The following is a 115,343-nucleotide window of genomic DNA, read 5'->3' on the forward strand; positions in this document are numbered from 1 at the left end:
TTAAAATTTATGTAAAAAGAATTAGTAATTAATTTCCAATGGAGTGTAACGGCCTTCTTCGTTTTCTACCATAATGGCTTTACGGTGAATTTCATATCCCGTCGTAATAGGCCAGTTATATTGATCTTTACCAAGGTTCCACACTTCACTAGGTTTGATTGTACCTTGCGGATAAATACCGATGCCCATTGTAAGGGTTACCATACCATCCTTAACAGATGCTACGATAGGTTCTTTTACAAATTCTTTCACATCAATGGTACGAGTTTTCTTAGGAGTTACCTTTTCATAAGAAATTTCCGTTGCTTCATTAAAAGGTTTAAGCAATGCATTCCAATCAGCATGTTCATCCGTTATAGGACCTGTAACTTCGTAAATAGCAAAGTTACAAATAGCCATCATCTTTTTCACCTTTTCAGGCATTTCTTTGCCATCTAGCACTTCAAGACCTGGCGGTGCTACGCGGTTTAAACGCTCCATGATAGACTCTACAGAATCTTCTTCCAGTACATCCATATCGATATATTCAGCCGCTGCTGTTACACCTAGAGCAAGTGCGGAGGAGAAGCTAATTTTCATATGTGGATTAAAGCCTTCAGAATAAGCCATTTTAATTTCTGCGCGGCGAATCATACGCTCTACAGCTTGTGCATAATCAAGGTGCGACAAGAATCTCAATTCTTCGCCTTTATTTAAGGCCAAACGTAACTTTTTCAACTCTGCCACCCTCCTTATAGTCAATAATAGCTGTATCAAGCTCTGGACATACATTACAGCCCTTACATGGAGCTCGACGGCAATCGCCTGTAAGATTTGCTTCTACCGCTTCTTCCCACTCGCGTTTTAGGAACGCTTTACTTACCGTGCAGTCTAGGTGATCCCAAGGTAATGGCTCATCAAAGTCACGTGTACGGCGTGCATAGTATGCTGGATCCAAACCACAGTCAGCGAAGGCTTTCAACCATGTTTCATAGTTGAAGAACTCAGTCCAACCATCAAATTTACAACCTGCTTCCCAGGCTTTTACAAGAACTTCAGATAATCTGCGGTCCCCACGAGCAAAGGCAGCCTCCATGTAGCCAGTATAGCCATCATGGTAATGATAGGAAATATTGCGATTATTGATGAGAGATTTTAAGTAGCGTTGTTTACGATGAATTTCCTCTACATCTTGTTGACCATACCATTGGTATGGAGAATGTGTTTTTGGTACGAAGAAGGATACGCTGACAGTTACAGAACCATTGCGTTTTCCAGTAATATCACGATGCAAATCAAGCACCTTATAAGCCAAATCAGCAATACCTGCTAGGTCCTCATCAGTTTCAGTAGGAAGGCCCATCATGAAGTACAATTTAACTGTATTCCACCCAGATTTAAAGGCATTTGTACACGCTGCCAATAAGTCTTCTTCGCTAACGCCTTTGTTGATAACATCGCGCATGCGCTGTGTACCTGCTTCAGGAGCAAAAGTGAGACCACTCTTACGTACTTGTTGCACCTTTTTTGCAATATCAATGGAGAAACTATCGATGCGCAAGGATGGCAAGCTTACGCTCACTTGTTTGTCTTTGAACTCTTCCATGAGCATATCTACTAGCTCTGGCAATTTAGAATAATCCGCAGAGCTCAAGCTCATCAAAGAGATTTCATTATAACCAGTATTAGCAATCGTATCCTTGGCAATTTGGAGCAAACGCTCTGGCGTCTTTTCACGAACAGGACGGTATAACATACCAGCCTGACAGAAACGACAGCCCCGTGTACAGCCGCGGAACAATTCTAGTACTGCGCGGTCATGCACGATATCCAAGAATGGTACTACAGGTTTTGTAGGGTAGAACACATTTTCTACATCTTCTACGATGCGTTTTGCCACAGCTGCTGGCACCTCTTCAAAGCGAGGTGTAATAGATTTAAAATCACCTTGTTCTGTGTATTCTACATCGTATAACGCTGGACAATAGGTACCAGGAATTTGCGCTACTTTACGTAAGAAACCTTCCTTACCATCTGGGAATCCTTTTGCTTTTTCAGCTTTATAAAGGTCAACAAATTCATCGCCCCACTCTTCAGATTCACCGAGGGATACAATATCAAAGAAATCTGCAATAGGCTCTACGTTAAACGCACATGGACCGCCACATACTAATAATGGAAAATCCATATCGCGATCCTTAGCGTACATTGGAATGCCCGCTAAGTCGAGCATATTTAGAATGTTTGTGAAGCTCATTTCGTATTGAAGTGTAAAAGCTAACACATCAAAGTCTTTAATAGGCGTACGCGTTTCCAAGGAGAATAGAGGAATATTGCGCTTGCGCATTTCTTCTTCCATATCGTGCCACGGTGCAAATACGCGCTCTGCCGCCGCATCTTCACGACGATTTATTAAACCATATAAAATTTTGATGCCCAAGTGACTCATTGCCACTTCGTACACATCGGGAAAAGCTAATGCCATCGTTACATCAACAGTACTGTGATCTTTTACGATACTGTTATATTCGCCGCCTGTATAACGAGCGGGCTTTTGGACATGTTGTAACCATGACGTATCTAATTGAACCATACATCCTCCGTCTTTTTTGAAAGACTTCTTTCACAATCAATCCTATGAAAGGATATTAAAATATATATTTTGTGCGCTGCATAGCAATATTTAATAAAATACCGATACTCAGCATATTAGTTGTTAATGCACTAACACCATAACTTAGGAATGGCAATGGAATACCCGTTACAGGCATGATACCAATGGTCATCCCTACATTTACGAGTACCTCAAAGGCAAACATTGTGCCAATCCCCGTCGCTAATAACATACCAAAGTTATCATTGCACGTATATGCCACTTGAATGCTGCGATAAATCAACATAAACAATAAGAGCAATACCACAATACATCCAACAAAGCCAAATTCTTCACCAATAACGGAGAAAATAAAATCCGTATGGTTTTCTGGTAAGAAGTTCAACTGACTCTGTGTACCATTAAAGATACCTTTGCCAAAAATCAAACCTGAACCAATGGCAATCTTAGACTGAATAATATGATAGCCAGATCCAAACGGATCAATATCTGGATTTAAAAATACGAGAATACGTTGTTTTTGGTATTCTTTCAGTACAAACCAGCCTAAAGGCATCAATAATAAACCAGTGCCCGCAATGATTTTTATGAGTCTAGTTTTAATACCAGAGATAAATAGCATCCCCACAAAAATGGCAATGTACACTAGAGATGTACCTAAGTCAGGTTGTAAAAATACAAGTGCAATAGGTACCCCAACATATAATACAGGCAATATTAAAGACTTAAATGTATTTAACTTACCAATGCGAGGCTCTAGCATTTTTGCCATACAGATAATCATCAATAGTTTAGAAAATTCAGATGGCTGAATCGTAATAGGCCCCAATTGAATCCAACGTTGCGCTCCTAGTGCAGAGGTACCAACCGCCATAACGGCTATTAACATAAGTAGGGTAATACCATAAATAATATTCCCCCACCCTTTAAGGCGATGATAATCAATAAATTGCATGCCTATAACAACAGCTACATTGGCTAAAAAGAATACTAGCTGTTTTACTACTAAACTACCAAATCCGATGGCCTCTTGATTCACATGGGTAGCACTACCAATAGCGGTAAGGCCAATTCCAACGAGTAATAAAGTGCATATGATGATAGTCCAATCACTATCTGTCCATATTTTCTGCCACATCATACCACCTAATTCAACTTGCGGCGGCGCCACAAGCTTTGCTTACCTTGTACCAACAATCGTTGCGTAGTCCAACCACCGCGATTAATGTAATGAACATGGCTAGAATCGTCAAAGATCGACTCTCCTGTTGTAGCAAGACTAGGTGTACTCGCTTGCGCCTTACTAGCTTTCTTTTTAGCTACATAATCATCAAATTGCTTTTGTACATCGTAATCTTCCCAACAATCGCCAGTCACAACATAATCGACAAGAGGTGCTAATACTGATGTTAGATCCATAGAAACAAGTTCTAATAAATGACCGTCTTGCGTATACGTTAATACATCTTCATCGTAAGGAATCATAGCCCCTACATATTCAGCGCGTAGGACCTCTAACATATCATATAAATTGATGTCCTCTCCTTCCATAGGCACTGAATTAAATGCTATGGCATAGTCACGAATATTATGTTCCTGACAGACTTGAATCATGCGAGCTCCATTACGCAAGGACACCCATAAAGGATGGGTCACAACGATACAGCGACTGACTAAGTCTAAAATAGACTCTATTCCCTTGCCGATACCTGCAGGTGCATCAATTAGAATATAATCATATACATCGCAGAGGCGACGTACTAACTTTTTATATTTCTTGCGACCTATATCTTCCCAGCGAGCACTTTGACTAGCAGGTAAAAAATCTAAATTTTCAGCGATTGATACGATCGCGTCATCTGTATAGTCTTTATCTTCACTCGCATCAAGTGCATCATAGATGATTTCATCTGCCACACCTAATACAAGGTCTAAATCGCGCAATCCAAAGTCTCCATCACAGAGCAATACGCGATGCCCTGCATGGCTTAAGGCTGCACCTAGGCAAGCGGTAATGGTAGTTTTACCTACACCACCCTTACCAGATACAACACCGATGATTTCGCCCATACTAATCCTTTCTTGGTTGCCCACTCGTTACCGTATTCTGCGGCTTCTGTCCATTAGCAGTATTGGCCCCAGTAGCGGTCTCTTTGTTACTTTTACTATTTGTATCATTAGATTTCTTATTCACTGGTACATTAAAGTACGCAGCCAATACATCACGTACGATAGGACCTGCAGATCCGGCACCAAATCCACCTTGTTCTACAAGTGCAACCACAACAATTTGTGGCTTATCATATGGTGCATAGGCTACAAACCAGCCATGATCTCGGCCATGTGCATTTTCCGCAGTACCAGTCTTGCCAGCCACATTAATTGGAAATCCTTTAAATAAATCCCCTGCAGTACCGCCTTCATTAGTAACATCACGCAAACCTTCTCGAATGAGGTCCATAATATTTTTAGGAACTGGTAGAATACCGAGTTTATCAGGTCCAAAGATTTCTTTCGGCGTACCATCCTTATTATCAATACGGCTTACCACATATGGTCGATATTTAATACCACCATTGGCGACTTCACTAAGCATAACTGCCATTTGTAACGGCGTAGCTAAGGTGAAAGACTGACCGATAGCCGCATCAAAGGTTTCCCCTAAATACCAATCCTCATCAAAGACTTTACGCTTATACGCAGGACTTGCCATATTACCAGCAGCCTCGCCCGCCAAATTGATACCCGTTTTTTCACCAATACCAAAATAGCCCGCATATTTTACAAGCTCTTCTATGCCAACGCGATTACCCATTTCATAAAAGTAAACGTTGTCAGACTTGGCAAGGGCTTTATTAAAGTTAAGCCAACCTAATGCTTCACCTTCCGCATTACGCTTATCAATAAGCCAATGTTTACCGCTATCAAAGATCATCTCTTCAGGCGTAACCTTTTTAAGATCTAGCGCAGCCGTCCCCGTAATAATCTTAAACGGAGAACCTGGTGGATACTCACCAGAAATAACCTTATTATCAAAGGGATGATTCTTATCGTTATTAAGCTGATTCCACTGAGCTGTTGTAATGCCTTTAGCAAACCAGTTTGGGTTGAACTCAGGAGCACTAACCATAGCTAAAATGGCGCCTGTATTAGGGTCCATGGCCACTACAGCAGCCCCTTGGGCTGGAATACCTTGGGCCCGCAGTTGATCGAGTTGATTTTTAACAGCTTCTTCTGCAGCCTTTTGTAAATTCACATCAATGGTTAGATGAATATTAGAGCCGGGAACCGTATGTTTCCGGTCCACCTCCGCCACAGGGCGACCTGTAGCATCTACCTCTACCTGCTTACCACCATCGGTACCGCGCAAAATAGAATCATATAATTTTTCAAGACCGGAACGACCTAGAATAGTGCCGCCACTAACAAGGGTATTCGGATCCTTCTGTTTTAACTCTTCTAATTCTTCCTCGCTCACTTCCCCTACATAGCCAAAGAGCTGAGATGCCATCGTCTCATATGGATAATAACGAAGTGGCTCCACATCAATCGTTACGCCTGGTAATTCATGACGGTGTTCCTCAATAGTCGTTACTACGTCCATTGAAATATCGTTGGCAATACGAATTGGCTCATAACCATACTTGTGGTCATTCACCTTTTTCGTAATATCCTCAGGCTTCATTTTTAGTAATGCTGCTAATTTAGCAACTTCCCCTTCATCTAAGGCCTTACCGGTTGGCATAATAGAAATAGTATAAGCTGGTCTAGAGCCGACTAAAATTTGACCATTTCGATCGTACATAATACCACGAGCAGCTGTCATTGTAACCATGCGCAGTCGATTACCTTCTGCCTTAGCTTGATAATAACCACCAGCCAAGATTTGCAACGTCAACAAACGCAGAGCTAACACTATAAATATGGCCGCTACAATGTAAAAGAGTACATCAAAGCGACTCGTTTTTTTCCGTTTATAGAGGCCTTCTAGCACTCTTTCACCTCCTAACCAAACTTACCAAATATAATCTTGCTGTTCCTCTTTACGCCACAACAAGCCATGTACAATAGCACCCAATACGCCATTCCAAAATAGAACAGGTACGACCATATGTAATAGATATACACCCAGGTGTAAGTCACCACCACTAGCTAATATCATAAAGCTACGAATCAAGCCATCTAATAATGTACAGATAGCCACTATGGCACTCGACCAATACCAACGTTCTTCATAAATGCGATGTTTCACTGCAGATAAGAGATACACCACGATTACATAGGGGAATAAATGGAGCCCAAAGAAGTTAGATATCAGTACATCGTGAACGATACCACCTACAACGGCTACCATGAGGCCCATGCGACGCCCTTTAAAAAGCGTTACCATAACAGTAATGGTTAAAATCAAGTTTGGTAACCAGTTTGTATGGAATATAGCAGGTAACAGTTGAGCCTGAATAAAGTAAATTAAAAATCCACAAAGGACTAAAGCTAGACGCGTCATTGTTTAACGGCCCCCTTTGCCCCTTCTACTTGATCTCGTTGCGTTTGAGGCACAAGTTTAGGCTCAAGCTCAGGCTTTTGCGGTGCACTAAGGGAGGATGACGTGAGTACGAACACCTCTTCAATGCGATGGAAATCAACACTTGGTGTAACTACCGCATTTTTTACAAAGCCTTCTGTATCATTTTCAATAGATTGCACATTGCCTACTGGTAACCCCTTAGGATAGATACCGCCGTAACCAGAGGTAATCAATTTATCCCCTACCAATACGTCACCATCGCGAGCGATGTTCACCATGGATGGTGTGCGCGGGGTATTACCATTACCTTTTACAACGCCAGACAAACGAGATTCGGGACGCTGTACAAGAATGCCTACTGCACTACGAGGGTCAAGAATCGTTTGCACCCGAGCAGAGTGTGGATATACGTCAGTAATAAAACCAACTACACCACTTGGTACAACGACGGCCATATTTACGGCCATGCCTTCTTCACTACCTTTATCGATGGTAAAAGTATTTGTCCACGTACCGTAATCCTTAGTAATAACGCCAGCCAAAGTCATGGAAAACTCTGGATGATTGCTCTTATAGTTCAAAAGTTGACGCAGGCGAATATTTTCTGCTACAACCTCGTCATAGTTAACAACCTTTTGCTCTAATGCAGCTTTACGAGACGCTTCTGCTTCACTTTCAATGGTAGAAGAAATAGCGTTATTCAGCACCGTAAAGCTTGTTTGTACGCCCTCTAATAGACGGGCAGAGCCATAGGCAAAAGGAGTCGTAATCCCTTCAAGGGTAACAGTAACAAAAGGAATACTAGTTCGTTGTTTCCAAGCAAAACCGAGCAATGCCAAGAGGATACAGCTAATGACAACGACGATAATTAATTTTTTATCTGACTGTATCATACTAGTCTCGGCCCTTTCTATTCTTAGAATTTACAATAAAACGCGATAAGCTCACTAAATCAGAAGATGCACCGTTAAGGCCCACAACGACCTTTGTTTCAGGCGCTTCTGGAACGTGAACAGGCACACCTAACTCAGTGCCGATACGATCGGCTAAACCAGCTAGTCTTGCAGTACCACCGGTTAACCAAATGCCATGTTGCATAATGTCCGCTACAATCTCAGGAGCTGCAGAACGAATCATTTGCTTAACTTCATCAAGTAAGCCCGCAATACAATCGTTGATTACTTGATATACCTCTGATTGGTGTATTACACATCGTCTACCTAAGCCATTCATCATATCACGACCTTGGAAGGCATACTCAGCATCCTCTAATGGAGCAATGGCAGTACCTACGGTATGTTTAATATCTAAGATAGTTTCATCTGATACGATAACACCAAAGCACTCTCGAACGTAACGCAAAAGCGCATTATTAATATCAGAACCACCAAAGCGTATGGTTTTACTATCTACAATGCCACCTAAGGAAACAATGCCCATATCAACGGTACCGCCGCCGATATCAATAATCATAGATCCGCGGGCTTCAAAGATAGGTACCCCACAACCAATGCCTGCTGCTACAGGTCTTTCAATGAGGAATACCTCTCGAGCACCAGCTTGAATAACAGCATCCATCATAGCTCTTTGTTCAACATCGGTCATGCCACAAGGAACACCTACGAGAACTCGAGCACGACGCAATGCATTAGAAACCTTATTTAAAAAATAGTTAAGCATGGTATGCATAACGCGATAGTCGACGATAAAGCCGTCTTTTAAAGGCGTCAAAGGACGCCACATATCTGGCATGCGCAACACAAGGCGCGCTGCTTCATCCCCAACGGCAACTACCTTTTCTTGTTTTGTATCTGTTGCTATAATCGATGGTTCGCTTATAACGGTTCCTCGCGTCCCACCCATGAGGCGCGTTTGTATGGAACCAATATCTATACTTACATCTCTTCCTAGAGTAGGTAAAATGGAACTCATAGTAATTTCTCCTTCATTACATCATCATTCCATTTTACCATAGATAGAAAGACTTTTTCCATTGATATAGAGGGTTTTCCCCTATGGTAAAAGCACTGATAACGCATACGTCATGTACTCATAAGTCATACATAAAAATAGTAAAAAGCACTCATCAAAATGAGTGCTTTTTGTTAATATATGAGCCTAAAAATTTATGGTTTTATAATATTTTATTCTCCTAGCTAAGTTTACCTATCTCACTGAGGCTAGTAAATTCATTGTCCCCTATGACAATATGATCAAGCACGGGAATCCCCATAAATTGACCAGCACTGACAAATAACTTGGTAAGGCGTATATCTTCATCACTAGGCCGACTATCTCCTGACGGATGGTTATGAATCAAGATGATAGCCGCAGCATTACAAGCTATGGCCTTTTTAAAGACCGCCCGTTGCTCTACAAGGCTCGATACTAGACCACCATTAGAAATATGCTCTAACTGAATAAGCTTATTGCGCGATGTGAGCATCGCAGCCCACACATGCTCTACATCTTCATGGCGAAGTCGTTCCATTACGTATTGGGCTATAACAAAAGGCTGCGAAAAATCTTCGTATGTTTCCTTAATTTTAAGTTCCCCTAATCTTCTTCCCATTTCAAGAGCTGCACATAAGGTCACTGCTTTATCGGTGCCAATACCTTTAATTTTCACGAGATTTTCAACGGTCATTCGATTGAGACCATATACACCATCGTCAAAGGATTGCACAATATCACTGGCCAGTGATATGGCGGACTGCCCCTTTACGCCTGTTCGCAATAAAATAGCAAGTAACTCCTCCATTGCCAGGTGAGATGGTCCGAGAGTAAGAAACTTCTCTCGGGGACGTTGAAATGGCAACATGTCTTTTACACTTACTGTTGGTACTTCCATAGAATCTCTCCATTCAAAAAGATTATCCCATCTATCTATCAATCAAGTAACCAACACATCTACTCTCTCTATATATTTCTTGCACAGCACAGCACAGCACAGCACAGCACAGCACAGCACAGCACAGCACAGCACAGCACAGCACAGCACAGCCAATTATAACTTTATAGCTATAAAATGATAGAGTTATTTAGCCCCTAATGCTTTACATAGTTCGTCGTATACATGCTCAACTGGCAATCCTACTACATTGGTATAAGAGCCTTCTATTTTCTCTACCCAAAGTGCTCCTTTACCTTGAATTCCATAGGCACCCGCCTTATCCATAGGCTCGCCACTAGCAATATAAGATTCAATTTCAAAAGGTGCTAATTCTTTGAAATACACCTTTGTTTCATTGTGAAATACTACTTCGTCCCCTTTGATAAGCAGTGCTACGCCAGTTACTACAGAATGAGATCGACCCGACAAACGTTCTAGCATTCGCCGTGCATCAGCTTCATCTTGAGGTTTACCTAATACTTCGTTATCTAGGACCACAATAGTATCTGCACCTAGTACGATGCCACCTTCAGGAATGCCTACAGCACAACGAGCTTTACCTAGAGCTTGAGCTTTTACCATCTCAATAGGGCTATCGTAACCTTCATTAGGCTCTTCATAACTACTCGATACTACAGTATGGTCAATACCAACTTGTGTTAATAATTCAGTTCTGCGTGGTGATTGGCTCGCCAAATACAATCCCGCCATATGCACTCCTTTATCGTATACAAATTTTAGTTAATTTTACCGTTTTATAAATAAAACTATTCCAACTAATTTAGATAAAATAAATTAGAAAATATCTGTAAATTAAACAAGAATATCAGGGCCATCCTTTTCAGGTGTTGTTAACTTTTTGTAATATTCTTGTACATCTTCACCATGTTTTACCGCATCAGCACGAACTGATGCATAAAAGACGATATCTGCTTGTGGCACACGAATACGGCCTGGAACTTTTTCTTCTAATATTTCAAAGAATCTATCTTCTGCTTTCAACAACAATCGACCATTCTTAACCTTATTGTCCTCTACAATAGCATATACCAAAGACCAGATTGGACGTGGATCAGAGGTGGAACATTTTCTATATTTGTAGCGATATTTAATATTCGACAATAGCTCGCGCTCAAACTTAAATACCCCATCGATCATGTCATAATCTACTTCAAAATGACGTTTTCTAAAGAAAGAAGATTCTTCAATGATGAGTTTTGTATCTGTCAAAATATATGTATATCGACTAACCGCTTGTTTAACAATAACAATGATAGCCATAATTTCAATGAAATACTCAGCTAATAATACCGTATGTAATTGAATGCTTCGATATGTTGTATATGCTACTGCACACAGCAACAAGAATACAAAACACATTACTAATAACTCTGCACTTTTAGCGCGCTGAGACTTCTCTTCATATAATACCGTCATACTTTACCCCTTTAAAAGAAATCACTACTTTATAACTATACATCCTATTATAAGGTATTCTATGCATAAAAACTACAAAAACCCCGTCCATATCTTAGATATAGACGGGGTTTAATGACTCTATTAGTCACCTAGTTCAGATACGAACTATATTATTTTTTCAAAGCTGATGTAATACGTTGAGTATCGCGAGCAATCATGATTTCTTCATTTGTAGGGATTACGAAGATTTTAACTTTGGAGCCTTCAGCACTGATTTCTTGTTCTTTACCACGAACATTATTGCGTTCGGAGTCAATACGAGTACCTAAGTATTCTAAACCATTGCAGATTGCATCACGGTTACCAATACCGTTTTCACCGATACCAGCTGTGAATACGATAGCATCAACACCACCCATAACTGCTGCGAACGCACCAATTACACGGCGAACTTTGTAGTGGAACATATTCAATGCTAATTGAGCACGTTTGTTACCATTAGCCGCTGCTTCTTCGATTACACGGAAGTCGTTAGACACGCCGGAAATACCAAGTACACCGGATTTTTTATTCATAACAGTGTCTACTTCATCGTAGTTCATACCAGTTTTATTCATCAAGAATGGAACGATAGCTGGGTCAATATCACCAGTACGAGTACCCATAATCAAGCCAGACAATGGAGTAAAGCCCATTGTAGTATCGATAGAACGACCACCTTTGATCGCTGCCACGGAGGAACCGTTGCCCAAGTGACATGTGATAATGCGAAGATCGGACATGTGTTTCCCCATCAATTCAGCGCAGCGTTGTGCAACATATTTATGGGATGTACCATGGAAACCGTAACGACGGATACCATAATCTTCATAGTATTCATAAGGAAGCGCATACATGTAAGCTTCTTTAGGCATTGTTTGGTGGAATGCAGTATCAAATACCCCAACTTGTGGTACGTTTGGCATAATAGCTTGGCAAGCTTCGATACCTTGAATGTTTGGAGGATTGTGCAATGGTGCCAAGGAGCTACATTCTTCTAATGCATCCATAACAGCTGGAGTGATCAATACGGAGTCAGCAAACTTTTCACCGCCATGTACTACACGATGACCAACAGCGTCGATTTCGTCCATAGACTTAATTACACCATATTCAGCATCAACTAAAATATCAAGCAAAATACGAAGTGCTTCTTTATGGTTCAAGATTGGTTCAACGCGTTCTAATTTGTCTGCGTTTGGACGTTTGTGAGTGAACATAGCGTCTTGATCACCAATCTTTTCAAAAAGACCTTTTGCCAATTCTGTTTCAGTTGTCATATCAAGTAATTGATATTTCAAGGAAGAACTACCGCAGTTAACTACTAATACGTTCATCGATTAACCCTCTTTCTGTTGTGTAACTTGAATCTTGTTTTGAATTTCTTTGCTGATATCAGCACCTACCTGATCCTTCTCAGGATATTGGTAGATTATATTCCACAATACGCCTTGATCTAAGAATACGTATTGAGAAAATCTAAATGTTTGCCCTTGCGTTGCATACGTTACATCTAGCTTCTTAGCAGATGTTCCACCCAATGCTACGGACTCTTCCTTGATGGTTGCACCCAGTTTAGTGAATTCAGATTTGCTACGATTTAAGAATTCATCAACTGTAGGTAATGGTTTATTTTCACCAGCACGCAATGCTTCAACTTCAATTACCATATGTTCTGTAACAGACCCATAAATATCGATAGGATATCCATCATCAGTCATATTTTTTGTACTTTTACCCATTTCATAAGGCAAAGCGATGGTAATCTCAGATTGACCAGCACGGATAACTTGATGGCCAAAACTATATGTATCCATTACATTATTTGACCCACATCCCGCCATTGCTAGTAGCGCAGCACCGAGCAGAGCCCCTTGTAATGTACGTTTCCAATTTTGTTTCATCATATACCTCACATCAATTCAGCATTTACAGTTAATTATAGCTTATAGAGCCAAGAAAATCTACAAAAAACTTTATATTAACACACAATTTTATGCGTATAATGGCTCTTTTTATCTACATATCCTTAAAATTTATTTACAGTATCTATAGGCTTTGTTACACTATCACTAATGAAAGGAGTCTCTATGAAAACAATCGGTATTATCTGCGAATACAATCCATTTCACAATGGTCACGCTCATCAACTGCATACCTTAGCACAGCTACATCCAGATGCTCTACGAATTTGTATCATGAGTGGCTCCTTTGTACAACGGGGGGAACCGGCGATTTTTTCCAAATTTGATCGCGCTCGCTGGGCCATTCTCGGTGGTGCAGATATCGTCATTGAACTACCTACCCTCTACTCCACGGGTAGCGCACAATTATTTGGGACTGGTGCCATTCGTATGGTGAAAGCACTCGATATTGATGCACTCTCCTTTGGTTCTGAAACTGCTGATTTAGATGCTCTCGTAGACATAGCCAAACGTATGGATTGTGAAAGTACGCAAGAACAGTTGCGAACCTATATTAAGGAAGGCCTGTCCTATGGTGCGGCTTTCCGCAAAGCCTTAGATACGGAAATACTCAATACACCAAATGCATTATTAGGCCTTGAATATATTCGTGCAGGCTTGGCGTATAATGCAAAGCTTGAATACATACCTATTTTACGTACTTCTAATCATCACGAAGAAACGCTTACTGATGAATTGCCATCCGGCACAGCATTGCGTCAACTTATCACTAGCACTGGTAATCTATCCTCTCAATGTATCACTAGCACTGGTAATCTATCCTCTCAACTGCAAGCTACTATTCCTCTATCAATTGCATCTGATATGACTCAAGTAACAGAAAACGGTAATTATGTGAATTATAACCGTTACTATGATATGGTACACAGTTTAAGTCGGCGTACAACGCCAAAAGAGCTAGAAAAATTGGGTGATTTCAGTGAAGGAATTGAGCATTTATGGTCAAAAGCAGCTCAACAGACTTCTTGGACTACAGCCACAGAAGAAATTAAATCTAAGCGCTATACCTATGCCCGCTTACAACGAATGGGCGCTTATCTCACACTAGGTATAAAAAAAGATGTATTACAAAACGCCATAGAAGAAGGCCCACAATATGCTCGACTATTAGCCTTTAACAATCGAGGTCGTCAATGGCTCCGTAACGAATACGAAATACCACTTATTCAAAAATGGGCTAAAGCAGCTAATGAACTAAGCGCACTAGGCCAAACAATGCATCATATCGACACGTTAGCTACCGATATACAAGCCTTATGCTTCCATAATGAAAGTAATCGTATAGGTCATAGGGACTATACCTATACACCGCAATATATTAAGTAACTGTTTTATAAGTACTTAAGTACTCTATAATAAATCTATACAACTAGACTGGTGTACATCATCTGAACTCAAAAAGGGGTTACAATACAGGTTATTCCTGTATTGTAACCCCTTCTTCACCATCTAGTTCAGCGACAGCAACGCGTACACTTTCAAGATGAGACGTAGGAATATTTTTACCTACATAATCTGCTCGAATAGGTAGTTCACGATGACCACGATCGACGAGCACCGCTAATTGAATAGATTTAGGTCTACCTGCCGACATCAATGCATTTAAGGCAGCACGAATGGTCCGACCTGTATATAGCACATCATCCACAAGAATAATCGTCTTTTCCGTCGTATCAATCGTACAAGGCTCCCCTTCTTTAGGACGGGCATCACGATCATCACGATAAATAGCAACATTTAAAGACTCACAGTCAATATGGATGCCTTCAATGCGCTCGATTTCGGCTTGTAAACGTTTTGCCAAGATAACACCACGCCGTTCAATGCCGACAATAAGTGCATCAGATAAACCTTTATTGCGTTCTAAAATTTCATGACTTATACGACGAACAGCACGCATAATAGCGTCTTGGTCCATCAGTAAGCGTTTCTTTTCCATATATACGCCCTTACAGCATAGATATCTCTATGCCCCTATATACAAATAAGTAGTAAACTAAGTACAAAAATGTATTCTATCAGATTATTTTCGTTTATCTTCGCGATACGTCTTAGCGAATTCCAAACACGCCTCAAAATCAGCTGGTACTGGTGCCTCAAAATGCATATCTTCGCCTGTAATCGGATGTTTTACATCTAAAGAGCGAGAATGTAACGCTTGCCCTTCAATAGGGAAGTCCATACGGCGATAGCCGTAGAATGGATCATTAACAACAGGATGCCCAATATGAGCAAAGTGAACGCGAATTTGATGTGTTCTACCTGTTTCTAAATTACACTCTACCAAGGTTTGATGACCATAACGCTCTAATACTCTAAAATGAGTAACTGCATCTTTACTATTTTCAAAGACTACAGCCATTTTCATACGATCCTTAGGATGTCGACCAATAGGAGCCTTAATGGTCCCCTTCTCTTCTACGATATTACCTTGTACAAGAGCCCAATATGTACGTTTTGCAGAATGCTCTTTTACTTGTTCCGCCAATCCAATATGAGCAGCATCATTTTTGGCAGCCATCATAACACCAGATGTATCTTTATCTAAACGATGAACGATGCCAGGTCTAATTTCACCGTTGATACCAGATAAATCTTTACAATGGAATAACAAGGCATTTACAAGTGTACCAGAATAGTTACCTACCGCTGGGTGCACCACCATACCACGTGCTTTATTTACGATGATAATATCATGATCTTCGTACAATACATCTAATGGAATATCTTCAGGCTTTACCTCTGCGGATTCAGGTTCGGGAATCTCTACCTGAACGACCATGTTAGGAGTGAGACGAAGATTGGCCTTACCTACTTTACCACCAACGATAACGTGACCGCCTTTAATTAAGCTTTGAATATAGCTGCGAGAACCTTCCATCTGTTCCGTTAAAAACACGTCTAGTCTCGTACCTTCCTGTTCAGCACTAACAATATATTCGTTCATCCTTTACCTCTCTATAGCTACGTATTATATATGTCCACAGTTTCAAAAATCTTTCATCACCTTGAAAGTATCGATTATTCATGGTCTTCTTTCACAGTGAATAAATGATACACCACAAAAGCTACACCTACACAAATACCGATATCTGCAATATTAAAAATAGGCCATACACGGAAATCAAAAAAATCCACAACGCCGTGAATCATATAACGGTCTATACCATTACCAATGGCGCCAGAAACTAATAAAGCAGATCCGATTTGCAATGTCCAAGGCCCTTTAGACAAGTGCTTCCAATAATAAGCACATACACCAAGTAAAATGAACGCTACGAGCAAAAAGAACCAACGTTGATTTGCTAACATTCCAAAAGCAGCGCCGCGATTAATAATATATGTTAAATGGAATACATTAGGAATAACCGGTAACGATTCACCTAACAAAAAATGGTTCATTACATAATATTTAGATAATTGGTCTAATAAAAGCCAAATAATTAGTACAGTATAAAACAAGATTAACTCCCTTACTATAATATATATCTTAATAGTCCTATTATACTAAGTTACACAATTTTAGGCAAAATAAAAAGCCCCTCAATGAGGGGCGTGTTTTATTTGTGATTACTCAGCGGAAATTACAGATACTGGGCAAACGGATTCGCAAGAACCGCAATCGATGCAAGTATCGTTGATTTCGTATTTAGTTTCGCCTTCAGAAATAGCAGAAACTGGGCAAACAGATGCGCAAGAACCACATTTAATGCAACCATCAGCAATAACTCTCATAATTAGGACCTCCGTCAAAAATATAGATCAGAACTTTTGTTATCATTTAGAAAGGCACTTGCCTCAACTTATGTTCTCATTATCACACAGTTCTAATTGAAAGTCAAATGAAAATGATAAAAAAATGTATATTTTTTTGCATAATAATTGTTCCTTTTTATCATAAAAAGCCTATATTTATCTATATTTTGATATTATTTTTCATTTAATTTATTGAGTATTATACTCAATAAATGAGAATGCACCAATTATCATTTTAATTAAAATACTTAGTACTATACTAGGAATTTAATTATCAATATTCATTATCATAAAAATTATTTTTTATTATAGTAAATTTATCGCTAATCAATATTTTAATTTAACAGATAAGTTTTACTCTTCTAAAAAAGGCCGAATCATACGATTCGACCTAATTTATATTTATATAGCAACTTAATAGCTTCACTATTATTAAATATAGACCTATTATTCACCATAGAAATTAATACTATTTATTTTCTACATATAACACTTAGAAAGATGTTAAGAATGTTAGCGTACCTAAAACTACACCTGCTAGGTTAGGTACAATTAAGATAAAATCACGTTTAGGTGATTTTGTCCAACCATATAATACCCAGATCAAACAAGATACTGCTGCAAATAATGGCTGCCATGGTTGACTAGGATTACCTTGAAGATTAGCAATAATTTGTGGGATATAAGCTAAAAATACAAATACACCAATAAATGCACCAATAGAACCAACTAACATATTAAATCTTTCTTTTGTCATATATGACCTCCTTATTCAATAGTATATAATTACATATTATACAATATACTATATCATATCTTTTTAATGCAGTCAACCGCATAAAATTAATTGTATAAATAAGTTTAATTCATATTACTTTTGATGTCCCTAATATGTAATCTATATTTAAATCATACAAGCTAAAAGCACACAGCAAAAAACGAGGCCGAATCTTACGATTCGACCTCGTGTGTGCTCTTATAGTAGAGTAACCTATCCCCTATTATTTACCAGGGAAGAATGGCCATACCATTGGGATAATAATTAAGCTTACTACGAAGCAAACTAAGATCAATGGAACGCCGGCTTTTACATAGTCTGTAAATTTGTATTGGCCAGGACCAAGTACTAATGTATTTGGAGGTGTACCTACAGGTGTACCGAATGCACAAGATGCAGCAACGCCGATAGCCATCAATACAGCATGAGGGTCAGCGCCCATACCTTGGGCAATGGAGATACCGATAGGAGCCAATAATGCACAAGATGCAGTGTTAGACATGAATTGAGTCATAACACAAGACAATGCAAATAATACAGCTGTTGCAAAGTAAGGGCTAGGGTCAGAACCCATAACGCCAATAACTGCATTTGCAATCATTTTACCTGCACCAGATTGGTCAAGTGCAGTTGCCACTGGCATCATACCAGCAAACAAGAAGATTGTTACCCAGTCAATGGAAGTGTACGCTTGTTTTTCGTTCAAGCAACCAGTTAATACGCAAAGCATTGCGCCAATAACTGCAACCATGCTCAATGGTAAGTTAATACCATAGCCTTTTAGGAAGTCGCCTAAAATCATAGCGATGATTACGCCTAAAAGAATAAGACCGGAGAATAATTGTTTCTTAGGATCGTTAGAAATATCTTCAGCAGCTACTTCTTGTTCTACTTCGCCAGCATCTTGAATTTCATGTTTAGGTAACAAGTGTTTACCGATAAGCATCATGAAAATGATAGTAGCAACAGTCAAAGGAATACCAATCCAAGCGAATTCGAAGAAACCAAATGGTTGTTCACCAAATTTAGTTAATGTACCACTTACGATAATGTTTGGAGGTGTACCAACCATTGTAATGATACCACCGATACCAGCAGCAAATGCTAAAGGCATCAATTGGCGAGACGCAGGAATCTTAGCAACAGCACAGATACCAACAACTACTGGAAGTAAAGCAGCTGTTGTACCAGTGTTGGACAAGAATGCGGACATAGTTGCTGTAACAACCATGATTGCAAGCATTAAGCCATTTTCACTAGTACCTGCATGAGATACAACTGTTTCCCCAATTTTTTGAGCTAAACCAGTGTAGAACAATGCAGCACCAACAACGAACATGCCAGCGAACAACACAACTGTACTATCAGATAAACCAGAGAATACAACCTTAGGAGTAATAATCCCCATAAGGCCAAGAGCAATAGCACCGCCTAGAGAAGTAATAGCTAAAGGAATAATTTCCGTAACGAATAAAACAGCCATGACTGCAAGGACGATTAAGGTTTGTTCTGCAGTACCCATACATCATCATCTCCCTTCAGAGAAATGCACTGATTGTATTAGATGAGATATAAAATATAGCCTACAATACTGATAGCAGAAGCCATCAAGAAAGTTATACCATAACCCTCTTTAGTTTTAGGATAGCCAAAAAATAACGCTTCTCCTAAAAAACCTCGGCGATTAAACCAGGAATATTTAGTTCTACGTTGGAACCATTTGGCCTTTCCTTCATTACCGATAATCAGTGCAGTAATAAAAAAAACAATAAATGCCCAAATAAAACAAATCAGTATTTTTAATTCTATTGATAACAAGTGACCACCTCTACTATATTCAAAGCACTAGAAGGTTATTCTGTGAATTCTTGTATCACCTAATGACCGATCTGAAAAGCATTTATTGCAAATATACCCTATTTATGCATGAATACATAGAATTGAAGGGTTTTTATATTCACCAATAGGTGTACCTAATTAGGCACACCTTGGTGAATAATTATTAAATTACTAGTGGCTAGACAACATAGCAAGCATTGTACCTGCTGCTACTGCTGTACCAATAACGCCAGCTACGTTTGGACCCATAGCATGCATGAGCAAGAAGTTAGCTGGGTTAGCTTTCGCACCTACTACTTGAGATACGCGAGCTGCCATTGGAACTGCGGATACACCAGCAGAACCAATAAGTGGATTTGTTTTACCACCATCAACAAAGCTCATCAATTTACCGAACAATACGCCACCAGCAGTACCACCGATAAATGCAACTAAACCTAAGCAAATGATTAGGATAGTTTGATAGCTTAAGAAATGTTCCGCATCCATTGTTAAACCAGTACCAGTTGCCAAGAAGATTGTAACAGTATTGATCAACGCATTTTGAGATGTATCAGACAAACGTTCAGTTACGCCAGATTCACGGAACAAGTTACCTAACATCAACATACCTAAAAGGGATGTAATGGAAGGAAGCAATAAAGAAATGAAGATTGTAGCAACGATTGGGAATACAACTTTTTCAAAACGTGTTACTTCACGCAATTGTTCCATAACAATTTCACGTTCTTTTTGTGTAGTAAATAATTTCATAACAGGTGGTTGAATCAACGGTACCAAAGACATATAAGAATATGCAGCAACCGCGATAGCACCTAATAAATGAGGAGCTAGCTTAGTAGCTAAATAGATAGATGTAGGACCATCTGCACCACCGATGATACCGATAGCAGCCGCTTCTTGAGCAGTAAAGCCAAGCATCATTGCACCACCTAATGCAACGAAAACGCCAATCTGTGCAGCAGCACCTAAAAGTAATGTTTTAGGGTTAGCAATAAGCGGACCAAAGTCAGTCATTGCACCTACACCAAGGAAAATTAGAGGTGGAAAGATTTCTTGAGAGATACCTGCGCTAATAAGTGCCATAACGCCTTCTTCGAAGCCGTTACGAGGGATATTAGCAAGTACACAACCAAAGGCAATCGGTCCCAACAATAATGGTTCAAACTCTCTAGCAAATGCTAAATACAATAGGATCAAACCTACAAGAATCATGATAGCATTGCCTGCGGAAAAAGCGAGGAAACCGCTATCATTTATAACGGATTGTATCGCAACAGCAAAAGCCTCCATATGAGTTCCCCTTTCACAAATATAAAATTGTTATATGACGCGGCACGGCCGCGCCATACAAAACTTGGTATTAGCCAAGTACAACCATGTCGTCGCCAGTGGATACAGTTTGGTTAGCAGAAACGCGTACTTCGGAAACTACAGCATCATGTGGAGCTGCGATTTCGTTTTGCATTTTCATAGCTTCAAGGATCAACAAAGTTTCGCCTTTTTTAACTGCTTGGCCAGCGGATACTGCTACAGATAAGATTTTACCAGGCATTGGAGCTTTTACAGTTTCAGCACCTGCTGGAACTGGAGCTGCTGCTGCAGCTGGAGCTGGTGCTGGTGCAGGAGCTGCTTTAGGAGCTGGAGCTGCTGCTGGAGCTGGAGCTGCTGCAGGAGCTGCGCCTTTTACTTCATTAACTTCTACATCATATGCTGTACCATTTACTGTAACGTTGAATTTTTTCATCTTAAATTCCTCCAAAATGTGTATGTCTACACCAAACTTATAAATATTTTTTACACATATAAATCGGATAATCTTAGTGATTATCTAATTAGGCAATAATCTTATCGATTACCGCGCAAGCGACCTTCCATTTTCCAATTGTAGCTTACGATTGGGCGGATGTGCGCGATTTGATCAGCGGAATAACCCATTGCCGCTAATGCACCAACGATTACTGCTACTACATCTTGAGATGGAGCTTTACCGTTAGTTGTTGTAGCATTGCTCATTAAAATGCCTCCTAAATTTTTTAACCTCTACCGCTTAAGCGACCTTCCAAGCGCCATTTAGCACTGGTTGCTGTAGGTCGGATAGATGCAATTTGTTCAGATGAGTACCCCATCGCCACAATGGCACCTACGATAGCTGCTACTACTTCATCCTCATTTTGAGCGGATGCACTTGCTGCAGCAGGAGCTGCTGCTGGAGCTGCAACAGTTGTTTCAGTTTTATGTACTTCTTTTTTTTTCTTAGTTGGATCGACTAAATGTACGATTTCCATAAGAACGCCAAGAAGAATCAACACAACAAACACAACTGTCATATTAATCGCCATAATTAGCCAAGGATTGGTAGTAACTGCTTGTCCTTCCATAATCATTCCCCTTTCTAAAAAAGTAGTAAAGAAAGGTATCTCCCAAATTCGATGATATGTTTACCGAATCGAATTATAATGGAATATTACCATGTTTCTTTGGAGCACGGTTTTCACGTTTGCTTGCAAGCATTGCCAAAGCGTTAATAACTGCTGGACGAGTTTGTTTTGGTTCGATAACTACGTCTACGAAGCCACGTTCAGCAGCTTTGTATGGAGTTGCGAACTCTTCCACGTATTTAGCTGTTTTAGCGTCTTTGTCTTCATCTTTCTTGAAGATAATATTAGCTGCGCCAGCAGGACCCATTACAGCGATTTCGGATGTAGGCCAAGCGTATACTTGGTCAGCGCCCAAATCCTGGGAACACATAGCGAGGTAAGAACCGCCGTATGCTTTACGAGTGATAACAGTAATTTTTGGTACTGTTGCTTCAGAGTAAGCATACAACATTTTAGCACCATGACGAATGATACCGCCCCATTCTTGATTTGTGCCAGGCAAGAAACCAGGAACGTCAACGAAGTTAACGATTGGAATATTGAAAGCATCACAGAAACGGATGAAACGGGAAGATTTGTCAGATGCATTGATGTCCAAGCAACCAGCCATTACTTTTGGTTGGTTAGCAATGATACCAACGGATTGACCATCAAAACGAGCGAAGCAAGTGATAATATTTGTAGCATAGAATGGTTGTACTTCATAATATTCGCCATTATCTACAGTAGCTGCGATAACATCTTTCATGTCGTAAGGCATGTTACTGTTATCAGGCAACAAGCTGTTCAAGCCTTCGTCTTCACGAGTTGGATCATCACCAGTGTCTACTAATGGAGCATCTTCCATGTTATTGGATGGCAAGAAGCCCAATAAGTAGCGAATTTGAGCGATACAATCATCTTCGTTTTCAGCAGCAAAATGAGCTACACCGGAAACGGAGTTGTGAGCCATTGCACCACCAAGATCTTCAGCTGTTACTTCTTCACCAGTTACAGATTTGATAACTGCAGGACCAGTGATGAACATTTGAGATGTGTGTTTAACCATGTAGATGAAGTCAGTCAATGCTGGAGAATATACAGCACCGCCTGCGCATGGACCCATGATTACGGAAATTTGTGGAATAACGCCAGATGCATTTGTATTTTCGAAGAAAATCTTACCGTAACCTGCAAGGGCATCTACTGCTTCTTGAATACGAGCACCGCCGGAGTCGTTGATACCAACGATTGGCGCACCCATTTTCATTGCTAAACGTTGTACTTTAACGATTTTAGCCGCATGCATTTCACCAAGAGAACCACCTTCTACAGTGAAGTCTTGTGCGAATGCGTACACTAAACGACCGTCGATAGTACCATAACCAGTTACTACACCTTCGCCTGGTAATTCTTTCTTTTCTTGACCGAAGTTAACACAACGATGTTTAACAAATTGATCAAGTTCAACGAAAGAATTATCATCGAACAATTTAGCCAAACGTTCGCGAGCAGTCATTTTGCCTTGAGCATGTTGTTTCTCAACGCGTTTTTCACCACCACCGGCTTTAACTTTAGCTAGTTTCTCGTGCAATAACTCGATTTTTTCCTGCACTGTTGCCATTATAGCACCTCCAAATAAAAATTGTTACAGTATCATTTTATTTCATTAATAATTAAAGTTCAAGCATAATACATATTTAACATATAACTTGAAATTATATGTATATGTATCTCTATAACTCATACATAATGATGTGAATTGGACACTGTATTATTTCATACGTTGACATAATTCAAGCAATACGCCGCCAGTTGCTTTTGGATGTAAGAAAGCAATTGCGGAGCCGCCTGCACCATAACGAGGTTTTTCGTCAATCATACGAACGCCTTTAGCCATCAAATCAGCAATAGCATTTTCAATATTATCAACGCGCAATGCTACGTGTTGGATACCATCACGACCGCCATTTTTCTCGATGAATTTACCGATAGGGCCATCTGGAGTTGTAGTTTCTAAGAATTCAAGTTCAGCATCGCCACATGGGAAGAAGGATACTTTTACTTTTTGTTCTTCTACGATTTCATCTTCAGGAAGATGTTCTATACCCAATGCATTTTTGTAGAATTCTTTAGTTGCTGCTAAATCATTAACACCAATACCGATGTGATCCACTTGTAATACTTTAAAAGCCATTTCGATTATCTCCTTTTCAAGGCTAAATCTCTAGTGCTATGTAGTCGCCGTCTACTTTAGCACGCTTGTCATTACGCCGTTAACAACTGTGTACGGATCGCTTTCGCGTTCATTAACAGCTGTCACTTGGCTATTAAATTCGTCGCTAGTAATGATTTTTTCAGCTACATAACGACCAATTTGTTCATTAATCATTGCGATGATTTCATCACGAGTACGTTCTGCTCGACGAGATTCCAATTCACCAGAATCTTCAAGATACTCAAAATGTTCATCTAAAGCGTCGATGAGTTCATCTACGCCTTGGTCCTTGCTAGCAATGGTGCGCTTAATTGGTGGGCGCCATTTCACTTCACGAGAATCAAGGTCAAGCATCATTTCAATTTCTACATTCAAACGATCGCAACCATCTCGGTCAGCTTTATTGATAGCAAATACATCGCCGATTTCAAGAATACCCGCTTTGATAGCTTGGATATCGTCACCGAGACCAGGAACAAGTACAACTAATGTAGTATCTGCATTTTTTACAATGTCTACTTCAGATTGACCTACGCCTACTGTTTCAATGATAACTAAATCCATACCAAAGGCATCCATAAGTTTTACAACGTCTGCAGTCTTTTTGGATAAACCACCAAGACTACCACGCGTGCCCATGCTTCGAATGAATACATTTTCGTTTAATGTTAAGTCGTTCATTCGAATACGGTCCCCCAAGATAGCACCACCAGAGAATGGGCTAGTTGGGTCGATGGCAACGATGCCGATTTTTTTACCTTGATCTAAATAATGTTTTACAACTTTATCTGTCAATGTACTTTTACCAGCACCAGGGGCCCCAGTAATACCGAGAATACGTGCATTCCCTGTTTTAGGGTAAATAGCCTTCATAATATCAATGGCATTTTCATACTCGTTTTCTACAGCTGTGATGGACCGTGCTAAGGCTAGTCGAGAACCTTCAAAAAGTCCTTTAACTAAATCCATTCGCTTCACCACCTATCTTTGAATATGGGAATAGAGGGATTCATCTATTCTAAATGAGTCCCTCTCACCCATGCATTAATTATTTAACGTTTTCGTTGATGAATTTAACGATATCGCCAGTTGGTGTACCAGGTGTGAATACAGCAGCTACGCCAGCTTCTTTCAAACCAGGGATATCAGCGTCAGGAATAACGCCACCGCCGATTACAAGTACATCGCCCATACCTTTTTCTTTCAAAAGTTCAACAATTTTAGGGAACAATGTGTTGTGAGCACCGGAAAGAAGGGATAATGCAACTACATTAACGTCTTCAGAAAGAGCTGCTTCAACGATTTGTTCTGGAGTTTGACGAAGACCTGTGTAGATTACTTCGAAACCAGCATCGCGAAGAGCGCGTGCTACTACTTTTGCACCACGGTCATGACCATCAAGACCTGGTTTTGCTACGATTACTCTAATACGTTTTTCTGCCATGATTTATTACCTCCGAAATTAGCCGATATTATAATGTGGAATGAGCTTCGTATTCACCGAATACTTCGCGCAATACATTACAAATTTCACCCAATGTAGCATATGTTTTAACTGCATCAAGAATTAATGGCATCAAGTTAACATTTTCGTCAGCTGCGCCAACTTTAAGAGCTGCTAATGCTGTGTCAACTGCTGCTTGATCGCGGTTAGCGCGAACTGCTTGAGTTTTCTTGGATTGGTTAACACCTACGGAAGCGTCTACGCGAAGCAAGTCTTTTGGAGCTTCTTCTTCAACTTGGAATTTGTTTACGCCAACGATTGTGCGCAAGCCAGATTCAACTTCCATTTGCCATTTGTAAGCGGATTCTTGAATTTCTTTTTGGATGTAGCCTTTTTCGATTGCTACTACAGCGCCGCCCATTTCATCAATTTTCTTGATGTAAGACATAGCTTCGTCATAGATAGCGTTAGTCATAGCTTCTACATAGTAGGAACCGCCCAATGGGTCAACTACGTCAGCTAAACCAGATTCGTAAGCCACGATTTGTTGAGTACGAAGAGCTACTTGTACAGATGCTTCTGTAGGAAGAGCCAAAGCTTCGTCACGAGAGTTTGTATGTAAGGATTGAGTACCGCCCATTACAGCAGCTGCAGTTTGAAGAGCAACACGAACGATGTTGTTGTCAACTTGTTGTGCAGTCAACATGGAACCAGCTGTTTGAGTATGTACACGAAGCATCATGGATTTTGGTTTTTTAGCACCAAAACGTTCTTTCATGATAGTTGCCCATAAGCGACGGGATGCGCGGAATTTAGCAACTTCTTCAAGTACGTTGTTATGAGCATTCCAGAAGAAGGAAAGACGACCAGCGAAGGAGTCAACGTCAAGACCAGCTTTCAAAGCTGCTTCTACGTACGCGATACCATCTGCAATTGTGAATGCGATTTCTTGCGCTGCTGTGGAACCTGCTTCACGGATATGGTAACCGGAGATAGAAATTGTATTCCATTTTGGAACGTATTGAGAACAATATTCGAAGATATTAGTGATCAAACGCATGGAAGGTTTTGGAGGGAAAATGTAAGTACCGCGAGCTGCATACTCTTTCAAAATATCATTTTGAATTGTACCCATCAATTCAGTGGAAGGTACACCTTGTTTTTCAGCTACTGCGATATACATTGCCAACAAAACAGACGCTGGAGCGTTGATTGTCATGGATGTGGATACTTTGCCAAGGTCGATGCCGTCGAACAAGATTTCCATATCTTTCAAGGAGTCGATCGCAACACCTACTTTACCAACTTCGCCTTCAGCTACAACATCATCAGAGTCATAACCGATTTGTGTAGGCAAGTCAAATGCACAGGAAAGACCAGTTGCACCGGACTCGATTAGGTAACGGTAACGTTTGTTGGATTCTTCAGCAGTTGCGAAACCTGCGTACATACGCATTGTCCAGAAACGGCCACGGTACATAGTAGGTTGTACACCACGAGTATAAGGGAATTCGCCAGGCATCCCCAAATCGCGCTCATAGTCGAAACCTTCGATATCAACTGGTGTATACACACGGTTGTATTTCAAGTTTTGACGTTCTGGAGTTTTTGCACTTCTTTCGTCACAAAGTTTGTTATACTCAGCAATTTGGGCTTTTAAGTTTTCGTAAGCCATGTTTTCATCATCCTCCTAAAAAAACAGGTTTATTTTTTCATGCTTCCAGTTTCTGTGAAGCGTTTATGCCAAGAAAGAGCTTCATCAAGCAACATAGGTGTATGGGCATTCTTAGTTGCTTCTAATGCTTTTTCTAGGTATTCAGTTAACATTGGTTTGTAGTCTGGGTGAGCACATTTTTCAATGATCAAACGAGCTCTTTCCACTGGGCTCAAACCACGGCAGTCAGCCACACCTTGTTCTGTACAGAAAATCATAGTGTCATGTTCTGTATGATCTACGTGAGATACATAAGGAACGATAGAACTGATGTCGCCATTTTTAGCAACGGAGTTAGTACAGAAGATTGTGAGGTATGCGCTACGAGCGAAGTCGCCGGAGCCGCCAACACCGTTCATCATTTTGCTACCCATAATATGAGTAGAGTTTACGTTGCCAAAAATATCAAATTCAATTGCAGTATTCATGGCAATAACACCAAGGCGTCTTGCGATACCAGGGTTGTTGGAAATTTCTTGAGGGCGAAGAATAATTTTTTTACGGTATTCATCGATATTGTCATAGAAACGTTTCAACCCTTCTGGGGAAGGACTCAATGCAGTACCGGAACATACAGTTACTTTATCTGCATCGATAAGGTCAAACATACCATCTTGAATAACTTCAGTGAAGATAGACAAGTTAGTGAATGGACCTTTAGCAAGACCACTGATTACAGCATTTGCTACGGAACCTACACCAGATTGCAATGGAAGTAAGTTTTCTGGCAAGCGACCACCTTTAATTTCTTCTTGGAAGAAATCAATTAAGTGTTGGCTCATTGCTTTCGCATCATCATCGATAGGAGCTAGAGGTCTAGTTGTATCAGGGATGTCGCAAGGAACGATAGCCACAATTTTTTCAGGGTCGCAAGGAATTGCATCAGTACCAATGCGATCACCAGGTGTTTCCAATGGAATTGGTTTACGGTATGGTGGATCGAGAGGCTCGTAGATATCATGCATACCTACCAAGGAAAGTGGTTGGGATACGTTTACTTCTACGATAACTTTTTTTGCTTGGCTCACAAATGTTGGGGAGTTACCAACAGATGTTGTAGGAACAATAGAACCATCTTCGTTGATTTGAGCAGCTTCGATAATCGCTACATCTAAATCGCCAAAGAAGCCATAGCGAACGTTTTGTGCCATCAAGCTTAAATGCATGTCGATATAATTTATTTTACCGCCATTTAAAGCTTTACGAGTGTCATTGTTAGTTTGATATGGGAAACGACGATGGATACCGTTAACGCGAGTTAACGCACCGTCAGCTTCATCACCTACAGAAGCACCTGTCCACAAATCGATTTTGAATGGTTCTTTTTCCATTCTTTCTGCCAATGCCAATGGCACAGCTTTGACATAACCGGATGGAGTAAAGCCGGAAATACCAACTTTATCATTTGGGTTAATCAAAAGAGCTGCTTCAGAAGCAGTGACAATTTTACCTTGGAGGGCCGCACTTTTTACGCGGTCTTTGATGTCTATCACCATTACCATCTCCTTTAAGAGTAACATTGTATAAACGACAGTTTGATCTCTTGGTCGTTCCTTAAACCGACTTCATCGTAGTCCAGAACCAATGTATTGTCAACTTATATGACTAAAATGTATTTTTTTATACACTTCACCAGTGCATTATGACTAAAACGCATAGATTTTCATATTTTCACATAAGTTTTATTCACATCGTTATAACTCACAGGAATTATCGATTTAGTAGTATATATTGATGTTTTTCGGTTAAATCGAACTATCTCTATACAATATATAGAACCTTTTCAATATAAAAACAACATCTTATACACAAGAAATGAACCACACACCTCCCTATAAAAATACAATGATATGCAAAAAACCGGCTTTCAAATGCTAACAATAATGTTCAATTATGTCTAACATTAGAAAACCGGTTAATAATACTTATACTTTACCCTACCATGGAATGTATTAATTATACCATATTATGAAATTATATAGCTACCATAAAATATGCTAATTATACATAATATACCTATTTTATATGGTCACTTGCTGAAAGTTGTACTTTCACAAAGGCTCCAACCCAGCCTAACAATTGCCAAAATACAATGGTCACTTGATGGCTATAGAGCTCAAAGTCAGATAAACCACTAATGAGAACAGCCACCGCTAAGGCGCCTACGCCTATTTGTGCTGCTTGTCGGAATAGATCCCCTTTTAATCGTATAGATGTAATTACATGACCTACGATAACTGCAAGGAATGATAACAAACCTGGAATACCTATTTCGGCTAATATGTTCAAATATAAATTGTGCGCATGATACATTAAAACATTAGGGCCTTGAATATAGTAGTTATACTCAGGATATACTAAGTAGAATGTATTCCAGCCAATACCAAAGATAGGATTTTCTCGTATGATATACATAGTACTATCCCACAATGCCCAGCGAAGATCCGCTGACGTATCGTGACCTTGGAATATAGACCAAAGTCGTGACGCAATTTCACCTTCATAGAAGTACAAAATGACCGGTACGGCTAACAAGGATAGGAAAAGGCGCCGCTCTACAAAGATTGCCCAATAGAGAATCATAGCGGCAAAGCTAATCCAAATACCACGAGAATAGGTTAAAAGCATCGTTAAGAATAAAACGATACCTATGATGAGCATCGTCACCACGTCACGGGTGCGATTTTCTTTCATATAAACGAGAATATAACTAATGCATACGCTTAACACCATCAACAAATAAGCCCCTAACAAGTTAGGATTTTGTAATGTTGATGCCATACGGCGCATCAATGTCGGAAACTGTGCAGCATCTACCCATTCTTTTATATGTATATTAGGAACAAATAGATACTGATAGGCCCCAATAACACAGACAAGAACTGCAGTGCCTAAAAAAGCACGTAGATAATAGTTCCATTGTTTAGGCGTTTGAATATAGGTACGCACTAAATAGTACATCCCACCACCTGCTACAATTTGGTAGAACCAACTTTGAATAGACCAGTCCCAGTTTGGTGACATGAGCGATGATAAACCAGTCCAGATAACAAAGATCATCACGGACCAAGATAGATATCCGGTAGGTAAGCTCAAAGACTTACTAGATATTAAATCATATAGCGCCAGTCCTATAGCTAGCCAAAGGAGTACATCCCCTACCATCGGTTGCAACGGCATAGCCACGACAACACCGTAAATTAGCCGTTCAATATAAAAGGTCAGTCGCTTCTGATTAGGAATAAGTGAGAGTTCCATAATCTCACCTTAGTGACTCATCTCATGGTTAAACCACTGACGAGCATCCCCTAGAATATATAACGAACCGCATACGGCAATAATATCACCAGTCTTAGTATGCTTATAGGCCAATGCCAAAGCCTCCTCAACAGAGTCAGCAGTTTGAGCCGTCGCCTTTGGTACAATGCGTCGAATGACCTCAACCAAAGCTTCAGGTACTTCCGTTCTATCTGTTGGAGCCGGTACAACTAAAACTGTATCCCCTGCGTTAACAACCTCACGAATGATAGCCTCTTGGTTCTTATCTTTAAGAATGGCCATAACAATTGTTTTTGAAGTATCTTTAAATAATTCAGCATAAGTCATACCGAAAGATTCAGCCCCTGCCGCATTATGAGCACCATCAAAGATAAAGGTGCGATCTAGCCCGCGTTTAACTTCGAAACGACCAGCCCACGTAGTGCGAGCAAAACCTTCGCGCATTGTTTCTTCACTAATACTCTTATCTTCTTGCATCAATAGGCGCACCGCCATTAACGCACAAGCGAGGTTTACAGATTGGTGAATACCTGCCATCGTCGTAAAGAGCATAGCAGGCGCTGCATCATTAGTACTGACCGTAATCATTTGACCGCCTGTTACAGCACTTCGACTATCGATGCCAAAATCTTTATTGAAAGCATACAGTTTAGCATTCTTTTCTTTGGCTACGTCCTCAATAATACTGAGAGGCGTACCTTGTGCAGCTGTTACGACAGGTACGTTAGATTTGATGATACCCGCCTTATGACGTGCAATGTCCTCAACAGTATCACCACAGTACGCTTGATGATCCATAGATACATTAGTAATAACAGATACTTTAGGAGTAACGATATTAGTAGAGTCTAGCAATCCACCTAAACCAACTTCTACTACTGCATAATCTACGCCTTGTTCTTTAAAGAACAAGAATGCGGCTGCCGTCAACATTTCAAATTGCGTCGGTGCCTCTACTCCATTACTGATGATAGTATCTACTGCTGCTTTTACACGATTGATTAATTCACCGAAGGCTTCCTCTGTAATATTTCCATCATTAATTTGAATTCGCTCCGTATAGGATTGAAGGTGAGGCGATGTAAATCGCCCCACCCGTAATCCACTTGTAAACAGTGCGTAGGAAATATATGAGGTAACCGAGCCCTTACCATTCGTACCTGTCACATGAACAATTTTATAGTCCTCTTGCGGATTCCCAAGGGCTTCCATAAGAGCTGTAATTCGTTCAAGGCCAGGCTTTATACCGAATGAGGATGCCTGTTCTAAATAGGCTAAGGCCTCTTGATATGTCATATAAACCTCCTATTATAAGGTTTCAAGGAACGCTTCACGTTCCAATAACGCTTGTTGTTTTTGTTTATATTCTTCTAACTTTTCTTTTTCTTTTGCTACTACAGCTTCTGGAGCTTTTGCTAGGAAACCTTGATTAGACAACTTGCCTTCCAAACGGGAAATTTCTTTTTCCATTTGGATTTTTTCCTTCCCGATACGCTCTCTTTCTTTTTCACCATCGATTAAGTCTTTAAGCAAGAGATATACTTCCATACCATTTACAACTGTTACAGTTGCATTTTCTGGTTTTGGATCATCGGCACCAAGAATAGTTACCTTTTCAGCCCAAGCTAATGTTACGAAGTAATCACTATGATCTGCTACCGTTTGAGCTAATGCTTCATCTGTTGGTGCTACGATAACCTCTGCTTTTTTACCTAACGGCACATTCATTTCAGCACGCATGTTACGAATGCCTTTAATAGCATCCATCATCACTTCCATTTGACGAGCTGCACCGTCAAGATTGTCGAAGTTCAATGCTTCTGGCCATTTAGTAACTACGATGCTATCCCCTTCATGAGGCAAGTGTTGCCAAATATGTTCTGTTACGAACGGCATGAACGGATGTAACAACTCAAGCATTTGACGCAAGATAGTTACAAGCAAGTATTGAACTGTACGACGATCGCGTTCATTGCTTTCACTATACAAACGAGGTTTCGCCAACTCAATATACCAGTCACAGTACGTATTCCAAATGAAGTCATATACAGAACTTGCCGCTTCACCTAATTCAAATTTATCGAGGTTAGATGTTACGCTTTGTACTGTTTCATTGTATTTTTGAATAATCCATTGATCAGCTAATGTTAAATCATCTGCAGTTGGAACGAAGCTTTCATCATAATTCGTAAGATTCATCAATACGAATTTAGAAGCATTCCAAATCTTGTTAGCAAAGTTACGGTTCGCTTCTACACGCTCCATGTAGAAACGCATGTCATTACCAGGTGTATTGCCTGTTACAAGAGTGAAACGCAATGCATCGGCACCAAATTGGTCAATAACATCAAGTGGATTAATACCATTGCCTAAGGATTTACTCATCTTACGACCTTGGCTATCGCGAACAAGACCGTGGATGAATACGTGTTTGAACGGAATTTCATCTTCGAACTCAAGAGCCATGAAGATCATACGCGCTACCCAGAAGAAGATAATATCGTAACCAGTTACGAGAACACTTGTTGGGTACCATTGTTTAAGCTCTGGAGTTTGGTCAGGCCAGCCCATCGTAGCAAATGGCCACAAGCCAGAACTGAACCATGTATCAAGAACGTCTGGATCTTGTGTTACATGACCATGACAATGAGGACATTCCGTAATGTCTTCACGACTTACGATAGTTTCACCGCAGTCATCACAGTACCATGCAGGAATGCGATGGCCCCACCATAATTGACGAGAAATCGTCCAGTCGCGGATGTTTTCAAGCCAGTTTACATATGTTTTAGTGAAGCGTTCAGGCACAAACTCTACTTCATGGTCTTTAACAACTTTAAGAGCTGGCTCAGCCAACGGTTTCATATCTACGAACCATTGTTTAGATACCATTGGTTCGATAATGGTATTACAACGAGAGCAATGACCTACTGCATGGTCATGGTCATCGATTTTTTCAAGCAAGCCTAACTCTTGAAGTTCAGCTACTACTTGTTTACGTGCTTGTTCACGAGGCAAGCCATTGAACTTACCCGCGCCTTCATTCATTGTGGCATCATTGTTCATAACAACGATAGATTCTAAATCGTGGCGTTGGCCCATTTCAAAGTCGTTAGGGTCATGAGCAGGCGTAATTTTTACACAACCTGTACCGAAACTTGCATCTACATAGTCATCGGCAATTACAGGAATTTCACGGTTAACGAATGGTAATACCAAAGTTTTACCGATAAGGTCTTTATAACGATCATCTTCAGGATTTACCGCTACTGCCACATCACCAAACATGGTTTCTGGACGTGTGGTAGCTACTACCACGAAGCGATTATCTTCACCTTTTACAGGATATTTAATATGCCATAAATGGCCGTGTTCATCTTCATGTTCAACTTCTACATCAGATAAAGCTGTGGCACACCGAGGGCACCAGTTGATAATGCGCTCACCACGGTAGATCAAACCTTTTTCATAAAGCTTTACGAATACTTCACGCACTGCATGATAGTAACCATCATCCAATGTAAAGCGTTCGCGAGTCCAGTCACAAGATGCGCCAAGGCTACGGATTTGTTTAACGATAGTATCACCGTATTCTTTTTTCCATTCCCATACGCGTTCTACGAACTTCTCACGACCTAAATCATAGCGAGATTTACCTTCTTCTTTAGCGAGCATCTCTTCTACTTTGATTTGAGTAGCAATACCAGCGTGGTCAGTACCAGGCATCCACAATACATTGTAACCTTGCATGCGTTTAAAACGGATGAGGATATCTTGCAACGTATTATCTAGCGCATGGCCCATGTGAAGCATACCAGTTACATTAGGAGGCGGCAAGACGATACTGAATGGTTCTTTATTAGTGTCTACTTCTTCGTGAAAGTATCCTTGATTTTCCCAATAAGAATACCATTTCCCTTCTATTTCACCGGGATTATAAGTGGTTAAATTTTCGTAGGTTTTCATCGTTCCTCCTAAAAATACTCCTTAGCGCTTCATAATCTTAGCCAATACAAACAGGCTCGTTTCATATAGCAATATCATAGGTAATGCAATCATCGTTTGAGAGAACATATCCGGTGTTGGTGAAATGACAGCACCTATGATAAAGGATATAAGAATAAATATCTTTCGTTTCGTTTTTAAAAAACGTGATGTTATTAAGTTGAAATATCCCAAGATGATTAAAATCAACGGCAATTCAAAGATAAATCCAAAAGGCAGTACAAAGGACAACACAAAATCCATATACTGACCAATGGAAAACATCGGTTGTAATTCGTCTGTAGCAAAGCCCATGAAGAACTTCACGGCCGCCGGCAATACAAGAAAATAAGAAAATACAATGCCAATTCCGAATAAACCAATCGCTACCGGCAAAATCCAGTTGGACAACTGTTTTTCTCGCACCGTAAGGGCAGGCTTAACAAAGAGCCAAATCTGATGCAGTATAATAGGCGCTGCTATAATGAGCCCCCCTACTATAGATACTTTCATATATGTAAAGAAAGCTTCAGTAGGTTTCATATAATAGAGCTTGCCCGCAGGCTTGAGGAGTATTTCTAATAATACGTCTACATAATAGTAAGAAATACACGTCCCCACAATAATGGCCACCGCCATCAGAATAAGCCGTTTTCTCAATTCAGATAGATGGCCTACAAGGGATAGCTCCCGAGCTTCATCCATCATTTTCTGTTCCATTTCAGTATAAAGAGGTTCATTCTCTGGGTCCTCAGGAACTTGTAAATTTGCCACCTTATACCGTTCTTGCTCTGCTTTTTGCTCTGCTTCACGCCGTTTTTGACGAACTACACTATCAAAAGAAGGTTTTTTTATGGGATATTCGAAATCCGGTTTTGGTTCGAATGGTTCCATATTATACCTTTCTATCAGCTAGATTTTCTACAGCCATCACAAGGAATTCCTTCCCTGGGAAATCACGTATAGCTTCAAGAGCAGCCAAAGCATCTTTGCAATATTTATCAGCTACTGCCAATGTATTGTCAATACCGCCTTGAGCGATAACGTATTCGATAATATCTTGCTCATTACCGCCATTATTCAAGGCTTTAATATCTGCAAGCAATCTATCTTTATTGTCATCATTAACGATACTTAATAAAGGATAGGTCAATAAACCTTCGCGTAGGTCATTTCCTACAGGTTTACCTGTAGTCTCAGTCGTTTCACGATAGTCCATGATATCATCTGTAATTTGGAATGCCATCCCCAAAGCGTGACCGTATTTTTTCAACTCAACGATTTCAGACTCACTCCAGCCCCCTAAGAGACCACCAAGCTCCATGCAACCTTCCATGAAGTCCGCTGTTTTCTTTTGAGTCTTAGTCATATAGCGCTCAATCCCTTGATCGATACGATATACGTCTTCCATTTGCATGAACTCGCCTTCAACGAGACATGTAATGATATGAGAGAAAATTTGTAAATACTTCATATTGGGCATTTCAGATACGATTTGGAATGCTTTGGCAAACAAGTAATCCCCACTAAGAATGGCGACTTTATTGCCTTTGTGCATATGAATTGTATCTTCACCGCGACGAATCTCAGCTTGATCTAATACATCATCGTGAATCAGGGTTGCTAAATGAAGCATTTCTACGGCTTCTGCAATTCTAATGCGCTGACGTTCTACAGATGTGCCTGCATTGGCAATCAGTAGACATAATTGAGCGCGTAAACGCTTGCCACCAGCCGCTGATAATGGTCGAATCAGTGCATTAAAGTCTTCTGCACCGGTATTAAAAGATGATGCAAGAGATTCTTCAACGCCCCCTAAATCTAGAGCAATGCGTTCCATAATCTCTAACTCATTGGTTTGACTCATGCTTCATCTCCTACTAGAACTGTATTGATGCGTTGTTGTAAAAGCTCACGACCTGTATGTTTTAAGGAGCTATATAAAATAGGCGGTGTATCCGTTGGATACATTTCCTTAATTTTAGCCAAGTTCGCAGACTTTTCTTTAGCTGTTAGCTTGTCAGCTTTAGTAACTACAATTTGTAGTGGCACACCAGCCTCAACAAGCCAGTCATAGGCCACCTTATCAATAGGCATCTCTGGATGACGACCATCGATAAGCAAGCACAACAACATCAATCGTTCAGAATGTAAAATATAATCGGCAATAAAGGAAGACCACAAATTGCGGTTTCCTTTATTTGTCTTTGCAAAACCATACCCAGGAAGGTCTACGAGGAACCAATTGTATCTGCGTTCCTCTGTTTCAGAAATATCCTCTTTTGACTCAATGTCAAAATAGTTTATCGTCTTTGTCTTACCTGGCTGGCCACTAACGAGGGCTAACCCACGATAATTACACAACGAGTTAATCAACGAAGATTTGCCCACATTAGAGCGTCCTAGGAAAGCGATTTCCACAGTATCCCCTTCAGGATATTGATCCGCCTTCACACAGGATGTATTATATTTTGCTGCTATAATACGAGGCCCCTTCGGTTCTTTTCGTGTATATTGTGGTTTTGGCCCCATTTGTTTAGTGGATTTTTTCTTTTTTTGCATTACACAAGTGCCTTTGCTAATACTTCATCCATTGTCTTAACTGGCGTAATAATGAGTCCTTCTTTTACAATGTCAGGTAATTCTGCAATATCCTTTTCATTGCCTTTTGGAATCAATACCTCTTTAATGCCATGAGACAAGGCTGCTAATAATTTCTCTTTTAAACCGCCTATTGGCAATACGCGGCCACGCAATGTAATTTCACCAGTCATGGCAATATCAGAACGAACCTTGCGATTTGTCAAAATAGATACCATAGCCAATGTCATGGTAATACCTGCAGAAGGACCATCTTTAGGCGTTGCCCCTTCTGGCAAGTGAACGTGAATATCGAGTTTCTTATAGAAATCTTCTTCAATTTTTAATGCTTTTGCATTGTGGCGAATGTAACTCATAGCTGCTTGGCCAGATTCTTGCATAACCTTGCCGAGGCTGCCAGTTAATGCCAATTTACCGGTACCATTCATAGTCGTAGCTTCACAAGGTAATACTACGCCACCAACAGAAGTCCAAGCTAAGCCATTTACATAGCCAACTTGTGGTTTCTTTTCCCGTTCTTGATCAACGAAAATCGGAGCACCTAAGAACTCATGAAGATTCTTAGTCGTTACTTTTGGTGCATCGCCACCTTCTTCGACTACTTTGAAAGCGATTTTACGGCAAATCTTAGCAATTGTTTTTTCTAAGGTACGAACACCCGCTTCGCGAGTATATTCGGAAATTACTTTTCTCAACACAGCATCAGATAATTTAACCTTGTAGTCTTCAAGGCCATTTTTCTTAATTTGCTTAGGAGTTAAGTAACGCTTAGCGATTTCTAGTTTCTCTTCTTCCATATAACTGGACAATTCAATGATTTCCATACGGTCTAACAATGGACCAGGAATATTGGATGCTACGTTAGCCGTAGTAATCCAGAATACTTCGGAGAAGTCGAACGGTACTTCGATGAAGTGATCGCTAAATGTACTATTTTGTTCAGGATCCAACACCTCTAATAATGCAGAGGATGGATCACCTTTATAGTCAGATGCGAGTTTGTCAATTTCATCCAGTAAGAATACAGGATTCTTAGTACCTACATTCTTTAGACCTTGGATCATGCGACCCGGCAAGGCGCCAATATACGTACGACGATGACCGCGGATTTCAGCTTCATCGCGAACACCACCCAAGGATGCACGGATAAACTTACGATTCATCGATTTAGCAATAGATGTGGCCAAGGATGTTTTACCAACCCCTGGTGGGCCCACTAAGCAGAGAATGGAACCACTATTTTTACCAGTTAACTTACGAACAGCTAAGAATTCAAGGATGCGTTTTTTTACCTTTTCAAGGCCATAATGGTCAGCATCAAGCATCGCATGAGCTTCCTTGATGTCTAAGCGGTCTTCAGTTAATTCATTCCACGGTAACGCCAATACCCAATCTAGGTAATTGCGCAAAATTGTTGCTTCTGGCATCAATTGTGGCATGCGGCTATAACGAGAAATTTCTTTATCAATACGCGTATGTACATCTTCACTTAAGTTAAGCGCTTTCAATTTAACGCGTAATTCTTCGGCTTCTTCCTCTGGATCACCTTTGTCACCCAATTCATCGTGGATAACTCGAATTTTTTCGCGCAAGAAATATTCTTTTTGCGCTTTTTCCATGGATTGTCGCACTTGGTTATTAATAGAATTTTCCAAATCAGAGATTTGTAGCTCCATATTTAAGATGCCTACAATCATATTTAGACGACGAGCTACAGATAATTCCTCTAGTAACTCTTGGCGTTTTAAATTATTGATTGGCAACAAGAATGCAACTTGATCAGCTAATTCACATGGATCACGCAATTCCATAACGCGCGTTACCCCTTCATCTGTAACAGATTTAGCTTCTTCTGCCCATTCACCGAATTTAGACTGTACAAGACGACGGTAAGCTTCTAGCTCTACATCGTCTTCGAACTCAGAGGCTACGCGTTCGTAGTCCCCTACATAGTACGGATCCATACTTGTAATATTCATTACGCGAATACGTGTAATGCCCTCTACAAGAACACGTACAATACCACCTGGTAAGCGTAACATTTGCTTGATTTTTACTAATGTACCCATTTGGGCTAAATCATGAACGGTCGGTGCATCAACAGCATCATCCTTTTGGGTCACAACTGCTAAAATGCGATCCTCGTTCATCGCGGCCTCTACCGCTTTAATGGATTTGTCTCGACCGATATCGAGGTGAATCACGATATTTGGGTATACAACCATGCCTCTAAGAGGTACGGTAGGGATCCCAATTTCGAGTAAATTCATACTTCCTCCAGGTATTTATATTATGAAAAGAAACTCATTCCTACACAGAAATGAGTTTCTTCGAATTACGATTTCAACTGGATGTCTTGGTCTGCCTCATTTTTGAGTATAGGTTCACCTGTGCTCAGCACGGATTCACGATTCACGATGCACTTAGTTACTTCCGGCATGGAAGGAACTTCGAACATAACGCGTTTCATCACCTTTTCAATGATAGCACGCAAACCACGAGCACCTGTTTTTCGCTGTAATGCTTCATCAGCGATTTCTTCTAATGCATCTTCAGTGAAAGTTAACTCTACACCATCAAGGGATAGAATTTTTTCATATTGTTTTGTTAATGCATTTTTAGGCTTTGTCAAAATTTGGATTAATGCATCTCTGTCCAATTGGTCTAATGTTACCATCACAGGTAAACGACCAATGAACTCAGGAATCAAACCAAACTTCAATAAATCTTCAGGTACAACATCTTTTAAGATAGCCGATACATTACGTTCTTCTTTACGTTGCACGTCTGCACCAAAACCAAGGGTTTTCTTGGCGGTACGCTTAGTAATAACCCGGTCCATACCATCAAATGCACCACCACAAATAAAGAGAATATTTGTCGTGTCAATTTGAAGCATTTCTTGATTTGGATGCTTTCTACCACCTTGAGGTGGAACAGAAGCAACGGTACCTTCTAAGATTTTAAGCAATGCTTGTTGTACACCTTCACCAGACACGTCACGTGTGATGGAAGGATTCTCAGACTTACGAGCAATCTTATCAATTTCATCGATATAGATAATGCCGCGCTCAGCCCGAGCTATATCATAATCTGCAGCTTGGATAATTTTGAGTAAGATATTTTCTACGTCTTCCCCTACATAACCAGCCTCAGTTAAGCTTGTAGCATCTGCAATAGCAAATGGCACTTCTAGCATTTTCGCTAAGGTTTGAGCCAATAGTGTTTTACCACTACCAGTAGGACCAATGAACAATACATTAGCCTTTTGTAATTCTACATCATCTACTACATTATCTGTTTGTAAGCGTTTGTAGTGATTATATACAGCCACAGCTAAAGAGATTTTAGCATCATCTTGACCAATAACATATTCGTCAAGATGAGCCTTAATATCTCTCGGCGTTGGCAATTCTTTTAAGTTGAAGTCATACGTTTCAACAGCACCCAACTCATCAGCGATGATACGTTCACATACTTCAACGCATTCATCACAAATATACACGTTAGGACCCGCCACTAATTTGCGGACTTCTTCGCTTGTGCGTCCACAAAAACTGCAGCGCATAGTGTCTTTATCTTTTGCCAAGGGGCGCCTCCATTACTTGCCTTCTACAGGTTCTCTAGTGAGCACCTCATCGATTAAGCCGTATTCAACGGCATCCTGAGCACTCATGAAGTTATCGCGATCTGTATCGCGAGCTACTACTTCAATATCTTGTCCACTGCGAGAAGCTAAGATACCATTTAATTCTTCACGCATGCGAAGAATCTCACGGGCATGGATTTCAATTTCAGATGCTTGCCCTTGTACACCACCTAATGGTTGGTGAATCATAACGCGTGCATGAGGTAACGCATAACGTTTGCCTTTAGTACCTGCTGTTAAAAGCACAGCACCCATGCTCGCTGCAGAGCCTACACAAATGGTAGACACATCTGGTTTGATATATTGCATCGTATCATAAATAGCCATACCGGCAGTTACAACACCGCCGGGGCTATTAATGTACAAATGAATATCCTTGTCAGGATCCTCTGCTTCTAGGAATAGCATTTGCGCAATAATCGCATTAGCCACATTATCATCGATAGGACCACCGAGGAAGATAATGCGATCCTTTAACAAGCGAGAGTATATATCATAGGAACGCTCGCCGCGTTCACTTTGTTCAACTACGATTGGTACATACATATATTCACCTTTTCATGTACCTAGTTGAGCAAACTATTATTCAGCTGCTTCAGCACCTTTTGCATTATCAATAATGAATCGAGCTGCTTTTTTGCGAGCTACAGAGCCTGCCAACATAGCTACACGACCTTCTTTTGCAATAATATCCCAAACTTCTTTAGGATCTGCCCCAAAGTTTTGAGCCATAATGAAGATTTCACGGTTCATGTCGTCAGGAGTTACTTCGATACCTTCAGCAGTTGCGATAGCATCTAATACTAAATCAGCGCGTACGTTTTCAGCTGCGGAATCTTTGTATTCAGAACGTAAATCTTCGATAGTTTTATTGGAGAATTTTAAGTAATCATCAAGTTTCAAGCCACGACCTTCCATGTTCATAGCCAATTCTTGAATCATTTGTTCTACACGATCTTCAATCATTACTTCTGGAATTTCAACAGTTGCGTTTTTAACAGCTGTTTGAATCAAATCAGCATTGTAAGTATCGATTGCGCGGCGGGAAGCTTCTTCTTCCATTTTAGCGCGAAGATCTTTTTTCAATTCTTCAATAGTTTCGTAAGAGCTTGCTTCTTTTGCGAACTCGTCGTTCAATTCAGGCAATTCTTTACGTTTAATGTCATGGATGTGAGTTTTGAATTCTGCTTCTTTACCAGCAAGTTCTGCTACGAAGTAGTCTTCAGGGAATGTTACTTTTACAGTTACATCATCGCCAGCTTTAGCACCGATCAATTGATCTTCAAAGCCAGGAATGAAGCTACCGGAACCGATTTGTAATGGGTAGGATTTACCTTCACCACCATCGAATGGTTTACCGTCAACGGAACCAGCGAAGTCGATTACTGCAAAGTCGTCTTTTTGAATTGTAGCGCCTTCTTCAGCAACAACCATTTTCGCTTGTTGTTCACGAATGTTGTTCAATTGTTCTTCGATTTGTTCATCAGTTACTGTAGCGTCTTGTTTTTCAGCTTCTAAGCCTTTGTAATCGCCAAGTTTAACTTCAGGGCGTTTAGTTACAGTAGCTTTAAAGATTAAATCTTTACCTTCTTCGAATTGTTCGCGTTCGATTTCTGGATCAGATACAGGAACGATATCATTTTCACGAAGAGCAGCAGTGTAGTTTTGGCTAGCCAATACTTCGAATGCTTCTTCCATGATAGCTTCTTTGCCGAAGTTCATTTCCAAAATACGGCGAGGTGCATGGCCTTTACGGAAGCCAGGGATGTTTACTTGACCTGCAATGCGTTTTACAGCTTGTTTAATGCCTTTATCTACTTCAGCTGCAGGTACTTCAATAGTTAACGTTACTACGTGTTGATCAACAGGATTTACAGTTGCTTTCATTTAAAATATGTCCTCCTCAAAGGGCAATACGCCCAAATTTCTGTAGTATATTATGCACTCCTAATAATAACATAAATGCAAGGTCAATGCAATTCTTCTCAATTTACACTAAAAGACCACCCCAAAACGGGTGGTCTTTATACGTTTTACATAATTATGCTAATTAGTTATCTTTAGCGATCAATTTGATGATGTCTCGACGAGATAAGATGCCAACCAAATGGTAATCTTTATCTACAACAGGAACATTTTTCAAATGTTGGTCTAACATAACAGATACAATTTCTTCTACCTCTTTATCTGGTGTAGTCGTAATTACTTCATCAGTCATTAACTCATGAACATGAGATGCCAACAATTTTTTGAACTTTGCATTGTATTCGCCAATGCCATTGTAATAAATACTAGCGCCTAAAACATTTACGTAATGAGGTACATGAGGGCGCACTTTTTTATAAAGTAAATCACCTTCAGAAATAATACCTAATAATTTATTATTGTCATCCACTACGGATACAGCAGTTAAATTGTACTTAACTAATAAATCAGCTACATCAGAAATTGGTGCATCTTTACCAACAGTAACAGGGTATTTATTCATTACTTCTTGAATTTTCATAGTGAATTCCTCCTCACCAAATATATATGGCCTTATTATACTATTCGACATAGCATAATAAAACTCCTTTTTTTGTGAACTGATTATATAAATAATTTATAAGTCTATCCCTAGTGTATAAGTTATAGTAACTATTATTCACTAAACTACTAGAATTAAATTAATAAACTATTAAACTCACCAATGATATGGTTCATTTCGATTAATTTTTGACGCTCGATAGATTTGCTCCACCAATAGTAATCGCACCATTTGGTGAGTAAAGGTCATAGGGCTAAAGGATAATTTAAAATTTACCGACTGGCGCAATGCTTCACTAACACCAAAAGCTCCGCCAATGATAAAAGCCATATCGCTAACGCCATCAACCTCTAGCTTTGCTACAGTCTTAGCTAAATCTTCAGAAGACATCGTTTTACCGTACACATCAAGTAAAACCGTATAGGCATTTTTAGGAACTACTTTTAGTAATCGTTCCCCCTCATCATCTACTACTTGCTTACGATCCGCATCACTTGGTTTATCTCCAATTTTACTTTCATTTAGTTCTGTAATCGTAATGCCCCCGTATGGTCGCATTCGTTTTACAAACTCCGCAACGCCATCACGCAAATAAGCATCTTTTAGCTTGCCAATACAAACTACATAAAATCTCATATTTTACCTCTTTACGGATTTCATAGATACAATTTCATTAGGTTGTCCATGTTGCAATTTCATTTCAGGTCCAATGCGAACACCACCATCAACAAGCATTTTTCCAATCGTTTGGGTAACAAGGACCGCGTTATTATTATTCTCAGAACGGTGGGCCAAAATAACTTGCATAAAGTCAGGTCGATTCATCATGAGCAACGCTTGTGCGGCCATCTCATTACTTAGATGACCTTCATCACTAGCGACCCGTTGTTTCAAAAACGGTTGATATGGACCAAAGCGCAGCATATGAGGGTCATAATTAGCTTCTAGCACTAACAAGGTCGTATCATCCATGCGGTGCAAGATACTATCGGAAATCACACCTGTATCGGTAACGATAGTAGCCTTATCTTTTCCTGCAAAAACATTGATTCCAATAGGGTCTGCCGCATCATGACTCACTGCAAAGGGTTCCACAATGAGATTTCCCAATGTTAAACTACCTTTCGTCAGTTCAATTAATTGATTCTTTGGTACGATTAACTTATTTTGAATCTCACGCCACGTTCCTTGCTTTGTATACACAGGAATATCAAAACGTTTCAACAGTTGCTGTAGCCCAGCTATATGATCACTATGTTCATGACTGATAAATATACCCTCTACCTGTGCCATATCGATATGTAATTCTTTTAAACCATTGACGATTCGTCGACAACTAATGCCTACATCGTGCAATATGACGGAGTTTCCTTTTTTTATTACTGTACAATTGCCCTTGCTACCACTAGCAATGACATGGACCTCCAACGGTGAGGATTCACTCATCAAAACACTCCATATACTTAATCATAATTCTTTACATATTCTTGTGAAAGTCAGTGACTTACTTATTCGATATAACTATTGTATTAAGTTATATAACCGTAAACTATCATTACTTGCTTTCAGATAAGTCAGACAAACGCTCTACAAAATAAGCCATATTAGATTCGATATCTGGACCTCTACGGAACATATCGCCTCCAACGAGGAACATTGTATCATTGCCATATAACTTAACTAGTTCATTAAGACGAGCATCGGTTACACCACCACCTGGAGCTGGGCAAGCGGCTTTCATCAATGCCATGGGTTGTTTAATATAATTCGAAATTCTCTTGCATTGCTCCTCTGTGAAAGTAAAACGTCCACCATAAGAAACAAAGATAGGCATATCGGCTCCAAAGATACGAGGTAACAAGCCTAGTTGTAGATAATCTGCCACACCAGACGTACCAGGGCTCACAAAGCCACCAGAGTAAGCTGGATGATGAATAATTGGCAGACCTAGTTTCTTATCGGTAGCCAATTTATGAAGCCACCCAAAACCTACAAGACCTGACGCCACCATGAGGGCCGTAGCACCAGCCTCTTTAGCAAAATAAGCACGCTCAATTACATCTGTACCATCTCCAGATACATTGGCTGCATATAAAGTATGTGTACCATGAGCAGCATTCATTTCCTGCACCATAGCAGCACATCGTTTTACTCGATCTTTATATTGAGAAAAAGACTGATTGGAGATGCCGTGGTCATCCTTAATCACATCTGCCCCACCGCGTGTATAAGCACCACACATACGAGCTAACTCTTCATTAGGTGTTCCCATAGGTTTTACAACAGCTTGAATCATAGGTCGTGCCGTTGTATGTACTAATTCACGAATACCTTGCAAACCAAACTGAGGTCCGTTAAACACATCATAAAGAGTTTGACATAATTCTACATCTACCACCCAGATATGAGGTTGTAAGGACGAGTTTCCAAAGACAACATTCAAAAATTGTGTCGCTTCTAAAGCTGTAGTATCTACAAGATACGAAATACGAGCTACATAGTAACGAGATACATCGATTACAGCATTTGGCATAATGCCAACATTGGCATATGCAGAACCTTGCTCTATAGGCTCAAGAGATTCTAATCGACCAGTGACGGTCTCTTTGATATATGGGTCAGTAACAAACTCATAAGGGAATTCTATGGTTTGTTCTACTTGAACAGCCCAAGCAATGGCTTTTGCTTCTTCATATGAACTTGCTTCTATTCGATACGTAACTATAAATCGCTCGTCTTTCATAATGCTTCTCCTTTGCAATAATATTATTTAATTATATACCAAAGTAGTACACGATTCCATACAAAAAAGGACTCACTCTAAATCCAGAGTGAGCCCTTTTAAAATCGAAAACATGTATATAGATGTTTTACCTATACAAACAAGGTTTCTATTGTGAAATACAATACATGTAATCGTATGAGAATAAACTCGTTTAACTATATATTATTGATAGAAATGTTTAGGGTAGCCTTTGAATCGTGTGAAGTGACGGTATTTACGTGTTGCACGATTAGGTTCGTTAACAGTTTTGTAACCAAAGCCGTTGAATACAACGTTTAGAAGAACGGCAATGATACTACCAGCTGTGATACCAGATTTCAAAAGAATTTGAGCCCAATCTGGGAAATGAGCGTAGAAGTTAGGCGCAGCTAGAGGAATCATGGATACACCAATACTGATTGCTACTAACATCAAGTTGTAGTTACCATCAAAGCTAACTTTACCAAGGGAACGGATACCGCTGGCAATAATCATACCAAACATTGCGATACCTGCACCGCCTAAAACGGCATTTGGGATACAAGCTACGATAGCAGCTAATTTAGGGAAAAGACCTAATAAAATAAGAATAACACCAGATGCTGCTACAACGAAGCGGCTCTTAACACGTGTTACAGCGATAAGACCAACGTTTTGAGCGAACGCTGTGTAAGGGAAGCTGTTAAGAATACCACCGATTAAAGTAGATAAGCCATCAGCACGAAGTACTGCAGCCAACTCTTTTTGACCGATAGGTTTATCAACGATTTCGCCTACTGCGATACTGTCACCAGTTGTTTCAACCATAACTACGAGCATTACAATAATCATAGAAATCATAGAAGCAAAGTCAAAGGTTGGAAGACCAAAATAGAACGGTGTTACAATGGATACCCATTGAGAACGACCTACTTCGGAGAAGTCAGTAACACCACAAAGCATAGCAAGGGCTGTACCAAGGATAAGACCTACTAAGATTGCTAGATTACCAATAAATCCTTTACCAAATCGATAGGTTATAATAACAATAATAAATGTAGCTACACCAAGAGCAATGTTAAGCAGATCCCCAAAGTGTGGACTGCCTGCACCGCCGCCCATCCATTTAACTGCTACTGGCATCAAGTTGATACCAATAATAGTAATGATAGTGCCTGTTACTACAGGTGGGAATAGACGAATTAAACGACTAAAGAATGGAGCCACAAGGAATGTAAAGAGACCGGCTACGATAATCGCACCGTAGATAGTTGTAATATCATGCTGCTGACCAATCATAATCATTGGACCTACAGAAGCAAATGTTACACCTTGAATAAGAGGAATACGACCACCGATAGGACCAAAGCCTAATGTTTGAATCAATGTAGCAACACCACATGTGAACAAGTCGGCCGTAATCAAACGAATTAAGTCTTCAATAGGTAAGTTCATCGCTTGTGCGATGATGATTGGTACCGCTACTGCACCTGCGTACATAGCTAGTACGTGCTGTAAGCCATAAGCAAACAATTGCGGGATTGGCAGCATACCATCTACATGGTCGACGCCAGATATAGCTTTACTCATAAGAATCACCTCATATCTTACGTTTTAGTTACTAGTAAAATAATATAGTCATACTATCGTACATGATAGAGTTTAGAGAAATCTCATCGACTTCACGTGAGAACCTTGATAGCTAGGGGCCTAAGGCCCCTACCCATTAAGCAAATATTCTATTTTTTATAACCGGTATGTTGAATTGGCAAAGATCTACGTGGTTCTCCGTCAATACGACGATACGCATTTGCAATAGCTGGTGCAATTGGAATACTGGAAATTTCACCAATACCTTTAGCGCCGTATGCATATTGTTCTGGTGTCCCCTTTTCAATCAAATTTACATGAATTGGTGGACATTGTGTCGCTCTAAGAAGACCTAGAGTACCATATTTAGCTGTTACATAGCCATCTTTATAAGGGAAGTCTTCTGTTACAGCAAAGCCCATACCCATGATAGCGCCGCCTTCAGCTTGACCAGCACAAGATTGTGGGTTAACTACGCGACCTACGTCGTATGCTACATGTAAATCAGCAATTTTATTATCTTCACCAATTGTTGCTACACAAGCACCGTAACCATAGGCAACGTGGTTTTTTGGATGTGGTTTATCAGAGTTGAATGGATCTGTTTCACCAAGGAACTCTTCATAAATTTCTACGCCATTCAGTTCTTCTAATGTCTTAGTTTCTAACATTTCTTTCAAGCGAAGACTTGCTTTGCGAGTTGCTTCACCAGTGAATACTGTTTGACGAGATGCAGTAGTTGTACCAGAGTCTGGTGTACGTACTGTATCAGGGCGTTCTACAAATACTTTGTCAGCTGTCAAACCAGTTGTTTCACAAAGAACTTGGGTAGCCATAGTAGCCATACCTTGACCGATACAAGCTGCGCCAGTACGGATGCGAACTTTACCGTCACGTACTTCTAAGATAATGCGGCCAGTATCAGGTAAACCTACACCGATACCACTGTTTTTCAAACATACTGCAAGACCTGTACGGTCAGATGCATAGTATGCATCTTTTACTGCTTCCAAACATTCTGCTAATGCAGTTTCTTCGGAGCAAATTTGGCCATTTGGTAAGGAGTCACCAGGGCGAACAACGTTTTTATAACGGAATTCCCAAGGATCCATACCTACCAATGCAGCTAATTCATCAATATTTTGTTCTTGACCAAAGATAGTTTGTGTTACGCCGAACCCGCGGAACGCACCACCAGGAACAGTATTTGTGTAAACACAAACCCCATCAAAGGCAAAGTTATCAAATTTGTAAGGACCACAAGAGTGTGTACCTGCACGTTGAAGTACAGGACCACCTAAGGATGCATATGCACCACAGTTAGATACGATGTTTACCTTACTTGCTACCAAGTTACCTTCTGCGTCACAAGCAGTAGTAATATCCATTTCCATCGCATGGCGCTTAGGGTGAATATTAAGACTTTCTTGACGAGAGAATAGAACCTTAGTTGGTTTACCTGTAAGCCAAGCTACAAGAGATGCATGATGCTGTACACTCATGTCCTCTTTACCACCAAAGCCGCCACCTACGAGCATGCTATGAACTTTTACGGATTCCTCAGGAATGCCAAGCATACGAGATACTTCGTGGCGATCATCGTAAACGTTTTGACTACCGGAATGTAAATGAATTACATCGCCTTCACGATATGCTACAGCACATTCAGGCTCCATGAACGCATGGTCTGTTTGAGGTGTAGAATAGTGATTTGTAACAACAAATGCAGCCTCTGCAATAGCCTTATCTACATCGCCACGAGATAATGTTTGACGAGACAATACATTTCCATTTGGATGTAATTGAGGCGCATCTGGTTTCAATGCTTCTAATGGATCTACTACAGGCTCTAACTCTGTATAATCAACTTCAACGAGAGCAAGAACTTCGTCCAAGTATTTTTTCTCTGTAGTTGCTACGAGTGCAATTGCATCACCTACATAACGAGTGATATCGCCTTCTGCAATGAGCACATCCCAGTCTGCCACTAAGTGACCAGTTTTATTGAATGGAACATCTTTTGCAGTTAAAGCCGTTACACATTTAGGATGTGCAAGTGCTTTAGAAACATCAACGCGATCAACTCTAGCGCGAGGATATTTAGAGCGCAATGCTTTAGCATAAATCATGCCGTCCATATGGATATCATCAGCGTATTGTCCAGTACCTAGTGCTTTTTCCTCCGCGTCTACACGGTGTAAACGAGCACCTACATTACCAGTTGTATCCTTTTCAGGAACTGGTAAGTTCTCACGGAACATTTTTGCTGCTAGCATAATGCCTTCTTCGATTTTCACATAGCCTGTACAACGACAAATATTACCTAAAATAGCTTTTTTAACATCATCAGCTGTAGGATTATTATTTTCGTCAATCAACGCTTTTGCACTAATAATCATACCAGGGATACAGAAGCCACATTGCACTGCTCCGCATTCACCAAAAGCATAGGTGTATACTGCTTTTTCCCACTCAGTTAGGCCCTCAATCGTTACAACTGATTTACCATCCAATTGGGATAATTTACTTACACAAGCCTTAGCTTTTTTTCCGTCTATAATTACTGTACACGTACCACAAGCACCCGCACTACAACCTTCTTTAGTGCCCGTTAATTTCAAATCAGCTCGCAAGAAATCAATTAAACGCTGATCCTCTTGAACCTCATGTTGGGTGCCATTCACTTGAAAGCGGTACATATATAGCCCTCCTTTCATTAAGGAATACATTCACCAAGATATGATTCTGTTAAGGATCCATCTTGTACCACATGGTGACCTCTAAGGATTACATCGCGAACCTTACCGGTTACGGATATCCCCTCATAAGGTATATAGTCAGCCTTTGTATGGGCAGACTCTTTTGAAAGAACATGTTCTACGCTCTTATCAACAATTGTAATATCCCCATCACTACCTACAGCTAATGTCCCCTTCTTAGGATACATGCCATATAGTTTCGCGGGATTTTCACTAACTAGTTTCATAAAATCTACGGCACTCATATTGCATTGGTTTACCAATACATCATAAGCGACGATACCCCGCTCCTCAGCGCCTGGAATGCCGCCTGGAATACGGGTAAAGTCATGACGACTTTTTAGTTTTTGACCCTCAAAATTGAAGCTACAGTGATCGGAGCCAATAGTTTGGAATGTTCCATTTACTAAGGCTTCCTTTAATGTCATTTGATCTACTTTAGTTCTAAGAGGTGGACTCATCACATATTTAGCGCCTTCATAGTTAGGCAAGCTATATCGTGATTCATCAAGTACCAAATATTGTGGACAGGTTTCACAAGTTACAGTATGACCTAATGCGCGTTCTCGAAGGATTTCTTCTACCCCTTCTTTAGAACTTACATGCACAACATGTACTGGATACTCTAGAGAAGCGCCGATTGTACTAAATCGTTTAATTGATTCGGATTCAATCATAGCTGGTCTCGTAAGAGGATGATTACTTATATCTAATTCACCGCGCTTACGCTTATCAGCTACGAGTGCATCGATGAGATCACCATTTTCACAGTGAGCTCCTACAAGTGCGCCTGTTGGTTTGATAGCTTCAATAGCGTCATAAATCTCACGGTCCGTTAAACGGAAGCCATAAGCTAAATATACCTTAAAGGATGATACACCAGCTTCAACTACTTTTGGGATTTCACCGGCCACAGTATCATTCATTTCTACAAGTTCCATATGGAATTTGTAGTCACAGGAGCAATGCCCTGCGGCACGCTCCTTATGAACCTCTAAGCCTTTACAAAGGGAGCCTTCCTCAGGAGAAGCAAAATTGATAATTGAAGTAGTCCCGCCAAGGATAGCAGCCTTTGTGCCACTATCAAAATCATCCGCAGTAGATGCTAAAGCATTAGTCATTTGGAAGTGTGTATGAGGATCTATAAATCCTGGGAATACATAGCAACCTTTTGCATCAATTACTTTAGCTCCTTCTGGAACAGGAACGTGTTCATCGATGGCGACAATTTTGTCGCCATCAATTAATAAATCTCCGGTAAGGATTCGATCAGTTAAGACCAATTCCCCTTGTTGTATGATAATCATGATACATAGTACACATGCTCTTTACAGAAGGCATGTACAACTCCTTTCAATTCTTCAGGTAATGCATCAATGTCACATACGGCTTCTTCACCTTTGAAGCGGTAACCACAGCTAGTGCCTGTGATGTAGAAACCATCATTTGTACTATCTGCTAAAGCTTCAGCATTGTGGAAGAATGTAATGCGATCCTTGTATGGTTGACAAGGTTCTACGCAATGACATGCACAGTTACCACACTCATTACAGCTTTGATCTACATGGACGATCAATTTAGCATCATTTACAGTAACGACTTCATTACATCTATTAGGACATACGCGAACGCAAGCACCACACACTACGCGGCAGTGGTAGTCAGAGCTACGTGTACCAGGGAAGGATGGCATTGCTTCACGTTTTTTCTTCATTGCATCGCTTTTCTTGAATATTTTATTTTCAGCGATGTCTTTAGCAAGTTCTGCAATAAGTTCTTTATGAACTTTTAATGCAGCATTGTAATCAGTAGATTCAACTTCATCTGCCAAGCTTTTGAAAGTATTATAACCTTCGCCTTGTAGAAGAATTGTACATACTGTTACAGGCCAGATACCACAATCAAAGATAGCTTTGATATTTTGTTTTACAGCACCACCGCTGTAAGACATTGGTAAGCGTTCACCGAATTGAGCACTGAGAAGCTCAGCTACACCAATTGTTACAGGTAACAAGGATTTACCAGACATGTACATTTGCTCACCTGGCAATTCATTGTTATGAATTTGTACAGGGAATGTATTTGTCAATTTAACGCCAAAGATTTTGTTGTGTTTTTCACCAAGAGCGATAAGACGTTCTAACATTGGAACAGCTTTATCGAATTGAAGGTCAACTTCGAATTGATGATCTTCAAAGTCAATGTATTCAAAGCCAGCATTATCTAATAACTCTCTAATGCGTTTTGGACCTAACAATGTAGGGTTGCATTTCAAGTATAAGTGAAGGCCTTTTTCACTGATGAGGTAAGAACAAATGGATTCGATTTCTTCAGCTGGGCAACCGTGCATTGTGGACAATGTGATTGCTTGGCAAAGTTCATCGCTAATGGAGTTGATGAAATCAGCATCGATATGTTCAAATTCATTTACATGGTCAAGACACCATTGTTTACATTCATCCCACATAGGAGATTGAGATGCACTGCGCATTGTGTTGATAAATTTATCAACCATTGGGCTCTTAATACCAGCTAAGTTGTAACCAACACTCATGATGAATAAGAAGCCATCTGGATCGCCTAAGCCTAATTCTTTAGAGATTAATTTTAATGCGAACCAAGCTTTGATGTATTCATCAGCAGCTTCATCACAGCTATATTCGGAAGACCATTCTACGTTGTATGTTTCGTCTACAGAGTAGATACAAGGTCTAGGAATACCTAATTCTTCACCGTACATAATTTGTACAGTTTTTAATTCGATGCAACGAGCACCAGCTACATAAGATGCCACAATGTTTTGTGCCAACTGTGTATTAGGGCCAGCTGCAGGACCTACAGGGTTTTCAATGGATTTACCAAAGATAGATAAGCGTTGTTCATGATTAGTACGATGAATTTTATTTACATTGTAAATACGATTGTACATCTTGTACTCAGTCATAATGTGGTTCATCAAATTTCCGAAACTTACCGGATACATAATGTCACTCATAATGTCACACTCCTTTAAAGCGCTTGCGTTATGGGTTTAGTCGTTTCCATAAACCTTTAGATGTTGCTAAAACTTCGTTCATTACTTCAGCTTTGTCGATGCCTTGTAACTTACGATCGATCATACGTGGTACACCATCACTAATAGTTGTCACCACATACATACCATTAGCACCGAATAATAAGTGACCATTGATGTTATTTTCATCAAGTGGCGTTGGTGCTGCGTAATCAAGAACGATTACGTCAGCTGCGGCACCTTTTTTAAGGATGCCAACTGTAGTATCGAAGAATTCATTCGCCATTTTGCGGTTGTTTTCAAATAGCATATGAGGAACTTCACCCCAGCCTACATATGGTTTATGTTGCTCATGTTTTACAAGGCAGTTTGCTACTTTGTAAGATTCGAGCATGTCATTTGTGTAACCATCTGTACCTAGACCAACTGTGATACCTGCACCTAATAGTTTCAAGATATCTGTTGTGCCTAATGCATTACCCATGTTACTTTCTGGGTTGTGTACAACCTTAGCTTGAGATTCTTTCAATAATTCTACATCTTGGTCTGTTACGTGTACGCAGTGACCTGCAATACTCTTAGGACCTAAAATGCCAGACTCTACAAGGCGTCTAACAGGTGTCATGCCATATTTTTCTTTACTATCTGCCACATCTTCAGGGCCTTCTGCAACATGAACATGATAACCTAATTTATCTTCATTGTGAGCTTTAACATAATCTAATGTTTCAGGGCTTAGCGTAAAGGATGCATGTAAGCCCATCATAGCAGCAAGTCTTGATGGATCTTGTTTTGCTTCTTTACCAAAGCGTACGTTTTCTGCAACAGCAGCTTTCATTTGATCTACGCCGTTGCGGTCAGATACTTCGTAGCATAAACAAGAACGAACGCCGAACTGTTTGGCTACATCAGCAATAACAGATAAGCTGTTATGAACTTCACCATAAGAAGCATGGTGGTCAAAAATAGTAGTTACACCATTTTCGATACAGCCTAAATACGTAAGTAATGCGCTTGCTTTTACATCAGGAGCTGTCAATTTATTATCTAAGTAGAACCAAAGTCTTTCCAAGATTTCACCGAAGTTAGTCGGTGCTGGACCTGGTAACGATAAGCCTCGTGCAAGAGCGGAGTAAATATGATGATGTGCATTGATAAAACCAGGCATAATCAAGCCGCCATGAGCGTCAATGATTTCTGCATTTGCATAAGTTTTACATAATTCATCATATGTACCAATATCAACAATTTGAGTCCCGTCGATAGCAACAGCACCATCATAAATGATAGGTCTATCAGCGTCGCGAGTAATAACAGTACCTTTCCCTAAAATAATCATGTGGGCACCTCCTCAACAAAACGTTGAAATGCATACTTATAAATCTATATATTATTATAATACGATACGTGTACCTGTTTTTCCTGCTATACCATCTTTAGATTTTTCTAATAATGTGATAATCGCAACACGGCCTTTTTGAGATTCAGCAAATGCAACAGCTGCTTCTACTTTAGGTTTCATAGAACCTTCGCCAAATTCGCCTGCAGCGATATACTCTTTAGCTTTTTCAACAGAGATTTCGTCTAACCATTGTTCTTTTTCGGTGCCAAAGTTAATAGCAACTTTTTCAACAGCAGTTAAGATAACGAGCACATCTGCATCAATTTGTTGTGCCAATAAGCTACTAGTCCAGTCTTTGTCGATAACGGCTGCTGCACCATGAAGTTCATTACCTTCTCTAGTTACAGGGATACCACCGCCACCACAAGCAACAATCAATTGTTTACCAACTAAACCTTTAATAGCTTCTAACTCGATGATTTCTTTAGGTGCAGGAGATGCTACCACACGACGATAGCCACGACCAGAATCTTCTTTTACAACGTAATCATAGTTCTTTTCTGCGTATTCAGCTTCTTCCTTAGTCATAAAGTGACCGATTGGTTTTGTAGGATTTTTGAAAGCTGGATCATTTTTATCAACAAGTACTTGCGTAACCATTGTCATGGTTGGCAAATGTTCAATACCACGATTTAACAACTCTTCGTGAAGGGCATTTTGTAAATCATACCCGATATATGCTTGGCTCATAGCCACACATACGGACAATGGTGTATTTGGTTGGCTTTCTACTTCACGTGTCAATGCAGCCATCGCATTGTTGATCATACCAATTTGAGGGCCATTGCCATGAGTTACAACTACATCGCAATCAGCTTCAACTAAGTCAACGATAGTTTTTGCTGTGCTTTTTACAGCAATTTTTTGTTCTGGAAGGGAATTACCTAACGCATTCCCGCCTAACGCTACTACAACTCTTTTTCTCATGTTATTCCTCATAACAAATTACAAACAATTAAGAATAAAAAGGAGCCATCAACACGGATGGCCCCTAAACTTTACTTTACGGTTGAACGCGGTCAGTTCCCTTCCGTTCTAATTCTTTTAAAGTTTCTACAGGATTTTTGAATTTACTTAAGAAGATCATAGCTGCAATAACATATGGTTTGTAGCTTGCTTCTTTGTAAAGAGGTACGCGGTAGCGATCGAATACTGTTGCGTCTACTTCGCCTTCTTCACAACTTACACCTGTAATATCTGCTGGCAAGCAATGTAAGTAAAGAGCTTTGCCGTCTTTAGTGAGACTCATCATCTCTTCAGTACAAGCCCAATCTTTATGTTTACCATTTTCTTCAAGAAGAACTTTTTCTAATGCTTTAATGCCTTCATGGTCGTTATCGCCATACAATTTAGTACGTTTTTCCATAGCGCCGAATGGTGCCCAGCTCTTAGGATATACGATATCAGCATCTTTGAAAGCATCTTTCATGTCGTTAGTTTTACGGAAGGAGCCTCCACAAGCCTCAGCTTGTTTTTTAGCGATTTCTTCAACTTCTGGCATTACTTCATAGCCTTCTGGATGAGCTAATACAACTTCCATGCCAAGACGAGTGAACAAACCGATAGCACCTTGAGGTACGGATAAAGGTTTACCATAAGATGGGGAGTATGCCCAAGTCATAGCAAGTTTTTTACCTTTAAGATTTTCAACACCGCCGAACTCTTTGATGATATGAGCTGCGTCAGCCATGATTTGTGTAGGATGGTCGATATCACATTGTAAGTTTACAAGTGTAGGGCGTTGTTCTAATACGCCATCTTCATGACCTTCTTTAACTGCATCGGATACTTCATGCATGTAAGCATTACCTTTACCAATGTACATGTCATCGCGAATACCGATAACGTCAGCCATGAAGGAGATCATGTTAGCTGTTTCACGAACTGTTTCGCCGTGAGCAATTTGGGATTTACCTTCATCTAAGTCTTGAACTTCTAAACCTAAAAGGTTACAAGCGGAAGCAAAGGAGAAGCGAGTTCTTGTGGAATTATCACGGAATAAAGAAATGCCAAGGCCGCTGTCAAATACTTTAGTGGAGATATTGCGTTCTCTAAGAGCACGTAATGCATCAGCTACTGCCCAAACACCTTGTAATTCGTCATCAGATTTTTCCCAAGTTAAGAAGAAATCTTCGCCGTACATTTTGCTAACGTCTAAGTTTTGTAAAGTTTCAATACTTTTATTGAAGTCTGTCATCTGTAAGTCCTCTCTTTCAATTCCCTAAAGGGCTACTTAGAATCTAACTTTATATGGTACCTCATCAAATGGTGAGGTACCATATGAAATCCTTAATAATTAACTATTTTCTAGTTATATCCGTTTAAAATAGATCTAATTCAATTAATGTGTGATATTAGTCTTTGCAGTATACGGATGGTAATAATGCATATACAGCTGCACATGTAACAAGGTCTTGTTTCCATGTGATTTCGTTAGGAGCATGTGCTTGAGCTTCTGCGCCAGGACCGAAGCCGATGCAAGGGATGCCGTTACGACCCATGATGGATACACCGTTAGTGGAGAATGTCCATTTATCAGTCAATGGGCGAGCTTTACGCATTTCAACTGTGTCTTCTGCACCGATACGTTCGTTGCCATACAAGCTAGTGTATGCTTCTTCCAAAGCTTCTGTTACTTTGTGATCTTTAGGAATTACCCAAGTTGGGAAGTAACATTCGATTGGATAAGTTAAACCAGTCCAGGATGGACGAGCATATTCGTACATGGATACTTTCGCACCATATTTTTGAACATGTGGTAATGCTTCGATTTCTGCCAAGCAGGATTGCCATGTTTCACCAGCAGTCATACGACGGTCCAAGGAAACGGCGCAGGAGTCAGCCACTGCACAACGGCTTGGGGAAGTGTAGAAGATTTGGGAAGTAGTTACAGTACCGCGACCTAAGAAGCGAGCTTCTTCGTAGTGGTCTGGGTTGAATTTAGGGTCAAGCATTTTTACAAGACCTTTAATTGCTGTGCTTTCATCAGCAGAGTTAGCATTCAAGTCACGGATGTCTTGAAGAATATCTGCCATTTTGTAGATAGCGTTGTCACCGCGTTCTGGAGCAGAACCGTGGCAAGATACGCCTTGTACGTCTACGCGGATTTCCATACGACCACGTTGACCACGGTAGATACCGCCGTCAGTTGGCTCAGTGGATACTACGAATTCAGGACGAATATTGCGTTCTTTAATCATGTATTCCCAGCAAAGACCATCGCAGTCTTCTTCTTGAACTGTACCTACAACAAGTACGCGATATTTATCGTTAAGAAGGCCTAAATCTTTCATGATTTTAGCGCCGTATACAGCGGATACGATACCACCTAATTGGTCAGATACACCACGACCACCGATTTGTGTTTCATCTTCGAAACCTTCATATGGATCGAAGTTCCAGTTGTCACGGTTACCGATACCTACAGTATCAATATGAGCATCGAAAGCGATAAGAGTTTTACCAGAACCCATGTAACCAAGAATGTTACCCATTGGGTCTACTTCAACTTCGTCGAAGCCAAGGTCTTTCATTTCTTTTTCAATGCGTTGAACGTGCTCTTTTTCTTCAGAACTTTCACCAGGGAAAGCTACAATTTCACGTAAAAATTTTGTCATCGCTGGGCCATAAGTTGCCGCTGCTTGTTTAATTGCTTGTAAATCCATAATTAATGCCTCCTAACGATCTTCACCGTACCACATAATGTTTTTATATCTTTCAGGGTCTGTATCACCTTCAGTGGAGAAACAGAGAACCTTTGAAGACGCATCTAATTCTAACTCTTTGCGTAAGTCTTCATATTCTGGCATTGTCATAAGTGCCATTACAAGACCTAATGGAACCGCACCAGACTCACCAGTTGTAATTGGAGTATCGCCTTTTATTGGTGCACCACCAACGCGCATACCTAAACGTGCTACCCAGTCTGGAGCAGATACGAATACGTCTGCGTGGTTTCTTAAGATATCCCAAGAAACTGTATTTGGTTCGCCACATGCTAAGCCTGCCATGATTGTTTCAAGGTCGCCTTCTACAATGCGAGGTTCCCCATCATCAGCTACAGCGCCTTTGTATAAGCAAGCTGCTGCTTCTGCTTCAACAACAACCAATTTAGGTTTTTTAGCTGCATTGCTATATAAGTTAGTGAAGTAACCTACTACGGAACCAGCAAGAGAACCTACACCAGCTTGTACGAATACATGAGTTGGAACTTTGCAGTTTTCAGCTTCTAATTGAGCTGCTGTTTCCATAGCCATTGTGCCATAGCCTTGCATGATCCAGTTTGGAATTTCTTCGTAACCTTCCCATGCCGTATCTTGAACTACAACACCATTTGGAACTTCTTTAGATTTTTTAGTTGCTAGGCGTACACATTCATCGTAGTTGAATTCTTCGATTGTTACTGTAGCGCCTTCATTTTCGATTTGTTTTCTGCGGTATTCTGTAGAGCCTTTTGGCATAAATACTACAGATTTTTGACCTAATTTATTTGCAGCCCATGCTACGCCGCGACCGTGGTTACCATCAGTTGCAGTGAAGAATGTAGCTTGGCCGAATTCTTCTTTTAATTTTGCAGATGTTAATACCTCATATGGTACATCTTCAACTGTTTTACCAAGTTGTTGAGCCACATATTTACCCATCGCATAAGAACCGCCCAACACTTTGAAAGCATTTAGACCAAAGCGATAGGACTCATCTTTTACGAAGAGAGAATCAACACCGATATGAGATGCTAAATTTTTAAGTGAAACAAGTGGAGTTACCGTATATTGCGGGAAACTTTCGTGAAACGCTTTAGCTTTCTTAATTTCTCTAACATCCATAACCGACAAAAACTTGTCGCTAGATGGTGCCATCGTATTACGTTTCCACTGAATTCGTTCCATATTTGCCTCCTAGGATTCTTCCTTTACAGTATTTAAATCACTATAAAGGGTAAACTTAGAAATATTAAAATACTCTGCTATCTTCTCTGAAGATTTAGAGATAAGAAAAGCCCCTTTTTCATTTAAGTAGGTAATTGCTTTAAGACGTTCCACCTTACTCATGAGTGGCCCAGGTTTCCCCACTAAACGTTCTGCTTCTAGTAATAAATCATCTAATAGTTCTGACACGCTTGTAGTAATTTTTTCAACAGATCCAGCATCACCTTGACCTGTATTTACTAAACTATCCAAAGCCCGATGCATCATAACTAGCTCGGTTATGTCTTGGTTAATCCCTAGCAAGTAGGCTATGCACCCCTTATCATCACGGATATACATAGTAGATGATTTTAATATTCGACCATCCTTAGTTTTTGTAAGGTAACCGAATCGACCTTCGCTACCGTCGTCATAACTTAGTACATCTAAAACGGCATGAGATGGTCCATCGCCAACATGACGATTAGTTATGGTACCATTTTCAATATATACAAGTGATGTATCGATATCACGCTGCAAGTCGTGAATCAATACCTCACAAGAAGGCCCAAATTGAACGGCCAACCCATGAGCTATCACCTGTAATCGTTCTAGTGTACTCATAAAATAACCTTCCTCTCATCGGTATTGGTTACTATTTTGTGGACTGAAAGCTTCAGCCTCCGAATTAATTAGTATGTTGAGATTCATTCTAACTAATTTTGTAGCAACCTAATTTTTTGTTAGGTTCCCTAACTTGATTATAGTTCTATGTGCACAAAAATGCAACGACAATATGCATCAAAGTTATTTGTAATTATGCAAGCATATTCATCAATAGCGAAGAACATATATAAACATTGTGTTTTTCATCATATTATTTTTTAGTTATCATTTTTTTTGATAAGCAAGAGATAACATCTTGCAAAAATAAATAATATGGAATTCTATAGAAGTAATGCGTGTTCTTCATATCTATATCGGGATTTATATATATGCTTTATAAATATTCTTTGTATTCATTAGAAAGAAATTTTTCGTTCTAATTGAAACATTGATGTTATATATAATAAATGTAAAAAAAGCTGTAATAACGAATTTATCGTTATTACAGCCTTTGTATATTGTTGAGATCAAATTAAGCGTTCGCTAAAGTTTTACCTAATTCTTGGCATTGAGCTTTACCATCATCATCAGGTTCACCTAAAAGTGCTACGCCATCAGCTACTAATTCACCACCAGCATCTTTAATGCGAGTGCCCCAGTCTTCTAACCAAGTGCCACCCCAACCATAGGAGCCAAAGATTGCTACTTTTTTACCACCCAATTTAGCTTCTAATTCTGTATAGAATGGTTCAAATTCGCCTTCTTCTAATTGTTCTGCACCCATATCAGCACAGCCAAGAGCTAGTTTTTCGTAAGCTGCTGCGTCATCTACGGATACTTCAGAAACAGATTTAACTTCAACTTCTTGACCTGCAGCTTTGATACCTTCAGCTACTGCTTGAGCCATTTGTTCTGTGTTGCCTGTACCGGACCAATAAATTACACCAATCATCTTGTACCTCCTAGGCCGTTCTTGCGACCAATGAACTAAATGTTTTTCCCAACATCAATTGAGTTTGACAAAAATTACGACATGCTTTGTAACATAAGAAAGAGCGCTTTGCATCTACCACATCATGATAAACTTTCCACTCTCCACACATATGGTATCCGTTGCCACGACGAGAAATGAAATATTTCACATCTTTTAATGGATAACCTAGAAATACGCCGATTTCATGTGGAAAATCAATACTCGCTTCCATACGATATCTTAAATGCTCAAGCATCTCCATAATGCTCATGCGATCATGATAACCGTAAGCTTTCAAAAATGTCATCACCGCAGGTTGCCGTACATAGTCTCGTAATTGCTTCTCACGGAATACCAATAACAGTCTACGCGCTTTACAGCGACATAATTCAAAGAAGAACAATCCTTTTTCATTGAACTCTTTATTATATTCTGTCAATACAAATTGGATTTGTTCATTCATGTCCCGTGGAATAGAAACCAAATTCGAAAGCTTAATCCCTCGAATTGCCGGTGCACAATGATATCCAATGATATGGTCAATTGAATTCATCATAATAGTACCTGCCTGTTGCACATCGTTAGAATTCTCTCTAATGAGAATAATTCCTATACGCCCATAGTACTCTTGATGAGAAAAATTGTCAAGAATAATTGATATATATTTTCAATAATTATTTATTTTTTGGCATTAAGTAAACCTTTAACTTTAGGGAAAACCGTAGCATCATTAGCCTCATCAATAGCGATAAAACGTGCATTAGGGCCTGTATATTTATCTTCAGAAAGATTAATATGCAAGATTTCATTATAAGAATTATTATTAGCTATGCTTTTATATTTTAATGTACCCTCATAGGCATTACCTTGTTTTACTAATGGTTTTACTACTGTAAAAGTACCAAGTACCGGGCTATCCCCCTTGTTAATAGCAGCTGCTAATGCACCAAGGGCAGATGGATCAGTATTTACATGTTTTGTTTCACTTATGCGACTGGATAACTGTTTACCTAATACTACATTAGCATACACTGCATAATGCATTTCATTTTCGTTTTTAATATTTAATGTATATACATCTGCAGAAGTTGCACCTGCTTCAACAAGAACAGACTTTACATCCTTTTTAGCATCTCCAGCAAATAGAGCTTTAGGATTGTTCGGATACACGGCAACACCTTCAGGCAATTTAACACCTTGGTATGTTACCGTTTGGCTTCTATTCAAAATAGACTTAATATTCGCTGCAGAACCAACAGCTGGTACAGATACTAATACAGCTGCTGCCGTAGCAAGTAATACTAATTTTTTCATAGTTCTCCTCAACGAAACATGTTCATAATACATTATCAATACAACAACAAGAGGTGACTCTAACAATGGGCTACAATTTCTAACAACAACCATAGGTTAAAGGTCTCTAATAATCTATTACGAACAAATTATCTCTAATAACAACACAGTATTAAAGAACCGCCCACCGAGGGGCGGTTCTTTAGCATCATGGTTAGCTACCACGAATACAATATTATTTCTTTTGTTCTTTAGCCCAGCTATCGCGCAAACCAACAATACGGTTCATTACGATATGTTCAGGAGTGCTATCTTTATCAGTTACAAAGTAACCTTGGCGTAAGAATTGGAAACGATCGCCAGGCACAGTTGTAGCAAGACAAGCTTCACCTTTACTATTGAATACTTGTAAGGACTCATGATTGAAGTCACCTAAGAAGTCTTTACCGTCAGAGTCTTCTTTGAGCAAGTAATCATACAAGCGGGACTCGATATCTACTGCAGTAGATGCTTCAACCCAGTGCAATGTACCTTTAACTTTACGCGTGCAACCACTGCCGCTCTTAGTTTCAGGATCATATGTACAGTGAATTTCTGTAATATTACCATTCTCGTCTTTAATAACGTCAGTACATGTAATGAAATAAGCACCTTTTAAGCGTACTTCTTTACCTGGTGCCAAACGGAAGAATTTCTTAACTGGCTCTTCCATAAAATCATTACGTTCGATATAGATTTCACGACCAAATACAACTTCACGGTTGCCAAGTTCTTCGTTTTCAGGGTTATTTTCAACTGTTACAAGTTCTGTTTGACCTTCTGGATAGTTTGTAATAACAACTTTCACAGGATCAATTACAACCATCGGACGCATAGCCTTGAGTTTCAAGTCCTCACGGATACAGAACTCAAGCAATGCAATATCTACAATACTGTCAGCCTTAGCTACACCAATGCGGTCACAGAAATCACGAATCGCTTCTGGAGTGTAACCACGACGGCGTAAGCCGGAAATAGTAGGCATACGAGGATCATCCCAACCAGCTACAAGGCCAGCCTCAACAAGAGCGCGCAATTTACGTTTAGACATAACCATCTTAGTTACATTTAAGCGAGCAAACTCAATTTGTTGTGGAATTTCAGTGTCGTCCCAGTCCTCTAATATCCAATCATATAATGGGCGATGAACTTCGAACTCTAATGTACAAATAGAATGTGTAATACGTTCAATAGCATCTTCAATAGGATGAGCATAGTCGTACATAGGGTAAATTACCCATTCATTACCTGTATTGTGATGTTCAGCTTTTACAATACGATAAATAACAGGGTCACGCATAACGATATTAGGATGTGCCATGTCGATTTTTGCACGCAACACCTTTTCACCATCATCGTACTTACCGTCTTTCATTTCTTCGAAGAGTTTCAAGTTTTCTTCTACGCTACGCTCACGATAAGGGCTATTGATACCAGGTGTAGAGTAATCGCCACGAGTTTGTTTAATTTCCTCTGCAGTTTGGTCATCTACATAAGCTTTGCCAAGAGTAATCAATTTCTTAGCATATTCGTACATTTCACCGAAGTAGTCGGATGCATAGCGAACCTCGCCATCCCATTCAAAGCCGAGCCATTTTACATCTTCCATGATGGAGTTTACGTATTCAATATCTTCTTTTGTTGGGTTTGTATCATCAAAACGAAGATTTGTTAAGCCATTGTACTGTTTGCCAATACCAAAGTTAAGGCAAATAGATTTAGCATGGCCAATGTGTAAGTAGCCATTTGGTTCTGGCGGGAAGCGTGTTAATACACGACCACCGTATTTACCAGTTTCGTTATCTTTGTTGATGATAGCTTCTATAAAGTTAACAGATACAACTTCTTCAGGAGCTACAGTTCTTTCAATGTCTTTATGTTCCACCGTTCTTACCTCCATAGGATAAATATTCTTTTATTTTACCATATTTTGCATAAAACCGCATATTTTTTAAGGTCTTATCATTTTAGTCAAAGTCAGTCAAATCAACGCCCGCCTTTTTAAGCTCTTCTAATGCAGATTCTACGTCCATTTGTGGCTTTTTATAGTTCACTTCTTCGTTTACACAAGTCTTTAACGGTTTCTTCTGAACACCAGCAATAATATTGTCCGCAGTCAAAATAGACATATCATAACGAGTTCTATCTGTGTAAGAACCAATATGTGGTACAATAAGGCAGTTTTCTACCTCTAATAATGGATGATCAGCAGGTAGAGGTTCTGGATCCGTAACATCTAGCGCGGCATAATCGATTTCCCCTGTTTTAAGTGCATTAATAAGCGCATCCGTATCTACGATAGGACCACGACCAACGTTAACAAATAGTGCAGTATTCTTCATTTTTTTGAAGAACGCATCATCGCACATGTGATAAGTTTCGTCTGTTAATGGAGCCATCACACATACTACATCACTAGTAGCTAATAAGTCATCCAGCTCCATATACGTAATTTTATGAATCTTGTCATCTATACGTTGATTACGGTTATGATATACAACGGTCATACCAAAGGCACGAGCACGACGAGAAATAGATACACCGATAGCGCCCATACCAATAATACCAAGGGTACGACGACTCAAATCAAACCCTTTAATGTTAGATGGTCTTTGCGCCCAACGTCCATCTTTTACGAAATTAGCATTTTCCAGAATACGACGACTAGCTGTGGCAATCAAGGTAAAAGCAAGCTCTGCTACGGTTTCATTTAAAACACCTGGCGTATTGCCATAAGGAATGCCTGCAGCTGTTAATTCATCAATATTTACATTGTCATAACCAACAGCGGCCTGAGCAATAACCTTTAAATTAGGTGCATTTTTTACAAGATCACCATCTACATCTAAAGGACGAACACACCACAAACCATCTGCGTCAACGAGCCATTCCTTTAATGTCTCCCGAGGCATTACTGTCTTTTCAGTCCATTGGCGCACTTCTACATGCTCTTTTAAATATGCAATCGCATCCTTGCGAACGAGACCATTTACTACTACTAGAGGTTTTTGTTCCATATGCATCCCTCCCATAAGAATTCTATTATTATACTTATATTTTATACTAGAAAGCTAAATTAATACAACAAAAAGGAGTAAGGCCTAAGCCTTACTCCTTTAATTTAGCATTTTAGTTTAAATTAGTTCAAATCTGCTGTACAGTTAGGACATTTAACTGCATCAACATGGATTTCTGTTTTACAGAATTGACATTCTTTAGTAGCTGGTGCTTCAGCAGCTTCTTCTTCTTTCGCGTTTTTCATCATTTTAGCCAATGCGCGAACCATCAAGAATACAACGAACGCCAAGATCAAGAATTGAATCAAGTCAGTGATGAATGTACCGTATGGCAATACAGAACCAGCTGCACGAGCTGTAGCGATATCAGCACCAGCCATGAATGCATCTTTAGAACCTGCGCTCAATGGCAAGTACAAGTTGCTGAAATCAATACCACCTGTGAACAAGCTAATAAGAGGCATGAACAAGTTGCTTACAACAGAGTTTACCAACGCTGTGAAAGCAGCACCAATAATCATACCAATAGCTAGGTCCATCATGTTACCTTTGAAGGCAAAAGCTTTAAAATCGTTCAAAAATTCTTTCATTTCACTACTCCTAGATACACTTAATTGAGAATGCGTTAATAACTGTACTAATCATAAAGGAAAGATGAAGAGATGTCAAGAATTTTCGATTTAGTTTTTCGAATTTATTTAATATAGTTTTTCATGACTCTATCTATTATTGTAATAAACCAGCAATCATGCGTACTTTTCGCACCATATTATTATATACTTCTCCCAAAATTTTATTTGAAATACGTAAAAAATAGAGTCTAATCCTACATCGGTTAAACTCTATTAATTAGAAAAAATAATTTATAGTCCTATATATTATATATACTATTATATGTTTATACCTAAGGAAAGAGCTTTAGCCCGTTCTATAACTGCAACAAATGCCGGCGGTATCATTTCGGACTCTAAGAATTGACTGATACGACGCCCTACAATAACACCTTTGTTAGCGTAGAACCAAGAGAAATAATAAATATGTAAATCATCTAATTTGCGATCTAAAATATTTGGTAAGCATCGTTGTACAATTTGGTTTTTCGTAATTCCTAGCTTAGCATAACCTCGTCGGGCCATATCCTTTGTCACCATTGGCCTTGCATCATCAATTATATCCTTGATAATTGCATCCATAATGGAACGTTTACGCAAGGATAATAGATGCGTAACAAAGTCCATTTCAAAACATATTTCATCTGTATAGAATATATTGCTATGGGCTTTAGCGTATTTCCCTTCTACATCTCGATCATAGAGAGCGACAGTAGGGATGGCAAATCGATTAAACAGTTTTTGTAGTTTACTAATAGAGGACTCACCACGTGCATTGATAAGACATATGCCAAAGTAATCAAAATCTACACCTAATTTTTTCCCAAAGCCAGCAAAACTGCCATACTCTGTTTCACCCTCTACAAGAATGATACACCGTGCATAAAGTGCCTCTTTAGCCTCAGGGAAGTGCATGATCAAGTGCTTTTCTACTTCCTTAGGGAAATTAAAGGTCACTCCACAAGCAGCACAAACCATATGGTTCTCATCACGGTACAGACGAATGATATGACGATAGTCGTCAACTAGCGCATCCGTACTATGGGTAACAACAAAGAGTTGGCCTAAAAGACCATTAATGTTAAATACATCTCTTAGCAACGCCAAAAATTCTTCGTTTTCATTCGTTGCAATTTGGCGATAATAATTTAGCACGGCTCGTTGTAAGTACGGACTTAAGTGTAACTCTGGCTCATCGACACTAATAAAAATAGGTAAATACTTACGCCCCTTTTCATCACATACAAGAAGGGACTCTAAATTCGTGGTAGCGCTATTAATCTTCATATAGATTTGAGCCAAAATCTTAAGGGCCACGGTCATAATTAAACGCACATTATCAGAAGAGTATTTCCGTTCCATTGCAGACGAAGTGGACAACACCTCTATGAGGTGTTGAATATTGAGCATACAATAGGGATCTAAATCCTTACGCAAACTGACGATTTCACGTTGTACATCATCGGTTACCATTTCCAATCTAGATACATAGTCCTCTAATAGCTTTCCTAACTCTACATAAACTGATGATGGAATAGTAAACAACTCTTGTTCAGAAGTATCTCGATGACACATATATAAAGCATGCCGAATCATAGATAGCGCCATAGGTTCAACACCTTTATCAGTCACGCTATATAGGCGCGGATATACCTCTTGTACCACTTGCTCTAATCGCAGTCGATAAGTTGGCCCCTCATTAGGGGTGAACATACTTTTATTATTTAATTCACCAAGTGATAGTTCAAAATCTATGCGAATCGGTTTATGTACATCCGTAAAATCATGCTCATTAAAACCGTGACATTCCATTACAATTTCTAAGAGATCTAAAAAGTTAGACTTACCTACTGCATTTTCACCAACGAAATAATTAATATCATTGTGAAAGCTTAAGGTCACATCAGCCAAGTTACGGTAGTTTTCAATATGCATCCATTTTATATACATAGCCCCTCCTTCTGCAGCTACTTTCAAAACGAAAGAGCCCTAGTATATTTTAATAACACCCCGATAAAACATTAGCACAAATCATTTTTCGCATCCATATATTAAAAGGTGCCAATCACGAATGTGATCAGCACCCCACTGTCATACAACGTTTGATATTGTATATATTCGACATTTATTTAATTTTATCCTCTATAACCTTGCCTTCACGCAAAGGACCACTTTGCTCTTTAAGGCGTGCTAGCATAACAGAGGACACAAACATGGCAATACCAGCCCCAACGGTTTCGATGGATAAGCTTTCACCAAAGAACAAGAATCCATAGAAGGAACTAATAAATACGCCAACGTATTGCAAGAATTGAGCCACTACGGCATTTGTGGTAACAAAGGCACCGGTCAAGAAGAACTGAGCCACCACGCTAATACTACCGATGGCCAAAATGATTAGCCAGTCCGTACCTTGTGGCATAACCAATGTATCAGTTGTCACTAGACCTGCAATCATACCAGTAATCATGAAATAAGCCATAATTTCAAAATTACTATGTTGACCACGTTTAGAGATCAATCGGATTGTCGTATAGGCCCCTGCAGACAAGGCAGCACCTAAAATTGCCACCAAAGCATACCAAGTAAAACCAGTAAAGCTAAATGGATTTACCATTACCATTACGGCTACAAAGATTAAAAGAAGCCATTTACCTGCTCCTTTAGGCACACGTTCCTTAAGGAATACAGAACTAAATATAAGTACAAATATGCCAGATGTTTGAAATAGAATCGTTGCATCGGACAACTTTAAATGCACCAATGCAATAAAGTTACATACCATACCAAAGCCACCGTAAAGGCCGCGCATAATAAGATATCCTCTATCCTCTTTAGAGAACCGAATGCCTTGCGTATACATAACGATGAGAACTGCTATGGTCCCAAATAAACCGCGGAAGAAGGCAATTTCCCCAGACGGAATATTAGAGCCTAGCATTTTTACAAACAAGTTCATCGTACTCAACAATAGAGCCGACAACAGTGCATACATTAGGCCTTTTTTAGCCATACTACCTCCCTATATACTAAATCATACTATCCCTTAACAAAATATATGCCGCCCTTCTAATGAAAGGCGGCATTGTATTATTTAGAGAATGTATTTACAAAATCCAAGATTTCTTGCTTCATATTCTCTTTATCGATTGCTTTTGTAAAGCGCAATGGTTTAGATTGTAATGCTTCTAATTGTTTAGGGAACGCCACACCCGTTACAGCAGAGATATTATCTAAGCTTTCATAAGGAGTCTCGCCCACCTTAATGTCCAACGCCTCACAGATTGGTGTAGGGAATTTGAACGGATGTGCAGTAGATGCAATTACAGTATGACGAGCACCATCTTCAGGATGTTTTTCTAATTCCTTCATGTACGCACCCATAGCAACCGCCGTATGAGGGTCCATTACATAACCATAGGAATTGTATACTTGTTGAATGATCGCTTTTGTTTCTTCATCACTAACGTAAGCACCAGCAAAATTAGCTTTAACGCGTTTGAACTCTTCTTCGTTAACAGTCAATTTACCAGTAGACTTAAGATCTTTCATCCAACCTGCTGTACGTTCACTGTCTTCACCAGAAATATAGTACAAGAAGCGTTCAAAGTTAGAGGATTCAAGAATATCCATGGACGGAGAAATCGTCGTATAGAACGGACGATTCATATCGTATGTACCATTTTCAAAGAAATCAGTAAGTACATTATTTTGATTAGATGCACAAACCAATTTGCCAATAGGAATACCCATTTTCTTAGCATAGTAAGCAGCCAAAATATTGCCGAAGTTACCTGTTGGAACAACTACGTTAAAAGCTTCGTCTTCATGGATAGCACCTTGTGCTACGAGCTCAGCATAAGCATTTACATAGTACACTACTTGCGGTGCCAAGCGGCCGATGTTAATGGAGTTCGCACTAGAGAACATAACGCCTTTTGCAGCAACCTCTTCGGCTGTAGCTTTATCTACAAATAAACGTTTCAAGAATTGTTGAGCATCGTCGAAATTGCCGTGAATAGCAGTTACATTAACGTTCTCCCCTTCTTGCTTTTGCATTTGCTCAGCTTGCATTGGGCTTACGCCATCTGTTGGGTAGAATACTTGGATATGTGTACCAGGCACATCTTTAAATCCTTCAAGAGCTGCTTTACCAGTATCACCAGATGTAGCAGTTAAGATAAGAACCTCTTTTTTCTCACCTTCTGCTTCTTTAGCAGCTACTAAAAGGTAAGGGAATAAAGATAATGCCATATCCTTGAAAGCTTGTGTACGGCCATGGAATAATTCCAAGACAGATACTTTTTCTAAGATAGAATGTAATGGTGCAATATCGCGTGTGCTAAAGTTAGCATCAGAATAGGCAGAGTTGATCATTTCATTTAAATGAGCCACAGAGAAGCATGGGAACAACTTAGCTAATACAACAGCTGCTACCTCTTGATAGTTTTTATCTTTCACATCATTGTAAGTTAAGCAGTTCGTAGGGAATAAAGATGGTACGTATAGACCACCATCCTCTGCTAAGCCGTGCAACAATGCATATGTTTCATTTACCGCAACGGTACCGCGGGTGCTAGTATAATTCATAGAATACCTCATTTATAACTACAATGTATTTTTCGAGTCTAATAGAACTATTATAGCATAAAAGCGCCCTAAAAGGGGCGCTTCTATAGAATAATATATTATTTTTATTATATAAAGATGTAACTAAGGTAATTAACCTGTTATTTGACCTATTATAGGAATATTGAAGTTGGCAACACCTATAAGTTCAAATCGATTATAGTTCACCTTCTGCTATCGCATCTAATGTATCAAGGGATGGGATGAAGAATAACATGCCTGTAATCGGTTTAGAATAGTCGAGCAACTTATCGTTTTGCGTAAACATATTGGTAAGCATTGTTTTAGTTACATCCCAATAACGAGCATAGCCGATAAAGTATGTGCCACGCACACCTTGACCTGGTTGTGCAAACGGCACATTCATACGAACGATTTTATGCTCTTCATCATCGCGATTATCTTGAGCAACAACTGTATGAGCTGCTGGATCTTTTTTATCATCATCTAATTCAATATCGCTAAACTTATGACGACCGATAAAGCTTTCTTGCATTTCTGTAGGAAGTGCACGCCACGCATCTAAATCATGAGTATATTTTTGAGCAAATGCATAGGAGCCATTTGTGAATTCAGGATCTTCATCACCAATAACACCCCACTCTACAGCTTCTTGACCAACAGGGTTTTCAGTACCATCTACGAAATCAATGATGGCGCGACCTTGTTCATAATGGAAGCCATGAGTTTCATCTACTACAGATGTAATAGGACGTAAGAACCCCATAATTTGGTCTACAACAGTATACGTTACAGACTCATCATTAGAACGTACATGGAGGAATAAATCAGCTGGTACAGCAGGTACGTCTTGTTTATCCCCTTTAATGCCAGTAAAATCTTCTAATTCTTTTGGCACTGGAGCATTAGGGAATAAATAATCCCATGCTTTACGGCTAAAACCAAAAGCAATAGCTAAACCAGAATTATTAGCACGAATGCTTACAGAACGTTTAATTGCTTGGATTCTATCTGCCATATCTTGAATCACTTCAAGCTCTGCATCATGATCCTCGCGGTTTAATAACAACGTTGTGAAGTTGACACTTTGGCCAGCATCTTTATACACATCTTGTGTTCTAGAAATATCTACTGCCATTGAATACCTCCTAATGAGAAAAATTCTTATATACTATATTTCTATAATAAGCCAATATATACATGTCGTCTAGTATGTATAATATTTGTGTTATTAGACTAAGATAAAAACCATATTCGTTTCAAAACATGATTGTATTCGATAAAACAAAAAAGAACTCACAATATCTGTGAGTTCTCTTTTCTTTGGTGGACCACCAGGGGTTCGAACCCTGGACACCCTGATTAAGAGTCAGGTGCTCTGCCAGCTGAGCTAGTGGTCCATGACACGACTAATTATATGCCTCTTTTATAGGAATGTAAAGAATATTTATTACATTCCTATAAAACATGTGCATTAATATTGTAACACCCAATCTTTCATGGTATTACAAGCCTCTGTAGGGAGTAAATCACTCGTTCCTACGCAGTCTTCACCACTATATAGTTGAAGTACACTATGAGTACGACTTACCTCTTTAACAACGACATGTGTTAGAGTATCCTTAGGTACACTAAATTGCAAACCGTAACGGCCAAAATAGGTAAATACAGCTTTTACAGTATCGTACTCTATATGGACTTGAAGGAATTTACCACCAGGCCAGCATGATTCAATATTTTCTTTTGATCTTGGTTTTAGAAAATCAAAAAATCCCATACTACCCTCCGATGCGCCACATTGGACGTTCTGGTTGATCCATTCCTATACCATCATGTCGTTCTTGTTTACGTTGTAAAGCACGCTCAATATGCTCAGCTAACGCCTCTACTGTAGCGCCATTTCGCACAAGCGAAACTAAATCGGCCTCATCATCACGCAGTAAACATAAGCGCATCTGACCATCTGATGTGAGTCGAACCCGATTACATGTATCACAATAGCTATGAGACATTGAGAAAATAAAACCTACCGCCTTACCACTTGGTAACGCTAAATACGTAGCAGGTCCAAAACCATATATTGAGTGAACCTCTGTAAGAGGGCCCCCACTCACACGTTCCAATTGAGCCTTCCACTCATCAAAGGTTGGACCATGGAATGCATCCCCTTGGAACGGCATATACTCGATAAAACGCCAAACAACAGGCCACTTTTCTACATACTGCAATAACGATTTAACTTCTTCATCAGACCAGTAGCGAGATAAAACGGTATTAATCTTTACAGATTTAAAGTTAGCATTAATAGCACTTCGTATGCCTTCTAGTACAGACTCAAGTTGCCCCTCTTTACCTACACAAGTAGCAAAGGCTTCACTTTCAAGCGAGTCTAAACTAATATTCACGCGGTTTAACCCGAGTTTTTTCAACCGTTGCGCTCGAGATGCCAAGAGACTACCATTAGTAGTCATCGAAATATCTTCAAACCAACCTGTATCATTAATGCGTCCTAGAAGCTCTTCAATATGAGGATATAACAATGGCTCACCACCAGTAAGGCGCACAGCTTTTACACCAATCCGATGGAAAGCCTCTAAAATAGTCATCCATTCATCAACAGTTAATAGTTGTGTTTGACTTTGAGGCGTAATTTCTGCAGGTCGGCAATAGGGACAACAGAAATTACACGCATCTGTCAGCGACAGACGTACATATTCAATTGTACGGCCCCATGCGTCTTTCATAACACACCTCGTTTACCAATACAGAATTATTTAATAATAGATACTTCATCACCTACGTGAATTGTACCATTTTTAAGAACCTTACCAAAAATGCCTTGTGTCGGCATAATGCAAGAACCAACTTGTTTCATGATTTCACAACCATGGTGACATTCCTTACCAATTTGTGTGATTTCAAGAATAACGTCTTTACCGACTTGTAGTTGTGTACCTACTGCCAATTCATACAGTACCATACCTTCAACTGTAATATTTTCAGCGAAATCACCAGGTTTTACATCCGCCCCTTGAGCACGCATATGGTCGATACTTGCAATGCCAAGCAAACTAATTTGACGGTGCCAATTGCCTGCGTGAGCATCACCTTCCATACCATGATCTACGATAAGATTTGCGGATTCAATATTATGTTTCTTTTGCCCTTTTTTCTCACTAATGGAGATAGCAATAATTTTTCCTTCTGCCATGTAGCCCTTCCCTTCTTATGGGAACATACCATATATACATAACTTTATATAAACATTTAATTGCAAAATAAACTTGTGATTCTCATTTTGGTGAAAGCATCACAAAATACTTTTACAATTATCTATATATTATAACATAGTATTCGTACATTTTCCCTGTGAATTTAATCACTAAAAAAAGAACTCTATTCTCAACGAATAGAGTTCTCATTTTTATAATTTAACGACGTATTAAAAAAAGAGTATTATAACAGCTTTTATTATTTGTATAAGCTTATAATAGCGGCTTCTTTAGCATCAAGATTTTGTTCAATAGCATTCATCTTAGCCGTTACATTTGCTACAAAAGCCTCATCTTTAATACCGGACAAATTGATACGTACATTTAAAAATGCTGCTTTTACCGCCGCCCTTGCATTAATAGCCGCAATGATACCATCGGTAATAAGATTTTGATTACCTTTTTTAGATGCTAACTCTGCTAAATCAAAGGTTTGATACGCTAATTCACCGATTTCAAAAGGCACCATAGCCGCGTCTTTATAAGCATGTTGAATTGCCGCTGTGCGCGTAGCCTTTTCTTCATCTGTATTCTTTGGCAAACCTAAGGCATTCATAAAGATATTAAATACATCTGCATCAGCTTGAGATAATTCGAGCATGCGATTACGAATCGCTTCGGCCTTAGTTTGTAGTTCTTCCATTTCGGACTGAACCTCTTCATAGCCTTTTTTACCAAAGGTTAAGTTCGCTACCATTTCTGCTAATGCTGCACCAGTTGCTCCAGTTAAGGCTGCAATGGCACCCCCACCTGGTGTAGGCTCTTTAGACGCAGTAGCAGCTACAAAATCTATAACACGTTGTTCTACTAAATTCATAACAAGACCTCATGTAAAAGCGATAACAAGATATCCTTGTTATCGCTTTGTCATTTCTATAAAAATATACAGGTAACACACTATATAAACTAGTGAAAGCAGACACTACCAATAGGTAGTTAAGAAAATATGTACTACAAAGAATTTATATTAGAATAAGCCTTTAATTGTACCGTCTGCTTCGATATCCATATTAAGAGCAGCAGGACGTTTAGGAAGGCCAGGCATAACCATTACATCACCGGTGCGGCATACGATAAAACCTGCACCATTAGCAACACGGATATCGGATACAGTGATGGTAAAGCCTGTTGGAGCACCTAATAAAGCTGGATTATCAGACAAGGAGTATTGTGTTTTTGCCATACATACAGGTAAACGATCAAGGCCCCAATCTGCTAATTGTTTAATTTGTTTTTTAGCTTTGTCTGTAAAGATAACGCCGTCCCCACCGTAAATGGTTTTAACAATTTTATTAACTTTCTCTTCCAAACTATCTTCTAAATCATATACGAATTTAGGTGTTGGTTTTGGACCTTCAAGCAACTCCACGACCTTTTTCGCCATATCAGTGCCGCCTTCGCCACCCTTTTCCCAACATTCATTAAGTTCTACAGGTACGCCAAATTCATCGCAGAGACGAGTTAACTCAGCTATTTCTGCATCTGTATCGGTAGCAAATTTGTTGATAGCCACTAAGACAGGTACGTTAAAGTAACGCATGTTCTCGATGGCTTTTTGCAAATTGCTGAAACCTTTTGTAACAGCTTCAACATTTTCAGTGCTAAGCTCTTGTTTAGGTACACCGCCATGCATTTTAAGAGCACGTAATGTAGCAACGATTACAATTGTATCAGGGAAGATATCACCGTAACGACATTTGATGTCTAGGAACTTTTCAGCCCCCAAGTCAGCACCAAAGCCAGCCTCTGTAACTACGATGTCACCTAATTTAAGGCCAAGCTTTGTAGCTACGATGGAGTTACAACCATGAGCGATGTTAGCAAACGGACCACCGTGAACGATAGCTGGTGTGTGTTCTAATGTTTGCACGAGATTTGGTTTAATAGCATCTTTCATAAGAAGCGCCATCGCACCTTGGCAACCAAGTTGATGAACATAAACAGGCTCACCTGCTAAATTACAACCGATAACGATACGACCAAAGCGTTCTTTTAAATCTTCTAAATCTTTAGCCAAGCAAAGAATAGCCATGATTTCAGAAGCAACAGTAATCATGAAGTGATCTTCTCGAGGGAAACCACACACTTTACCGCCAAGAGCAACCGTTACATTACGAAGAGCACGATCATTCATGTCTAGAACACGAGTCCAAGAAAGTTGACGCAAATCAATTTGCAATTCATTACCTTGATGGATGTGATTGTCGATCATAGCAGATAGTAAATTATTAGCTGCTGTGATAGCGTGCATATCACCTGTAAAATGGAGGTTAATATCATCCATTGGTACAACTTGAGCATAACCGCCACCTGCAGCACCGCCCTTAATACCAAATACAGGGCCTAAAGATGGTTCACGCAATGTGGCAATAGCATTTTTACCAATTTTTTGTAAGCCTTGAACAAGACCAATGCTCGTCGTAGATTTACCTTCACCTGCTGGCGTCGGTGTAATGGCTGTAACTAACACCAATTTACCATCTGGCTTAGATTCTAATCGGCGAATGGCATCAAAGGAAATCTTCGCTTTGTAATGACCATATTGTTCAATGTCATCAGGTGTTAAACCACATTTATCGGCAATAACCTGAATCTTCTCCATTTCATTCTGTTGGGCAATCTCAATATCGCTTAACATAAAGCCTCCTCGGCACTATGGCCACCTCAAAACTATATAATAACTATAAACTTGCTATCTAATATTCAATATTAAATGTCTACTGTAGATGTATATTTGTACAACTATAGTAATCTATTATATATGAAAGTACATCTTATGTCTAATAGTTATGTCTAACAATTTTAGTACTTCATCTAATATATTACGCCTGTTTAGTACATAACTAAATAGATAAAAAGAGCCTAGCGCATACATTTATACGCTAGGCAATTATTATATTAAAATAACTTAGAACGGGAATAAAATTGGCAATAATACAAGTGCCACGATACTAGATACAACGATAAGTGGTAAACCAGCTTTCACATAATCCATGAAGCTATAACCAGCAATGTTGTATACCATAGTATTCGCAGGCATACCAATTGGGGTAGCATATGCTAAGGAGCTAGCGATTACGATAGCTGCAAGCACCGCTTTTGGATCGAATCCCAATTGAGATGCTAAGCTAAGACCGATTGGTACTAATAATGCACAAGTAGCAGTATTAGACATGAAGTTCGTCATGAATACACCAAGCACAAAGATTACTACTAGAACAACAATTGGAGATGGACTAGCACCAAGGCTGTTTACGATAAGATCTGCAATTACAGAGCCAGTACCGGTTTTAACCATTGCGTCCCCAAGGGCCATAGAGCCAGCGAAGAGCATGATTGTTTTCATATCTATAGATCTAACAGCTGCACTTTCACTAATAACATTAGTAGCAACTAATACAAGAGCACCTATCCAGGCACTCACATAAAGTTTTACACCTAATTGTTTTTCAAAGATCATAGCAACAACTGTCAAAATCAATACAATTGCAGCAGTCCATTTTTTCCAAGACGGCACATGACTATAATCATCATTACCTTCAAAAGCACCGTCAGGTTGATGACTTGGAGCATCTGGTAAGAAACGTTTACCAATTGTAGCATAGAAAATAGTACCAACAATTAGAATTGGCAAACCTACTAGACCATAATCAAAGAAACCAAAGGAGCCTAGGCCCGCTTGTTGTAAGCCCGCTTGCGCAATCATATTGCCAGGCGCGCCGATAAGTGAAATATTACCACCCATAGCTGCAGCAAATACAAGAGGCATCAATAATTTAGTTTGTTTAAAACCACTTTTTTTGCAAATACCGATTATTACAGGAATCAGTACAGCAGCTGTACCAGTATTAGATAAGAAACCAGATAAAATGCCTGTAATCATCATAACTGCAACAAGTAAAGATGTTTCAGTTTTAGCAAACTTATGAACTACATTACCTACACCTACAGCAACACCTGTTGCAAAGAAGGCTTCACCAATAACAAACATGCCCATAAATAGTAAAACGTTTGGATCTACAAAACCTGCAAATGCTTCTTTAGCAGATAAAACGCCACTTAGATGCAAGCCTACAGCTACGATCATAGCAGTAATAGACAATGGAATTTTCTCCCACGCAAACATGACGATGGCAAATACTAAAAAGCCAAGAGTTATCATTACACTCGTATCCATAAATACCTCCCAATACGTGTAATATACCTAAAAAAGGGTACAAAAAAGGAGGATTGTACAAAATCCGTATAATCCCCCTATTAAGTTAATTCTTACAATGAAATTATTTAATGAAGCTTACGTGTTTATAGATTTCTTCTAACACTTCTTCTTTTTTCGCATTGTATTCTACTTTTTTATTCTCAAAGTAGTTATTACCTTCTGCATCGATGGATACGATAAGTGGACCGAATTCTTTTACACGGCAAGTCCACAAGGTTTCAGGCATACCAAGTTCACGCCAGTTAGCAGACTCGATTTCTTCTACTTCTGTAGCAGCAAGTACGGCATTACCCGCTGGGAATACACAGTGAAGTGCACCAAAGTCTTTACATGCACGTGCTGTTTCAGGACCCATACCACCTTTACCAACGATAAGGCGTACACCAGTTTGTTTTACAAATTCGTACTCAAATTTTTCCATACGCATAGATGTTGTAGGACCTACGGAAATCATTTCAAATTTATCATCCCCATGATCACGTACGATTGGACCTGCGTGCAAGATAGCACCGTTACGTACATCTACAGGTAACTCACGGCCGTATTCAACAAGACGACGATGAGCAACATCACGGCATGTTGTGATATGACCATTTAAATATATAATATCCCCTGCTTTGATACCTTCAAGATCAGCTGCTTGAATTGGTGTTGTCAAAATATGTTTAGCCATTAGAATGTCACTCCTTTGTGAGATAGAATTTCGTACTTACCATCTTTATCAAATACTACATGCCCGCGGCGATGGTTCCAACAACCAACGTTAACAGCTACAGAAATTACAGATGGATGACGGGAGCCATGCTCGATGTTAACACCCATTACAGATTTATCACCGCCCATGCCTTGTGGACCAATGTGCAATGCATTGATGCCATCTTCAAGCAATTGTTCCATATATGCAGCTTTTTCATTATCTGCTTTAGAGGATACTGGGCGCATCAATGCTTTTTTAGACATAGCTGCTGCTGTATCGATAGATGTTGCAATGCCTACACCAACTAATAATGGAGGACATGCATTTAAGCCATAGCTTGTCATCAAATCAAGTACAAATTTAGCTACACCTTCGTAACCTTCACCTGGCATCAATGTTTTACCAGAACCTGGTAAAGAGCACCCGCCACCAGCCATATATGGGAAGATTTCTACATCATCACGGCCAGGTACGATATCCCATGTAATGTACGGAGCTGTACGACCAATATTTTTACCAGTATTAAATTCATCAAAGGTTTCTACACAGTTATGGCGAAGTGGTGCATCTTGTGTAGCTTGGTATGTAGCATTACGCAAGATTTCTTCGAGTTCACCGATCAATGGGTAGTTAGAACCTACTTTTACCCAGAACTGTAACACACCTGTATCTTGGCAGGATGGACGATTTAAATCGAAGGCCAATTCCTGATTCTTTTTCATTGTTTCATAAATTGTTTTAGCTAATGGATTTTTTTCATCTGCAGCAAGCTCTTTAATTTTAGCTTCCACATCATCAGGTAATTTCTTTGCTACATAAGCAATGAACTTTGCGATGACATTTGTCATTTCTTGCACTTGTTGTTCTTTCGTACTCATCGTAAACCTCCAAAAGGACTTCATTATTTAAGACGCAATTATTTCTGTTTCGGAACCTTAGCTCCTTTCGATGATTTCATTCTACTCTTTTTTCAGGATATAACTATCCAATTTACAAGTTGATTTTTTCTGATAAAAGTGTAAGGGAACTATAATAAATCACCTATATGGTTATATTTTAACGCATACAAAATATACAATTTCACCTATATACAAGCACAAAAAGAGCACTACCTATCAAAAAGTAGTGCTCTTTCAATGTCTAATGATCAATTACTTTAGAATATACAAAATTACCTATACCTAATGATTGTATATATTCCTAAAATCAGTTACGAAATTATGACAATATTGTTTGCTTACTAGCGTATTTGATCTTTACTACTATGACTTCAACTTACTAACAATAGCTTCTAGCTGTGCTTTCACATCCTCTAACTTTTGATTGGCTTCATCCAACTCAACCGTTTCTCTAGCTTCAGGTTGATAGGGCAAGCAAGATTGTAATAGGTCCATAATATCCTCTTCTTGTGTAGAGATGATTTCCTTCCAATCATGTAACTTTGTTTTACGTCCCAACTCTTTTGCTTGCTTGCGATATTCTGATGGGGTGGTATGAAAATGCTTTTTAAAAGCCACATTAAAAGCCTTAATATCTGCAAAACCACAATTGATGGCAATATGAGCCACACTATCTGTAGAGTTAGCCAAACTTACGGTAGCCTCCCGTAGTCTCAAACGCAATACATATTCTAAAAAGGAAACACCTAATTGGCGTTTAAAGAACTGTGACGTATAGTTCACATTATAACCACCAATTTTAGCAATATCTTCCAATTCAATTTTTTGCTGATAGTTTTCGTCAATATAAGCAATCATCTTGTCAAAAGCAGCTTCCTTCATATCAGCAGGCTTTGTATTTGAATGAATAGACTTAACCGCCTCAATCTCGCTATATACATCACTAGCTAAGCCTAAGTAATGATGCTCTAACCACAACTGATTGGCCGGACTTTTACCGTCCACCATTAACAACATCATCATGGCTACATGGTATCTCACTGATGTAAAGAATGGATTATAACGATTCGTTTCATCAGATCGAACCATAAATTGATACATACTAAAATTAGGATCAAATTGTTGGAAGAAGTTCTTCCCTACATGAATAACGAGGGCCGTTGTATCCTCTTCTAAAGCTAATGTAGCGTGTCCTACTTGAGGAGAAATAATAATTGTATCGAGTGGCTCCATCGTGAAAACCTCACTATTACAGCTCATCTCAATACGGCCCTTTAATAAGATAAGGATTTCCGTTTCTCCATGCCAATTGTAATGATAGGTACTAACCTTATATATATGGCTACTAAAATCTATATGATTATGTTTGTATGTATAGTGGAAATAATCCATATTAGCTATATGCTCCCTAAAATTTTAACAATAATTATTAAGTACCAAGTTTTATAAGCCAATTTTCTCTAATAGAGATAAGGTAAACATAGAAATACCTGCACCGATTCCAGCAGCTACTGATATTGTCAGATACGGAATATCAAGAACTATTTTAAACGTTTTAAAAAACAGCACTATCTGTAAAAGTCCACAGGTCAAGGTTGTCCCAAAAATTACTGCGCCTGCGAAAACCATATTAACAATATTTGTCAGTACAAAAACAGACATCAGTGAAAAAATAAATAACTCTATACTCTTAACTAAAAATATTTCTGAATAAGCATATAAATACACCATAAAAACTCGCTTTAATGTTAATGCAGCGTCAGCCCCTCTTGCTATCAACAAAAAGACAGGCACGAACACAACAGACATAACGACAAAAGTTACAAATGATCCTGCTATATTCATTGCAAGAGTAGGATTAATTAAAAGTTCAGCTAATGTTGTTGTAGATTCAGGTTTTAATAAATTAACACTTACGCTCCCCAAAGTCATAATAAATAGCATGAATACTATATAAAATACAACAGCTTTTATAGAACCGCTTAAAGTTCCTCTATCCCGAAAGTATGGCAACCATAAGTTAGGACTCACAACGGCATTAAAAATTTGTCTATATACACTAATAGAGTCAGTACTATTAACCACAAAAACCTCTCTTATTTACATAAAAAATGCATCCCTTAGAAATTCAAGGGATGCATTCATTATGATATATTTATTTAACAACGGTCAACAGCAACTTAATTTGTAATTAAGTCTGGGAGTGTGACAATCTTATATATAAAATTACATAAGAGCTGTAATCGCTGCTGCTAAACCGAAGAAGATACCTGGTGCATTGGCTAATGCTACTGGAATATCTCTATGTTCTTTAAACAAACCATATAAAACCCATAATGTACAGTTGATAGCCGCTACTAAAGGTTGGATCCAATCACCAGTACCTGGATGTGCTAAGTTGTTCATAATTTGTGGGAAGTAAGATACATACATTGCTACAGCAGTAACAGTTGCAACTTTCCCTAAGTTTTCCATAAATTTTACTTGATTCATTATATCCTCCAAATTGATTAACTTTATGTTGTTATTAATTCCTCATGAACTATATTCTACTCAGTTTAGAGAATCTAACTATCCAATATAAAAGGTAAATTTTTGAATAAAATTAAGCCAAAAGTATAGTTTCCCTTATCTTTTTCTTATTCTGATGACACACACATATATAAATTTCTCTAGGAAACATATGTAAAAAAGCACTATTCATAACGAACAGTGCTTTTTAAATCATTTACCCTAAATTTAATATATAGAAAATCACCTAATTCTAATGTTTCTATATGATCCAAAAATTTAATTTACATTAGTCCAAATTCTATTTACAACATATTCGAGTTAAACCATCAATCAGAAGATTAATTAGAACATTAATTATAATGCCTTTACCACGTCTACCACGTCGGCCAACTTCGCTTTTAAAGCTTCTAGTTTTTGACTCATAAACTCTAGCTCACTCTTAGCACGCGAATCATCTTCATAAGATAAAAACGAATGTAGTAGCTCAAGGACATCTTGATTTTCAACTGATACGATTTCTACGCCGTCTTGCAATGTAGTTTTACGGCCAATGGCTTTTACTTGCTTTCGATATTCGGTGGGAGTCATACGGAAATACTTTTTGAAAGCTACATTAAAGGCTTTAATATCTGCAAAGCCACAACTACTCGCAATCCTAGCGATCGCCTCATCTGAGCTCGTCAGCTGAACAGTTGCATCTCTTAATCGCAATCTCAGTACATAATCTACAAAGGAAATCCCCATTTGGCGCTTAAAGAATTGAGACGTATAAGCCACATTATAACCACCAATCTTAGCAATATCTTCTAACTCAAGCTTTTGCCGATAGTGTCCATCAATATAAGCAATCATCTTATCAAAGGTAGCAGGTTTAATATCGCCAGGTCGTGCGTTTTCATGAACAAGTTTAACTGGCTCAAATTCTCTAAATACATCACCTGCTAACGCTAAATAATGATGCTCAACCCACATGCGATGTACGGGACTTTCACCTTTAGCCATCAACAACAACATCATCGCCGCATGGTGACGTAAGGTGGTAAAAAATTGATTATGCCTAGTACTTTCATCAGAACGCACAACAAATTGATAGGATCCAAAATCGGGATCATACTGTTGATAAAACTCGTTCCCCACATGAATTGTAAAAGCTATTACATCCTCCTCAAGGGCTAATGTTGAATGCCCCACTTGAGGTGAAATAATAACTGCATCAAGAGGCTCTAAGGTAAACAATTCGTCATTACAACTCATCTCAATGCGCCCTTTTAATAAGATGAGAATCTCTGTTTCCCCATGCCAGTTGTAATGGTATGTACCAACTCGATATATGGTACTACTAAACTCTATGTAATTATGTTTATATGAATAGTCGAAGTAATCCATTACACTTTTACTCCCTAAGGCAATTTCGCTCTTAACGCCTGTTCCTGTGATTTACTCACTTCTAACAAGGTAGATTCATCTTTAGTCCACGGACCAAATAAAATTTGTTCTACCACAGTTCCAACAGATTCAGTACATAATTTTGAATTATATACTTGTTCTAAATTACGTTTATACACTTGAAGGCTTTCAAAAAGTCCACTCTGTTCTAGTTCAGTAATATTAGCGACCAAGGATTTTACAATTCCATCATGATGCCCTTTAGGTGTGGCTCTCGCTTGCAGCGGATCTACTACAAGCATTTCTAGATAACGTAATTGCGTCGTCAAATAAGATAACTCTGGCTTAGTAGCAATCAAACAAAAGTCGACGGTATAGCCTTTAGATTTTAATAATGTAGCTGTATTAATTGGTACTGCGGCTGAACGTAATGTGCCTTCAATAATTAAATTGTATTTTAAAGAGCTTAATTTATCAATTACAGCCTCTACCATCTTACCGGCAAACATTTTTGTGTAATCTACACTATCAACACCATATTTCTCTTGTAACTCTCTAAAATACGGGTGTTGAGCACGATATGTATCGCCATCAATGACAATATAATTACCTTTTGACTCTAGCATTTTCACACGATGAATTGTGGTTTTCCCTGCTCCACTTTGACCACCTAAAATAACAGCACGAGGTGTACTAGATATATTTTTATTAAACGTTAATAAATTAATGGTACGTTCTAAGGCCTTATCAAAGTCTTCAGAATTATAGGACTCAATAGCTTGTACATCACTAGTCTCTTTAACAGCTTTAACATCACTAATGTCATAAGAAGCTTGTGCTAATGACTCTGTAATAGTATTTTCAAGTTTTACCATATCTAACTTTAGAATATCTAACTCATGTATAGACGTAGCTAAATATAACTCTGTATTTACAATATGAGAATACGCTTTTAATAGCTCTACACAGTCACTAGTGCCACTCCCCTCAACTAAGTTACAGAGACGCGCTAATGTTTCCGCGCTTTGTTCTTTTAGAACTTCTATTTGTAAAGTTAAATTATACTGTTCAACGACATTCATACATTCGACCTCTCTTAACGCATTAAAAATGCATCCCTTATAATCCAAGGGATGCATTCATTATGATATATTTATTTAACTACGGTCAACAGCATCTTGAAGTTTTCTCGGGCATCGAGGCTATGAGGCACTTCAGATGGCATAATCAATGTTTCACCAGCTTTCACATTGTGTTCTACATCACCGATGACGATGTGTGCCTCACCATCAAGAATTTGCACAATCGCGTCACCTACAGTTACATGCGTTGAGATTTCTTCGCCCTTTGGTAACGCAAACAAGGTAATACTGAGGCGTTCATTTTGGGCAATCGTAATACTAATCACTTGCCCTTCTTTATACTCTAAACGATCGTCTAGATGTAAAATTTCGTTCACTGGGATATTTTTTGTGAAAGTCTTACTCATAGAAATCACTCCTTATATAACTATATGATGGTAAAAGTAATTAAAAAGTAGATTGAAATACATTTTGTCAAAACTTAATTGATGTAACTAAAAGGATTATCCTTTCGTTGAGTTTATTATAAATTAATTGAGATTTAATTTCAGTACCTATAGCAACAGAATTAAAATAATTTTATATAAACAAATAGACGAGGCCTCTAAATAGACCTCGTCTTATTATTATCACTAAATATTACAGATATGTAACATCCTAAATTTTGAAATGTTAAACGTCTATAACTATTAATCTCATATAATTTAAATCGCAGGTAGCAGCCCTAATAGATACACATCAAAGGTATCGCCAGGATGTACTTCGTGTACACCACGCGGAATACATGCCAATGCATTAACCGTATATAAGCCTAACATGCTACTACTATTAAAGTGACGGTTAGCCACAAAGCGTGGCGCACCACCACCAAAGATTACTTTACCTTGTACATAGCGATCAAAAGCATTGCGTTTAAAAATTTCCGAATCCATAACACAGGCCACCACTGGTGTAGTCCAGTTTGCCAAACCTTTATAGCGCTTCAAGGTTGGTGCTACGATTAAATGCCAACCGTTAAAGGCAGCCCCTGGATTACCAGATAGACCAAAGATGATTTGACCTTTCGGTGTCACAGCACCATAAGATGCCGCACCAGGACGCATTTGAATACGTGCATAAATAGATTGAGCACCTAGTTTCTCATAAATAAGTGGCATCGTATCAAAGAGACCTACCGATACACCACCAGAACTGATGATAATATCTGCCTCTTCACTAAGTTTCAACACGTGGTTGATTTCAGACTCTAGTTCCTCAGGAGCATCGCTTACGTGATAGTGTGTAATCTTGTGAAAGCCTAAATCTTCTAAGAGGCCACAAATCATAGCTCGATTAGAATTATAGATTTTACCAGGTGTTAAGCTTTCACCAGGCTCAATTACCTCATGACCTGATGTAAGAACTAACACGCGAGGCATCACATTGACAATAACCTCAGTCAGCCCAAGACCCGTCAAAATGGTTTGTACCGTAGATGTTACCTCTGTACCTCGTGGAATCACAAGGGTTCCCGCAACGCACTCTTCACCTTGAGGGATAATATGATCGCCACATTGATAGTTGCCTTGAATAGTAATCGTTGTTTGCGGTTCTCCTGTGCCAACCACTTGTTCTTGCATGATAACCGTATCACATGTATCAGGCACAGGTGCACCAGTCATAATACGAACTGCATGACCAGGTTCAACAGGGTGCTCCCACACAACGCCGGCACCAATAACACCGTCAACGATATAGTCATTACGACCCTCTTCGTAGGCAATGGCATAGCCATCCATCGCAGATTTGGGGAATGCAGGTACATCAGTTGAGGCCATAATATCCTCAGCTAATACGTATCCCTTCGCAGCCTTAACAGCAATAGTTTCAGTTTTATGAACTTGTGTTTGTAAGGCCTCATCCCATAATTGGAGTGCCTTCTCAACAGTAACGACGGCCATGTAAACACCTCATCATTTCCTGTATATGGCGTACCAATTCAGGTACGTCTTGATCCAACTTGTCAATTTCAATTGTCGCCACTCGGTCCATTGCATCCGAGATAAGCTCTTCCGTATGTCCCTCTTGTGTAACCTCTATAATAGGGGCAATACCTTGGGACCGTGTTTCTAGTATAACTATATCGACTGGCATATGCTGTGTCAAATCATACAGACTAGACTGTTCTTTCGTACGTATACGAATTGCTGTTTCATTAGGCCCTGCAATAGCAACCGCATTAGCCCCTGCTTTATAGGCAAGGTCTGTATCTGTCCCTTCATGATCCATGTGAAAGCCGTGTTTATCACTCTTTACAACACCGACGGATAAACCAACTCGTTGTAATTCTGATACTAGACGTGTTACTACCGTTGTCTTTCCTGTTTTCCGTTTAGATGCCACTACACTAATAAGCGGCACACGACGGAACTCATTTTCTGCTAAAGCACGTGCCCATTGGTAGTCTTCAAATCGATTAATATTACTTAGTTCCCAAGTATAATCACTAGCATCTACATGCTCAACATGACCGATGACATCAAGGGCATGATGCAAAGACATATCCTCACCGACGAGAACAGACTGAATTAAAGATGCAATATGCGTTCTATAAATGCCAGCCATAGGCTCAACTTTATCTCTGTCACCATAAGGAATAATGGCGTTCCAATCATTATGATCTACTTGGTATAGCCAATCAAAATAGAGATCCATCTCCATAAATGGCATATCCACGGCCATAACTGCATAAGCAGGGCTAGGTCCTACCGCCAAGGTGCTATACAGGCCTCCTAACGGTCCACATCGCTCAATAGAATCACGAACAATAGAAACTTTTTCTTGTTCATCGTTCGATAATGTATCAATAATATGAGTCTGTATGGCATGACCTAATTGCTCATCGTCCCCAATAGAGATCAAAATATCATGTACATCTGCATCAAGCCCCTTTCGGAGGGCATGAGATATGAGACTTTCACCACCAACCCAGGACAATAAAGCCTTTGGTTGGCCCATTCTGGTACTAAGACCACCAGCTAAAATAATTAAACCTAATTTATCCACGACGTCGTAAACCTCGTTTAACACCTTGATAGATGAATAATAAAACTACAATATTTAAAATGCCATCTGGCACCATATAGGAAGCATTATAAACCATAGAGTAAATCCAAGGATTTTGCCCTTGTGGTGCATAGCTAGCAAAGACTACGGCGCCACTGATAACAGATACTGCCCAACGCAATGCGATACCTACAATAGAGCCAGTAATAAGTCCAAAAATAGAATCTTTGAAGTAACCGCAAACGCCAATAACACCATACGCTACCAAGTAATCTAAGATAATACTTAAATAATGAACAGATGATTTAAAACCTAAAATAAAGTGTAAAATACCGTACACAACACCGACAAAAATACCGCGTGTACCGCCCCAACGGTATGCATAAATCATAAGTGGCACTAAAGCTGCGGCCTTAATAGATCCCCCTTGTGGCATATGGAAAAGCGTAATAAATGACAAAACTTGGGCAATAGCAATTGCCACGCCTGCTTCAGTAAGCATACGAGTTTTTGATTGATCCATTTCAATCGACCTCCTCACAATTATATGTTTTCATATATGTATTTTAACTGATATTTTCTATTTATAAAGTCTACTTGTATTGTACTACAGTTTTTTTGTGATACCAAACAAAATATTCGGAACGTATTGAAAATTTTGCGAGTCTCTTGTATAATGGTACAGGTTCAATATGTAATACTCGAAGGAGATATAGAAACTATGATTAACACAACGAACATCTTTGATTATGAAGACGTGCAATTAATTCCTAATAAATGTATCGTCAGTAGCCGTAGCGAATGTGATACACATGTAAAATTAGGTAAACGCACATTCCGCTTACCAGTGGTACCTGCAAATATGCAAACTATCATTGACGAAGAGTTGGCTGAAAAATTAGCACGCGAAGGCTATTTCTATATCATGCATCGTTTTCAACCTCAACGTCGTATGGACTTTGTAAAACGCATGCACGACCTTAACTTATATTCTTCCATTTCTATCGGCGTAAAAGCTGAAGAATTTGCTTTAGTTGATGAATTCAAAAAAGCAAACTTAACACCTGAATACATCACAATCGATATTGCACATGGTCACTCCAATGCAGTAATCGAAATGATTCAATACATTAAAAAGAACTTACCTGAAACATTCATTATCGCTGGTAATGTTGGTACACCAGAAGCAGTTCGTGAACTTGAAAATGCTGGCGCTGACGCTACTAAAGTAGGTATTGGTCCTGGTAAAGTTTGTATCACTAAATTAAAAACGGGCTTTGGTACTGGTGGCTGGCAATTAGCTGCTGTTCGCTGGTGCGCAAAAGCAGCTACAAAACCTATCATCGCTGACGGCGGTATCCGTGACCATGGCGACATCGCTAAATCTATTCGTTTTGGTGCGACTATGGTTATGATCGGTTCTCTCTTTGCTGGTCACGAAGAATCCCCAGGGGATGAAAAAATCGTTGACGGTAAAGCAGTAAAAGAATACTTTGGTTCTGCTTCTGAGTTCCAAAAAGGGGAACGCAAAAACGTAGAAGGCAAAAAAATCTTCATCGACTCCAAAGGTTCTATCTTTGATACATTAGTTGAAATGGAACAAGATTTACAATCTGCTATCTCTTATGCTGGCGGCACTACTTTACAAGCAATCCGCAAAGTAGACTACGTACTTGTTAAAAACTCCATCTTCAACGGCGATCGCTAAAATTAATACTACATGTAAAAGCCACAGGTTATATCCTGTGGCTTTTTTGTGTCTCTGGGGCTATTATTTAAATTAAACTTCAGCTTCTTTTGATTTTTCCATTAACATATAAGCGTATTTACCAGTACCTGCACTTACTACGAGTAATGCAGTCAATACGATAAATGCCACTGTAAGACTTGTACCATGAGCGATGAAACCAATCAATGCTGGTCCCATCAAAATTCCCATATAGCCTAGCATTGTAGATGTTGCCACAGCTTGTGTCATAGGAATTACATTTTGTTCCCCCATAGCAGAGAACAAGTTTGGTACTACCATAGCTAAGGAGATACCAAGTAATAAGTAGGTATACATAGAACCATAGCCAGGTAAGAATACGATAAGGCCCATTGCAATGGCACCTAACAAATAACCACCAATAACAACTTGTTTAGAGGTTAAGTGTTTACCAATTGTATTACCAAGAAGACGGCCAATACACATAGTTCCATTAAAGAGCATAACGCCCATAACGGCTTCTTCGATAACAATACCTTTATCTTCGAATAAGTATAGTGCACTCCAATCCCCTACTGCACCTTCAACTAAGTAAGATACAAAGGACAAAAGACCAAAGATAATAGCAATGGGATGGAAGGATAATGGGCTTTTAGATTTTTTTGTAACCTTTGCATTTGGATCACTGCCAAAGGTCAACATAAATTGGCTAACCACAACCATGGCAATGAATAATACGATGAGAAGTCCCCAAATACTTTCATTAACAGGTAAGGATAATATTTTCAAGAGCACCAGCAAAACACCAGCACCAGCAAAACCACCTAAACTCCATCCACCGTGGAAGGCACCCATTAAATGTTTCTTACTTACCTTTTCTGTCAAAATTGCCTGTAAATTTGCAGAGGCACCACTCAGCCCCATGCCAACGCCAAAGAAAAACAGGGCTATGGTAGCTTCAAAAATAGTAGAACACCACGTCACAATACCAAGGGATAACATACCAATAAAGCTACCAATGGTAACGGTTTTCTTGCAACCTAAGGACTCTACCAGTTTGCCTGCTATAGCCATAGCTAAACAAGAACCTACACCGAGCAACAAAATCATGGATCCTAGTACATCTTCACCGATGTTAAGCTTTGCCTTTAAATACGGCACGAAGCCTGCCCATAAGGCGGTATACATGCCAGGAATAAAAAAGGCCCCGAAAGCACCACGAATATTTGCTGTTGAAATAGAAACTTGATTGTTCATTACATCCTTTCTGGCTTCTAGAACCGTCCGGCGAAGAAAGGCCCTTTTTATCCGCAGCGGGCTAAAACTTGCACCATTGCAGGAAACCATTTTAATTACATATGATTTAATCTTGGAATATAATAAACCTCTTTACAGAAAATGTAAAGAGGTTTATTTAGCATAATTCAATATTAACGTTATTCGTTAATAGAATTTAATTCAATGCCTTTTATAGATGGTTTAAACACAGTCATATACAAAGTATAGATATTAATAAACGGAATAAACAAGGCTACTAACCAATACCCGCTAAGACCTGTATCATGTAATCTTCTAACAGTACAACTGATATTAGCTAACATATACCATATCCAAAAAAACCAATAGATAACTAAACTAGCAACAATAGCTGTATCTATATTAAAAATATTTTCATAGAAGTAAAACAAAATAGGGTTGAGAGCATATGTTATGATCTGGAACATAAATACGCCCCAGTATAACTCTTGTCTTTTTGCTCTAGTTCGATAATCAAACAACTTGTTAATAAACATAGTTCTAAAGGAATCTATAGAATGAGATAAACCAATCGTATCCCAAATATCCTCTCGCTTTTTATCACCACTAGAACTATATATCGGTTTATAGCTGATAATGTATTCTCCACTTTTCTGCTTTCCATTTGGCAAACCATAACGATTAGATTCTTTATTAGAAGGCACAAATATTAGCAATAAGAGTACTATATACTCATAGAAAAGATAAATGTAAAAGTCTACAGTCACTCTAAGATCTATATCAGTAAGGTTTTGATTATATCCCCAAAAGCCTAGTAGTAGTATATTAAAAATTAAAATAATATACTGTAAACACCGTCCAAGAGCACTACCACTATAATCATTTAAGCGTCGTTTACCTAATTCTGATAATGTAAAAGCACCTAGAAGATTGATGACAATTGTCATGATAAAAAATATCGGCTCATCAATATAATAATCAGAGGTGAGAACAATTCGTCCAAAATAATTAGAAAAAGTATCATTTGGAGTTAACTTTAAAGAGTCTACAATACCTAAAAGATTTATTAAATTGCCAATATAGACTTCTAAGAGAAGAAACAATACCCCTATAAGGTATGGAAATCTTGTTAGCCTTTGGTTAAGAAAAAGATTCTTAACATTAGACTTTAATAATAGCCATTCATCCAAAAAATTAAAGTTAATCATTCAAGCCCCGTATTTCATATATCTAAAAAACATTAATAACAGTACTAACTAGTACCATAACATATTACACAAGTTTTAGTATATATCTAAGTTTAATAGAGTATCCATATCCCCATACAGCTAGTAAGTAATGCCACAAGAACAGGTACCGCAGTTCGTTTAAGTAAGTCTACTGACTTAATATGTGCCACACCTGCTACGCCGACCATTACAGGACTAATAGGGCTAAGGAATAAGCCTAGGCTTGCACCGTTTTGCATACCAAGCATAGTAGTAATCGGATCAAGTCCTAGATGAGCTACGATATTTGGTACTAGTGGAACTAATGTAAATAAAGGTGCCACATTGCTGCCAGTTACCATGCTAAGACCTAACATACCACCCCCTAGGACAGAGGTAAGTCCTATGGAGTTAAGGGATAGTGTTTGAAGTGCACTAACTAAGGATTCAATAAGACCTAAACTCACTAGTCCTTGTGCAAAGATTTGTCCCCCTATAATAAGGGTCACTGCATAGGAGAATTGGTTCCCCATACCTTCAAAGAAAATCGTTGTACTCTTAAGGACGATCCGTAAATTACGGTGTCGAATCAATTCCGCTAACAAGGCAATACCAAAAGCGAGCATCATAGCCAGGGTTACATTCATCTTCACACCAGGAAAACCATATTGACTAAAGCCCAAGATAAAACACAATGGTAATAATGGGAATATCATATACAGCTTAGGCCCTATTGGAGCCTCTGGAATACTTTCACAAGCATCTATAGTCTTAGGTTCCTCCACTCGATCACGATATTTCTGCCAGAAAAAGTGTGCTATAGCCGTCACAATAGCGACTAAGAAATAAAGACGCAACTGGTAGCCTACAAAATAGTTTGGCACAGGCATATTCAAGGTCTTTGCAATGAGTAAGGTAGATACCGCACCAGGTCCTACGTCCATAAGATGTCCCGTAGCAATAACCGCTGCAGCCCCCACTGGGCTCACCCCAAGGCGAAGCAATACGGGATACATAGTAACCATCATAAGGAGGGCAAGACTCAATGGATTAGGTACACAAATAGACAATCCCATATTAAGAAGAAACATTAGGGCCAGTACAATATATGGGCGATTCAGACGATATAAAGGACGTATAAATGTATGTGCCAATCTCGTCCCTGCCCCAATATGTTCCATATATTTTGCATAACCAGCACAGGTCATAATCATGAGGCCTAAATTTACTATATTCTCGGACGTCGTAATTCGCACAATATCCATAGCATCAAATACTAAGACACCTGTAGATTGAGACTCAACGAGTATAGCATCAATCCAATTTGCTTCATAAGCAATAAACATCATGAGAATCCCCATACCAATTAAAACTGGCTGTGGTTGATAGCGCTTCATTAACAATATACCTGTAATAGCAATAATGGTGATACATATAACTATATTCATAAATAAGCACCTCTCAACTAGAGAATATATATTAGACCTATATAAGATGTATACTACACTTGTATTAAACCCATGTTATACCTATATTATACCTATATCATGCACAAAAGATAAATAAAGATACAATGAAAAAGCACCATTATCCTTAAGATAACAGTGCTTTATTCCTTCTTATACTTTTATTTATGCTCTTTTAACCATGCAATGGCATATTCTGCATATACGGCAGATGCCGCAGATAGTACGGAGTCATCCATATTGAATCGATTATTATGATGATCGTACGTAGCCTCGATTTCAGGATTTTGAATCCCAATAAAAGCAAAGCAACCTGGTTTATCTTGTAAATACCATGCAAAGTCTTCCCCTGGCATTACTTTACGCATTTTAGAAAGTTTGTCTTTACCTAATGTATCAATAACGACACGTTCCGCCAATTCGCTAGATGCAGGATCATTAATGGTAGACGGTACTTTTTTTACATATTCTAATGTAGCAGTTGCTCCATAAGCCTCAGCAGTATGTTCTACTACGCGTCGTATGGATTCAACATAGTACTCTTCTTGGTCTGGGTCAAAGAATCGAATAGTTCCCCCCATTTTAGCTTCACCAGGGATAACATTCCATTCAGATCCAGAGTGAATGTTACCAATAGTGAGTACAAGAGAATCTAAGGCACTAACATTACGAGACACTACAGTTTGCAAGTTCATGACGATAGCACTAGCTACTACAATGGCATCAATCGCTTGATGTGGCTGTGCACCATGGCCTTGTTTACCTTTTACATTAATAGTAATCTGGCTACTTGCAGCCATACGAGGACCTTCTTCTACAGATATGAGTCCTGCTGGCAAATCAATCCACACGTGACCGCCAAAGATAGCATCTATCTTATCATACCAATCACCAAATTTGATGAAATCTGGTGCACCCGCTCCTGTCTCCTCAGCAGGTTGGAATGCTAAATATACATCGCCTTCGATGCGATCTTTCATAGACATTAACATCTTGGCAGCACCTAACAAAATAGCCATATGACCATCGTGACCACAGGCGTGCATTTTGCCTTCAGTTTCTGATTTATAGTCTACTGTATTATGTTCGTGAACAGGCAATGCATCAATATCAGCGCGCAAAGCAATGGCTTTGCCTGGTTTACCACCTCGGATGATACCAATTAGTCCGATACCACGCGCTGTATCTACATGAACCTCTACGCCCATAGATTCTAATTCTTTAGCCAGTGTCTTAGTTGTTTCAAACTCTTCATTACTGAGCTCAGGATGTTTATGAAAATATCTACGCCAATCTTGAACGTAGCCTTTATATTGTTCTATTAAATCGCGACTATGCATGATATCGCCTCCTCACTAAATCCCAATATTACTAGGAATAACATGGTAAAAGTAAAAGAAAACGACAGGCAGTGCCATGTCGTTTTCTTAGTTTCTTATCGGTTGCGCAATACTGCTTGTACCGCTAAGGATACAACAGCTGTTGCAACTGCTACAGTAGCAGTGATTTTTGCTGTTGTGAAAAGTTCTTTTTTTGTAGGTTTTGCTTTAGCAGCAATATCCAAAGTTTTTGCTACAGCAGGAACCAATACTTCGTTACGTAAGGATTCTGTATTCATATTTACTCCTCCAATATAGACTGTTTCTTCTAGGGTAACACGAATGAGAACTAAAGTCTATATATTCATCGATTTATTTCAATAATTACACGGTTACGTAACTATTTTAAATGATATTTATGAAAGTTATCCTTAACATTATTTTGCAGCTAACTCTTCAATAGCTTCAGCTACAATAGCAATCGCTTTTTCCAATTGGTCTTGAGGAATATTAAGAGCTGGTAAAAGACGTACTTTATTTTTTGCAGACAAGCATACAACGCCCTTTTCAAGACATTTCGGAATGACTGCTTTTGGATCTACTGTAGTTTCAATACCAAGCATAAGGCCCATGCCGCTCACACCTAGAATACCAGGTTTGCCTACTAAGGTAGTTTTTACATAGTCCCCTTTTGCTTTTACAGAATCTAAGAATTCTGGTGTTAAACGATTAATAATAGTATTGCCTGCTGCCGCACAGATTGGATTGCCACCAAAGGTTGTAGCATGTGCACCAGCATTTAACACATATTGCATCTTTTCATTGAATAATGTAGCCCCCATAGGAAGGCCCCCTGCTAAACCTTTTGCAGTAGATACTACATCTGGCTCAATGCCAAATTGTTGGTATGCATATAGACTACCAGTACGGCCATTACCAGTTTGTACTTCATCGATTAACACGAGTTGATCCTGTTCATGAGCATATTTTGTTACGGCTTGTACGAACTCTTTATCCAAAGGCATAACACCACCTTCACCTTGAATAGGTTCCATCATGATGGCACAAACTGCTGGATTATCAAGAGCTTTTAAGGCCGCATCAATATCATTAGCAGGTGTATGAATAAAGCCTTCTGTAAATGGGAAGAAATGTTGATGGAATACATCTTGGCCTGTAGCAGACAAGGTAGTAATAGTACGACCATGGAAGCTATTAACCAAGGTGACGATGACATGACGACCTTCACCGTATTTGTCATGGCTATATTTACGAGCTGCTTTGATAGCACATTCATTAGACTCTGCACCAGAATTAGAGAAGAATACCTTCTTCATGCCCGTTTTAGCGCACAGTTGTTTTGCCAACTCAATTTGTGGCAAAGAATAGTATAGATTTGAAATGTGGTTCAACGCATGAGATTGTTTTGTCACCGCCTCTGTCCATTCATCGTCATCTACACCAAAAGCCGTTACACCGATACCAGATCCAAGATCTATATATTCTTTACCAGTTATGTCCCATAAAAGGGACCCTTTACCCTTTTCAAAACATACGTTAAACCGGCCATACGTATTGGCTATATATTCTTTATCTTGTTGTTCAAAATCGATTGTATTACTCATTACATCCTCCGAACGTACGGCCTTGCCGTCGTCTATCTATGTGAAAGGTAATCAAATGATTACCAACATTACATCTATTGTTTTAAGCTACAAACATAGTACCAAGACCTTCATCGGTCAATAATTCGATAAGAATGGCATGTGGAATTTCACCGTTGATGATGAATACCTTCTGTGCCCCTGCTTCGATGGCCTCTAAACAGCAATCTACTTTAGGAATCATGCCTCCTGCAATAATTCCATCTGCTTTTAATTGATCCGCCTCTGCCATAGTAATTTTAGAGATTAAAGACCCTGGATCATGCACATCTTTGAGTACACCATCAATGTTAGTCATGGCCACCATAGTTTCTGCCTTGAGAGCACCTGCAATTTTCGCCGCTACCGTATCAGCATTAATATTATAGGTCTTACCATCTGCACCCATACCAATAGACGAAATAACAGGAATATAGCCACGGCTAATGACATCGTGGATAATGCTCGTATCAATGGTATCTACAGAGCCTACATACCCAAGTTCTTCGTTTTGTTTGTGAACTTGAATCATATTACCATCTACACCACAAAGACCTATTGCTTTACCACCAAGATCGGTAAGATCTGCTACGAGACCTTTATTAACCTTACCAGCTAACACCATTTGCACAACATCCATCGTCGCTTCATCGGTAACGCGTAAACCATTAGCAAAATGGGACTCAATGTTCATAGCCTCTAAGGTGCTATTAATGGCAGGTCCACCACCATGTACGAGAACAACCTTTACGCCTACTAATTGGAGTAATAACAAATCCTTCATAACAGATTTTTTTAATTCTTCATCAATCATGGCATTGCCGCCGTATTTAACGACTACGTACTGATCTGTATATTTTTTTATATATGGAACGGCTGCCGTTAGTATTTGCGCCCGCATTGCGTTTGATACATCCTTCATAGTATTACCTCTATCCCAATGCTAATCCAGTCTCTTCTGGCAAGCCTAACGCAATATTCATGCATTGAACGGCTGCACCAGATGCACCTTTACCTAAATTATCGAATATGGCATGAACCATGATGCGTTCATCATTGCCTGTCACATAGATTTTCATGCTATCCGTATTGCTTAACTGATTGGCATGTAATATACCCGTATTACTATTGTCAGTAAACGGTATCACTGTAATGATAGTACTATCTTTATAAAAGTCTTCTAATACCTGTTGCACTTTATCAATACTGATTGGTTTTCTACACAAGCGACTATGAATACCAACCGTCACCTCCATACCAGAATAGTAGTCATCAACGATAGGCATAAAAATAGGTGCTTCACTAAGTCCACACACATGCTGCACCTCAGGCAAGTGCTTATGTTGTTGACTAAGACCATATTGACGCGGTGCATAGAGGAAATAATCCTTTGGTTCACTTTCATATTGGCCAATCATCTTTTTACCACCACCGCTATAGCCTGTTAAGGATGTGATAGTGAAAGGATAATCTGTTGGCACAAGACCAGCTTTTACAAGAGGTGCAATACAAGCAATCATCCCACTCGCATGACAACCAGGGTTAGCAATATGTTTTTTAGTAGCGATGGCTGTTTTATAATCCGCACCGAGCTCTGGGAAGCCATAAGCCCAATCAGCCTCCGTTCTAAAGGCAGTCGATGTATCAATGACCTTACACGGTAATTCACCGATAGCAGCCATGATTTCTTTAGATGCTGCATCAGGCAAGCAGAGAAATACAATATCTGCCCCTTTAGCTACCTCTTTAATAGCTTCCACATTTTTACGATCCTCATCAGCAGTGGCGAGTAACTCTATATCTTTTCTATTGGATAACCGTTCATGAATTCTTAGTCCCGTTGTGCCTTCATGACCAACGATAAATACTTTATAGGGTGTCATAATAAACCTCAATTCTCACCTAGTGGTGACTCACACCTATCTATGTAGCCTTTCAGCTATTATAAACAGGAAATAAACTATACAATTCATCACCATTAGAGAGATGAATTTATTTCATTGGATAGTCGCTAAATGTAGCAACCATAACGGCCTTAATCGTATGGAGACGATTTTCTGCTTCTTGGAATGCTAAGGAGTTTGGACCTTCAAATACATCTTCCGTTACCTCAATACCATTCATGCCGAACCGTTCAAAAATATCTTTACCTACTTGAGTTTCCGTATTGTGGAATGCTGGCAAACAGTGGCAGAACTTTGTATTTGGATTACCTGTTAATGCCATCATTTCAGCGTTAACTTGGAATGGCTTGAACGTATTAATCCGCTCTTCCCACATATCATATGTATCGCCCATAGTTACCCATACGCCTGTGTAGATTACATCTAAGCCTTTAACACCTTCCGCTACATCATCTGTGCAGGTAATGGTAGCACCTGTTTCTTTTGCAACTTTCAAACATTCTTCATAGAATGGACCGGCTGGCCAATATTGTTTAGGACCGATAAGTCTAAAGTCCATACCCATTTTAACGGCGCCACTCATTAAGGCATTACACATATTAGATTGACCATGACCCACATAAGCATAGGAGATTTCATTCAATGGTTTATCAATATTTTCTTGAAGCGTCAAAAAATTCGCTAATGTTTGTGTAGGATGATCCATATCGGTAAGGCCATTCCAAACAGGTACACCAGAATAATCAGCTAATGTATCTACATCGGCTTGATCAAAACCTCTAAACTCGATAGCATCATACATAGATCCTAGAACACGAGCTGTATCCTTCAAAGATTCTTTTTTATTCATTTGAGACCCTGTAGGTCCAAGATACGTAGTATGGGCCCCTTGGTCAGCAGCACCGACCTCAAAGGCACACCGTGTCCGCGTAGAGTCTTTTTCAAAAATTAATGCAAAGTTTTTACCTACTAATGTTTTGATTTCTTTGCCTGCTTTTTTATCGGCTTTTAATTTTGCTGCTAAGTCCAAGAAGTATTTAATTTCTTCTGGTGTGTATTGAAGCATTGTTTTAAATGATGTATGTTGTAAACTCTTCATGATAACCTCTTATATTCAAACTACTTGTTTAACTATTTTTCTTGTAAAAATTCGGCGGCAATGGCAGACATCATTGTTATACCAGGTTCTAGGATGCTTTCATCAATGGTGAAAGCCTCATTATGCAAGGCCGGATTACCTTCAAATCCAGTACCTAACCAAAGGAAAGCACCTTTTATTTTATGAAGATACGCGGAGAAATCTTCTGCAGCCATAGACGGGAATTCAGGATGTACCACCGCTTCTTTACCAAGATATTTCTCTACAATAGATGTGGCATAATCGATGGCGTCTGGATTGTTGATAGTAGCACCATGACCACGTTTATAATCTAAAGTACTTTCTGTTTTAAACATCACATCAAGCGCCTGTAAGCTTTCACCTAATCGTCGCTCAATATAATCCCGTTTTTCTGGTTCATATGTACGGCAAGTGCCCTCTAGATACACATCACCACAGCCTACGTTATATCGGTCACCACCATTGATGACACCGATAGTACATACAAGATTTTCCATTGGATTCGTTTCACGAGCCACCATGGACTCAACATTAACAATCCAGTTTGCAGCAGCCACGATGGCGTCTATCCCATTGTGAGGTTCTGCGCCATGAGTAGCCTTCCCTTTAATGTGTACGAGGAAGTGATCCGAAGCAGCCATGAGATTTCCTTTTTTAAGCCCTACAGTTCCCACTGGTAGTTGAGGCCACACATGAAGACCATATATCTCATCTACGTCATCGAGGATACCGCTATCTATAATACCTTGAGCACCTGGGAATAAAGCCTCTTCTTCCGAAGGTTGAAATACGAGCTTTACAGTACCGTGCAATTGGTCTTTTATAGACTGTAAAATAGCTGCGGCTCCAAGCAAAATCGCTATGTGGCTATCGTGTCCACAAGCGTGCATAACACCTTTATTTTGGGAGGCAAATGGTAAACCTGTTTCCTCATGAATGGGTAATGCATCTATATCGGCACGCAATGCAATAACGGGACCTGTATGAGCTCCTTCGATCTTGCCGATTACCGCATAATCAGAAATATCATTTACAAAAGGAATCCCTAGTTCGGTGAGAACCTTTTGAATAAATAAAGACGTATTTTGCTCTTCACCAGATAACTCTGGATGACTATGAATATGTCGACGCCATGCTATAACTTGTTCTATATATTGTGAGGCGTATTGTTTAATTAAAACTTGTAATGTATTCATTACTGTATCTCCTTTATACACATAATGTATTATTTATACATTTTTTGTGTATTTTTATAACCTATGTACGTATTATAATACCTCCAAACACAAACCACAAGTATTTATACGTAATTTATGTATTTTTATTTTATATATTACAAATTAATTTTAGTCATAGAACTGTAAACTTAACGTTAACATATTACATTCTTAGGAGATTTTTCATAAAAATAATTAATATATGGCTAATATTATTTTAGTATAAAAACAAAAAGACACCTTTTAAAGAAGGTGTCTTTTCGCTATTTCGTCTTATTTATTATTATAATCTTATTTTTCAATGACTGATTCATCGAGCTGTGTACCATCAGGCAAGAATGCTTTTACAATCAATTTATTTGGTGTAACAGTCATAGTCATATAGTTATTCTTATCACGATCTGGCGCAACATATACGTCTAGTGGATGCTCTTTCCACTTAGGACGGCGAGCATCACCTGCGATTCCAGTAAGGATATAAAGAGGACCTGATAGATCTCGATCAAAATTGCGCACATGCCCTCTATTACGATAGGAATGTAAATGAGCTGACAGAACTAAGTCTACATTAAACTCATCAAAGATAGGCATAAATAATACGCCTTCGTCATCAAAACCTATAGCTCTATTTGCACCTGGTCGATCAAAGGCATATTGGAATGGATCTCTATGCATAAGAACGACGGTCCATTTTTTAGTGTTAGTCGTTAAATCTTGGTGTAACCACTGAACCTGTACATCGTACAAATCGGGATGATGCGTATCATGATTATCCTCATGATTACTTTCATATAACATTGTATCTAATACAATGTAATGAACATCACCGAAGTCATAGGAATAGTAACGACGATTAAAAATTTCATTCCCATTAGGCGGAACTGCGAAGTAATTCAAATACGCATAAGGCTCGCGCATTTTCCAATCTAATGTATACATCTCATGGTTGCCTAATGTCGTTGCTAATGGCACATTGGCACTCAACGGTTTAATAGAGTTAAGCCATGTACGCCATTGATAGGCTTGTTCCCCATTATCTACAAGGTCACCCATACTAATATACAGAGCGGTCCTTGGGTTGCGTAGTGCTGAGCTCTTTACAATCTCTTCCCACTGAGAGTAATCCCCCGACTGAGAATCGGGGTAGATGAGCACATCATATACGCTAGCACCAGCCGTTTCTAGACGGTACCAATCACTACGGCGGTCTGTACCGTAACCTACGCGATATTCATATTTAGTATTAGGTGTCAAACCTGTCAATGTAGCCTCATGAATATAGGTAGTACTACCATCATCGGTAAAAGCTTTATCTGTAGCATTTATGGTTTGTATAGTATCGGTCCCATCTTGGCGATATTCTATGATAGCATCAGATTCACTGTTATCAGACTGCCACATAATGGTTCGGCTTGTGCTATTATCTTGAGCTACAATTTGTCGAATATAACGGCTTTCGGAATCAAGGAGCGGTTTTATCGCTTGACCACTCACAACAGCTGCAGTCCGAGCAATTCGACTGTATATAGTATCCCTATATACATAACTACCTACAGTGGCACCAACCACGGTAATAATAGCTAGTAAAGATATAATTAATCTTTTTTTGTTCATATAATTCCTTTATTAACTAAACTGTTTGACTAATATTTAATATGAACACATTATAAAACTTACACTTAACTTTAAGTCAAATAAGATTTTGCTATACCTCTTGAATATCTACTTTTCTATATCTAGCAGAAACACAACCCAACATATTTAATTGCGGTATGTTCCATTCATTAGGTAAATAGATATCACATGTGATTTCATCACCTATAGAATTATTGGCTATAAATTGATAGCGCCCTAATTCTTCATTACTGTATACTCTTTCAACCTGATTTAACGTAGTGGCACCCCAAAATCGACTAAATTCTGACCAAATAATTTCCGTATCAACTTGAGATAACTCAACCTGTAGTCGATATGTTATGCCAACTTTGCATCGTTTTTTTAAGCCCTTTTCGTCAGCACTACAAACCTTAGTGGAGCCTTTATCAAAAGACCATTCTAGACCATCTAATGATTTAATTTGGGTAGAAAGAAGATTTATCTGTTATTTTTCGTAATATTGCTTCATTTGTGTATAGCCATTAACGATGACTTCGATTTCACCCGTTCTAGGATGGAAGATAAGACCGTGAATAGGCACATCTTTAGGAATCAAAGGATTCATGCGCAATTCGTCTACTGTATCCTCTACATTTTCAGCAGGATGTGTAAAGCCATCGGCCCAGCGTTCCATTTCTTTTCTCACCATGTGAATCGCTTCAGGTGCAATGCCACGAGCCAACATTTTTTTAGACAAGCTTTCAGCTGTCGTTTTAGCCATACCACATTCATGGTGACCAATGATAAAGATTTCATTTACACCTAGCTCAAAAATACATACAAGTAAGCTACGCACGATACCATCAAAAGGACCTGTAATACAGTTACCTGCAGTTTTAACGATTTTTGCTTCACCGCGGCCAATATCCATGGAGTCCTCTAAAAAGTTTACGAGACGCGTATCCATACATGTAACGATAGCCATTTCGCGGCTCGGCATTTTACTACATTTAGTGTCGGTTTCAACGTAACCCGTATTTTGATCTTCTACATATTCTCTATTATGGGCTAAAATATCATCTAATAAACTCATAGTACCTCCTATATAAAAAGACCTTGGTACACAACCAAGGTCTTCATATCAATAATGGTCGATATAAATATTATATCATATGCAGTTGTATACACTCTAAACCATTACCATTTCTGTAATACACTTACATTATAAATAGGCTTAAGCTAGATTTAAAACAGCTCTTATTTATCAGGTGTAGATAATGCCTCGATTGCCACGCTACCTCCGCGTACAACTTCAATGCGATTCACGAACATATCTTTAAATAAGGCAATCATGTCATTATTTTTAGATACGGTCTTTACACATTGTATCAGTACAGACTTACGGTTATAGTCCACCACTAAGAGATCAAAGGTTTGAGCAATACGAAAGATTTCTTGTTTATCTGCTTCTTTACAGTTATTAACCTTGATAAATAATAACTCTTTTTTCGTAATCGGCATATCCGTAAAGTCGATAACCTTAATGACCTCTACACTGCGGTTCAATTGTTTAATAATTTGTTCATACGTCAAATCATCACAAGTAAGGTCAATCGTCATACGCGACATAGTAGGATCTTCTGTTTCCCCTACTGTCAATGTATCTAAATTATAGTTTTTACCAGCAAAGAGACCTGAAATTTTAGCCAATACACCGATTTGGTTTTCTACATACGCTGAAATGCAGCGCTTTTTCATATGTACTTCCATAGCCCCTCCTATTTTTTATCCTTTAATAACATATCACTTAAAGATTTACCTGCAGGTACCATTGGCAATACATTAAGCTCTGTAGGAATGATGAACTCAAGTAAGGTTGGGCCATTTTTGAAAGTATCCGCCAATTGGAACCCTTTTTCAATATCCTCAACTTTAGTAATGCGCATTGCCTTAGCGCCATAAGCCTCTGCCAATTTTACGAAATCTGGCACATATTCAAATCCATCATTATCAATGATATCTCGTGTAACAATGGAGCTTTCATCCATCATCAAATTCGTACAAGCATACCGTTTATCGTAGAACAATTGTTGCCATTGACGTACATTACCGAGGAACCCATTGTTTAAAACAATTAGTGTCACAGGTAAACGATAGTGCATAGCTGTAGCAAACTCTTGGATGTTCATTTGCACCCCACCATCACCACAGATGGCAAATACGCGCTTATCTGGATTCCCCATTTGAGCACCTAGTGCTGCAGGGAAGCCATAGCCCATAGTTCCTAAACCGCCAGAAGTCAACATTTGGTGTTGTCCTTGTACCTCTAAGAACTGAGTAGTCCATAGTTGGTTTTGACCTACGTCAGTAGTAACAATTGGGCGATCGTAGTGATTATTGATGTAGTCAATGACTGTTTGAGGTGTTAAACCTTCTTCATCAGCTTGCGTTACAGGACGTTCTGCTTTAAGCTGTTGCAGTTGTTCAGGCCAATCACCAAGATCATGAGGCTCAATATACTCTAAGAGTTTTTCGATAGCCAATTTAGCATCGGCTACGATTGGAATATCTACTTTAATATTTTTAGAGATAGATGCTGCATCTACATCGATATGAATAATCTTACAATGTTGTGCAAAGGTACTTAATTTACCCGTAATGCGGTCATTGAAGCGAGTGCCAATAGAAATCATTACATCACAATCTGTGAGTGCCACATTGGGTGCATAGCCACCGTGAATCCCTACATTGCCGAGGTATAGAGGATGACGTGTATCTACGGCCCCTTTCCCCATCAAGGTCGTTACAACTGGAATACCTGTTTTTTCAATTAAATCCATCATAAGCTGGTTGGCCCCACTAATGCTGACGCCACCACCTAATAGAAACAGTGGTCGCTTAGCCTTAGAAATGATGGAGCAAGCCTTTTTAACTTGCCCTACATGAACAGCCATATTCGGTTTATAACCGCGAATATTAACCTCTGTAGGATATTCATCAGATCCCATCGCCTTTTGAATATTTTTAGGAATATCTACTACTACAGGACCTGGACGACCGGTACGAGCAATGTAGAAAGCTTCTTTCAAAATGCGCCCTAAGTCTTTACGATCGCGCACAGTGACAGCATATTTACAAATGTTACGGACGATACCAACTGTATCCACCTCTTGGAAGGCATCATTGCCCATAAGACCTAAGTCTACTTGGCCAGTAATACAAACGAGAGGCACACTATCTGCATAAGCAGTAGCAATACCTGTTACAAGATTGGTAGCACCTGGTCCAGAGGTTACCATACAAACCCCTACCTTACCCGTGCTACGAGCATACCCATCAGCAGCATGAGCTAAGGCTTGCTCGTGACGAGGCAAAATAACCTTTACCTGATCTTGTTTATATAATTCATCCATAATATCAATAGTAGCAGCCCCAGGATAGTTAAATAAGATTTCTACCTGCTCCTCTTGAAGGGCTTTTACCAAATACTGCGCGCCTGAAATCATAGGTGTCTCCTTATCTATGTAATACATGCATATTGCATTCTCAATATTCTCGTTAGATATATCTAAAAAATTGAATATCTTATATAGATGTGATATACTCAGTAGTGTACCATATATTGTGGTACATGAGTATGTATAAAATCTCAAATTATGTAAGTATATGTTGATTCTATCTGGAAAGGACTGTGTAACATGAAAGAAATCTTAGGTTTCCACTTAATCGGTTGCCCTTACTGCGAAAACGCATTCCGCGCTATCGATGAACTCGTTGCAGAAAACCCTGCATACGCAGATATTCATATTAACTGGGTTGAAGATCAAGATGCTCACGAGCTCTTCAAAACTCATCCATATGAATACTATCCAAACTTGTGGTTTGACCTCGACAAACAATACGAGGCTCAACCTGGTGAAAGCTATGAACAAACAAAAGCTTTAATCAAAGCTGTATTGGACAAAGCAATCGCGTAATCTAGTATTACATAAAAATGTGATAAATCCATTAAGAAAGAGGCTAGCAATGCTAGCCTCTTTTTTTGTCTTTCCATTCAAGATACATATGTTTAATTACTTGGATCGGTGATACAAATAACATTCTAGGCCCACCATATCGCATGATTTCACGTATCTTTTCACGATACGTTGGCCCATAGCAATGTGTTTTACATACACTGCAAAAGGTTTTACTTTCCATATGTGGACATACATCAATACGATGCTCTGCATAATGCCAAACGTCTTGGCACTCCTCACATAGTTCACCTTTAGGCGTGTGGTGTTTATCACGACAATAGATGCCAATAATTTGGTACATAGTTTTTAGTTCTAACTTACGTTTTTCATCAACTGTCACGTTAATCTCCTATTTTACAGACCAAGAAACCCAAGCGACCTTATCAACGGTCTTATTATGAATTTCACCATTGATAGCTAGTGGCTCAATGAGATTTCTAATCTCTTCTTTCATATCATCCATAGCGCCCCAGCCGTTATTATGAAGTCGCATAGTAAAGTAATTAACCGCTTTATCAAGGCTCATAACTTCTGTTTCAGGCACTGTTTTATAAGTCACTTTTACATTATGCCCTATTTCATGGATAACATCTAAACATGCTTTCATCTTTCCATCCCAAGGGAATGAGTCGCGACCAAAGAAATGTTCAGATAGCATATCTACCATTTCATCACTGCGCTCGCTGAAAGCAATCCACAAGCATTTATCATGACTTGCTTCGTGCATGGCACGAATATTTTCTACATCAAACATGATGGGACAGAAAATGCTATACGCCAAGTCGAAACTCTTATCCCAACCGAGTTCTCGACGTGTTTCATCAGACCAAGGTGCGATATATAAACTCAGATCAAGACCTTCTGTCTCTGCTAACTGTTTAGCACCTCGAATCATACCATCCGATAAATCGATACCAGTTGCCTTATACCCTTCACGAGCTATGCCTAGTGCATAATCGCAAACACCACAACCTACGTCTAAAGTCCGTCCACCTGCTACTGGTAATAGATTTTCATCCTTTAAAAATGTTAAAAATTCAGTTACTTGTGCTTTCCGATCTTCTCGATTGTGCATTTCCACAAAATATTCGGAACGGTTATTCCACGCATCTTGTTCATCACGCCAAGCTTCGTTGACCGTAAGCTCTTGTATTGTATTTGTCATAATATCCCCTCTAATTAGCTACATACAAATATGTACAAGCTATAGATATATAAGTTATAAGTAGTTTTCACTTAGTTAAATGTACTATGCCATTTAACTCTCCCCTATATGCCTAGTGTTCCATCTAGGAGGTTCAGATTTTCATATAGCTATTTTTATTGTACATCATTCTCAAAATAAAATGTGTTACTCAAGTCACATTTATTATGCTATTTCAATATTATTAAATATGTATTTTCACATAAAGACTATTTAATGTGCTTCTTACAAAAACAAAAGACTCCACTCAATAAGTGGAGTCTTTTATCTCTCATTTGGCAAATAGGTTTATACTATCTGCTCATATACATCAATGGAGTATATGATTATTTCTCTTCTTGTTTCTCTACCGGAGCAGGCGCCTCTTCAGTTTTAGAAGCTTCTGTTTCAGTTTTCTCTTCACTCGTTACACTCTCATTATTAGCAGCTTCACGCTCTTGTCTGATACGTTCTTCTCGCTTAGCTTGTGCCTCTTGTTCTCTCTTTTCAAAGGACTCGCTAACTTTATCAGTAGTTTCTTTTAATTTATCGCGACCTTTCAATGCAAGCTCTTTAATCGCTTCTGGATCGGCACCACTGAACTCAGCCAACGCACCTTCATTATTTGGATCAAAGAACGGAGCTTGTTTAAAACCTAATAAGGATGCTACAAATACCATTGGAATTTGCGCAATAGCACTGTTGTATTGCTTAACTGCATAGTTATAAATTTCCCGTTTATTGGAAATAAATGTTTCGTTTTCGCTAATAGCTTCTAAGAATTTGCCATATTGAGTATTGGCTTTCAAATCAGGGAATTGATTTGCTAAGGCTGTAATATTTTGTACCGCCTTAGATGTTTCACGAGCCATTTCTACAAAGTTATCAGAAACTTTCAACTGGATTAGTTTTTCATAATCACCATACTCATTTACAAGACCTGTAAATTGGTTTACGATAGCAACCTTTTTCTCGTAGGCAACAATAATATTAGCACGTGCTTCTTTTATCTCTACAGTCAAATTTTGCAATAAATTGTATTGCTTAATAAAGAAGTAAATCAAGAATACAATTAAGAAAAATATAAGTGTTGAAAGCATAGAACCCTCTCCATTTCTATTACAAATAACAATGCAAATTTGAGAATATTATATCATACCGAATATATAAGAAATATGAAATTTCATTCATGAAGCATAAATTATAGAATACTCCATTTAGTAGTTCGTGCATGTATTTCCATTCGTTTCTCTCCTATTACTAGAATTAATATAGCTGTTTCATATATTATTTATATTTATTATAATAAAGAAAAGGAGGCTTTGAAAGTATGGGAAAATATATGATAATACTTATGTTTCTATTGATCGCTATTGCTGTAGTTTTTGCTACTTATAACTTATCTATAATTAGATCTATGCCTCCTGAAGAGCGTTATAAACTTCTTTACTTTAAGGATGATCAAGTCTCTATAGGCATTGGCTTAGTAAGAAGAACATTTAAATTAAGCGATATTCGTGAGGTACGTTTTTCTAAAGGTAAAAAATTCCGTAGCATGGGCAGCTGGGCCGGCAGAATGCAAATTTGCAAACTAAATGGTAAAACAAGCCGTTGGATAGAATTTGATGGTACTGTCTATTACAAAAAGATGGTATATATAACTAATGAAGAAATCATTGATAAATCAATAGACTTCCTGATGAATGAATTCCAAGCACGAGGAATTCGTTGTACTAAATATAGATGCTAACATATAATTTTCTGAACGATACATCAACCTAAAGAATAAAGACACATAAAAAGGCTTCTCGAAATTTCGAGAAGCCTTTTATTTGGTGCGCCTAGCAGGAATCGAACCTGCGCACCCGGTTCCGGAGACCGGCGCTCTATCCCCTGAGCTATAGGCGCATGAATACCTAAAAATTATACCATATAACGCTATGGTTCGGTAGTACAAAGTATATACAAACACTAGGTTCATATAGAAAAGCCCCTAATATTAAGTTGTATATCAACTAATATTAGGGGATATTTTAATTAAAGACTCTCTTTAATTAATTCTAATAGAGCATCGCAACTATGACTTACATCGTCATAGGTTTCATCAAAATTCCCAGTATACCAAGGATCCTTTACGTCACGGCTTTCACCAACAAAAGACATAGCCTTGTATACCTTAGAGTCTACATCATCTCCAATGATACGTTTTAAATTACGTCCGTTATTTTCATCCATAATAACGAGGTAATCAAAGTTATGATAGTCATCAACGGTCACTTGGCGAGCCTTACGACGAGTATAAGGAATACCCATTTCATCTAGCTTTTGCTTAGTTCCATAATGAGTATCGTTGCCTATCTCCTCACGAGATGTAGCGGCAGATTCAACATAAATAGAATCACTTAATCCAGCCTTATCAACAATATGCTTCATATAAAACTCTGCCATCGTAGAACGGCAGATGTTACCGTGACAGATGAATAAAATTTTAGTCATAATATACTCCTTACATACTAATAGTCCTTACAGCATACGCTATAAGGACTATTAGTGCAATATTTAATTAGAAGTTGTGTCGTACCCCTGCATCGATACGCCATGTATTATCTATGGTAGCACCAAAGTTTTTAGTGAATGTACTATATAGATATGTACTAGGACGAATGCTCCAAGAGCCGCCGATTTCCGCATCAAGCCAAGTATCCTTCAAGTCAACTGTAGTTTGTACTGTTGGGTTACCTGGTGCAGAGTATGTAGTGTTCAATTTACCAGAGAATTCATGAGCTAGTGCTAATTTAGCAAAGATATTTGATTTTTCTGTTTCTTTGCCAATGCCAATGCCGAGTCTACCTACAGCAGAGTTCACAGCATCAGATTTAACATGCATGGAGCCACCGCCAACAATAGACGCATCATAGGATATACCTTTTAAACGACCTAAGATAAATTCTACACTAGGATCAATGTAGAAGCCATTTTGTTTCTTAATACGCTTACCATATTCAGCACTCAAGGATGTACCATATGTATGGTAGTTACCATTTAATCGTTGGCCGCTCATAGAGTTAAGGCTATAGTCGTTGGATAATCTATTACCACGAGCGATAATATCTAGATAACGACCATCATCGTGTTGTTTTGTACCATATAAGGCAACACCACCTAACTTACCATCGCCACTGCCGTTGGCATAAGAGTTACTAGATGTACTGTAATCTAGGGCACCGCCGAAAATCCAACCATTGGAGGCTTTATGGTCGTAACCTATTTGTACACCATTGTATGTCATATGTGCATCAGCACCATCTGTAATCTTAGATTTACCACCTATATATTTAGCCCATATTCCTTTATCTGTATTAGCTAAACGAAGGTCACCTAAACGACGTTGTAAATCATTAGTATTATTTTTCCACGCCATAACTGTTGAAGTAAGGGCAGATTTTGTGCCACCTACGAGAGATGATTCACTAGCACGAACAACTTTTGTTGTATCATCTACAATAAGATGACCTTGAGAATCAAAATGATCTGCCCCTAGGGCTGCAACAGCGCTAGGTGTAGTAATGCCTTCATTGATTAGAACTGTTGTGCTAAGCTTCTTATCATTGCCGGTGTATTGTAATTTCTCAGCTAATGCTTGAATATCCTTTTTGTAGCTTGCATCGTCGATGGTATTACCGGAATGGTCGCCTTGCATTGTAATATGGCTATTATCCGCCGCATGTTCAACGATGATTTGCCCTTTTCCTGTATCGCTAGCCGGCACACCAGATTTATAAATGGCATTCACATAACCGCTATAGGTCTGAATTGTTATAGGCCGCGCATCAATAGGATGAATGTTACCTGCTGCAGTTGAGTTAACACCACCTACAAGATTGCGAACCTTACTGCCCTTGTATAGGTACGCTGCATTATCCCCTGATGGACGTTCTTTTTTAGGTGTAGGGCGCTCCATGCCAATCCACTCATTATTCCAAGTAGCACCATTTTGTAGGTAAATATCTGCACCAGAATTATGAGGATTTTTATTGCTTTCAGCATATTCATTTAATACAGCACCTGTGAGGCTAGAGTTTGGTGTTGTGAAAGCTAAACCTACATTCGTCGGTTCTTCATTATGGTTTGGATCGCGACCATAATCCTTATCGATTAAGCCTACATTACCAACAGCAACCAAGTCTTTGGTACCTGGATGTTTACCATCAGAACCTGCATTTACATAGACATCGCCCTCTTCAGCTACTACGGAGTACGTATCAGATGTTTCTAAAGGATGGGTAATGATACGACCACCACCATCAACAATAATATGACCGCGCTGATTGGCTTGTAAACCTACACCGATAGCATCGATATCCACATTACCTTTCACATGAATATTAGTATCACCATAGTCTCGATCAGGGTTATCTTTACTTAGACGTGGTACCTTGCCGCCATAACCAGCATAGACTGCACTCATATAATAATGACCTAATTCTCTCTTCGATGCTGGTGCATCATTCTTTAATCGTACGACAAGATCTTTGTCTACAGTTAGTTGTGAACCAAAGCCATTATAAATACCTGTAACATTCTTACTTTTACCGGCCTCTGTTAAACTTTTACCATGTACATTAACGGTTAATGTATCCTCTATGTGTTTAACCTCAGGTTGCGTTTGTACTGGTGACCCCATTGTTAAGCCTAGCAATTGCTCTGCTTTATCGCTGGTAGCATTAAATTCTGTAGCCATTGCAGAATAAGACATGCCAGTTAACACTAACGCAGCCATCACAGCCGACACATGACGTTGTAATTTCATAAGTATCTCTCCTTTTTCCCTACCTTGCAGGTAAGCACCCTCACAGAACGACATAGACACCAAAATATAAAAAGACCCCCTAAGCCCAACTTAGGAGGTCTTGTATATCCACACACTCGGTAAAATAAAACTTAATTATTCAGGATTGATAATGAAGGACAATGCGCTGAAGTATTTGTTTTGTTCCCCTTTAGTTTGTGTTGGGAAGCCTACTTCAACACCTACTACGTTAAGTCCATTAGCGCTTACAGTCACTGTTGCTTTACCGTTAGCATCAGCTTGGCTTTCATTAGTAAGATCGTTAATTACGTCTTTGATTAAAGGTGCATTTGCATATGGTTTGCCTTCTTTCAAGACTTGAATTTCATAGGTATCACCTTTTTTAAGTGTCAATGGGTTAACGGATGGAATGATTTGGATGAAAGCGTCTTTATTGTCTAAAGGTTTTGCTTCTGCATTCCAGTAGTGAACGTCATATTTGATAGCATGTGTACTTTTTTGAGCACCAGGAACTTCTGTGATTGGTTTATGAACAGTTTTGCCATCCTTGTCTTTTGTCCAGTATCCATAGTCAAAATTAGTTGCTGTTACGCCTAATTTATCTGTTGGCACGACAGCAATATTTTTTTCATGTTTAACAACTTCTACAGGGATTACTGCACCATTGTTGTCATAGCCTACAAGACCTGTTACCATTTCAGGTTTGTAAGCGTTATCCAAAGGACCTTCGCCTAGAACTAATACTTTTTCATCTAGACGGTTAGCAAAGAATACGCCATGAGCATCAACGGAAGAGCACACACAACCTGCTGCTAAACCTACTGCGAACAAAGAAGCTAAGATTTTCTTATTCATAAGAACCTCCATAATCAATAATATATTTCAACAAACTTGTTATTATTATACAGCGTTATACTTATTTCGTATATACCAATACCCCTATAGTCAAGTTAGTATGCATAGTTAGTATATACATTCCTATGTATGCCATTCTAACATAATTGATAAAAGTATCATCTATTTTTCATATAGATATAATAAATAAGATTATCTTACTCATACTAAACGATGAAATCTATTATTTTTTACCATGTATGAAATTCTATTCTTATTCTGTTAAAATACAAAAACGACGCCCCCTAAGGAGCGTCGTTTTCTATCTATATAGATATTATTTTTTGTTTTTAGCAGCTTTCGCACGTGCGTTACGATCAAGGATTGTTTTACGCATACGAATGCTTTCTGGTGTTACTTCAACGAGTTCGTCGTCGTTAATCCACTCAAGAGCTTGCTCCAAGGAGAAGATACGAGGTGGAGTCAAACGAACTGCTTCATCAGAGGAGCTAGAACGCATGTTAGTAACGTGTTTTTTCTTACATGGGTTAACATCCATATCAAGTTCACGAGTGTTTTCACCGATAACTTGACCTGCGTACACGTCTTGGTTAGGGCCAATGAACAATGTACCACGGTCTTGAACAGAGTTCAAACCATATGGAGTAGTTTCGCCATTTTCGAATGCTACCAAAGCACCGCGTGTACGGGAAGGAATTTCACCTTTATATGGTGCATAGCCATGGAATACATGGTTCATGATACCATTACCTTTTGTAGCTGTTAAGAATTGTGCACGGAAACCGATCAAACCACGAGCTGGAACTACGAATTCCATACGAAGGTAACCAGCTAATTCAACCATGTTAGTCAATTCAGCTTTACGTTGACCAAGGTTTTCCATTACAGTACCCATGAATTCTTGAGGTACGTCGATAGTCAATGCTTCAAGTGGTTCGCACAATTGGTCGTTAATAGTTTTGAAGATTACGCGAGGTTTACCTACTTGTAATTCGTAGCCTTCACGACGCATCGTTTCAATCAATACAGCCAAGTGCAATTCGCCACGGCCAGATACTTTGAAAGCATCTGCAGAATCAGTTTCTTCTACTTTCATAGAAACGTTAGTTTCTACTTCGCGGAACAAACGATCACGCAAGTGACGAGATGTAACGAATTCACCTTCACGGCCAGCGAATGGAGAGTTGTTTACGGAGAATACCATGGACAATGTTGGTTCGTCGATGGAGATGGATGGTAATGCTTCTGGATTTTCAGCATCAGCTACAGTTTCACCAATGTTGATATCGTCGATACCAGCGAATGCAATGATATCGCCCATTTCAGCTTCGTCAGTTTCAACGCGGTTCAAACCATTATAAGTATATACGCGACCAATTTTCGCTTTACGAGTGCTTTCACCATTCATGATAGCCACTTGTTGGTTAGTTTTCATTTTACCGCGAACAATACGGCCTACAGCGATTTTACCGATGAAGTTATCGTAATCAAGTGTAGTAATCATGAATTGAAGAGGACCTTCCATATCACCTTGTGGTGCAGGAATTTCGTCGATCAATGTTTGGAACAATGGCTCCATGTTTACCGCTTCGTCATCCCAGTTAGTTTTAGACACACCAGAACGAGCAGATGCGTATACTACAGGGAAATCAAGTTGATCATCATCAGCTTCAAGTTCCATGAACAATTCAAGAACTTCGTCTTCAACCTCTTTAACACGTTGGTCTGGACGGTCGATTTTATTGATAACTACGATTGGTTTCAATTTTTGTTCT

The 115,343-nt window shown here is 39.1% G+C and carries 106 protein-coding genes and 2 tRNA genes (1 of these 108 only partly in view); 4 read left to right on the forward strand and 104 right to left on the reverse strand.

Translation table 11 applies throughout. The features are described from left to right. Positions 1-21: 21 nt before the first annotated feature. The 13 genes from VRHSUH09_RS08810 to VRHSUH09_RS08875 form a co-directional block, all read right to left on the reverse strand. A complete protein-coding gene (locus VRHSUH09_RS08810; protein ID WP_054746821.1) occupies positions 22-717 on the reverse strand; it encodes a TIGR03936 family radical SAM-associated protein in 696 nt (231 codons plus the stop codon). Further along, on the reverse strand, positions 689-2,572 hold the full coding sequence (locus VRHSUH09_RS08815; RefSeq protein ID WP_054746823.1) for a TIGR03960 family B12-binding radical SAM protein: 1,884 nt from the start codon (positions 2,570-2,572) through the stop codon (positions 689-691). The genes VRHSUH09_RS08810 and VRHSUH09_RS08815 overlap by 29 nt, the downstream gene beginning before the upstream one ends. Before the next feature lie 55 nt (positions 2,573-2,627). Beyond that, complete coding sequence (rodA, locus tag VRHSUH09_RS08820) at positions 2,628-3,731, reverse strand: rod shape-determining protein RodA (RefSeq protein ID WP_009351144.1); 1,104 nt, start codon at positions 3,729-3,731, stop codon at positions 2,628-2,630. Between the two features lie 8 nt (positions 3,732-3,739). Further along, complete coding sequence (locus VRHSUH09_RS08825) at positions 3,740-4,663, reverse strand: P-loop NTPase (RefSeq protein ID WP_054746825.1); 924 nt, start codon at positions 4,661-4,663, stop codon at positions 3,740-3,742. A 1-nt stretch (position 4,664) separates the two neighbouring features. Continuing rightward, positions 4,665-6,587, reverse strand: coding sequence for a penicillin-binding protein 2 (mrdA, locus tag VRHSUH09_RS08830; protein ID WP_105081955.1), 1,923 nt, complete (start codon positions 6,585-6,587; stop codon positions 4,665-4,667). 21 nt (positions 6,588-6,608) lie between these two features. Then, positions 6,609-7,100, reverse strand: a complete 492-nt coding sequence (gene mreD, locus VRHSUH09_RS08835) for a rod shape-determining protein MreD (RefSeq protein ID WP_105081956.1) — start codon at positions 7,098-7,100, stop codon at positions 6,609-6,611. Continuing rightward, complete coding sequence (gene mreC, locus VRHSUH09_RS08840; RefSeq protein WP_105081957.1) at positions 7,097-8,014, reverse strand: rod shape-determining protein MreC; 918 nt, start codon at positions 8,012-8,014, stop codon at positions 7,097-7,099. The genes mreD and mreC overlap by 4 nt, the downstream gene beginning before the upstream one ends. 1 nt (position 8,015) lies before the next feature. Further along, the gene (gene mreB / locus VRHSUH09_RS08845) at positions 8,016-9,053 is read right to left on the reverse strand and encodes a rod shape-determining protein (RefSeq protein ID WP_009351303.1); all 1,038 of its coding nucleotides are present in this window, start codon (positions 9,051-9,053) and stop codon (positions 8,016-8,018) included. A 220-nt stretch (positions 9,054-9,273) separates the two neighbouring features. Beyond that, positions 9,274-9,972, reverse strand: coding sequence for a RadC family protein (gene radC / locus VRHSUH09_RS08850; protein ID WP_105081958.1), 699 nt, complete (start codon positions 9,970-9,972; stop codon positions 9,274-9,276). A gap of 186 nt (positions 9,973-10,158) precedes the next feature. Continuing rightward, positions 10,159-10,725, reverse strand: coding sequence for a Maf family protein (locus VRHSUH09_RS08860; protein WP_105081959.1), 567 nt, complete (start codon positions 10,723-10,725; stop codon positions 10,159-10,161). A gap of 102 nt (positions 10,726-10,827) precedes the next feature. Then, positions 10,828-11,451: a hypothetical protein gene (locus tag VRHSUH09_RS08865; RefSeq protein ID WP_054746829.1), complete on the reverse strand. Its 624-nt coding sequence runs from the start codon at positions 11,449-11,451 to the stop codon at positions 10,828-10,830. Between the two features lie 152 nt (positions 11,452-11,603). Further along, a complete protein-coding gene (locus VRHSUH09_RS08870; RefSeq protein ID WP_105081960.1) occupies positions 11,604-12,809 on the reverse strand; it encodes an acetate/propionate family kinase in 1,206 nt (401 codons plus the stop codon). A 3-nt stretch (positions 12,810-12,812) separates the two neighbouring features. Then, positions 12,813-13,376: a hypothetical protein gene (locus VRHSUH09_RS08875; RefSeq protein WP_054746832.1), complete on the reverse strand. Its 564-nt coding sequence runs from the start codon at positions 13,374-13,376 to the stop codon at positions 12,813-12,815. 186 nt (positions 13,377-13,562) lie between these two features. On the opposite strand from VRHSUH09_RS08875, the gene VRHSUH09_RS08880 reads away from it, so the two are divergent. Continuing rightward, entirely contained in the window at positions 13,563-14,783 is a 1,221-nt protein-coding gene (locus VRHSUH09_RS08880) for a tRNA(Met) cytidine acetate ligase (protein WP_105081961.1), read from the forward strand. Positions 14,784-14,874: 91 nt separating this feature from the next. Here VRHSUH09_RS08880 and pyrR read toward each other — a convergent pair whose 3' ends face one another. From pyrR to thiT, 69 genes are all read right to left on the reverse strand, one after another. Continuing rightward, positions 14,875-15,396, reverse strand: a complete 522-nt coding sequence (gene pyrR, locus VRHSUH09_RS08885) for a bifunctional pyr operon transcriptional regulator/uracil phosphoribosyltransferase PyrR (protein ID WP_105081962.1) — start codon at positions 15,394-15,396, stop codon at positions 14,875-14,877. Positions 15,397-15,480: 84 nt separating this feature from the next. Further along, entirely contained in the window at positions 15,481-16,404 is a 924-nt protein-coding gene (locus tag VRHSUH09_RS08890; RefSeq protein WP_054746834.1) for an RluA family pseudouridine synthase, read from the reverse strand. Positions 16,405-16,478: 74 nt separating this feature from the next. Beyond that, positions 16,479-16,919: a signal peptidase II gene (gene lspA, locus VRHSUH09_RS08895; RefSeq protein ID WP_105081963.1), complete on the reverse strand. Its 441-nt coding sequence runs from the start codon at positions 16,917-16,919 to the stop codon at positions 16,479-16,481. A gap of 108 nt (positions 16,920-17,027) precedes the next feature. Next, positions 17,028-17,192, reverse strand: a complete 165-nt coding sequence (locus tag VRHSUH09_RS08900) for a 4Fe-4S ferredoxin (protein ID WP_005386021.1) — start codon at positions 17,190-17,192, stop codon at positions 17,028-17,030. A gap of 514 nt (positions 17,193-17,706) precedes the next feature. Beyond that, positions 17,707-17,970 (reverse strand): SemiSWEET family transporter, encoded by a 264-nt coding sequence (locus tag VRHSUH09_RS08905; protein WP_054746836.1) that lies wholly within the window; start codon positions 17,968-17,970, stop codon positions 17,707-17,709. A gap of 244 nt (positions 17,971-18,214) precedes the next feature. After that, complete coding sequence (locus VRHSUH09_RS08910; RefSeq protein WP_009351204.1) at positions 18,215-19,513, reverse strand: SLC13 family permease; 1,299 nt, start codon at positions 19,511-19,513, stop codon at positions 18,215-18,217. A 38-nt stretch (positions 19,514-19,551) separates the two neighbouring features. Next, positions 19,552-19,809, reverse strand: coding sequence for a hypothetical protein (locus tag VRHSUH09_RS08915; RefSeq protein WP_105081964.1), 258 nt, complete (start codon positions 19,807-19,809; stop codon positions 19,552-19,554). Positions 19,810-20,001: 192 nt separating this feature from the next. Further along, the gene (mmdB, locus tag VRHSUH09_RS08920) at positions 20,002-21,123 is read right to left on the reverse strand and encodes a methylmalonyl-CoA decarboxylase subunit beta (RefSeq protein WP_054746838.1); all 1,122 of its coding nucleotides are present in this window, start codon (positions 21,121-21,123) and stop codon (positions 20,002-20,004) included. A gap of 70 nt (positions 21,124-21,193) precedes the next feature. Further along, positions 21,194-21,577 (reverse strand): methylmalonyl-CoA decarboxylase subunit gamma, encoded by a 384-nt coding sequence (gene mmdC / locus VRHSUH09_RS08925; RefSeq protein WP_009351113.1) that lies wholly within the window; start codon positions 21,575-21,577, stop codon positions 21,194-21,196. Between the two features lie 101 nt (positions 21,578-21,678). Next, complete coding sequence (gene mmdE / locus VRHSUH09_RS10430; RefSeq protein WP_004696483.1) at positions 21,679-21,846, reverse strand: methylmalonyl-CoA decarboxylase subunit epsilon; 168 nt, start codon at positions 21,844-21,846, stop codon at positions 21,679-21,681. Positions 21,847-21,866: 20 nt separating this feature from the next. Beyond that, the gene (gene mmdD / locus VRHSUH09_RS08930) at positions 21,867-22,211 is read right to left on the reverse strand and encodes a methylmalonyl-CoA decarboxylase subunit delta (protein ID WP_054746839.1); all 345 of its coding nucleotides are present in this window, start codon (positions 22,209-22,211) and stop codon (positions 21,867-21,869) included. A gap of 73 nt (positions 22,212-22,284) precedes the next feature. Further along, on the reverse strand, positions 22,285-23,814 hold the full coding sequence (mmdA, locus tag VRHSUH09_RS08935) for a methylmalonyl-CoA decarboxylase subunit alpha (protein WP_009351134.1): 1,530 nt from the start codon (positions 23,812-23,814) through the stop codon (positions 22,285-22,287). A 150-nt stretch (positions 23,815-23,964) separates the two neighbouring features. Then, entirely contained in the window at positions 23,965-24,387 is a 423-nt protein-coding gene (gene mce / locus VRHSUH09_RS08940) for a methylmalonyl-CoA epimerase (protein ID WP_009351265.1), read from the reverse strand. 51 nt (positions 24,388-24,438) lie between these two features. Then, positions 24,439-25,377 carry a methylmalonyl Co-A mutase-associated GTPase MeaB gene (gene meaB / locus VRHSUH09_RS08945; protein WP_105081965.1) on the reverse strand — a complete coding sequence of 313 codons (939 nt, stop codon included), beginning with the start codon at positions 25,375-25,377 and terminating at the stop codon, positions 24,439-24,441. 79 nt (positions 25,378-25,456) lie between these two features. Continuing rightward, on the reverse strand, positions 25,457-25,852 hold the full coding sequence (locus VRHSUH09_RS08950; RefSeq protein ID WP_054746841.1) for a cobalamin B12-binding domain-containing protein: 396 nt from the start codon (positions 25,850-25,852) through the stop codon (positions 25,457-25,459). A 28-nt stretch (positions 25,853-25,880) separates the two neighbouring features. Beyond that, entirely contained in the window at positions 25,881-27,527 is a 1,647-nt protein-coding gene (locus VRHSUH09_RS08955) for an acyl-CoA mutase large subunit family protein (RefSeq protein WP_105081966.1), read from the reverse strand. A gap of 29 nt (positions 27,528-27,556) precedes the next feature. Next, positions 27,557-29,062: a succinyl-CoA:acetate CoA-transferase ScpC gene (locus VRHSUH09_RS08960; protein WP_105081967.1), complete on the reverse strand. Its 1,506-nt coding sequence runs from the start codon at positions 29,060-29,062 to the stop codon at positions 27,557-27,559. Between the two features lie 520 nt (positions 29,063-29,582). Continuing rightward, positions 29,583-30,824, reverse strand: a complete 1,242-nt coding sequence (locus VRHSUH09_RS08965; protein WP_105081968.1) for an O-antigen ligase family protein — start codon at positions 30,822-30,824, stop codon at positions 29,583-29,585. 9 nt (positions 30,825-30,833) lie between these two features. Beyond that, entirely contained in the window at positions 30,834-32,141 is a 1,308-nt protein-coding gene (locus VRHSUH09_RS08970; protein WP_105081969.1) for a bifunctional folylpolyglutamate synthase/dihydrofolate synthase, read from the reverse strand. A 12-nt stretch (positions 32,142-32,153) separates the two neighbouring features. Continuing rightward, the gene (locus VRHSUH09_RS08975; protein WP_105081970.1) at positions 32,154-34,811 is read right to left on the reverse strand and encodes a valine--tRNA ligase; all 2,658 of its coding nucleotides are present in this window, start codon (positions 34,809-34,811) and stop codon (positions 32,154-32,156) included. Positions 34,812-34,832: 21 nt separating this feature from the next. Next, the gene (gene tatC, locus VRHSUH09_RS08980; protein ID WP_105081971.1) at positions 34,833-35,723 is read right to left on the reverse strand and encodes a twin-arginine translocase subunit TatC; all 891 of its coding nucleotides are present in this window, start codon (positions 35,721-35,723) and stop codon (positions 34,833-34,835) included. A 1-nt stretch (position 35,724) separates the two neighbouring features. Continuing rightward, complete coding sequence (locus VRHSUH09_RS08985; protein ID WP_105081972.1) at positions 35,725-36,696, reverse strand: polyprenyl synthetase family protein; 972 nt, start codon at positions 36,694-36,696, stop codon at positions 35,725-35,727. Continuing rightward, the gene (gene yihA, locus VRHSUH09_RS08990) at positions 36,693-37,391 is read right to left on the reverse strand and encodes a ribosome biogenesis GTP-binding protein YihA/YsxC (protein WP_105081973.1); all 699 of its coding nucleotides are present in this window, start codon (positions 37,389-37,391) and stop codon (positions 36,693-36,695) included. Before yihA ends, VRHSUH09_RS08985 begins: the two co-directional genes overlap by 4 nt. Continuing rightward, positions 37,391-39,700, reverse strand: a complete 2,310-nt coding sequence (gene lon, locus VRHSUH09_RS08995; RefSeq protein ID WP_105081974.1) for an endopeptidase La — start codon at positions 39,698-39,700, stop codon at positions 37,391-37,393. The genes yihA and lon overlap by 1 nt, the downstream gene beginning before the upstream one ends. Positions 39,701-39,765: 65 nt before the next feature. Beyond that, positions 39,766-41,019 (reverse strand): ATP-dependent protease ATP-binding subunit ClpX, encoded by a 1,254-nt coding sequence (gene clpX / locus VRHSUH09_RS09000; RefSeq protein ID WP_105081975.1) that lies wholly within the window; start codon positions 41,017-41,019, stop codon positions 39,766-39,768. A 12-nt stretch (positions 41,020-41,031) separates the two neighbouring features. Further along, a complete protein-coding gene (gene clpP / locus VRHSUH09_RS09005; protein WP_105081976.1) occupies positions 41,032-41,625 on the reverse strand; it encodes an ATP-dependent Clp endopeptidase proteolytic subunit ClpP in 594 nt (197 codons plus the stop codon). Positions 41,626-41,661: 36 nt separating this feature from the next. After that, on the reverse strand, positions 41,662-42,966 hold the full coding sequence (gene tig / locus VRHSUH09_RS09010; RefSeq protein ID WP_105081977.1) for a trigger factor: 1,305 nt from the start codon (positions 42,964-42,966) through the stop codon (positions 41,662-41,664). Positions 42,967-43,129: 163 nt separating this feature from the next. Next, positions 43,130-43,585, reverse strand: coding sequence for a CBS domain-containing protein (locus tag VRHSUH09_RS09015; protein ID WP_054746850.1), 456 nt, complete (start codon positions 43,583-43,585; stop codon positions 43,130-43,132). A gap of 177 nt (positions 43,586-43,762) precedes the next feature. Then, positions 43,763-44,242, reverse strand: a complete 480-nt coding sequence (gene rlmH, locus VRHSUH09_RS09020; protein ID WP_105081978.1) for a 23S rRNA (pseudouridine(1915)-N(3))-methyltransferase RlmH — start codon at positions 44,240-44,242, stop codon at positions 43,763-43,765. 3 nt (positions 44,243-44,245) lie between these two features. Beyond that, positions 44,246-45,052 (reverse strand): MBL fold metallo-hydrolase, encoded by an 807-nt coding sequence (locus tag VRHSUH09_RS09025; protein ID WP_054746852.1) that lies wholly within the window; start codon positions 45,050-45,052, stop codon positions 44,246-44,248. Between the two features lie 109 nt (positions 45,053-45,161). Then, a complete protein-coding gene (locus tag VRHSUH09_RS09030; protein ID WP_105081979.1) occupies positions 45,162-46,349 on the reverse strand; it encodes a RuBisCO large subunit C-terminal-like domain-containing protein in 1,188 nt (395 codons plus the stop codon). Between the two features lie 204 nt (positions 46,350-46,553). Then, positions 46,554-47,939 carry a nucleobase:cation symporter-2 family protein gene (locus tag VRHSUH09_RS09035; protein WP_105081980.1) on the reverse strand — a complete coding sequence of 462 codons (1,386 nt, stop codon included), beginning with the start codon at positions 47,937-47,939 and terminating at the stop codon, positions 46,554-46,556. Between the two features lie 149 nt (positions 47,940-48,088). Continuing rightward, on the reverse strand, positions 48,089-50,638 hold the full coding sequence (xdh, locus tag VRHSUH09_RS09040; protein WP_105081981.1) for a selenium-dependent xanthine dehydrogenase: 2,550 nt from the start codon (positions 50,636-50,638) through the stop codon (positions 48,089-48,091). A 17-nt stretch (positions 50,639-50,655) separates the two neighbouring features. Next, entirely contained in the window at positions 50,656-52,005 is a 1,350-nt protein-coding gene (hydA, locus tag VRHSUH09_RS09045; protein ID WP_105081982.1) for a dihydropyrimidinase, read from the reverse strand. Further along, positions 52,002-53,693, reverse strand: a complete 1,692-nt coding sequence (locus VRHSUH09_RS09050) for a selenate reductase (RefSeq protein ID WP_105081983.1) — start codon at positions 53,691-53,693, stop codon at positions 52,002-52,004. Before VRHSUH09_RS09050 ends, hydA begins: the two co-directional genes overlap by 4 nt. A gap of 28 nt (positions 53,694-53,721) precedes the next feature. Further along, positions 53,722-55,050, reverse strand: a complete 1,329-nt coding sequence (gene ssnA, locus VRHSUH09_RS09055; protein ID WP_105081984.1) for a putative aminohydrolase SsnA — start codon at positions 55,048-55,050, stop codon at positions 53,722-53,724. Positions 55,051-55,104: 54 nt separating this feature from the next. Further along, positions 55,105-56,040 carry a carbamate kinase gene (gene arcC / locus VRHSUH09_RS09060; protein WP_054746859.1) on the reverse strand — a complete coding sequence of 312 codons (936 nt, stop codon included), beginning with the start codon at positions 56,038-56,040 and terminating at the stop codon, positions 55,105-55,107. A gap of 76 nt (positions 56,041-56,116) precedes the next feature. Further along, a complete protein-coding gene (ygeW, locus tag VRHSUH09_RS09065; RefSeq protein WP_009350980.1) occupies positions 56,117-57,310 on the reverse strand; it encodes a knotted carbamoyltransferase YgeW in 1,194 nt (397 codons plus the stop codon). Positions 57,311-57,467: 157 nt separating this feature from the next. Then, the gene (locus tag VRHSUH09_RS09070) at positions 57,468-58,778 is read right to left on the reverse strand and encodes a YgeY family selenium metabolism-linked hydrolase (RefSeq protein WP_009351064.1); all 1,311 of its coding nucleotides are present in this window, start codon (positions 58,776-58,778) and stop codon (positions 57,468-57,470) included. Positions 58,779-58,790: 12 nt separating this feature from the next. Continuing rightward, positions 58,791-60,002 (reverse strand): diaminopropionate ammonia-lyase, encoded by a 1,212-nt coding sequence (gene dpaL, locus VRHSUH09_RS09075; RefSeq protein ID WP_054746863.1) that lies wholly within the window; start codon positions 60,000-60,002, stop codon positions 58,791-58,793. Positions 60,003-60,011: 9 nt separating this feature from the next. Beyond that, entirely contained in the window at positions 60,012-60,644 is a 633-nt protein-coding gene (locus tag VRHSUH09_RS09080) for a helix-turn-helix transcriptional regulator (protein WP_105081985.1), read from the reverse strand. A 514-nt stretch (positions 60,645-61,158) separates the two neighbouring features. Next, the gene (locus VRHSUH09_RS09085) at positions 61,159-61,578 is read right to left on the reverse strand and encodes a flavodoxin (RefSeq protein WP_009351198.1); all 420 of its coding nucleotides are present in this window, start codon (positions 61,576-61,578) and stop codon (positions 61,159-61,161) included. A 10-nt stretch (positions 61,579-61,588) separates the two neighbouring features. Then, positions 61,589-62,176 (reverse strand): DUF3793 family protein, encoded by a 588-nt coding sequence (locus VRHSUH09_RS09090; RefSeq protein WP_054746867.1) that lies wholly within the window; start codon positions 62,174-62,176, stop codon positions 61,589-61,591. Between the two features lie 101 nt (positions 62,177-62,277). Further along, positions 62,278-62,913: a hypothetical protein gene (locus VRHSUH09_RS09095; protein WP_105081986.1), complete on the reverse strand. Its 636-nt coding sequence runs from the start codon at positions 62,911-62,913 to the stop codon at positions 62,278-62,280. 214 nt (positions 62,914-63,127) lie between these two features. Then, positions 63,128-64,816 (reverse strand): glutamine--tRNA ligase/YqeY domain fusion protein, encoded by a 1,689-nt coding sequence (locus tag VRHSUH09_RS09100; protein WP_105081987.1) that lies wholly within the window; start codon positions 64,814-64,816, stop codon positions 63,128-63,130. A gap of 82 nt (positions 64,817-64,898) precedes the next feature. Beyond that, on the reverse strand, positions 64,899-65,948 hold the full coding sequence (locus VRHSUH09_RS09105; RefSeq protein ID WP_105081988.1) for a 2-hydroxyacid dehydrogenase: 1,050 nt from the start codon (positions 65,946-65,948) through the stop codon (positions 64,899-64,901). A 122-nt stretch (positions 65,949-66,070) separates the two neighbouring features. Further along, positions 66,071-66,538 (reverse strand): large conductance mechanosensitive channel protein MscL, encoded by a 468-nt coding sequence (gene mscL, locus VRHSUH09_RS09110; RefSeq protein ID WP_054746871.1) that lies wholly within the window; start codon positions 66,536-66,538, stop codon positions 66,071-66,073. Between the two features lie 300 nt (positions 66,539-66,838). After that, positions 66,839-68,509: an ATP-dependent nuclease gene (locus VRHSUH09_RS09115; RefSeq protein WP_105081989.1), complete on the reverse strand. Its 1,671-nt coding sequence runs from the start codon at positions 68,507-68,509 to the stop codon at positions 66,839-66,841. Positions 68,510-68,684: 175 nt separating this feature from the next. Beyond that, a complete protein-coding gene (locus VRHSUH09_RS09120; RefSeq protein WP_105081990.1) occupies positions 68,685-69,572 on the reverse strand; it encodes a DMT family transporter in 888 nt (295 codons plus the stop codon). A gap of 77 nt (positions 69,573-69,649) precedes the next feature. Continuing rightward, complete coding sequence (thrC, locus tag VRHSUH09_RS09125; RefSeq protein WP_105081991.1) at positions 69,650-71,149, reverse strand: threonine synthase; 1,500 nt, start codon at positions 71,147-71,149, stop codon at positions 69,650-69,652. 196 nt (positions 71,150-71,345) lie between these two features. After that, complete coding sequence (locus VRHSUH09_RS09130; RefSeq protein WP_105081992.1) at positions 71,346-72,287, reverse strand: Dyp-type peroxidase; 942 nt, start codon at positions 72,285-72,287, stop codon at positions 71,346-71,348. A 186-nt stretch (positions 72,288-72,473) separates the two neighbouring features. Beyond that, a tRNA-Lys gene (locus tag VRHSUH09_RS09135) sits at positions 72,474-72,549 on the reverse strand. Between the two features lie 74 nt (positions 72,550-72,623). Next, positions 72,624-72,926 carry a hypothetical protein gene (locus tag VRHSUH09_RS09140; protein WP_009351283.1) on the reverse strand — a complete coding sequence of 101 codons (303 nt, stop codon included), beginning with the start codon at positions 72,924-72,926 and terminating at the stop codon, positions 72,624-72,626. Between the two features lies 1 nt (position 72,927). Continuing rightward, on the reverse strand, positions 72,928-73,893 hold the full coding sequence (gene moaA, locus VRHSUH09_RS09145; protein ID WP_105081993.1) for a GTP 3',8-cyclase MoaA: 966 nt from the start codon (positions 73,891-73,893) through the stop codon (positions 72,928-72,930). A 26-nt stretch (positions 73,894-73,919) separates the two neighbouring features. Then, positions 73,920-74,360, reverse strand: coding sequence for an MOSC domain-containing protein (locus VRHSUH09_RS09150; protein WP_009351261.1), 441 nt, complete (start codon positions 74,358-74,360; stop codon positions 73,920-73,922). A gap of 260 nt (positions 74,361-74,620) precedes the next feature. Further along, positions 74,621-75,238 carry a cyclodeaminase/cyclohydrolase family protein gene (locus VRHSUH09_RS09155; RefSeq protein ID WP_105081994.1) on the reverse strand — a complete coding sequence of 206 codons (618 nt, stop codon included), beginning with the start codon at positions 75,236-75,238 and terminating at the stop codon, positions 74,621-74,623. Positions 75,239-75,388: 150 nt separating this feature from the next. Beyond that, complete coding sequence (locus VRHSUH09_RS09160) at positions 75,389-77,059, reverse strand: formate--tetrahydrofolate ligase (protein ID WP_054746880.1); 1,671 nt, start codon at positions 77,057-77,059, stop codon at positions 75,389-75,391. Between the two features lie 270 nt (positions 77,060-77,329). Continuing rightward, positions 77,330-78,598: an SLC13 family permease gene (locus tag VRHSUH09_RS09165; RefSeq protein WP_105081995.1), complete on the reverse strand. Its 1,269-nt coding sequence runs from the start codon at positions 78,596-78,598 to the stop codon at positions 77,330-77,332. Between the two features lie 103 nt (positions 78,599-78,701). Beyond that, complete coding sequence (gene ttdB / locus VRHSUH09_RS09170; RefSeq protein ID WP_105081996.1) at positions 78,702-79,313, reverse strand: L(+)-tartrate dehydratase subunit beta; 612 nt, start codon at positions 79,311-79,313, stop codon at positions 78,702-78,704. Beyond that, positions 79,313-80,215, reverse strand: coding sequence for a L(+)-tartrate dehydratase subunit alpha (gene ttdA, locus VRHSUH09_RS09175; RefSeq protein WP_054746885.1), 903 nt, complete (start codon positions 80,213-80,215; stop codon positions 79,313-79,315). Before ttdA ends, ttdB begins: the two co-directional genes overlap by 1 nt. A gap of 384 nt (positions 80,216-80,599) precedes the next feature. Continuing rightward, positions 80,600-81,628 carry an AraC family transcriptional regulator gene (locus VRHSUH09_RS09180; RefSeq protein WP_105081997.1) on the reverse strand — a complete coding sequence of 343 codons (1,029 nt, stop codon included), beginning with the start codon at positions 81,626-81,628 and terminating at the stop codon, positions 80,600-80,602. A gap of 51 nt (positions 81,629-81,679) precedes the next feature. Beyond that, positions 81,680-82,321 carry a hypothetical protein gene (locus VRHSUH09_RS09185; RefSeq protein WP_054746889.1) on the reverse strand — a complete coding sequence of 214 codons (642 nt, stop codon included), beginning with the start codon at positions 82,319-82,321 and terminating at the stop codon, positions 81,680-81,682. A 141-nt stretch (positions 82,322-82,462) separates the two neighbouring features. After that, complete coding sequence (locus tag VRHSUH09_RS09190; protein ID WP_009351082.1) at positions 82,463-82,729, reverse strand: SemiSWEET family transporter; 267 nt, start codon at positions 82,727-82,729, stop codon at positions 82,463-82,465. Between the two features lie 375 nt (positions 82,730-83,104). Beyond that, positions 83,105-84,136, reverse strand: a complete 1,032-nt coding sequence (locus tag VRHSUH09_RS09195; protein WP_105081998.1) for a helix-turn-helix transcriptional regulator — start codon at positions 84,134-84,136, stop codon at positions 83,105-83,107. A 14-nt stretch (positions 84,137-84,150) separates the two neighbouring features. After that, positions 84,151-85,218, reverse strand: a complete 1,068-nt coding sequence (locus VRHSUH09_RS09200; RefSeq protein WP_105081999.1) for a zeta toxin family protein — start codon at positions 85,216-85,218, stop codon at positions 84,151-84,153. 71 nt (positions 85,219-85,289) lie between these two features. Continuing rightward, positions 85,290-85,625 (reverse strand): cupin domain-containing protein, encoded by a 336-nt coding sequence (locus VRHSUH09_RS09205; RefSeq protein WP_054746891.1) that lies wholly within the window; start codon positions 85,623-85,625, stop codon positions 85,290-85,292. Between the two features lie 297 nt (positions 85,626-85,922). Beyond that, entirely contained in the window at positions 85,923-87,158 is a 1,236-nt protein-coding gene (locus tag VRHSUH09_RS09210) for a molybdopterin molybdotransferase MoeA (RefSeq protein WP_105082000.1), read from the reverse strand. Then, the gene (locus VRHSUH09_RS09215; RefSeq protein ID WP_105082001.1) at positions 87,139-88,263 is read right to left on the reverse strand and encodes a molybdopterin-guanine dinucleotide biosynthesis protein MobB; all 1,125 of its coding nucleotides are present in this window, start codon (positions 88,261-88,263) and stop codon (positions 87,139-87,141) included. Before VRHSUH09_RS09215 ends, VRHSUH09_RS09210 begins: the two co-directional genes overlap by 20 nt. Next, positions 88,256-88,786: an energy-coupled thiamine transporter ThiT gene (gene thiT / locus VRHSUH09_RS09220; RefSeq protein ID WP_105082002.1), complete on the reverse strand. Its 531-nt coding sequence runs from the start codon at positions 88,784-88,786 to the stop codon at positions 88,256-88,258. The genes VRHSUH09_RS09215 and thiT overlap by 8 nt, the downstream gene beginning before the upstream one ends. Positions 88,787-88,984: 198 nt before the next feature. Between thiT and VRHSUH09_RS09225 the strand changes: the two genes are divergently transcribed. Further along, entirely contained in the window at positions 88,985-89,971 is a 987-nt protein-coding gene (locus VRHSUH09_RS09225) for a GMP reductase (protein ID WP_009351075.1), read from the forward strand. A gap of 72 nt (positions 89,972-90,043) precedes the next feature. On the opposite strand, the gene VRHSUH09_RS09230 is transcribed toward VRHSUH09_RS09225, so the two are convergent. The 14 genes from VRHSUH09_RS09230 to ilvB all read right to left on the reverse strand — a co-directional run bounded on the left by VRHSUH09_RS09230 (position 90,044) and on the right by ilvB (position 106,207). Then, a complete protein-coding gene (locus VRHSUH09_RS09230) occupies positions 90,044-91,228 on the reverse strand; it encodes an MFS transporter (RefSeq protein WP_105082003.1) in 1,185 nt (394 codons plus the stop codon). Between the two features lie 179 nt (positions 91,229-91,407). After that, positions 91,408-92,436, reverse strand: a complete 1,029-nt coding sequence (locus VRHSUH09_RS09235) for a DUF805 domain-containing protein (protein ID WP_105082004.1) — start codon at positions 92,434-92,436, stop codon at positions 91,408-91,410. A gap of 92 nt (positions 92,437-92,528) precedes the next feature. Next, positions 92,529-93,884 (reverse strand): C4-dicarboxylate transporter DcuC, encoded by a 1,356-nt coding sequence (gene dcuC, locus VRHSUH09_RS09240; protein ID WP_105082005.1) that lies wholly within the window; start codon positions 93,882-93,884, stop codon positions 92,529-92,531. Between the two features lie 179 nt (positions 93,885-94,063). Beyond that, the gene (locus VRHSUH09_RS09245; protein ID WP_105082006.1) at positions 94,064-95,242 is read right to left on the reverse strand and encodes a M20 metallopeptidase family protein; all 1,179 of its coding nucleotides are present in this window, start codon (positions 95,240-95,242) and stop codon (positions 94,064-94,066) included. Positions 95,243-95,337: 95 nt separating this feature from the next. Then, complete coding sequence (locus VRHSUH09_RS09250) at positions 95,338-95,520, reverse strand: hypothetical protein (protein ID WP_054746902.1); 183 nt, start codon at positions 95,518-95,520, stop codon at positions 95,338-95,340. 138 nt (positions 95,521-95,658) lie between these two features. Next, positions 95,659-96,846 carry an aspartate aminotransferase family protein gene (locus VRHSUH09_RS09255; RefSeq protein WP_054746904.1) on the reverse strand — a complete coding sequence of 396 codons (1,188 nt, stop codon included), beginning with the start codon at positions 96,844-96,846 and terminating at the stop codon, positions 95,659-95,661. 82 nt (positions 96,847-96,928) lie between these two features. After that, entirely contained in the window at positions 96,929-97,786 is an 858-nt protein-coding gene (gene argB / locus VRHSUH09_RS09260) for an acetylglutamate kinase (RefSeq protein ID WP_105082007.1), read from the reverse strand. A gap of 10 nt (positions 97,787-97,796) precedes the next feature. After that, the gene (gene argC, locus VRHSUH09_RS09265) at positions 97,797-98,747 is read right to left on the reverse strand and encodes an N-acetyl-gamma-glutamyl-phosphate reductase (RefSeq protein ID WP_105082008.1); all 951 of its coding nucleotides are present in this window, start codon (positions 98,745-98,747) and stop codon (positions 97,797-97,799) included. A gap of 109 nt (positions 98,748-98,856) precedes the next feature. Beyond that, positions 98,857-99,867 (reverse strand): ornithine carbamoyltransferase, encoded by a 1,011-nt coding sequence (argF, locus tag VRHSUH09_RS09270; protein WP_105082009.1) that lies wholly within the window; start codon positions 99,865-99,867, stop codon positions 98,857-98,859. 32 nt (positions 99,868-99,899) lie between these two features. After that, entirely contained in the window at positions 99,900-101,084 is a 1,185-nt protein-coding gene (locus VRHSUH09_RS09275) for a M20 metallopeptidase family protein (RefSeq protein ID WP_105082010.1), read from the reverse strand. Positions 101,085-101,396: 312 nt separating this feature from the next. Further along, positions 101,397-102,719 carry a purple acid phosphatase family protein gene (locus VRHSUH09_RS09280; protein WP_105082011.1) on the reverse strand — a complete coding sequence of 441 codons (1,323 nt, stop codon included), beginning with the start codon at positions 102,717-102,719 and terminating at the stop codon, positions 101,397-101,399. Positions 102,720-103,206: 487 nt separating this feature from the next. Next, the gene (locus VRHSUH09_RS09290; RefSeq protein ID WP_054746910.1) at positions 103,207-103,794 is read right to left on the reverse strand and encodes a beta-class carbonic anhydrase; all 588 of its coding nucleotides are present in this window, start codon (positions 103,792-103,794) and stop codon (positions 103,207-103,209) included. Positions 103,795-103,958: 164 nt separating this feature from the next. Next, positions 103,959-104,471, reverse strand: a complete 513-nt coding sequence (gene ilvN, locus VRHSUH09_RS09295; RefSeq protein WP_105082012.1) for an acetolactate synthase small subunit — start codon at positions 104,469-104,471, stop codon at positions 103,959-103,961. An 8-nt stretch (positions 104,472-104,479) separates the two neighbouring features. After that, entirely contained in the window at positions 104,480-106,207 is a 1,728-nt protein-coding gene (ilvB, locus tag VRHSUH09_RS09300; RefSeq protein ID WP_105082013.1) for a biosynthetic-type acetolactate synthase large subunit, read from the reverse strand. Between the two features lie 192 nt (positions 106,208-106,399). On the opposite strand from ilvB, the gene VRHSUH09_RS09305 reads away from it, so the two are divergent. After that, positions 106,400-106,678 (forward strand): hypothetical protein, encoded by a 279-nt coding sequence (locus VRHSUH09_RS09305; protein ID WP_024063760.1) that lies wholly within the window; start codon positions 106,400-106,402, stop codon positions 106,676-106,678. Between the two features lie 52 nt (positions 106,679-106,730). Here the strand turns inward: VRHSUH09_RS09305 and VRHSUH09_RS09310 are convergent, their stop codons facing one another. The 3 genes from VRHSUH09_RS09310 to VRHSUH09_RS09320 all read right to left on the reverse strand — a co-directional run bounded on the left by VRHSUH09_RS09310 (position 106,731) and on the right by VRHSUH09_RS09320 (position 109,003). Further along, complete coding sequence (locus VRHSUH09_RS09310) at positions 106,731-107,060, reverse strand: nitrous oxide-stimulated promoter family protein (protein WP_054746914.1); 330 nt, start codon at positions 107,058-107,060, stop codon at positions 106,731-106,733. A 9-nt stretch (positions 107,061-107,069) separates the two neighbouring features. Beyond that, entirely contained in the window at positions 107,070-107,885 is an 816-nt protein-coding gene (locus VRHSUH09_RS09315; RefSeq protein ID WP_105082014.1) for a class I SAM-dependent methyltransferase, read from the reverse strand. Positions 107,886-108,250: 365 nt separating this feature from the next. After that, positions 108,251-109,003 (reverse strand): LemA family protein, encoded by a 753-nt coding sequence (locus VRHSUH09_RS09320; RefSeq protein ID WP_105082015.1) that lies wholly within the window; start codon positions 109,001-109,003, stop codon positions 108,251-108,253. A gap of 230 nt (positions 109,004-109,233) precedes the next feature. On the opposite strand from VRHSUH09_RS09320, the gene VRHSUH09_RS09325 reads away from it, so the two are divergent. Continuing rightward, entirely contained in the window at positions 109,234-109,653 is a 420-nt protein-coding gene (locus VRHSUH09_RS09325; protein WP_054746918.1) for a hypothetical protein, read from the forward strand. 83 nt (positions 109,654-109,736) lie between these two features. Here VRHSUH09_RS09325 and VRHSUH09_RS09330 read toward each other — a convergent pair. The 5 genes from VRHSUH09_RS09330 to typA form a co-directional block, all read right to left on the reverse strand. Then, positions 109,737-109,811 (reverse strand) — tRNA-Arg (locus VRHSUH09_RS09330). Positions 109,812-109,940: 129 nt separating this feature from the next. Beyond that, complete coding sequence (locus tag VRHSUH09_RS09335; protein WP_054746920.1) at positions 109,941-110,399, reverse strand: low molecular weight protein-tyrosine-phosphatase; 459 nt, start codon at positions 110,397-110,399, stop codon at positions 109,941-109,943. Positions 110,400-110,466: 67 nt separating this feature from the next. Next, positions 110,467-112,713 carry an autotransporter family protein gene (locus VRHSUH09_RS09340; RefSeq protein ID WP_105082016.1) on the reverse strand — a complete coding sequence of 749 codons (2,247 nt, stop codon included), beginning with the start codon at positions 112,711-112,713 and terminating at the stop codon, positions 110,467-110,469. 135 nt (positions 112,714-112,848) lie between these two features. After that, the gene (locus VRHSUH09_RS09345) at positions 112,849-113,568 is read right to left on the reverse strand and encodes a DUF4198 domain-containing protein (protein WP_105082017.1); all 720 of its coding nucleotides are present in this window, start codon (positions 113,566-113,568) and stop codon (positions 112,849-112,851) included. 316 nt (positions 113,569-113,884) lie between these two features. After that, a protein-coding gene (typA, locus tag VRHSUH09_RS09350; protein ID WP_054746924.1) for a translational GTPase TypA crosses the window boundary here: on the reverse strand, positions 113,885-115,343 show its 3' portion. It continues 353 nt past the right edge of the window; only the last 1,459 of its 1,812 coding nucleotides appear in the window; its start codon lies off the right edge, out of view; it ends in the stop codon at positions 113,885-113,887.

The sequence above is a fragment of the Veillonella rogosae JCM 15642 genome (assembly GCF_002959775.1).
Taxonomy (GTDB): Bacteria; Bacillota; Negativicutes; order Veillonellales; family Veillonellaceae; genus Veillonella; species Veillonella rogosae.

What these genes read in the sequence shown, in the direction of transcription:
- ssnA (WP_105081984.1), bottom strand. Translation starts at nt 55,050, where the DNA reads ATGATTATTTTAGGGAAAGGTACTGTTATTACTCGCGACGCTGATAGA.
- mmdA (WP_009351134.1), bottom strand. Translation starts at nt 23,814, where the DNA reads ATGGCAACAGTGCAGGAAAAAATCGAGTTATTGCACGAGAAACTAGCT.
- VRHSUH09_RS08880 (WP_105081961.1), top strand. Translation starts at nt 13,563, where the DNA reads ATGAAAACAATCGGTATTATCTGCGAATACAATCCATTTCACAATGGT.
- VRHSUH09_RS08985 (WP_105081972.1), bottom strand. Translation starts at nt 36,696, where the DNA reads ATGAGTCAAACCAATGAGTTAGAGATTATGGAACGCATTGCTCTAGAT.
- VRHSUH09_RS08975 (WP_105081970.1), bottom strand. Translation starts at nt 34,811, where the DNA reads ATGAAAACCTACGAAAATTTAACCACTTATAATCCCGGTGAAATAGAA.
- VRHSUH09_RS08865 (WP_054746829.1), bottom strand. Translation starts at nt 11,451, where the DNA reads ATGACGGTATTATATGAAGAGAAGTCTCAGCGCGCTAAAAGTGCAGAG.
- lon (WP_105081974.1), bottom strand. Translation starts at nt 39,700, where the DNA reads ATGAATTTACTCGAAATTGGGATCCCTACCGTACCTCTTAGAGGCATG.
- VRHSUH09_RS08870 (WP_105081960.1), bottom strand. Translation starts at nt 12,809, where the DNA reads ATGAACGTATTAGTAGTTAACTGCGGTAGTTCTTCCTTGAAATATCAA.
- VRHSUH09_RS08900 (WP_005386021.1), bottom strand. Translation starts at nt 17,192, where the DNA reads ATGAGAGTTATTGCTGATGGTTGCATTAAATGTGGTTCTTGCGCATCT.
- meaB (WP_105081965.1), bottom strand. Translation starts at nt 25,377, where the DNA reads ATGGATTTAGTTAAAGGACTTTTTGAAGGTTCTCGACTAGCCTTAGCA.
- VRHSUH09_RS09195 (WP_105081998.1), bottom strand. Translation starts at nt 84,136, where the DNA reads ATGGATTACTTCGACTATTCATATAAACATAATTACATAGAGTTTAGT.
- VRHSUH09_RS09035 (WP_105081980.1), bottom strand. Translation starts at nt 47,939, where the DNA reads ATGAGTAAAGCTATATCTGGCGTCGACCATGTAGATGGTATGCTGCCA.
- ygeW (WP_009350980.1), bottom strand. Translation starts at nt 57,310, where the DNA reads ATGACAGACTTCAATAAAAGTATTGAAACTTTACAAAACTTAGACGTT.
- VRHSUH09_RS08875 (WP_054746832.1), bottom strand. Translation starts at nt 13,376, where the DNA reads ATGAAACAAAATTGGAAACGTACATTACAAGGGGCTCTGCTCGGTGCT.
- VRHSUH09_RS09160 (WP_054746880.1), bottom strand. Translation starts at nt 77,059, where the DNA reads ATGTTAAGCGATATTGAGATTGCCCAACAGAATGAAATGGAGAAGATT.
- ilvB (WP_105082013.1), bottom strand. Translation starts at nt 106,207, where the DNA reads ATGATTTCAGGCGCGCAGTATTTGGTAAAAGCCCTTCAAGAGGAGCAG.
- mreB (WP_009351303.1), bottom strand. Translation starts at nt 9,053, where the DNA reads ATGAGTTCCATTTTACCTACTCTAGGAAGAGATGTAAGTATAGATATT.
- ttdB (WP_105081996.1), bottom strand. Translation starts at nt 79,313, where the DNA reads ATGGCTAAACATATTTTGACAACACCAATTCAAGCAGCTGATCTTGAA.
- VRHSUH09_RS08955 (WP_105081966.1), bottom strand. Translation starts at nt 27,527, where the DNA reads ATGGCTTACGAAAACTTAAAAGCCCAAATTGCTGAGTATAACAAACTT.
- VRHSUH09_RS09095 (WP_105081986.1), bottom strand. Translation starts at nt 62,913, where the DNA reads ATGAAAAAATTAGTATTACTTGCTACGGCAGCAGCTGTATTAGTATCT.
- VRHSUH09_RS08910 (WP_009351204.1), bottom strand. Translation starts at nt 19,513, where the DNA reads ATGGGTACTGCAGAACAAACCTTAATCGTCCTTGCAGTCATGGCTGTT.
- VRHSUH09_RS09180 (WP_105081997.1), bottom strand. Translation starts at nt 81,628, where the DNA reads ATGGATTATTTCCACTATACATACAAACATAATCATATAGATTTTAGT.
- VRHSUH09_RS08905 (WP_054746836.1), bottom strand. Translation starts at nt 17,970, where the DNA reads ATGACAAAAGAAAGATTTAATATGTTAGTTGGTTCTATTGGTGCATTT.
- mce (WP_009351265.1), bottom strand. Translation starts at nt 24,387, where the DNA reads ATGGCTTTTAAAGTATTACAAGTGGATCACATCGGTATTGGTGTTAAT.
- VRHSUH09_RS09190 (WP_009351082.1), bottom strand. Translation starts at nt 82,729, where the DNA reads ATGAATCAAGTAAAATTTATGGAAAACTTAGGGAAAGTTGCAACTGTT.
- VRHSUH09_RS08815 (WP_054746823.1), bottom strand. Translation starts at nt 2,572, where the DNA reads ATGGTTCAATTAGATACGTCATGGTTACAACATGTCCAAAAGCCCGCT.
- tatC (WP_105081971.1), bottom strand. Translation starts at nt 35,723, where the DNA reads ATGGAACCATTCGAACCAAAACCGGATTTCGAATATCCCATAAAAAAA.
- VRHSUH09_RS09335 (WP_054746920.1), bottom strand. Translation starts at nt 110,399, where the DNA reads ATGACTAAAATTTTATTCATCTGTCACGGTAACATCTGCCGTTCTACG.
- VRHSUH09_RS08860 (WP_105081959.1), bottom strand. Translation starts at nt 10,725, where the DNA reads ATGGCGGGATTGTATTTGGCGAGCCAATCACCACGCAGAACTGAATTA.
- radC (WP_105081958.1), bottom strand. Translation starts at nt 9,972, where the DNA reads ATGGAAGTACCAACAGTAAGTGTAAAAGACATGTTGCCATTTCAACGT.
- VRHSUH09_RS09155 (WP_105081994.1), bottom strand. Translation starts at nt 75,238, where the DNA reads ATGAATTTAGTAGAACAACGTGTTATAGATTTTGTAGCTGCTACTGCG.
- mreD (WP_105081956.1), bottom strand. Translation starts at nt 7,100, where the DNA reads ATGACGCGTCTAGCTTTAGTCCTTTGTGGATTTTTAATTTACTTTATT.
- VRHSUH09_RS09140 (WP_009351283.1), bottom strand. Translation starts at nt 72,926, where the DNA reads ATGGGATTTTTTGATTTTCTAAAACCAAGATCAAAAGAAAATATTGAA.
- VRHSUH09_RS09165 (WP_105081995.1), bottom strand. Translation starts at nt 78,598, where the DNA reads ATGGATACGAGTGTAATGATAACTCTTGGCTTTTTAGTATTTGCCATC.
- VRHSUH09_RS09325 (WP_054746918.1), top strand. Translation starts at nt 109,234, where the DNA reads ATGGGAAAATATATGATAATACTTATGTTTCTATTGATCGCTATTGCT.
- dcuC (WP_105082005.1), bottom strand. Translation starts at nt 93,884, where the DNA reads ATGAATATAGTTATATGTATCACCATTATTGCTATTACAGGTATATTG.
- VRHSUH09_RS09200 (WP_105081999.1), bottom strand. Translation starts at nt 85,218, where the DNA reads ATGAATGTCGTTGAACAGTATAATTTAACTTTACAAATAGAAGTTCTA.
- VRHSUH09_RS09130 (WP_105081992.1), bottom strand. Translation starts at nt 72,287, where the DNA reads ATGGCAGTAGATATTTCTAGAACACAAGATGTGTATAAAGATGCTGGC.
- dpaL (WP_054746863.1), bottom strand. Translation starts at nt 60,002, where the DNA reads ATGGAACGAATTCAGTGGAAACGTAATACGATGGCACCATCTAGCGAC.
- VRHSUH09_RS09230 (WP_105082003.1), bottom strand. Translation starts at nt 91,228, where the DNA reads ATGAACAATCAAGTTTCTATTTCAACAGCAAATATTCGTGGTGCTTTC.
- yihA (WP_105081973.1), bottom strand. Translation starts at nt 37,391, where the DNA reads ATGCAAAAAAAGAAAAAATCCACTAAACAAATGGGGCCAAAACCACAA.
- argF (WP_105082009.1), bottom strand. Translation starts at nt 99,867, where the DNA reads ATGAAGAGTTTACAACATACATCATTTAAAACAATGCTTCAATACACA.
- VRHSUH09_RS09070 (WP_009351064.1), bottom strand. Translation starts at nt 58,778, where the DNA reads ATGGATTTACAAGCAATTAAACAAGCAGCGGCAACTTATGGCCCAGCG.
- VRHSUH09_RS09105 (WP_105081988.1), bottom strand. Translation starts at nt 65,948, where the DNA reads ATGGAACAAAAACCTCTAGTAGTAGTAAATGGTCTCGTTCGCAAGGAT.
- mreC (WP_105081957.1), bottom strand. Translation starts at nt 8,014, where the DNA reads ATGATACAGTCAGATAAAAAATTAATTATCGTCGTTGTCATTAGCTGT.
- rodA (WP_009351144.1), bottom strand. Translation starts at nt 3,731, where the DNA reads ATGTGGCAGAAAATATGGACAGATAGTGATTGGACTATCATCATATGC.
- VRHSUH09_RS09255 (WP_054746904.1), bottom strand. Translation starts at nt 96,846, where the DNA reads ATGAGTAATACAATCGATTTTGAACAACAAGATAAAGAATATATAGCC.
- VRHSUH09_RS08950 (WP_054746841.1), bottom strand. Translation starts at nt 25,852, where the DNA reads ATGGCAGAAAAACGTATTAGAGTAATCGTAGCAAAACCAGGTCTTGAT.
- VRHSUH09_RS08965 (WP_105081968.1), bottom strand. Translation starts at nt 30,824, where the DNA reads ATGGAACTCTCACTTATTCCTAATCAGAAGCGACTGACCTTTTATATT.
- tig (WP_105081977.1), bottom strand. Translation starts at nt 42,966, where the DNA reads ATGAAAGCAACTGTAAATCCTGTTGATCAACACGTAGTAACGTTAACT.
- clpP (WP_105081976.1), bottom strand. Translation starts at nt 41,625, where the DNA reads ATGTATGTACCAATCGTAGTTGAACAAAGTGAACGCGGCGAGCGTTCC.
- ttdA (WP_054746885.1), bottom strand. Translation starts at nt 80,215, where the DNA reads ATGAGTACGAAAGAACAACAAGTGCAAGAAATGACAAATGTCATCGCA.
- mmdE (WP_004696483.1), bottom strand. Translation starts at nt 21,846, where the DNA reads ATGAGCAATGCTACAACAACTAACGGTAAAGCTCCATCTCAAGATGTA.
- VRHSUH09_RS09210 (WP_105082000.1), bottom strand. Translation starts at nt 87,158, where the DNA reads ATGGCCGTCGTTACTGTTGAGAAGGCACTCCAATTATGGGATGAGGCC.
- thrC (WP_105081991.1), bottom strand. Translation starts at nt 71,149, where the DNA reads ATGAATTATACTAGCACCCGCGGTACCGTTGCGGTAAATGAAACATAT.
- VRHSUH09_RS08890 (WP_054746834.1), bottom strand. Translation starts at nt 16,404, where the DNA reads ATGAACGAATATATTGTTAGTGCTGAACAGGAAGGTACGAGACTAGAC.
- thiT (WP_105082002.1), bottom strand. Translation starts at nt 88,786, where the DNA reads ATGGATCAATCAAAAACTCGTATGCTTACTGAAGCAGGCGTGGCAATT.
- VRHSUH09_RS09085 (WP_009351198.1), bottom strand. Translation starts at nt 61,578, where the DNA reads ATGATTGGTGTAATTTATTGGTCCGGTACAGGCAACACAGAACAAATG.
- VRHSUH09_RS09275 (WP_105082010.1), bottom strand. Translation starts at nt 101,084, where the DNA reads ATGAATACATTACAAGTTTTAATTAAACAATACGCCTCACAATATATA.
- VRHSUH09_RS09340 (WP_105082016.1), bottom strand. Translation starts at nt 112,713, where the DNA reads ATGAAATTACAACGTCATGTGTCGGCTGTGATGGCTGCGTTAGTGTTA.
- VRHSUH09_RS09080 (WP_105081985.1), bottom strand. Translation starts at nt 60,644, where the DNA reads ATGAGTACACTAGAACGATTACAGGTGATAGCTCATGGGTTGGCCGTT.
- VRHSUH09_RS09250 (WP_054746902.1), bottom strand. Translation starts at nt 95,520, where the DNA reads ATGAATACAGAATCCTTACGTAACGAAGTATTGGTTCCTGCTGTAGCA.
- mmdD (WP_054746839.1), bottom strand. Translation starts at nt 22,211, where the DNA reads ATGGAAGGACAAGCAGTTACTACCAATCCTTGGCTAATTATGGCGATT.
- arcC (WP_054746859.1), bottom strand. Translation starts at nt 56,040, where the DNA reads ATGAGAAAAAGAGTTGTAGTAGCGTTAGGCGGGAATGCGTTAGGTAAT.
- hydA (WP_105081982.1), bottom strand. Translation starts at nt 52,005, where the DNA reads ATGATTATCATACAACAAGGGGAATTGGTCTTAACTGATCGAATCCTT.
- mscL (WP_054746871.1), bottom strand. Translation starts at nt 66,538, where the DNA reads ATGAAAGAATTTTTGAACGATTTTAAAGCTTTTGCCTTCAAAGGTAAC.
- VRHSUH09_RS09315 (WP_105082014.1), bottom strand. Translation starts at nt 107,885, where the DNA reads ATGACAAATACAATACAAGAGCTTACGGTCAACGAAGCTTGGCGTGAT.
- VRHSUH09_RS09025 (WP_054746852.1), bottom strand. Translation starts at nt 45,052, where the DNA reads ATGAGTGAATCCTCACCGTTGGAGGTCCATGTCATTGCTAGTGGTAGC.
- rlmH (WP_105081978.1), bottom strand. Translation starts at nt 44,242, where the DNA reads ATGAGATTTTATGTAGTTTGTATTGGCAAGCTAAAAGATGCTTATTTG.
- argB (WP_105082007.1), bottom strand. Translation starts at nt 97,786, where the DNA reads ATGAAGGATGTATCAAACGCAATGCGGGCGCAAATACTAACGGCAGCC.
- argC (WP_105082008.1), bottom strand. Translation starts at nt 98,747, where the DNA reads ATGACACCCTATAAAGTATTTATCGTTGGTCATGAAGGCACAACGGGA.
- VRHSUH09_RS09030 (WP_105081979.1), bottom strand. Translation starts at nt 46,349, where the DNA reads ATGAAAGACGAGCGATTTATAGTTACGTATCGAATAGAAGCAAGTTCA.
- VRHSUH09_RS09320 (WP_105082015.1), bottom strand. Translation starts at nt 109,003, where the DNA reads ATGCTTTCAACACTTATATTTTTCTTAATTGTATTCTTGATTTACTTC.
- VRHSUH09_RS09120 (WP_105081990.1), bottom strand. Translation starts at nt 69,572, where the DNA reads ATGGCTAAAAAAGGCCTAATGTATGCACTGTTGTCGGCTCTATTGTTG.
- ilvN (WP_105082012.1), bottom strand. Translation starts at nt 104,471, where the DNA reads ATGGAAGTACATATGAAAAAGCGCTGCATTTCAGCGTATGTAGAAAAC.
- VRHSUH09_RS09305 (WP_024063760.1), top strand. Translation starts at nt 106,400, where the DNA reads ATGAAAGAAATCTTAGGTTTCCACTTAATCGGTTGCCCTTACTGCGAA.
- VRHSUH09_RS09235 (WP_105082004.1), bottom strand. Translation starts at nt 92,436, where the DNA reads ATGATTAACTTTAATTTTTTGGATGAATGGCTATTATTAAAGTCTAAT.
- mmdC (WP_009351113.1), bottom strand. Translation starts at nt 21,577, where the DNA reads ATGAAAAAATTCAACGTTACAGTAAATGGTACAGCATATGATGTAGAA.
- VRHSUH09_RS09205 (WP_054746891.1), bottom strand. Translation starts at nt 85,625, where the DNA reads ATGAGTAAGACTTTCACAAAAAATATCCCAGTGAACGAAATTTTACAT.
- VRHSUH09_RS09225 (WP_009351075.1), top strand. Translation starts at nt 88,985, where the DNA reads ATGATTAACACAACGAACATCTTTGATTATGAAGACGTGCAATTAATT.
- moaA (WP_105081993.1), bottom strand. Translation starts at nt 73,893, where the DNA reads ATGAAAGACGCATGGGGCCGTACAATTGAATATGTACGTCTGTCGCTG.
- VRHSUH09_RS09115 (WP_105081989.1), bottom strand. Translation starts at nt 68,509, where the DNA reads ATGTATATAAAATGGATGCATATTGAAAACTACCGTAACTTGGCTGAT.
- VRHSUH09_RS09280 (WP_105082011.1), bottom strand. Translation starts at nt 102,719, where the DNA reads ATGAACAAAAAAAGATTAATTATATCTTTACTAGCTATTATTACCGTG.
- xdh (WP_105081981.1), bottom strand. Translation starts at nt 50,638, where the DNA reads ATGTACCGCTTTCAAGTGAATGGCACCCAACATGAGGTTCAAGAGGAT.
- VRHSUH09_RS09150 (WP_009351261.1), bottom strand. Translation starts at nt 74,360, where the DNA reads ATGGCAGAAGGAAAAATTATTGCTATCTCCATTAGTGAGAAAAAAGGG.
- VRHSUH09_RS09050 (WP_105081983.1), bottom strand. Translation starts at nt 53,693, where the DNA reads ATGAGTGACATTATGTATCCGGTAAGTTTCGGAAATTTGATGAACCAC.
- VRHSUH09_RS09245 (WP_105082006.1), bottom strand. Translation starts at nt 95,242, where the DNA reads ATGCATAGTCGCGATTTAATAGAACAATATAAAGGCTACGTTCAAGAT.
- VRHSUH09_RS09345 (WP_105082017.1), bottom strand. Translation starts at nt 113,568, where the DNA reads ATGAATAAGAAAATCTTAGCTTCTTTGTTCGCAGTAGGTTTAGCAGCA.
- VRHSUH09_RS08960 (WP_105081967.1), bottom strand. Translation starts at nt 29,062, where the DNA reads ATGGTGATAGACATCAAAGACCGCGTAAAAAGTGCGGCCCTCCAAGGT.
- mmdB (WP_054746838.1), bottom strand. Translation starts at nt 21,123, where the DNA reads ATGGAGGCTTTTGCTGTTGCGATACAATCCGTTATAAATGATAGCGGT.
- VRHSUH09_RS08825 (WP_054746825.1), bottom strand. Translation starts at nt 4,663, where the DNA reads ATGGGCGAAATCATCGGTGTTGTATCTGGTAAGGGTGGTGTAGGTAAA.
- pyrR (WP_105081962.1), bottom strand. Translation starts at nt 15,396, where the DNA reads ATGGAAAAGAAACGCTTACTGATGGACCAAGACGCTATTATGCGTGCT.
- VRHSUH09_RS09015 (WP_054746850.1), bottom strand. Translation starts at nt 43,585, where the DNA reads ATGAAAATTCAAGAAGTAATGAATAAATACCCTGTTACTGTTGGTAAA.
- VRHSUH09_RS08970 (WP_105081969.1), bottom strand. Translation starts at nt 32,141, where the DNA reads ATGACATATCAAGAGGCCTTAGCCTATTTAGAACAGGCATCCTCATTC.
- VRHSUH09_RS09290 (WP_054746910.1), bottom strand. Translation starts at nt 103,794, where the DNA reads ATGAGTTTATTAGATGATATTTTAGCCCATAATAGAGAATATGTAGAA.